Origin of the sequence: Allobosea sp. 2RAB26 (assembly GCF_052115465.1) — a bacterium.
Classification (GTDB): domain Bacteria; phylum Pseudomonadota; class Alphaproteobacteria; order Rhizobiales; family Beijerinckiaceae; genus Allobosea.
In genome coordinates this window covers 114,672-230,014 of the sequence record NZ_JBFRGS010000008.1, presented here as the reverse complement: position 1 = coordinate 230,014, position 115,343 = coordinate 114,672, and the positions used below count along the sequence as shown (strand labels likewise).

General features: G+C 64.5%; 96 protein-coding genes, 2 tRNA genes and 1 pseudogene (1 of these 99 only partly in view). 60 read left to right on the top strand and 39 right to left on the bottom strand.

Annotated features, from left to right (window positions below):
• The 7 genes from AB4118_RS17850 to AB4118_RS17820 all read left to right on the top strand — a co-directional run.
• A protein-coding gene (locus AB4118_RS17850; protein ID WP_441490992.1) for a LytTR family transcriptional regulator DNA-binding domain-containing protein crosses the window boundary here: on the top strand, positions 1-348 show its 3' end. 633 nt of this gene lie to the left of the window's left edge; the window shows 348 of its 981 coding nt (coding positions 634-981); the start codon falls outside the window, past its left edge; it ends in the stop codon at positions 346-348.
• Positions 349-521: 173 nt separating this feature from the next.
• On the top strand, positions 522-1,733 hold the full coding sequence (gene ampH, locus AB4118_RS17845) for a D-alanyl-D-alanine-carboxypeptidase/endopeptidase AmpH (protein ID WP_441490991.1): 1,212 nt from the start codon (positions 522-524) through the stop codon (positions 1,731-1,733).
• Between the two features lie 20 nt (positions 1,734-1,753).
• The gene (locus AB4118_RS17840) at positions 1,754-8,383 is read left to right on the top strand and encodes an autotransporter domain-containing protein (protein WP_441490990.1); all 6,630 of its coding nucleotides are present in this window, start codon (positions 1,754-1,756) and stop codon (positions 8,381-8,383) included.
• 249 nt (positions 8,384-8,632) lie between these two features.
• Positions 8,633-11,920: an adenylate/guanylate cyclase domain-containing protein gene (locus tag AB4118_RS17835; RefSeq protein ID WP_441490989.1), complete on the top strand. Its 3,288-nt coding sequence runs from the start codon at positions 8,633-8,635 to the stop codon at positions 11,918-11,920.
• An 18-nt stretch (positions 11,921-11,938) separates the two neighbouring features.
• Complete coding sequence (locus AB4118_RS17830; RefSeq protein ID WP_441490988.1) at positions 11,939-12,619, top strand: peroxiredoxin-like family protein; 681 nt, start codon at positions 11,939-11,941, stop codon at positions 12,617-12,619.
• Between the two features lie 33 nt (positions 12,620-12,652).
• Positions 12,653-13,462, top strand: a complete 810-nt coding sequence (locus tag AB4118_RS17825; protein ID WP_441490987.1) for a class I SAM-dependent methyltransferase — start codon at positions 12,653-12,655, stop codon at positions 13,460-13,462.
• 344 nt (positions 13,463-13,806) lie between these two features.
• Positions 13,807-14,007, top strand: coding sequence for a hypothetical protein (locus AB4118_RS17820; protein ID WP_441490986.1), 201 nt, complete (start codon positions 13,807-13,809; stop codon positions 14,005-14,007).
• Between the two features lie 132 nt (positions 14,008-14,139).
• Here AB4118_RS17820 and AB4118_RS17815 read toward each other — a convergent pair whose 3' ends face one another.
• The 5 genes from AB4118_RS17815 to AB4118_RS17795 form a co-directional block, all read right to left on the bottom strand.
• Positions 14,140-14,463: a hypothetical protein gene (locus AB4118_RS17815; RefSeq protein ID WP_441490985.1), complete on the bottom strand. Its 324-nt coding sequence runs from the start codon at positions 14,461-14,463 to the stop codon at positions 14,140-14,142.
• A gap of 260 nt (positions 14,464-14,723) precedes the next feature.
• Positions 14,724-16,406: an aspartate-alanine antiporter gene (gene aspT, locus AB4118_RS17810; RefSeq protein ID WP_441490984.1), complete on the bottom strand. Its 1,683-nt coding sequence runs from the start codon at positions 16,404-16,406 to the stop codon at positions 14,724-14,726.
• Between the two features lie 119 nt (positions 16,407-16,525).
• Positions 16,526-18,145 carry an aspartate 4-decarboxylase gene (aspD, locus tag AB4118_RS17805; RefSeq protein WP_441490983.1) on the bottom strand — a complete coding sequence of 540 codons (1,620 nt, stop codon included), beginning with the start codon at positions 18,143-18,145 and terminating at the stop codon, positions 16,526-16,528.
• Between the two features lie 52 nt (positions 18,146-18,197).
• The gene (gene aspT / locus AB4118_RS17800; protein ID WP_441490982.1) at positions 18,198-19,889 is read right to left on the bottom strand and encodes an aspartate-alanine antiporter; all 1,692 of its coding nucleotides are present in this window, start codon (positions 19,887-19,889) and stop codon (positions 18,198-18,200) included.
• Positions 19,890-19,944: 55 nt separating this feature from the next.
• A complete protein-coding gene (locus AB4118_RS17795) occupies positions 19,945-22,707 on the bottom strand; it encodes a decarboxylase (RefSeq protein ID WP_441490981.1) in 2,763 nt (920 codons plus the stop codon).
• Positions 22,708-23,030: 323 nt separating this feature from the next.
• Between AB4118_RS17795 and AB4118_RS17790 the strand changes: the two genes are divergently transcribed.
• The 5 genes from AB4118_RS17790 to AB4118_RS17770 all read left to right on the top strand — a co-directional run bounded on the left by AB4118_RS17790 (position 23,031) and on the right by AB4118_RS17770 (position 29,473).
• Entirely contained in the window at positions 23,031-23,309 is a 279-nt protein-coding gene (locus AB4118_RS17790) for a hypothetical protein (protein WP_441490980.1), read from the top strand.
• Between the two features lie 111 nt (positions 23,310-23,420).
• The gene (locus AB4118_RS17785; RefSeq protein WP_441490979.1) at positions 23,421-25,196 is read left to right on the top strand and encodes a DUF3300 domain-containing protein; all 1,776 of its coding nucleotides are present in this window, start codon (positions 23,421-23,423) and stop codon (positions 25,194-25,196) included.
• Entirely contained in the window at positions 25,193-26,122 is a 930-nt protein-coding gene (locus tag AB4118_RS17780) for a DUF2950 domain-containing protein (RefSeq protein ID WP_441490978.1), read from the top strand. The genes AB4118_RS17785 and AB4118_RS17780 overlap by 4 nt, the downstream gene beginning before the upstream one ends.
• A 30-nt stretch (positions 26,123-26,152) precedes the next feature.
• Positions 26,153-27,727, top strand: a complete 1,575-nt coding sequence (locus AB4118_RS17775; protein WP_441490977.1) for a CYTH and CHAD domain-containing protein — start codon at positions 26,153-26,155, stop codon at positions 27,725-27,727.
• Positions 27,728-27,778: 51 nt separating this feature from the next.
• Positions 27,779-29,473, top strand: coding sequence for a SulP family inorganic anion transporter (locus AB4118_RS17770; RefSeq protein ID WP_441490976.1), 1,695 nt, complete (start codon positions 27,779-27,781; stop codon positions 29,471-29,473).
• A gap of 97 nt (positions 29,474-29,570) precedes the next feature.
• On the opposite strand, the gene AB4118_RS17765 is transcribed toward AB4118_RS17770, so the two are convergent.
• The 6 genes from AB4118_RS17765 to AB4118_RS17740 form a co-directional block, all read right to left on the bottom strand.
• Positions 29,571-30,251: a hypothetical protein gene (locus AB4118_RS17765; protein WP_441490975.1), complete on the bottom strand. Its 681-nt coding sequence runs from the start codon at positions 30,249-30,251 to the stop codon at positions 29,571-29,573.
• A 163-nt stretch (positions 30,252-30,414) separates the two neighbouring features.
• Positions 30,415-31,026, bottom strand: a complete 612-nt coding sequence (locus AB4118_RS17760) for a response regulator transcription factor (RefSeq protein ID WP_441490974.1) — start codon at positions 31,024-31,026, stop codon at positions 30,415-30,417.
• Positions 31,027-31,035: 9 nt separating this feature from the next.
• Positions 31,036-32,094, bottom strand: coding sequence for a sensor histidine kinase (locus AB4118_RS17755; protein WP_441490973.1), 1,059 nt, complete (start codon positions 32,092-32,094; stop codon positions 31,036-31,038).
• Positions 32,095-32,129: 35 nt separating this feature from the next.
• The gene (ppk2, locus tag AB4118_RS17750) at positions 32,130-32,921 is read right to left on the bottom strand and encodes a polyphosphate kinase 2 (protein ID WP_441490972.1); all 792 of its coding nucleotides are present in this window, start codon (positions 32,919-32,921) and stop codon (positions 32,130-32,132) included.
• A 16-nt stretch (positions 32,922-32,937) separates the two neighbouring features.
• Entirely contained in the window at positions 32,938-33,429 is a 492-nt protein-coding gene (locus AB4118_RS17745; RefSeq protein WP_441490971.1) for a hypothetical protein, read from the bottom strand.
• A gap of 41 nt (positions 33,430-33,470) precedes the next feature.
• Entirely contained in the window at positions 33,471-33,707 is a 237-nt protein-coding gene (locus AB4118_RS17740) for a hypothetical protein (RefSeq protein ID WP_441490970.1), read from the bottom strand.
• A gap of 354 nt (positions 33,708-34,061) precedes the next feature.
• On the opposite strand from AB4118_RS17740, the gene AB4118_RS17735 reads away from it, so the two are divergent.
• The 10 genes from AB4118_RS17735 to AB4118_RS17690 all read left to right on the top strand — a co-directional run bounded on the left by AB4118_RS17735 (position 34,062) and on the right by AB4118_RS17690 (position 45,368).
• Complete coding sequence (locus tag AB4118_RS17735) at positions 34,062-34,643, top strand: hypothetical protein (RefSeq protein WP_441490969.1); 582 nt, start codon at positions 34,062-34,064, stop codon at positions 34,641-34,643.
• A 73-nt stretch (positions 34,644-34,716) separates the two neighbouring features.
• The gene (locus AB4118_RS17730; RefSeq protein WP_441490968.1) at positions 34,717-35,181 is read left to right on the top strand and encodes a hypothetical protein; all 465 of its coding nucleotides are present in this window, start codon (positions 34,717-34,719) and stop codon (positions 35,179-35,181) included.
• Positions 35,174-36,406 (top strand): HlyD family secretion protein, encoded by a 1,233-nt coding sequence (locus AB4118_RS17725; RefSeq protein ID WP_441490967.1) that lies wholly within the window; start codon positions 35,174-35,176, stop codon positions 36,404-36,406. The genes AB4118_RS17730 and AB4118_RS17725 overlap by 8 nt, the downstream gene beginning before the upstream one ends.
• A gap of 286 nt (positions 36,407-36,692) precedes the next feature.
• On the top strand, positions 36,693-38,396 hold the full coding sequence (locus AB4118_RS17720; RefSeq protein WP_441490966.1) for an adenylate cyclase: 1,704 nt from the start codon (positions 36,693-36,695) through the stop codon (positions 38,394-38,396).
• 300 nt (positions 38,397-38,696) lie between these two features.
• A complete protein-coding gene (locus tag AB4118_RS17715; RefSeq protein ID WP_441490965.1) occupies positions 38,697-38,954 on the top strand; it encodes a hypothetical protein in 258 nt (85 codons plus the stop codon).
• Positions 38,955-39,527: 573 nt separating this feature from the next.
• Positions 39,528-42,161, top strand: a complete 2,634-nt coding sequence (locus tag AB4118_RS17710; RefSeq protein WP_441490964.1) for an autotransporter outer membrane beta-barrel domain-containing protein — start codon at positions 39,528-39,530, stop codon at positions 42,159-42,161.
• A 371-nt stretch (positions 42,162-42,532) separates the two neighbouring features.
• Entirely contained in the window at positions 42,533-42,901 is a 369-nt protein-coding gene (locus AB4118_RS17705) for a SpoIIAA family protein (protein ID WP_441490963.1), read from the top strand.
• Positions 42,902-43,354: 453 nt separating this feature from the next.
• Entirely contained in the window at positions 43,355-43,618 is a 264-nt protein-coding gene (locus AB4118_RS17700; protein WP_441490962.1) for a hypothetical protein, read from the top strand.
• 300 nt (positions 43,619-43,918) lie between these two features.
• Positions 43,919-44,881 (top strand): hypothetical protein, encoded by a 963-nt coding sequence (locus tag AB4118_RS17695; protein WP_441490961.1) that lies wholly within the window; start codon positions 43,919-43,921, stop codon positions 44,879-44,881.
• On the top strand, positions 44,817-45,368 hold the full coding sequence (locus tag AB4118_RS17690) for a S41 family peptidase (protein ID WP_441490960.1): 552 nt from the start codon (positions 44,817-44,819) through the stop codon (positions 45,366-45,368). Before AB4118_RS17695 ends, AB4118_RS17690 begins: the two co-directional genes overlap by 65 nt.
• 107 nt (positions 45,369-45,475) lie before the next feature.
• On the opposite strand, the gene AB4118_RS17685 is transcribed toward AB4118_RS17690, so the two are convergent.
• From AB4118_RS17685 to AB4118_RS17670, 4 genes are all read right to left on the bottom strand, one after another.
• Positions 45,476-46,675: a M14 family metallopeptidase gene (locus tag AB4118_RS17685; protein WP_441490959.1), complete on the bottom strand. Its 1,200-nt coding sequence runs from the start codon at positions 46,673-46,675 to the stop codon at positions 45,476-45,478.
• Between the two features lie 509 nt (positions 46,676-47,184).
• On the bottom strand, positions 47,185-47,829 hold the full coding sequence (locus tag AB4118_RS17680) for a hypothetical protein (RefSeq protein ID WP_441490958.1): 645 nt from the start codon (positions 47,827-47,829) through the stop codon (positions 47,185-47,187).
• A gap of 204 nt (positions 47,830-48,033) precedes the next feature.
• Entirely contained in the window at positions 48,034-48,273 is a 240-nt protein-coding gene (locus AB4118_RS17675; RefSeq protein ID WP_441490957.1) for a hypothetical protein, read from the bottom strand.
• Between the two features lie 115 nt (positions 48,274-48,388).
• On the bottom strand, positions 48,389-48,640 hold the full coding sequence (locus tag AB4118_RS17670) for a hypothetical protein (RefSeq protein WP_069881075.1): 252 nt from the start codon (positions 48,638-48,640) through the stop codon (positions 48,389-48,391).
• Between the two features lie 254 nt (positions 48,641-48,894).
• Between AB4118_RS17670 and AB4118_RS17665 the strand changes: the two genes are divergently transcribed.
• Entirely contained in the window at positions 48,895-49,242 is a 348-nt protein-coding gene (locus AB4118_RS17665) for a hypothetical protein (protein ID WP_441490956.1), read from the top strand.
• 856 nt (positions 49,243-50,098) lie between these two features.
• Here AB4118_RS17665 and AB4118_RS17660 read toward each other — a convergent pair.
• A complete protein-coding gene (locus tag AB4118_RS17660) occupies positions 50,099-50,323 on the bottom strand; it encodes a hypothetical protein (RefSeq protein ID WP_441490955.1) in 225 nt (74 codons plus the stop codon).
• 172 nt (positions 50,324-50,495) lie between these two features.
• Here AB4118_RS17660 and AB4118_RS17655 point away from each other — a divergent pair, with 172 nt between their 5' ends.
• From AB4118_RS17655 to AB4118_RS17625, 7 genes are all read left to right on the top strand, one after another.
• Entirely contained in the window at positions 50,496-51,254 is a 759-nt protein-coding gene (locus tag AB4118_RS17655) for an SDR family oxidoreductase (RefSeq protein WP_441490954.1), read from the top strand.
• Between the two features lie 179 nt (positions 51,255-51,433).
• Positions 51,434-51,622, top strand: coding sequence for a hypothetical protein (locus tag AB4118_RS17650; RefSeq protein ID WP_141740231.1), 189 nt, complete (start codon positions 51,434-51,436; stop codon positions 51,620-51,622).
• A 305-nt stretch (positions 51,623-51,927) separates the two neighbouring features.
• A complete protein-coding gene (locus tag AB4118_RS17645; RefSeq protein ID WP_441490953.1) occupies positions 51,928-52,098 on the top strand; it encodes a hypothetical protein in 171 nt (56 codons plus the stop codon).
• Between the two features lie 320 nt (positions 52,099-52,418).
• Positions 52,419-53,939, top strand: a complete 1,521-nt coding sequence (locus tag AB4118_RS17640; RefSeq protein ID WP_441490952.1) for an MBOAT family O-acyltransferase — start codon at positions 52,419-52,421, stop codon at positions 53,937-53,939.
• A gap of 26 nt (positions 53,940-53,965) precedes the next feature.
• Positions 53,966-54,217 (top strand): acyl carrier protein, encoded by a 252-nt coding sequence (locus AB4118_RS17635; protein WP_441490951.1) that lies wholly within the window; start codon positions 53,966-53,968, stop codon positions 54,215-54,217.
• A complete protein-coding gene (locus AB4118_RS17630) occupies positions 54,214-55,992 on the top strand; it encodes a fatty acyl-AMP ligase (protein WP_441490950.1) in 1,779 nt (592 codons plus the stop codon). The genes AB4118_RS17635 and AB4118_RS17630 overlap by 4 nt, the downstream gene beginning before the upstream one ends.
• Positions 55,979-57,070: a hypothetical protein gene (locus tag AB4118_RS17625; protein WP_441490949.1), complete on the top strand. Its 1,092-nt coding sequence runs from the start codon at positions 55,979-55,981 to the stop codon at positions 57,068-57,070. Before AB4118_RS17630 ends, AB4118_RS17625 begins: the two co-directional genes overlap by 14 nt.
• Positions 57,071-57,293: 223 nt before the next feature.
• Here the strand turns inward: AB4118_RS17625 and AB4118_RS17620 are convergent.
• Positions 57,294-57,371 (bottom strand) — tRNA-Pro (locus tag AB4118_RS17620).
• Between the two features lie 338 nt (positions 57,372-57,709).
• Between AB4118_RS17620 and AB4118_RS17615 the strand changes: the two genes are divergently transcribed.
• A complete protein-coding gene (locus AB4118_RS17615; protein ID WP_441490948.1) occupies positions 57,710-58,525 on the top strand; it encodes a class I SAM-dependent methyltransferase in 816 nt (271 codons plus the stop codon).
• A 97-nt stretch (positions 58,526-58,622) separates the two neighbouring features.
• Here AB4118_RS17615 and AB4118_RS17610 read toward each other — a convergent pair whose 3' ends face one another.
• Together AB4118_RS17610 and AB4118_RS17605 are read right to left on the bottom strand one after the other, a co-directional pair.
• Entirely contained in the window at positions 58,623-59,888 is a 1,266-nt protein-coding gene (locus tag AB4118_RS17610) for an O-antigen ligase family protein (RefSeq protein ID WP_441490947.1), read from the bottom strand.
• Complete coding sequence (locus tag AB4118_RS17605; RefSeq protein WP_441490946.1) at positions 59,885-61,432, bottom strand: undecaprenyl-phosphate glucose phosphotransferase; 1,548 nt, start codon at positions 61,430-61,432, stop codon at positions 59,885-59,887. Before AB4118_RS17605 ends, AB4118_RS17610 begins: the two co-directional genes overlap by 4 nt.
• 530 nt (positions 61,433-61,962) lie before the next feature.
• Here AB4118_RS17605 and AB4118_RS17600 point away from each other — a divergent pair.
• Both AB4118_RS17600 and mdtI read left to right on the top strand, forming a co-directional pair.
• Positions 61,963-62,319, top strand: coding sequence for a DMT family transporter (locus AB4118_RS17600; RefSeq protein WP_069881065.1), 357 nt, complete (start codon positions 61,963-61,965; stop codon positions 62,317-62,319).
• Between the two features lie 2 nt (positions 62,320-62,321).
• Positions 62,322-62,654 (top strand): multidrug/spermidine efflux SMR transporter subunit MdtI, encoded by a 333-nt coding sequence (gene mdtI / locus AB4118_RS17595; RefSeq protein WP_441491072.1) that lies wholly within the window; start codon positions 62,322-62,324, stop codon positions 62,652-62,654.
• Positions 62,655-62,772: 118 nt separating this feature from the next.
• Here the strand turns inward: mdtI and AB4118_RS17590 are convergent, their stop codons facing one another.
• Together AB4118_RS17590 and AB4118_RS17585 are read right to left on the bottom strand one after the other, a co-directional pair.
• Positions 62,773-63,942: a glycosyltransferase family 4 protein gene (locus AB4118_RS17590; RefSeq protein WP_441490945.1), complete on the bottom strand. Its 1,170-nt coding sequence runs from the start codon at positions 63,940-63,942 to the stop codon at positions 62,773-62,775.
• 20 nt (positions 63,943-63,962) lie between these two features.
• Positions 63,963-64,523, bottom strand: a complete 561-nt coding sequence (locus tag AB4118_RS17585; protein WP_441490944.1) for a polysaccharide biosynthesis/export family protein — start codon at positions 64,521-64,523, stop codon at positions 63,963-63,965.
• A 194-nt stretch (positions 64,524-64,717) separates the two neighbouring features.
• On the opposite strand from AB4118_RS17585, the gene AB4118_RS17580 reads away from it, so the two are divergent.
• Positions 64,718-66,892 (top strand): GumC family protein, encoded by a 2,175-nt coding sequence (locus tag AB4118_RS17580; RefSeq protein WP_441490943.1) that lies wholly within the window; start codon positions 64,718-64,720, stop codon positions 66,890-66,892.
• A gap of 112 nt (positions 66,893-67,004) precedes the next feature.
• Here the strand turns inward: AB4118_RS17580 and AB4118_RS17575 are convergent, their stop codons facing one another.
• Positions 67,005-68,282, bottom strand: coding sequence for a GNAT family N-acetyltransferase (locus tag AB4118_RS17575; protein WP_441490942.1), 1,278 nt, complete (start codon positions 68,280-68,282; stop codon positions 67,005-67,007).
• Positions 68,283-68,388: 106 nt separating this feature from the next.
• Between AB4118_RS17575 and AB4118_RS17570 the strand changes: the two genes are divergently transcribed.
• The gene (locus AB4118_RS17570; protein WP_441490941.1) at positions 68,389-69,441 is read left to right on the top strand and encodes a polysaccharide deacetylase family protein; all 1,053 of its coding nucleotides are present in this window, start codon (positions 68,389-68,391) and stop codon (positions 69,439-69,441) included.
• 92 nt (positions 69,442-69,533) lie between these two features.
• Here the strand turns inward: AB4118_RS17570 and AB4118_RS17565 are convergent, their stop codons facing one another.
• Positions 69,534-69,746: a DUF2842 domain-containing protein gene (locus AB4118_RS17565; RefSeq protein WP_069881058.1), complete on the bottom strand. Its 213-nt coding sequence runs from the start codon at positions 69,744-69,746 to the stop codon at positions 69,534-69,536.
• A 124-nt stretch (positions 69,747-69,870) separates the two neighbouring features.
• On the opposite strand from AB4118_RS17565, the gene AB4118_RS17560 reads away from it, so the two are divergent.
• Positions 69,871-70,950, top strand: coding sequence for a COX15/CtaA family protein (locus AB4118_RS17560; protein WP_441490940.1), 1,080 nt, complete (start codon positions 69,871-69,873; stop codon positions 70,948-70,950).
• A 132-nt stretch (positions 70,951-71,082) separates the two neighbouring features.
• On the opposite strand, the gene AB4118_RS17555 is transcribed toward AB4118_RS17560, so the two are convergent.
• The 3 genes from AB4118_RS17555 to AB4118_RS17545 form a co-directional block, all read right to left on the bottom strand.
• Entirely contained in the window at positions 71,083-72,360 is a 1,278-nt protein-coding gene (locus tag AB4118_RS17555) for an O-acetylhomoserine aminocarboxypropyltransferase (RefSeq protein ID WP_441490939.1), read from the bottom strand.
• 67 nt (positions 72,361-72,427) lie between these two features.
• Positions 72,428-73,657, bottom strand: coding sequence for an FAD-dependent oxidoreductase (locus AB4118_RS17550; protein ID WP_441490938.1), 1,230 nt, complete (start codon positions 73,655-73,657; stop codon positions 72,428-72,430).
• Positions 73,658-73,682: 25 nt separating this feature from the next.
• Positions 73,683-74,213, bottom strand: coding sequence for a CoA-binding protein (locus AB4118_RS17545; RefSeq protein ID WP_441490937.1), 531 nt, complete (start codon positions 74,211-74,213; stop codon positions 73,683-73,685).
• 149 nt (positions 74,214-74,362) lie between these two features.
• Here AB4118_RS17545 and AB4118_RS17540 point away from each other — a divergent pair, with 149 nt between their 5' ends.
• Positions 74,363-74,794, top strand: a complete 432-nt coding sequence (locus tag AB4118_RS17540) for a hypothetical protein (protein ID WP_441490936.1) — start codon at positions 74,363-74,365, stop codon at positions 74,792-74,794.
• Positions 74,795-74,897: 103 nt separating this feature from the next.
• Here the strand turns inward: AB4118_RS17540 and AB4118_RS17535 are convergent, their stop codons facing one another.
• Positions 74,898-75,713 carry an enoyl-CoA hydratase gene (locus tag AB4118_RS17535; RefSeq protein ID WP_441490935.1) on the bottom strand — a complete coding sequence of 272 codons (816 nt, stop codon included), beginning with the start codon at positions 75,711-75,713 and terminating at the stop codon, positions 74,898-74,900.
• A gap of 103 nt (positions 75,714-75,816) precedes the next feature.
• Between AB4118_RS17535 and AB4118_RS17530 the strand changes: the two genes are divergently transcribed.
• The 7 genes from AB4118_RS17530 (at position 75,817) to argC (ending at position 80,969) form a co-directional block, all read left to right on the top strand.
• On the top strand, positions 75,817-76,233 hold the full coding sequence (locus AB4118_RS17530; protein ID WP_441490934.1) for a PaaI family thioesterase: 417 nt from the start codon (positions 75,817-75,819) through the stop codon (positions 76,231-76,233).
• Between the two features lie 284 nt (positions 76,234-76,517).
• A complete protein-coding gene (gene rplM / locus AB4118_RS17525; RefSeq protein ID WP_113516586.1) occupies positions 76,518-76,979 on the top strand; it encodes a 50S ribosomal protein L13 in 462 nt (153 codons plus the stop codon).
• Positions 76,980-76,981: 2 nt separating this feature from the next.
• The gene (gene rpsI, locus AB4118_RS17520; RefSeq protein WP_043232079.1) at positions 76,982-77,461 is read left to right on the top strand and encodes a 30S ribosomal protein S9; all 480 of its coding nucleotides are present in this window, start codon (positions 76,982-76,984) and stop codon (positions 77,459-77,461) included.
• A gap of 96 nt (positions 77,462-77,557) precedes the next feature.
• Positions 77,558-78,316, top strand: a complete 759-nt coding sequence (locus AB4118_RS17515; protein ID WP_441490933.1) for an SDR family oxidoreductase — start codon at positions 77,558-77,560, stop codon at positions 78,314-78,316.
• 71 nt (positions 78,317-78,387) lie between these two features.
• Positions 78,388-78,708 carry a hypothetical protein gene (locus AB4118_RS17510; protein ID WP_441490932.1) on the top strand — a complete coding sequence of 107 codons (321 nt, stop codon included), beginning with the start codon at positions 78,388-78,390 and terminating at the stop codon, positions 78,706-78,708.
• A 21-nt stretch (positions 78,709-78,729) separates the two neighbouring features.
• Complete coding sequence (speB, locus tag AB4118_RS17505; protein ID WP_441490931.1) at positions 78,730-79,689, top strand: agmatinase; 960 nt, start codon at positions 78,730-78,732, stop codon at positions 79,687-79,689.
• 347 nt (positions 79,690-80,036) lie between these two features.
• Positions 80,037-80,969 (top strand): N-acetyl-gamma-glutamyl-phosphate reductase, encoded by a 933-nt coding sequence (argC, locus tag AB4118_RS17500; protein WP_441490930.1) that lies wholly within the window; start codon positions 80,037-80,039, stop codon positions 80,967-80,969.
• A gap of 372 nt (positions 80,970-81,341) precedes the next feature.
• On the opposite strand, the gene AB4118_RS17495 is transcribed toward argC, so the two are convergent.
• Positions 81,342-82,190, bottom strand: coding sequence for a fumarylacetoacetate hydrolase family protein (locus AB4118_RS17495; protein ID WP_441490929.1), 849 nt, complete (start codon positions 82,188-82,190; stop codon positions 81,342-81,344).
• Positions 82,191-82,621: 431 nt separating this feature from the next.
• Between AB4118_RS17495 and AB4118_RS17490 the strand changes: the two genes are divergently transcribed.
• Entirely contained in the window at positions 82,622-83,983 is a 1,362-nt protein-coding gene (locus AB4118_RS17490) for an OmpP1/FadL family transporter (RefSeq protein WP_441490928.1), read from the top strand.
• Between the two features lie 81 nt (positions 83,984-84,064).
• On the opposite strand, the gene phaC is transcribed toward AB4118_RS17490, so the two are convergent.
• A complete protein-coding gene (gene phaC / locus AB4118_RS17485; RefSeq protein WP_441490927.1) occupies positions 84,065-85,888 on the bottom strand; it encodes a class I poly(R)-hydroxyalkanoic acid synthase in 1,824 nt (607 codons plus the stop codon).
• A 116-nt stretch (positions 85,889-86,004) separates the two neighbouring features.
• Here phaC and AB4118_RS17480 point away from each other — a divergent pair, with 116 nt between their 5' ends.
• The 6 genes and pseudogenes from AB4118_RS17480 (at position 86,005) to glpX (ending at position 92,038) form a co-directional block, all read left to right on the top strand.
• Positions 86,005-86,355 carry a hypothetical protein gene (locus AB4118_RS17480; RefSeq protein ID WP_441490926.1) on the top strand — a complete coding sequence of 117 codons (351 nt, stop codon included), beginning with the start codon at positions 86,005-86,007 and terminating at the stop codon, positions 86,353-86,355.
• A 198-nt stretch (positions 86,356-86,553) separates the two neighbouring features.
• A pseudogene (gene blaOXA / locus AB4118_RS17475) lies at positions 86,554-87,385 on the top strand (class D beta-lactamase).
• A 187-nt stretch (positions 87,386-87,572) separates the two neighbouring features.
• A complete protein-coding gene (locus AB4118_RS17470) occupies positions 87,573-88,793 on the top strand; it encodes an LL-diaminopimelate aminotransferase (protein ID WP_441490925.1) in 1,221 nt (406 codons plus the stop codon).
• A 77-nt stretch (positions 88,794-88,870) separates the two neighbouring features.
• Positions 88,871-89,302, top strand: a complete 432-nt coding sequence (locus AB4118_RS17465; protein ID WP_441490924.1) for a hypothetical protein — start codon at positions 88,871-88,873, stop codon at positions 89,300-89,302.
• A gap of 330 nt (positions 89,303-89,632) precedes the next feature.
• Positions 89,633-90,979 (top strand): homoserine dehydrogenase, encoded by a 1,347-nt coding sequence (locus AB4118_RS17460; protein WP_441490923.1) that lies wholly within the window; start codon positions 89,633-89,635, stop codon positions 90,977-90,979.
• Positions 90,980-91,042: 63 nt separating this feature from the next.
• The gene (gene glpX, locus AB4118_RS17455) at positions 91,043-92,038 is read left to right on the top strand and encodes a class II fructose-bisphosphatase (protein WP_069881040.1); all 996 of its coding nucleotides are present in this window, start codon (positions 91,043-91,045) and stop codon (positions 92,036-92,038) included.
• 228 nt (positions 92,039-92,266) lie between these two features.
• On the opposite strand, the gene AB4118_RS17450 is transcribed toward glpX, so the two are convergent.
• Positions 92,267-93,160, bottom strand: coding sequence for a LysR family transcriptional regulator (locus AB4118_RS17450; RefSeq protein WP_441490922.1), 894 nt, complete (start codon positions 93,158-93,160; stop codon positions 92,267-92,269).
• Between the two features lie 120 nt (positions 93,161-93,280).
• On the opposite strand from AB4118_RS17450, the gene ilvD reads away from it, so the two are divergent.
• Entirely contained in the window at positions 93,281-94,954 is a 1,674-nt protein-coding gene (gene ilvD / locus AB4118_RS17445; protein ID WP_441490921.1) for a dihydroxy-acid dehydratase, read from the top strand.
• A gap of 176 nt (positions 94,955-95,130) precedes the next feature.
• A complete protein-coding gene (locus AB4118_RS17440) occupies positions 95,131-95,685 on the top strand; it encodes a hypothetical protein (protein ID WP_441490920.1) in 555 nt (184 codons plus the stop codon).
• A 268-nt stretch (positions 95,686-95,953) separates the two neighbouring features.
• On the opposite strand, the gene AB4118_RS17435 is transcribed toward AB4118_RS17440, so the two are convergent.
• The 3 genes from AB4118_RS17435 to AB4118_RS17425 form a co-directional block, all read right to left on the bottom strand.
• Positions 95,954-97,606 carry a bifunctional aspartate transaminase/aspartate 4-decarboxylase gene (locus tag AB4118_RS17435; RefSeq protein WP_441490919.1) on the bottom strand — a complete coding sequence of 551 codons (1,653 nt, stop codon included), beginning with the start codon at positions 97,604-97,606 and terminating at the stop codon, positions 95,954-95,956.
• A gap of 18 nt (positions 97,607-97,624) precedes the next feature.
• The gene (gene aspT, locus AB4118_RS17430; RefSeq protein WP_441490918.1) at positions 97,625-99,310 is read right to left on the bottom strand and encodes an aspartate-alanine antiporter; all 1,686 of its coding nucleotides are present in this window, start codon (positions 99,308-99,310) and stop codon (positions 97,625-97,627) included.
• 225 nt (positions 99,311-99,535) lie between these two features.
• A complete protein-coding gene (locus AB4118_RS17425; protein ID WP_441490917.1) occupies positions 99,536-101,191 on the bottom strand; it encodes an FAD-binding dehydrogenase in 1,656 nt (551 codons plus the stop codon).
• Positions 101,192-101,307: 116 nt separating this feature from the next.
• On the opposite strand from AB4118_RS17425, the gene recJ reads away from it, so the two are divergent.
• Complete coding sequence (recJ, locus tag AB4118_RS17420; protein WP_441490916.1) at positions 101,308-103,110, top strand: single-stranded-DNA-specific exonuclease RecJ; 1,803 nt, start codon at positions 101,308-101,310, stop codon at positions 103,108-103,110.
• Between the two features lie 131 nt (positions 103,111-103,241).
• A tRNA-Glu gene (locus AB4118_RS17415) sits at positions 103,242-103,316 on the top strand.
• 311 nt (positions 103,317-103,627) lie between these two features.
• On the opposite strand, the gene AB4118_RS17410 is transcribed toward AB4118_RS17415, so the two are convergent.
• The 5 genes from AB4118_RS17410 to AB4118_RS17390 form a co-directional block, all read right to left on the bottom strand.
• On the bottom strand, positions 103,628-104,302 hold the full coding sequence (locus AB4118_RS17410; protein WP_441490915.1) for an RraA family protein: 675 nt from the start codon (positions 104,300-104,302) through the stop codon (positions 103,628-103,630).
• Positions 104,303-104,510: 208 nt separating this feature from the next.
• Positions 104,511-106,025 (bottom strand): tripartite tricarboxylate transporter permease, encoded by a 1,515-nt coding sequence (locus AB4118_RS17405; protein WP_441490914.1) that lies wholly within the window; start codon positions 106,023-106,025, stop codon positions 104,511-104,513.
• Positions 106,026-106,028: 3 nt separating this feature from the next.
• Entirely contained in the window at positions 106,029-106,484 is a 456-nt protein-coding gene (locus tag AB4118_RS17400) for a tripartite tricarboxylate transporter TctB family protein (RefSeq protein ID WP_441490913.1), read from the bottom strand.
• A gap of 349 nt (positions 106,485-106,833) precedes the next feature.
• A complete protein-coding gene (locus AB4118_RS17395; RefSeq protein WP_441490912.1) occupies positions 106,834-107,802 on the bottom strand; it encodes a Bug family tripartite tricarboxylate transporter substrate binding protein in 969 nt (322 codons plus the stop codon).
• Positions 107,803-107,851: 49 nt separating this feature from the next.
• Positions 107,852-108,856 (bottom strand): hydroxyacid dehydrogenase, encoded by a 1,005-nt coding sequence (locus AB4118_RS17390; RefSeq protein WP_441490911.1) that lies wholly within the window; start codon positions 108,854-108,856, stop codon positions 107,852-107,854.
• A gap of 127 nt (positions 108,857-108,983) precedes the next feature.
• Between AB4118_RS17390 and AB4118_RS17385 the strand changes: the two genes are divergently transcribed.
• The 5 genes from AB4118_RS17385 to AB4118_RS17365 all read left to right on the top strand — a co-directional run bounded on the left by AB4118_RS17385 (position 108,984) and on the right by AB4118_RS17365 (position 113,868).
• Positions 108,984-109,883, top strand: coding sequence for a LysR family transcriptional regulator (locus tag AB4118_RS17385; RefSeq protein ID WP_441490910.1), 900 nt, complete (start codon positions 108,984-108,986; stop codon positions 109,881-109,883).
• Positions 109,884-110,496: 613 nt separating this feature from the next.
• Positions 110,497-111,666, top strand: coding sequence for a DUF937 domain-containing protein (locus tag AB4118_RS17380; protein WP_441490909.1), 1,170 nt, complete (start codon positions 110,497-110,499; stop codon positions 111,664-111,666).
• A 55-nt stretch (positions 111,667-111,721) separates the two neighbouring features.
• Positions 111,722-112,219: a hypothetical protein gene (locus tag AB4118_RS17375; protein WP_441490908.1), complete on the top strand. Its 498-nt coding sequence runs from the start codon at positions 111,722-111,724 to the stop codon at positions 112,217-112,219.
• 211 nt (positions 112,220-112,430) lie between these two features.
• Positions 112,431-112,931 carry a hypothetical protein gene (locus AB4118_RS17370; RefSeq protein WP_441490907.1) on the top strand — a complete coding sequence of 167 codons (501 nt, stop codon included), beginning with the start codon at positions 112,431-112,433 and terminating at the stop codon, positions 112,929-112,931.
• Positions 112,932-113,403: 472 nt separating this feature from the next.
• Positions 113,404-113,868, top strand: a complete 465-nt coding sequence (locus tag AB4118_RS17365) for a L,D-transpeptidase (protein WP_441491071.1) — start codon at positions 113,404-113,406, stop codon at positions 113,866-113,868.
• An 83-nt stretch (positions 113,869-113,951) separates the two neighbouring features.
• On the opposite strand, the gene AB4118_RS17360 is transcribed toward AB4118_RS17365, so the two are convergent.
• Positions 113,952-114,662, bottom strand: a complete 711-nt coding sequence (locus tag AB4118_RS17360) for a hypothetical protein (protein WP_441490906.1) — start codon at positions 114,660-114,662, stop codon at positions 113,952-113,954.
• Between the last annotated feature and the right edge of the window lie 681 nt (positions 114,663-115,343).

The following is a 115,343-nucleotide window of genomic DNA, read 5'->3' as shown; positions in this document are numbered from 1 at the left end:
CCGGCGAGGGCGTTCGCACCGTTGATCCATCTGCGCCGGCAGGGGCAGATCATCGGCGTGGAGCCGCATGCCATTCTCGGCGTCCGCTCGGCGCGCGACTATGCGAAGGTCTGGCTGAAGGACGGCTCGACGGTCCTCGACCTGCGCCCGCTTGCGCTCTGGACCGGGCTGCTGCCTTCGGCCTCCTTCCTGCGCGTCCACCGCACCGCGATCGTCAACCTGCAGCATGTCAGCGGGCTCGACCGACGCGACGGGAATGCCTGGAAGATTGCGCTCGGCCAGCTCGCGGACACCTGGCCCGTGTCGCGCCCCTACCGGCAGGAATTGCGGCAGCGACTCGGGATTTAAGCGCCGGCCGCTTCACGTAACGTAACCTCCTGCCGGTTTACCGATTTCTCACGATGAAACCGATCGGCAAGGGCATTCATCGAACCGGCATGTCGGTTGGTCGAATTGGGCTTGCCTCCCGCCCGGCACGCCAACCCGATAGGCGAACCGATCAACCGATTCACGCTTTGCCCATGCCGCTCCACCGCACCGTCACCGCTCCCACCTCCAGACGCATCCCGGGACGTAAGGCGGCAAGGTTCGCCGTCATCTCCCTGGTGGCCGTCGTGCTCTCCGCAGGCTGGCAGCGCCAGGCCGCTGCCGAAGATCTGGCCCTGAAGGATGCGGCATCGATGGCCGGCGTCGCGATGTTCCTGAACGCGCGCGCTCCGGGGCTGATCCTCGCCGTCGTCAGGGGCGAGGACAGCGTCATCGCGGGCTATGGCGAAACGGCGCCAGGCAGCGGCAAGGAGCCCGACGGCCGATCGATCGTCCGCGTCGGTTCGGTTTCAAAGGTCTTCGCGGCCGATGTGCTTGCCGCGATGGCTACAACCGGGCAGCTCGCCCTCGACGCTCCGCTCAGCCGCTATGCCCCGCCCGGCAAGACTCCGCTGGATTACGCCGACCGGCCGATCACGTTGCTCGACCTCGCGACGCATTCGGCCGGACTGCCGCGCGAAATGGCCGATCCAGCGACGCCGGCGGAAGAGAAGAACCCGTTCTCGACCTTTAAGGCATCCTATTACTGGGACTGGATCTCGGGTCATCGCCCGGCCTACCGCCCCGGCACCACCGCGATGTACTCAAATTTCGGCTTCGGCCTGCTGGGCGACGCGCTCGGCAGGGCCGGTGGCAAGCCCTTTGCCGAACTGGTGCGCGAGCGCATTACCGCGCCGCTCGCCATGGCGGACACGGGCCTGCGTCTCTCGGAGGTTCAGACGCCCCGGCTGATGACCGGGCTCGATTCGTTCGGCAAACCCGATCCGAACTGGGAGGCGAGCGAGGTGATGCAGGCCAGTGCCGGCATCTACACCACCGCCGACGATATGGTAAAATGGATGCGCTGGCATCTGGCCGATGACGCGGCCGGGCGCCCGGCGCGGACACTCGCGCATGCTCTCTGGCGGCCCCATGACGGGCTTGCGCGCCTCGTCGGCGTCGAAGCCGCGGATTCCGACGGGATGGGGCTGGGCTGGATCGTCAGCCCGGCGCGCGAACGCGTGCCGCTGCTGCTCGGCAAGAGCGGCGGCATTGGTGGCTTCATGAGCTATGTCGTGCTCTCGCCCAACCGCAAGCTCGGCATCTTCGTCGTCGCCAGCCGCGTCGACTTCGCCATGTTCGGAGGGATACGGCAGGCGGTCCGGGATCTCGCTGCCGAACTCGTGCCCGCGGCGGAAGGGCGCTGAGCGTTGCGGACGGCAGGGGCATGACGGCGGCGCGGCCGAGCCTGGCCTTTGAAATCAGCCGGCGTCCTGACCCGACGCCGGTTGCAAGCCTATTCGGATATCACGGCGCGGCATTGTCGCAGAAGCGGGCTGCGCTGCGCTCGTCCACGGCCATCGCCGGGGTTTTGGCCGGGAGCGTCATGCTCGGCGCCATCCTGATCGGCGCATCTCCGGCCGCAGCCCAGTCGCTGGGCGGCGGCGGCGCGGGCGGCCGCCATGGCGTCAGCAAGCCTGTCGCTGGCGGAGCGGGCGCCGGCTCGGGATTGTTCGCGGGCGGGGGAGGCGGCGGCGGCGGCGGCCGGCACGGCGACAAGCGCAGCGGTACTGCCAACGGCGGCCTGGGCGGAGCCGGGGGTAGCGGCGCGCATGCCAAGGGCGGCGGCGATGGCGGCGGTGCCGGTGCCATCGGCTTCGACGGCAGGAGTGGTCCCGGCCCGCTACCGGGCGGCCAAGCGATCACGGGCGGTGCCGGTGGGGCAGGCGCGGTTGGCGGAGACGGCAGCGACGGCCAGCCCTTCGGTGGCATCTGGGGGCATGACAGCGGCAGTGGCGGCGGCGGTGGCGGCGGTGGTACCGGCGCGATCCTGAGTGATCCGAGCGCGAGTTTCGTCACCGCGCCGATTCTCGGTGGCAGCGGTGGCGCGGGCGCGAGAGGCGGCAAGGCCGGCACCGGTGCCGTCGGCCTGGTTGGACCGATCCCAGGGGCAGGCTATGGCGGTGCGGGCGGCGGTGGCGGCGGTGGCGGCGGCGGCGGGGTCGGGCTGGTGCTGCTGCAGTCCGGAGAAGTCCTCGTCAGGTCGGTGATTTCGGGCGGCAATGGCGGCGCAGGCGGTGCCGGCGGTACGGGCGGGGACGGCGCCGGAGGTGTGCTCGGCCAGAACTGCCCTCCGGGCCTGCCCTGTTTCCTCTGGGGAGACGATGGCGGGGACGGGTATTATGGCGGCAGCGGCGGCAATGGCGGCGATGGCGCAGCCGGGCTCTATGCCTCCGGCTCCGGCCCGATCATCGTCCAGAACCAGTCGGTCATTCGCGGCGGTGACGGCGGTGCCGGGGGCATCGGCGGAACGGGGGGCGGGGGCAAGAACGGCGGCGACGGAGGCCATGGCGGCAGCGCCGGCAATGGCGGTGACGGTCTCGTCCTCGCCGCCGGCGGCAGCCTCGAGGTTCAGGCCGGAGGACTCGTTGCCGGCGGCAAGGGCGGCGCTGGAGGGGCGGCCGGCGCGGCAGGATATGGGTCGTACAATATCGATCCCGGCCATGATGGCACTGCGGGCCGGAACGGGCGCGGCGGGCGTGCTGTGTCGGGCGGCGGCGGCGTTCGGATCGTCACGGCGGGGCAGATCGAAGGCGGGCTCAATCCCGACGGGTCGCGTGCCGATGCCATCAATCTGAGCGGCGGCGGCAATACGCTGGAATTGCAGGCGGGCTATCGCATCCTCGGCACTGTCGCCCTGACCCGCGACGACAGCAATCCAAACACGCTCGTCCTCGGAGGCTGGCAGAATGCCAGTTTCGACTTCAGCGCATTGGGCAATGCCAGCCAGGCCTTCGGCACCTTTGCGAAGGACGGCCCGGGCACCTGGACCGTGACGGGCGCGGCGAGCTTCAGCACGATCAGCGTCAGGAATGGCGAGCTCGTCCTGTCCGGTGCGGCGGAATTCTCCAGCACGACGGCGGTCATCGCGCCTGATGCGGGCTCCCATGCTGCCGTCACGATCTCCGGCTCCGCGGCCAAATGGAACAATGCGGTCCCCATGGTCGTGGGCGACAGGGGGGATGCGTCGCTGACCATCACGAATGGCGGTACCCTGACCAGCCTGTTCACGCTCTTCCAGCCCCAGCTCGGGATCGCCACGATCATCGGCAAGGAGGCCGGCTCTCGCGGCACGGTCCTCATTTCCGGGCCAGGGTCGCACTGGAGCAATTATTCGGCGCTGTACCTCGGGATCGACGGCTCAGGTCATATGACGATCGCCAATGGCGGGAGCCTCGACAGCTATGGCGAGACGATCATCGGCGGCAAGCCCGGCGCGCCCGGCTCCGATGCCGTCGTCACGGGTGCAGGCGCGCGCTGGACCGTGCATCGCGGCCCCGGCTACCTCGAGCGCGCCGAACTTGGCGTCGGCAGCACGAGTTCGCTGCTCATCTCCGATGGTGGTCGGGTCCAGAGCGACACGGTGGCGGTCGCCGGCAGCCTCGTCGTCACAGGTGCCGGTTCCGGGCTGACCACGGTCAATTCGGATGCCCTCTATCATGGCGTCGAGGCCTTCACCCTGTCGGGGCTCGGCGGCGCAGCCGCAACCGCAACCGCGACGGTCTCGGATGGTGGGCTGATCGATACCGGCAAATATGTCATCGCCTTGAAGGATTACGGCCCCAGCTCCTTGAACATCGGTGCTGGTGCCGGGGCTCCGGCAGCCGCTCCCGGATTCCTGAAGACCGGTGGCGTGCGAATCTCGACAGCCGGTGCGCTCGTCTTCAACCACACGGCGTCGGATTATCGCTTCGATGCGGCGCTCTCCAGCGCCAGCGCGGGCGCGGGGACGATCCGGCTGCTCTCGGGCACGACGATCCTGACGGGCGACAGTTCGGGTTTCTCGGGCGCTGTGACGGTGGCGAGCAGCACGCTCAGGATGGCGGGCTCGGCGCGTCTCGGCGGCGCCATCGCGATCAATGCTGGCGGCCGCGTCGAAGGCGAGGGCAGCCTGGGTGCGATCACGATGGGCAATGGCGGCACCCTGGCGCCCTCCGGCCCGACCTCGCTGACCGTCAACGGCAACCTCACGGCGAATGCAGGCGGCACCATCAGGCCATCGGATGCCGCCCCGCTCATCGTCAACGGCACGCTGACACTCAACGCCGGCAGCAACTACGATTACCAACTGCGCAGCGCCGACGCCCCCGCGATCGACTCCGCCCCGACACAGGTCAATGGAAACCTCGCCCTCAATGGCGGGATACTGAACATCAGCGCCGGTTCGCAGCCCATGATCGGCTTCCATCGTGTCTTCACCTATACCGGTGCCCTCTCCGGCGGCGGCCTCGGCATCGGGAGCACGCCGGCGACCAGCCCGTTCGCCTATGACTACAGAATCGACATCTCGCAGGCGGGCAAGGTCGACCTGCTCGTCCAGCAGAACGGCCTCAACATCCTGCAACTCTGGGGCACGACATCGGCGGGCGGCGCATCCGGCACCTGGAATGCCGGAAGCCAGAACTGGTTCGACTATGCCGGCGCCACTCCGACGCAATGGGGCAGCGGCTACGGTGTCTTCCGCGGTCCGGGCGGCACCGTTACCGTTGACGGCCAGCAGAACCTCGTCGGGCTGCAATTCGCGGGCGGCAGCTACACGCTGGTCGACGGGGCCGGAGGCAGCCTGAACCTGCGCGGCTACAATAACGGCAGCTTCGTCATCACGACGCCGGAGATCCGCGTCCTCGACGGCGAGACCGCAACGGTCGCCCTGACGATTACTGGCTCTGACGGTCTCGCCAAGACCGGCGACGGCACGCTGATCCTGTCTGGAGCCAATACCTATACCGGCCGCACGGAGATCGGGGGCGGCACGCTTCAGATCGCCGATGACGGCAATCTTGGCGGTGCGGGCGGCCTCACCTTCGACAATGGCGCGCTCCATACGACCGCGAGTTTCACCTCCGGCCGCAGCATCACCCTGCGCGACACCGGCGCCATCGACACCGATACTGGCACGACGCTGCAGCTCACCGGGGCGCTCACTGGCGCGGGCGGGTTGATCAAATGGGGCGCCGGTACGCTCGCGCTTTCAGGCAGCAACAGCTGGTCCGGCGGCACGCTCATCACGGCCGGAACGCTGATCGCAGAGAGCGCCGGAGCCCTGCCAGGGATGACCGGCTACGTCCTGACCGGCGGCAGGCTCGATCTCAACAGCTATCCTCTGGCGATGAGCCAACTCGCCGGCACAGGCGGCGAGATTGCGCTCGGCGCGGCTACGCTGACCGTTGACCAGGCCGAGGACAGTGCCTTCGCCGGCAGCATCACCGGCGCCGGACGGGTCGAGAAGGCGGGCTCCGGCACACTCTTCCTAACCGGGACGAGCAGCTATTCCGGGGGCACGGCGATCCGCGGCGGCACCTTGGCCATCATCGCCGACGCCAATCTCGGCAATGCATCCTCCAGCCTTGCATTGAGCGGGGGAGGCCGGCTGGCGACGCTCGCCGACATCACCAGCAGCCGCGCGATCTCGCTCACCGGCTCGGGCACGATCGAGACCATGGCAGGCACGACCTTGGCCCTCGGTGGGGCAGTCAGCGGCACTGGCAGCCTGGTGAAGGACGGCTGGGGCACACTCGCCCTGACAGGAAGCGCCAGCCATGGCGGCGGCACGACGATTGCGGCCGGCATGCTGCAGATCGGCAATGACGGGACCTCCGGCGAACTCGCCGGCGATGTCGTCAACAACGCCCTTCTGAGCTTCAACCGCACGAACGACTACGTCTTCGCCGGCGCCATCTCGGGCAGCGGCAGCGTCGTCCAGTCCGGCAGCGGCACGACGATCCTGACCGGCAATAACAGCTATTCCGGCGGCACGGTGATCAGGGCTGGCGTGCTCGAGGTCGCGTCCGACGGCAATCTCGGCGCCCGGGGCACGGCGATCAGCTTCTTCGGCGGCGCGCTGCGCTTCGGCACCGCGTTCGACACCAGCCGCACCGTGCTGCTGCTGGGCAACGGCACCGTCGATACCAATGGCCGCGACGCGACGCTGACGGGTGGGGTCTATGGCTTTGGCGATCTGATCAAGACCGGGGCGGGAACGCTGACGCTGACCGGCACCAACTTCTATCGCCGCACCGTCGTCGCGGCGGGCAGGCTCGTCGGCGACGCAGCCTCGATCTCCGGCGACATCGCCAATAACGGCACGGTCGTGTTCGATCAACGCAGCGACGCCAGCATCGCGAGCGTGTTCTCCGGGACGGGACGGTTCGACAAGACCGGCCGCGGCGGGCTCGAACTGCGCGGCGACAGCGCGGGCTATTCCGGCACGACCACGGTGTCGGCGGGCATGCTCGTCGTCAATGGTTCCCTTGGCGGCGAGATCGACGTGCTGGCCGGCGCCAGACTTCAGGGCAGCGGTTCCGTCGGCGCAACGACGATCCGCTCCGGCGCGACGATCGCGCCCGGCAACTCGATCGGCACCCTGACGGTTACCGGCGATATCGCGTTCGAGCGGGGCGCGATCTACGAGGTCGAGGTCGATGCCAGCGGCATGTCGAGCGACCTGATCCGTGCCGGTGGTGCGGCAAGGCTCGGCGGCGGCTCGGTGGTGCATCTCGGTGAGGACGGCAATTATCGAGCGAACCAGCGTTATACGATCCTGACCGCGGATCGGGGCGTGCAGGGCCGCTTCGACGACGTCAGCTCGCGCTATCTCTTCCTCGATCCGACACTGGGCTATGACGCGACCAGCATCACCTTGACCTTGCTGCGCAACGACCTGCCTTTCTCCGCCCTCGCACAGACCCGCAACCAGACCCAGACGAGCCTCGGCCTGGAAAGCCTGGACGAGGCCAATCCTCTCTGGCAGCGCTTCACGCAGCTGCGCGACGAGGATGAGGGACGGCGCGCATTCGACAGCCTGTCCGGCGAGATTCACGCCTCGGCCAAGACCGTGCTGATCGAAGGCAGCCAGATGGTGCGCAGTGCGGTTTCCGACCGGATCCGCGCGGCCTTCGACGGAATCGGTGCGCCGCATATCGCGACGCTGGCCTATGCTTCGGGCAAAGGGACGATCTCGACGGCCCCGGCGGAAAGCCTGGCGCTATGGGCGCGCGGCTTCGGCTCCTGGGGGCAGACACAAGGGGACGGCAATGCCGCCTCGCTCACGCGCTCGACCAACGGCCTCGTCGCCGGCCTCGACCTCGCTGCCACGGCGGATAGTCGGGCCGGCATCATGGCGGGATATTCGCGCTCGCATTTCGAGGTGGCGCGCCGCAGGTCGCAGGGCGACGCGGACAACTACACGATCGGCCTCTATGGCGGGGCCCGCTTCGATCGTCTCCGCCTGACCGGCGCGGCGAACTTTGCCTGGCACGATCTCTCGATGCGGCGCTCGGTCTCCTTCCCGGGAGGCGGCGAGCAGCTTCTGTCGGGCTATGGAGCCCACTCCCTGCAGGCCTTTGGCGAGATCGCCTATCGTCTCGACTTCGGGCCCGGCGTGTTCGAGCCCTTCGCCAATCTTGCCTATGTCAGCCTTCGCAGCGATGGCTTTCGTGAAACGGGCGGCATCGCAGCTCTGTCCGCGGGCCCGCAGACCACCGCCGTGACCTTCGCAACGCTCGGCCTGCGCGCGCAGACCAGCGTCGAACTCGGCGGCAGCGCGGTGCAGCTCAACGGCACGCTCGGCTGGCGCCATGCTGGCGGCGACCTGACGCCACTCTCGCTCCAGGCCTTCGCCAGCGGCGCCCCGTTCTCGATCGCGGGCGTTCCGATCGCCCGCGATGCGCTGGTGGTCGGCGCGGGCATCGGCATGAAGCTCACGCCGGCGGCCGAGCTCAGCATCGCCTATGATGGCCAGTTCGCGCGGGGCGTCACCGACCATAGCTTCAACGCCAGGCTTGGAATGAGGTTCTGAGGGCAGGGACGACCGCGCACGCAGGAACGTTCTCGGCCCGACGACAAATCGCTCATGGCGCAGGACGCGCCCACGCGATCGGCTCCCGCCGAGAGCCCGACCGGCCAACTCGCCTCGTAGGAACGGCCGCCCGATTCCGTTATCGCGCCGTCGCTTGCAGCCTGGCCGTTATGGGTTCAACCTCATGAAGGCCGTGCGGCAAGGCGTGAGGCGAGAGCAGGCTTTTACGGCCCCGCGAGGTCTTGGTCGATGGACTGCTCGGGCTGCGGTTTCCAGATCGAAAGCGGCTTTACCTTCTGCCCGAAATGCGGCGTGCGCCAGCCCGTGCCGTGTTCGAGTTGCAGCTTTCTTTGCGCGCCGGATTTCGCCTTTTGCCCGCAATGCGGCGCCCGAACCACCGCGAGGGCCACTCCTCAGACCGCGTCGAGAGCAATCGCTGCGCTGGATTCCCAGATGCCAGCACCGCTTCCCGACGTTGAAAGGGACCATACAACAGCGCCGCCGGTCTCCGATGCGGATCGCAGGACGGTGACGGTCCTGTTCGCCGACCTCAGCGGCTTCACCGCGCTCAGCGAGCGGCTCGACCCCGAGGTCGTCCAGACCTTGCAGACCGCGTTGTTCACGGAACTGACGGCGGCCGTGCAGAGCTTCGGTGGCTTCGTCGACAAGTTCATCGGCGATGCGCTGCTCGCACTGTTCGGCGCACCGGTCGCGCATGAGGATGATCCCGAACGCGCGCTCCGCGCTGCGCTCGACATGATCGCCCGCACGGCGCGGCTCGGCGAAAGCTCCGCCGCCGGAAGTGCTGAAATGGTGCTCCATATCGGCATAAACACCGGGCCGGTCGTTGCTGGAGGTCTCGGCGTCGGCACTGCGAAGTCCTATTCGGTGACCGGCGATACGGTGAACACGGCGCAGAGGCTGCAATCGCTGGCTGCCCCAGGCGAGGTGCTGGTGGGTCCGCTGACCTACCGGCTGACCCGGCATGCCTTCTCCTATGCCTCGCTCGGTGATGTCGCCCTTCGCGGCAAGTCCGGCAGCGTGCTGGTGCACCGGCTGGGCGGACCGCTCGCATCACCCCGTGCAGCGCGTGGGCTCGATGCACTCGGCCTCAGCGCACCGCTAATCGGCCGCGATGCGGAGCTCCAGCGCATGCTGGCGAGTCTCGACCAGGCCTGTGCTGGCCAGGCGCAGCTTTTGCGCCTTGTCGGTGAGGCCGGCATCGGGAAATCTCGACTGGTGAACGAGTTCGTCGGCCGCCTCGGCTGCGAGGAGCGCTTTCGCGACGTTGCCGTACGGCAGGCCGCCTGCTCGCCGCTTGGCGAACAGTCCTTTGGCGCCATCGGCGCGGTCGTGCGCAGCGCTGCCGGGGTGATGCAGAACGATGCTCCCGACGAGATGCGCCTGAAGCTCGGAGCCTTGCTGGCCAACCTTGGAATGGCGGGTGAAGAGGCGGAGCGATTGATGCCGCTGCTCTACCATGTGCTCGGCCTGGGCGACCCCAAGGCAAGTTTGCAGCATGTCGAGCCCGAGCAATTGCGGCGGCAGATCCTCTATGCGGTCTGCACGATCATCGAGCGTCGTCTGGCGCTATCGCCGTTGCTGATCGTCGTCGAAGATCTGCACTGGGCTGACACGGTATCGCTGGAAGCGCTGCGTTTCGTGATGGACAGGCTGGACCGATCGCGGCTGATGCTGGTGGTCACTCATCGCCCCACGCAGCAAAACGACCCGCTGGACTCAAGCCGCTTCAGCCATACCGCGCTCAGGCTGACGCAGCTCGGAGACAGCGACGGACGCCGCCTGCTCGCGGCCCTGTTCGGCGAGGGCTGGCTGAGCTCCATCGGGGCGCTGCCTGAAAGGATCCTCGAGCGCGCCGGCGGCAACCCCTTGTTCCTCGAGGAGATCGTGCGCAGCCTGATCGAGCTCGACGTGCTGAAGCGCGACGGCCAGCACTGGCAGATCGTGGCTGGGGAAGCGGCAGTCAGCATCCCGGACACGATCCAGGCGATGTTGCTCGCCCGCTTCGACCGGCTGCCGCAGGAGGCGCGGCGTCTCGCGCAGGAAGCCGCGGTCATTGGCCCTCGCTTCGATGCGACGCTGCTTGCAGCGGTGACCGCCGACCCCGCCAGGCTCGAAGCCGGGCTCGAACTGCTTGGCGACGCGGAAATCATCCAGAAGGCCGGGACAGGCGCGATCTCGTCGCAGTGCTACAGCTTCACGCAGACATTGCTGCACGATGTGATCTACCAGAATCTGCTGCTGCTACGACGGACCGAACTGCACGGGCAGATCGCCACCGCCTTTGAAGGCCTGTGCGGCGAAAGTCCCGAAAGGCTCGAGGATCTGACCGTGCTCGGTCATCATTTCGGGCTGAGCGCAGAGCGGGAAAAGGGCGCGCAATACCTGCGCGAGGCCGGTGATCGCGCCCGCATGATCTATGCCAATGATGACGCCCTTCGCTTCTACGAGCAGGCGCTCGCGGCGCTGGCGACGGCCGAACCGACAGGGGTCAGGCTGCAGCTCGGCGAGCGGATTGCCGATCTCTGTGGCCCGACCGGCCGCCGTGCACTGGCGCATGAGCATTATGGGATGGTGCTGCGGGTCTATCGCGAGAACGGCGACCGCGTCGCCTCGGCCCGGGTTCTTCGCAAGATCGGCCGCCTGCTTTGGGATGTCGGCAAGCGCGACAAGGCCGAAGCCTGCTACGCCGAGGCCGCGACACTTCTCGACGGAGCTGACGCGCCGATCGAGCAGGCGCATCTCTGGCAGGAGCGCGGCCGCCTGGCGTTCCGGACCGGCGATCACGCGCGTGCAGCAGAATGGGCCGACGCTGCGCTCGCATGCGCGTGCACGCTGACCCCGGACGAGGCCTCCGGGATCGGGCGCGAGGCAGCGCTCGTGACTGCGGAAGCGCTCAACACCAAGGGCGTCGCGCTGGCCCGGCTCGGGCGGAACCGCGAAGCTGTGCGCGAGGTGGAGCGAAGCATAGAGGTGGCTGAAGCTGCCGACCTGCCTGGCGCCGCCTGCCGCGGCTACACCAATCTTAGCGTGCTCTATACAACGATCAATCCCGTGCAGGCGATGGAGGTGTGTCGGCGCGGCCTCGAGATATCGCGGCGTATCGGCGATCTGGGTTTCCAGGCACGCCTCCTCACCAATCTGGCGGTCGCCTGCTGCACATTCACGGACCGCTGCCCGACAGAGGGCGTTCCGGCGGCGGAGAAGGCGGTGGAGATCGACCGTGCGCTCGACCAGCGCGAGCACCTGCCTGTGCCCCTGATCGTGCTCGGGCAGATTCACCAATGCCAGGGGCAACCAGACATCGCGGCCAGCTTCTACAACGAAGCGCTCGACGTTGCCCGCGAAACGGGCGAGCCGCAGCTGCTCTTTCCATGTTATGATGGTCTCGCAACACTCAATCTCGACCGTGACGATCTGGCGGAAGCCGACCGTTACTTTTCGCTGGCGCAAGATGTCTGCGCCCGGCACGGGCTCGACCCGGAAGCGCTCGTGGTGCTGCCTTTCCTCGATTGACCGCGGAGGAGGTTGGATATGCTCGCGCAGGCCGACATGGTTCCTCTTCAACCCGGCGACAGGGCACCGAACGTCGTGCTCGACGCCATCACCCGCGAGGGAAAGATCGCGATCGACGACTTTCGCGGTCAAAAGCCGGTGCTGGTCGGCCTGTACCGCGGCTTGCACTGTGCCTTCTGCCGGCGCCATATCGCCGCCCAGGCGCAGCTCGATCCGGCGCTCCGTGCTGCGGGCGTCGAGAGCCTGACCGTGGTCAACACGCCGATTGAACGCGCGCGGCTCTATTTCCGTTATCATCCGATGCCCAATCTTCTCGCCGCCTCCGACCCCAAACGAACCTCCCACCAGGCATTTGGCCTGCCAAATCTCGAATTCACGGAGAACGAGACGGCGTGGCCGCACAAGGTCTCGGTGGCCGCCGTGCTGGGTATGCGGGTCGAGATTCCCGGCGAGACGCCAGGACCGCTCGACCCGCTGGCGGGGTCGCAATTCCTCGACAACAAGGACGGTTACGAACTGACCGAGGCCGACCTGGAGATGAAGGCGACAGGCCTTGGCCAGCTTGTCGGCCAGTTCCTGCTCGACCGGCAAGGCATCGTGCGCTGGTGCTTCACCGAAGTTCCGGAAGGGGGGCGTTACATGTTCGGGGCGCCGAACCCCCAGGAGCTCATGTCGGCCGTTTCCCAGGTTGCGCAGTAGGGAGGTTCTTCAGCGAGCAAGGAGAGCCCCACCATGCCGTCCAGCTTCACCGTCCGCAGCGCCAGCGGTTATGAGCAGCTCATGGGCCGCTGGAGCCGTCAGCTTGCCGGCCCGTTCATTGATTTCGCCGGTATCGCCCATGGCGAGCGCGTCATCGACGTCGGCTGCGGCACAGGCAGCCTGACCTTCGCGCTGCCCCAGGCAGCGGAAATCGCCGAGGTCGCAGCGATCGACTTTTCACCGATCTTCGTCGCGGAGGCCCGGCGCCGGAACAGTGATCCGCGGATCACGATCAAGGAGGGCGATGCCTGCGCCATCCCTTTCCCCGACGACGAATTCGACCGGGCCCTGTCGCTGCTCGTCCTGCACTTCGTGCCGGCAGCCGACAAGGCGGTTGCCGAAATGCGTCGCGTCGTGCGGCCGGGCGGCGTTGTCGCAGCCGCCGTTTGGGATCATCTCGGCGGGATGTCCGGGATGCGCATGATGTTGGACACCCTCGCTGCGCAGGACGAGCAGGCGCGAAGCCTGCGCGCTCATTACTGCTTCCAGCCCATGATGAGGCCCGACGAAATGCGGCAGACCTTCACGGCGCAGGGCCTCGAGAGCGTCGAACAGACCTCGCTTCTGATCAGGATGGATTACGCGAATTTCGCTGACTACTGGGACCCGTTCGCCGCCGGGGAGGGGCCGCTCGGCAAATATGTAGCGGGGCTCGATCCGGCATCCCGGGCAAAGGCCGGTGAAGCCGTCAGGGCCGCCTATGAGGCCGGCCAACCTGATGGTCCGCGCTCATTTGCGGCGGTCGCCTGGGCCTGCCGGGGGGTGGTTCCCGGCGGTGGATAAGGACCACCGGCATAGGCCTCGATCAGCTGCTAGCTTGGCCGCCGCAACACCGCCCGAGGCCAGAAAGCCCTGGGATGGCGCACGCCAGACCTGGCTGATTTGCCCGGCTGTAGCAGCTGACTGAAGGGTAGTCCGGGCGCATGCCGGTTTCGCAAGTGGCTCGGAAATGTTCAGGCAGCCCGATGCCGCTGAATACTGCTTCCAGAATGAATTTTGCGGGCAGGATCTTCTAGAATTTGCTTGCACCGCGAGCGGGCACCCCCGACAAATGAGGATGAGAGTCCTCTCGTTCGCCACCGTTCAGCGACTTGCTCCTGAAACGGGCTTTGGGAAAGGGGATCAAGATGTTGGACCGCTTCGTTGAGTCCGTTCTGAACGTCGCCGCCGTCGTCGCCGGGTGGTTTGTGCCTCCGGGCGCACACAAGTTCGGACTGATCCAGATGGGCGTTTCACTCCTGCTGGTCACCGCCCTGATTGCGCTTGTCGCGTTCTGGCGGCACGCACGAAGTCGGCGGCGACACGCGCGCGACGATGCACAAGGCTGACCGGCTCGAGCCTAGCGCGTGGCTCCCATGACCAAGGCTCCGAGCTTATGAGATCGGAGCCTCGACCATTCCGGAGAGCCGCCTGCCGGCCCTCCGCCTATTCAGCGGGAAGATTATCCCGCGGGAGCGAGCCTACCAGCGCTCATAATGGTGCCGGCGGTAGCCATGTGCAGGCGCCCAGGGCGGCGGACCACCATGGCGACGGCCATAACCATAGCCGTAGCCGTGACTATAGCCATCGCGGCGGCCGTAATATCGCTGCCGATCCATGTTGCCCTGGATGATCATCAAGCGTTCCCGCTTCGCCTCGGTCATGGCGAACGCCAACGGTTGCTTGTCAAGCTGCTGCGCAATCGAGGGCGCAATCGCTTCGCTGGCGTGAGCTGCGGGCGCGAGGCCGGCCATGGTTGCGGCCGCGCCCAAGACGATAGTGGCTGTGATCAAGAACCGACGCATCGGGGTTCTCCTTCTTTCCTCCCGGCGATTAAAGCCTTCCGAGAGGGAACGCAGGATGAACGGAATTGTTCGGCTCTGTTCAGGAAGCGCCCATCAGACGAAGCTCCTTGTGAGATAAGGAGAGCGCCATCTCTGCTGCGATCAACCCGCGCACTGCCACGGTTCTTTCCTCGAATACCCGAAAGCACGCGCGACCTGAGCTTTCGCCAGGGGGCTGGATGTCCACAGCGTGGAAACGGACCCGCAACAGATCGGCTGCCCTAACGCGACATGATTCCGATCAGGATCGGCCCCCAGGCCGTGAGCAGGATATTGCCGATGGCATAGGGCACTGTGTAACCCAGCGCCGGAATGCTGCTCTGGGCCTCGTCCTGGATGGCCCTGAGCGCCGCCGTGATGGTGCCGGCCCCGGCGCAGGCGCCGAGCACGATGAGCGGGTCCATCTTAAGGACGTAACGCCCGAACAGAATGCCGATGGTATGCGGCAGCAGCGCGGAGACGAGGCCGACCAGGATCAGGCTGACGCCGGTCGCCTTCAGGCCCGAGACGAAACTTGGGCCGGCGCCGAGCCCGACGATGCCGATGAACATGCAGAGCCCGACCGTATCGAAGATCCAGATCGCCGGCTCGGGAATGCGGCCGTAGAAGGGGTACACGGAGCGCAGCCAGCCGAAGACGAGCCCCATGAAGAGCGCACCGCCGCTGGCGGTCAGTGTCAGTGGCACACCCCAGACGACCAGTGTCAGCAGACCGAACAAGCCGCCCAGGAAGATCCCGAAGCCGACGAAGACCATGTCGGTTGCCGAGGTGCGGCGGTCGGGATAGCCGAGCTCGGTCGCGGCCCGCTCGACTTCCGGCAGCGGCCCGACCAGCGACATGACGTCGCCACGATTGACGCGTGTCGTCGGCTCGATCGGCATCTCAATGCCCGAGCGTGTCAGCTTGGATAGGAAGACCCCCCGCGCGAACTCCGCTTCGACCAGTTCCGCCAACGATTTCTCGTCGATGCTGCGGGCTGTCACGATGACGTTGAGCGCTTCGAGCGGAATGTCGAGCAGCTCGGGGTCGCTCACCTCGGGGCCGATCAGGTCGCCGCGGGCGGCGTGAACCTCATGTCGTGCCATGATGGCAATGATGTCGCCGGCCTGGATCCTGCGATCCGAAGCGTGGCCGAACAGCACGACACCGCTGCGAACGCGCAGGATGAAGGCACGGGTCTCCTTGATGAGCGCTTCGATCTCGGTGATCGTCTTGTTGGTCAGAACCGGGTTTTCGACGCGATAGGCGCGAACGTCGAACAAGCGGGCAGCGGAGGTGACGCCCTCCACATCGCTGCCCGGACCGGCCTTATCCGCGCGCTGTGCCGCGATCTCGCGAAGGTTGATACCCATGAGCTTGGGCCCGACCTTGGGCAGGAACCAGACCAGCGCCGCCGTCCCGACCAGGTAGGTGACGGCGTAGGCGACGGGGATATTGTTGATGAGCGCGGTCCGCTCCGCCTGCGGAAGATTCAGCCGCTGGATCGCTTCGCCCGCCGTTCCGATGACGGTCGACTCGGAGAACGCCCCGGCAAGAAGCCCGGCCGCCGTGCCCATGTCGAAGTTCAGCAATCTCGCGAAGCCGAGCGCCACGAGCAGGCATGTGACGCACAGAACGACCGTCAGTGCCATTTGTGGAAGCGCGTCGCGCTTCAGGGCGCGAAAGAATTGCGGGCCGACCTTGTAACCGGTCGTGAAGAGGAAGAGGTCGAAGAAGACCGTCTTCACGGCCGGGGGCACCTTGACGTCGAGTTGGCCGACCAGGACGCCCGCCAACAGGCAGCCGACGACGACGCCGAGGCTGAAGCCTCCGATCTTCGCCTTGCCGATCAGGAAGCCGAGAGCGATCGTCAGGAAGATGGCGAGCTCGGGATTGTTGCGCAGGGCTTCGACGACGTAGTTCATGCTTTGCCTCGCAGCATTGAACTCGGACATGCGATCAAGTCGTGACTGATCGAATGTCCGATGGTTGCCGAACGCAGGAAATCACCTGCCCACACCTTCACTCCTGCCGCTCTCGCGCGTCAGGGCTTTTTGGCGAGAGCGAGATTGTAGGCATCGAAGGCCTGGCGGTAGCCACGCGCCACCGCGCGGGTAGCGCGGCCGATCTGGCTGTAGACCTCGTCGTCGAGATTGGCGAAGGAGACGCGCACCGACCAATCGGGGGCGTGGAAGCCGCCGCCGTTCAAGAGCACGATGCCGTGGTCCTCGGCGAGGCGGAAGACGATGTCGAGCGGGTGGACGTGCTCCTTCATGTAGCTCACCACCTCGGGGCCGACATATTTGTTCGCCCAGAACTCGAAATCGATCAGGCCGTAATAGCGATCATGCAGGGGGTTGTCGGGCACATCGATGCCCAATCCTTCGATCATCCGGTCAACGCGGGACTTCACGATATCCATGCAGGTCTTTTGATAGAGCTTGGCCTCGTCCATCATCTCGGACAGCGAGAACATGGTCATCATCACCTGCTGCGGCAGCGACAGGCCGGCCGTGTGATTCAGGGCGATGTCGCGGCTGTCGGCGACGATGCGGTCGATCAGTCTCAGTTCGCGCGGCTTGAGCGTGATCGGGCCATAGCGGGTATCGAGCACCGTCAGGATCTTCTCCGGATGGTTCGCGATCGCCTTGTCCAGGATATTGTCGCGGTGAATGGCGATGACGCCGAGCCGCCAGCCGGTGCACCCGAAATATTTCGAGTAGGAGTAGACCCCGATTGTATTCTGCGGGAGCGCGCCGAGCAGGCCACGGAAACCCTTGACGAAGGTGCCGTAGACGTCGTCGGTGAGGATGATCAGGTCGGGACGCTTGGTCTGGACCAGTTTCACGATCTTGGCGATCGTCTCCTCGCTCAGGGCAACGGCATAGGGATTGCCCGGATTGACGACGAAGAAGGCCTTGACCTTGGGGTCTTCAAGCTTCTTGAGTTCCTCGTCGGTGAACTGCCAGCGGTTTTCCTGAGGCGCGGCCACCGAAACGATGTTGAGGCCGTAATCCTCGAGATGCGGCATTTCGAGATAGGGCGTGAAGATCGGGGTCGCCAGGGCAATCGTGTCGCCCGGGTTCAGGAGCCGGTTGGCCTTCAGCGACTTGAAGATGTAGCACATCGCTGCCGTTCCGCCCTCGACGGCATAGAGGTCGAACTGGCCGGATGGGTGCGGCTCCCCGCACATCGCCCACATCAGGTATTCATGCACGATGCGCTCATTGTGCACGAGCATGCGGTCAGGCACCGGATAATTGTCGCCGATGATCGAGTCGACGAGCTCGTGCACGAAGGCGTCTGGTTTGAAGCTGAACTTATTGATGGCAAAGGCGACCATCTCTCGGAGGAAGGTGGCGCCGGGCGAGTCCTTGTGATCGGCGAGCCAGTCCTCCAGCCGCTCGGCAATACCCTCGGCCTTGGGCATGCCGCCAATGCCGGCGGCCTTGTGCATCACGCGCCTGCTTTCCGTGATCGCAAACTGCCCGAGCAGGAAGAAGCCCTCGCGCGGCGTCATCGCGACCCAGTTCGGATTGCCGCGGCCGGCGTTCAGAAGGGCGATCGAGGAGGTCTGCGCGGTCTGTTTAGCGAGACGGATCAGTTCGTCCTTGATCTCGAAGGGGCTGAGGGTTGCGAAACTGCGTAACTTCACCAGGTCCATGGTATTTCCCCATGTTCTTCATGTGCAACGAATGCGTCAGTACGTGTCGCCGTTAGGTCAGCAGCATGATGATCACCATGCCCCAGATCGTCAGAAGGGTGTTTCCCACCGCATAGGTCACGGTGTAGCCCAGAGCCGGAACCTGGCTTCCTGCGGTCTCGCAGATCATGCCGAGCGCTGCCGTAGTGGTGCGGGCGCCGGCACAGGCCCCGAGCAGAATGGCCGGATCGAACCGGAATATGTATTTGCCGGCGAACATCGCCAGGATGAGCGGGATCGCGGTGGCCAATGCACCCCAGAGGAAGAGGCCAAGGCCTTGCGTCTGCAGCCCCTTGACGAAGCCGGGGCCGGCGGAAATTCCGACGCACGCGATGAAGATGTTCAGGCCGACCGAGTTCATGAACCAGACGGTGGAACTTGGGATGCGGCCGAAGAGCGGGCGCACGGAGCGGAGCCAGCCGAAGACCAGGCCGGAAATCAGCGCGCCGCCGGCTGTCGAGAGGGTCAGCGGGACACCGCCGACCTTGAACACGAGAGCGCCGACCAGGGCGCCAAGCGTGATGGCAGCACCGATGAAGGCGACATCGGCGACGTCGCTGGCACGATCGGGATGGCCGATGACCTTGCCAACGGCGGCAATGTCCTGGGTCCGGCCGACGATCGTCAGGATGTCGCCACGCTGGATCACGGTGTTGGCGAGGATCGGGATACTGGTAGCGGTCGCGCCCCGCACGATCTTCCGGAGGAAGACGCCGCGCGCCTGCGGCATATGCGAAATCTCCGCGAGCGTCTTGCCGTCGACATCCTTGCTGGTGACGTAGACGTCGACACCCTCGGCCTTGACGTCGAGGAGCTCGGCATCTTCGACCTCTTCGGCGGCCTGGCCGATCAGGTTGACGAGAACCTCCCGCGGGCCGGCAATGGCGACGATGTCGCCCTCCTGCAGAATGGTATCGGTGGTCGCGTCCTCGATGATGCCATTGCGGCGGATGCGTTCGACGAAGACCCGCGCATCGGGAACCAGCGCCTCGGCATCGACTGCGCGCATGCCGACAACCCTGGCGCCGCTTCGCACCTTGAAGGCGCGCAGCTCGAAGCGCCGCCAGACAGAACCCGGGCCGCCAAGCTCCTTGTCGCCGCCGAGCCGCGCCTCATAGTCCTTGCAGGCCTGGACGAGGTCGATGCCGAGAAGCTTGGGTCCAAGCTGGGCGAGGACGACGGCCGATCCGACTGTGCCGAAGATATAGGTCACCGCATAGGCGACGGGCATCGCGTCGAGGAATTCCTTGGTCTGTTCCGGCGAGAGACCGAGGCGATTGATCGCATCGGTCGCCAGGCCCATCGAGGCCGAAATCGTCTGCGAGCCGGCATAGAGGCCCGCCGCATAGCCCGGATGGTAGCCGGCGATCTTTGCGATGATGACCGGTATCGCGAGGCAGAACACGGTGACGACGACCGCAAAGATCGCCTGGGGCGCGCCGTCCTTAGCGATGCCTCGCACGAATTGCGGGCCAACGCCGTAGCCGACGGCGAACAGGAACATCAGGAAGAACGTCGATTTGACGTTCGGGGAGATCGTGATCCCGAGCTGGCCGATGAGGACGGCCGCGATCAGCGTGGAGGTGACCGCCCCGAGGCTGAAACCCTTATAGGCGAAGCCGCCGACATAGTATCCGATCGCCAGGGACAGAAAGAGCGCGATCTCCGGATAGCTGCGAAGCGTACTGGCGAACCATTCGAACATGCCGATCTCCCTATTTGGCGGCCCAGAACTGCCGCGCTTTCGCTGGCGAGGGCGCCTAGGCAGCCCGCGGTTTCTTGCGGGCTGTTTCGTGATTGGCGCTCTTCTTCCCGGCGAGCACGTCCGTTCTGAGCAGTTTCAGGCCCTTGGCCTTCTCGTAGCCATGGATCTCCTTCACATCGAGCTTGCGCATGAAGGTGATCGTTTCGTGCGTGATGACCTGGCCGGGCACCATGATCGGGAAGCCGGGCGGGTAGGGGATCACGAAATTGGCCGAGACCATGTCCGGCCCGTCCTTGAGGCGCCGGTCGCATTCGGGGCTGTCGATCGGCACATACTCGCACTGCTTCTCGGAATAGGCGGCGAAGAATGCGGTGCGGATGTCCCCTTCCGGGGTCTTGTCGCCTGCGTCCTGCCGGAACGTTTCGTGGAAATGGCTGAAATTCGGCAGATCGGGCACGTCCTTCATCAGCGCCTTGACCCGCGCTGCGAAGGCCGTCTGCTCCGCCTCGCCACCGTGCTTGAGCCTTGTATCGATGCTCCTGCAGATCTTCAGGAGCACGCTGATCAGAAGCGCGACATCGCTGCGCGTGTTGTTGATGTTCGATTGCAGCAGCACCGAGTTTCGCGAGGTCTTGTTGAGCTGGATGTTGTATTCGGAGGCAAGCAGGCCCTTGAAGCTGGTGCCGTCGAAGCCGGCCGTGCCGCAGACCAGGGTCATGCGGGTGGGGTCGAGGCAGAACTCATCCTCGCGCATGCTGCGCAATTGATCATCCCAGCGCGTTCCCGGAGCCAGGAAGTCGACGAAGCCGCTGGAGCGGTACTCCTTGGGCACCATCCCATCGGCACCGACGATGCTGAAATACTTGGAGATCAGCGGATGCGAGTTGATCTCGCGGCGAATGTCGAGAGCGATCTCGATGGCGTTCATGACGAGGCCGTAGCCTTCGAGCTCCATCTGGCGGCGGGCGACATCGAGGCTTGCGATCAGCTGCTGGTTCGGGCTGGTCGAGGCATGGGTGAAGATCGCCTCGTGGAACTGGGCCTCGATCGTGTGGAAATCGACATCCTTCACCAGCACCATGGAGCCCTGGCGGATGGCCGACATCGACTTGTGGGTCGAGTTGGTCTGATAGACCCTCAGGCGAATGGCGCGCGGATCGGGAATGAGGCGCGTCTGCAGCAGCTTGTCGGCTGAGGGCGCATTGCCGAGTTCGGCGCGCTGTTTCTCGAACTGTTCGATTGCGGCGGGCGTCTGCGCCCAGGCTTCGATGTCGCTGGCTGCGCCCATGCCGGTCCGAGGCCGGAGGAAGGGCGACCAGCGCGCGAAGCCGAACCAGGCTTCATCCCAGAGGAAGATCAGGTCGGGCTTGATCGCCAGGCATTCCTCCATGACGCGCCGTGTGTTGTAGATGTGGCCGTCGAAGGTGCAGTTGGTGAGATCGAGCATCTTCACCCGGTCGAGCCGACCTTCGGACTTCAGGTCGAGCAGCGCCTTCTTGATGGTGCGCAGCGGGACCGCGCCATACATCGAGAATTCCGCCATCGGGAACGCTTCGACATAGAAGGGCTGCGCTCCGCTCAGCACCAGCCCGTAATGATGTGACTTGTGGCAGTTGCGGTCGAGGATGACGATATCGCCCGGAGCGACCAGCGCCTGCAGAACCATCTTGTTCGAGGTGCTGGTGCCGTTGGTGACGAAGAACACGTGCTCGGCGCCGAAGGCCCTCGCAGCCATGTCCTGTGCCCGTTTGATGTTGCCCGTGGGCTCCAGCAGGCTGTCGAGCCCGCCCGTCGTCGCGCTGCTCTCCGCCAGGAAGAGGTTGATGCCGTAGAACTGCCCCATGTCGCGGATCCAGGGCGAGCGGAAAACAGATTTGCCACGCGCGATCGGCAGGGCGTGGAAGGTGGCGATCGGTCTTTGCGCATAGCGCTTGAGATTGTCGAAGAAGGGTGTCTCGAAGCGCGCCTGGATACCCTCCAGCAGTGAGAGATGGAGTTCGAGCGGCTCCTCGATCTGGTACATGACCCGCCGGATCATGGCTGCGCGGGGATCGCCGGCGAGCTTTTCCACCCGGCGATCCGACAGAAGGTAGATGTCGAGTTCCGGCCGGATCGCCTTCAACCCCGCAGCCAGGCGCAGCGACAGGTCGGCCTCGTCCGCCTCCTGCAGCAAGGGTTGCTGGGTGGCGAGCACATTTCTCAGCACCGATGCGTCATGGCGAGAGCGCAGCGCGAAGCCCTCATAGATCGCGACCGCTGCAATGTCGGGGTTCATCACCGCGGCGCAGACAGCGTCCTCGAGACTTCCGACCAGCACGGATTCATAGATGAAGGCATCTTCCTGCCGTCGCAGCCTGCGGAACTCGCCGGCAATATGCGGCCACCGGGCGGGCGGCGCGGGCGATACGATCAGCAGCTCGAAATAGGGCCGATGCGTCTGGGTTTCGCCAAGTGCCGGCGGCAGCAGATCCGCGGGTTCGGGGAGGGAGAGATCGGCCGCCTGCCGTTCGCCTGCGTCATGCTTGTAGTTGCCTGTGATGATGTCGACCGAGATGCGCTTCGCCAGAGCGAGAAATCCGGCCTTGTCCTCATTCCTGAGGCGTTCGCGCAGCGCCGCGATCAGCTCCGTGCCGGGAAAGGCATGGAACTCCTCGAGCACGCCGAGGTCATCGAGTGCCTGCTCGACGGCGCCCCTCTTTGCGTCTCCATTAGCCCAGGATCTTGCGAGAGAATGAAGGTCCCGCCACCGATCATGGCGTCCGGACGGCGCGGAGAAGAAATGGTCGATCGACCGCGCATCTTTGGCAGCGCTGGACATTCCGAATCCTTCCCTGGTTGAACGAGGTCGAGGTTCAGATCGCTTTCGGTACGTTCCGCTCGACCGCCTGCGGGCAGCATGGCCACGCCCGCGCAAACTGCCGCTGAAAAATCCTGCGCTGAGAACAGCACATCGAGGGACGTCGGCGTATTGTCCTTAGGGACAGGTTCTTATCGGCAGGAATTCGCTAGAATTCACCGGGCAGGTCGGAGCGCATTGCGATGTCCTGCGTGGGTATAGGCTGTGGCCTCAAGTCGATAGGCAGATACGGTTTGCGTGGCAGCTTACCCGGATCGGTGCGCGAATTGATCGTGGAGGCTTTGATGATGAGCAGGCTGATCACCCTCGCAGCGTCTGTCGTAATGGCCGCCGCAGTTCTTGTCACACCTGGCGTAATGGCTACCGCGCAGACTGTCGGAACACCGAATTCATGCAACAAGATCAATGGCTGCCAATGGGATTTCATCTACGAAAACCAGATGATGATGCAGAGCGGCCTCATGACGAAAGCCATGGAGGAGGCCCGCGCAAACAAGGAGGCGTTCGAGAGGCTGCGAGAGTGGGAGCGCACCCATGGCGCCGCACCGGGCAATCCGCGCTAGCGACGGTTCGAATTGGGCATCCGGGGCCGTGCTGATACCGGCCGCGCCCCTACGGCAGAATGCCCTTGGGTGGTGCGAGCGCTCCGAGGGAGCGGATATCGGGAGAGCGCGATGATTCTCCGTTTCGTGCTGGCGGGCATGTTGGCCCTGGGCACCCCCCTTCAATCCCTCGCGCAAGCGCAGGCGCAGGCGCCCGCTCCTTCGACAGGTGCAGCGGTGACGCCCGCGGCCCTGCCGGTCGACCAGACCCTGCTCGCGACAGCGCAGCTCGACGCGCTGCTAGCCCCGATAGCGCTCTATCCGGACACCCTGCTGGCTCAGGTGCTGATGGCCTCGACCTATCCGCTCGAAGTCGTTCAGGCCGAGCGCTGGGCTGCCGAGAACAAGAAGCTCAAGGGAGACGCACTCAAGGCGGCCGCGGAGAAACAGGCCTGGGACGATAGCATCAAGGCATTGGTCGCCACGCCGTCGGTGCTCCAGATGATGAGCAAGAACCTGGAATGGACGCAGAAACTCGGCGATGCCGTTCTCGCTCAGGAAACCGACGTCATGGACGCTGTCCAGCGGATGAGGTCGCGGGCCTACGAGAACAAGAAGCTCACCTCGGGCACGCAGCAGACGGTGACGGTGCAGCAGGAGGGCGCAAGGCAGACCATCGCCATCGCGCCAGCCACATCCGACACCATCTATGTGCCCTATTATGATCCTGGCGTCGTCTACGGCGCGTGGCCCTATCCCGAGAGCACGCCCTATTACTTTCCAGCCCCGGGCTACATCGCGACCGGAGTCATTGCGACCGGGCTCGCTTTCGGTACCGCCTACGCGCTCGGCCGCTGGGCGACCGGCGGCTATTGGGGCGGCAACATCAATTGGAACAACAACAACATCAATATCAACCGCGATCGCGTGACGCACTGGCAGCACAATCCGCAGCATCGCCAAGGGGTCAGATACGGCAATTCGCAGGTTCAGCAGCGGTTTGCGAACACCTCGCGCCCGGGCAGCGACGGACGCATGGACTTTCGCGGGCGGGACGGAAATCAGGCCCGCCCGGACCGGCCCGATCGCCCCAACACCGGAGCTGGCAACCGGCCGGATCGCGGGCAGGGGGCCAATCGGCCTGACCGCCCCAATACCGGCAATCGCCCCAATGCCGGCGCCGGTGCTGCGCGTCCCGATCGCGGGGCAGGGAACCGTCCTGCCAACGCCGACCGCGCGCGCCAGAACCGGCCGAATGCGCAAAGGCCGGCGCAGCGGCCGGCGCAGGCTAATCGTCCCGGCGGCGGCAACGTCAATCGGGCGGGTGGGCCGCGCCGCGACAATGCCTTCGGCAACATGCAGCCCGGCAGGGCAGCCAATCTGCAATCCCAGCGCGGACAGGCGAGCTTCGCTCATGCCGGAGCGCGGATGGGTGGCGGCGGATTTGGCGGTGGTCCCAGAGCGGGGGGCGGCGGGTTTGGCGGCGGCGGGGCACGCATGGGCGGCGGCGGTGGCGCGCGCATGGGTGGCGGCGGTGGGCGTGGAGGCGGCGGTCGCGGGGGCGGCGGTGGGCGGCGTTCCGACGTCGCGCTCAAGGATCATATCGTCGAGCTCGGCCGGCTTCGGAATGGCATCGGCTTCTACCGGTTTGCCTATCGGGGCAGCGACAGGCGCTATGTCGGCGTGATGGCGCAGGAGGTCCAGGAGGTCGCGCCCGACGCCGTGACACGGGGCGCCGATGGTTTCCTGCGTGTCTATTACGAGCGCATCGGGGTGCGGTTCCAGACCTACGATCAATGGCTGGCATCCGGCTCGCACGTACCGACCGGAACCATCCGCCATGAATGTGCGGCGACGGCACTATGCCGTGCCACTGTCCCGGAGATGTCGGGAGGTATGCTGCCATGATGCACCTCAACCGGATCCGTCGGCGATGGCTGAGCCTCGCAATCGCGGCTGCCACCTTGGCCGGGATCTCCGCAGCCAGCGGGCAAGAGCGCTTCAAGACGCCCGAGGCGGCCGCCGCAGCCCTTGTGGAAGCCGCCCGCACCAGCGAGACCGGCCCGATGCTCGGCGTTCTCGGGCTCAAGGGGCGCGACATCGTCTTTTCCGGCGACGAGGTCGCCGACGCAGCGGACAGGGAGCGCTTTCTCTCGGCCTATCAGGCCAAGCACCAGGTCGAGGTCGACGGCGACAAGGCGACATTGCTCGTCGGTCAGAATGACTTTCCGTTCCCGATCCCGATCCTGCGCAAGGACGGTGAGTGGCGGTTCGACACTGAGGCCGGGCGCAAGGAAATCCTGTTCAGGCGCCTCGGGCGCAATGAGCTCGATGCGATCCAGGTCAGCCTGGCCTATGTCGACGCCCAGAACGACTATGCGAGCAAGGACAGAACCGGCGCCGGGCCAGGCTCCTATGCCCAGCGGGTCGCGAGCCGCCCGGGGAAGCGCGACGGCTTGTTCTGGGCGACCGGGGCAGGAGAAGAGGCCAGTCCGCTTGGCGCTCTCGCCGCGCAGGCCGAGCGCGAAGGCTACAAGGGCGGGCAGGGCAAGACGCCCTATCACGGCTACTACTACAAGATCCTCAAGCGCCAGGGGGCCGCGGCGCCAGGCGGAAGCCTAGACTATGTCGTCGGCGGCAAGATGATCGGCGGCTTCGCCCTGCTCGCCTATCCCGCCGAATACGGCACCTCCGGCGTCATGAGCTTCATCGTGAACCACGAGGGTACGGTGTATCAGAAGGATCTGGGACCCAAGACCAGCCGGATCGCGACGCGGATGCGCTCATACGATCCCGACAAGACCTGGGAGAAGGTTTCGGTGCCGCAGAGTTGATGGCAGTCCACCTGGCGGACACGACCGGGAATGGCTTTGGGGCCGATGATGCCGGACAATCGCGAGGTCGAGCTGAAACTCATTCCCATGAGTGGGGACCTCGAGCACTATGCCCGGGCGGCCAAGGCGTTGGGGACAAGCGGGAAGGGCAGGACACGGCGCCTGCACTCCGTCTACTTCGATACCCCGAAGCTCAAGCTGCGGCGCAAGGGCTATTCGCTTCGCATCCGGCATGACGGCCGGAAGAACATCCAGACGGTCAAGTCGAGTGGCGCCGGAGCGATCATGCGCGGCGAGTGGGAGTGCGCCGTCGCGACCGATGCACCGTCGAAGGATACGCTCGCAGGGACGCCTCTGTGCGATGTGCTGGGCGACCGCGACCTGAGCAACTTGCGAGCGGTTTTCAGCACGCAGGTCAGGCGCAGGACCTTCGTCATCATGCGCCTCGATGCGACGGTGGAACTGGCGCTCGACATCGGAGAGATCCAGGGCGATGGCCGGTCGCTGCCGATCTGCGAGGCCGAGCTCGAACTCGCAAGCGGCACGCCGACTGCGCTCCTGAGCTGTGCCCGTGATCTGGCATCGATCGTGCCCTCGCTGCCGGTATTGTCGTCCAAGGGCGAGCGCGGCTTCCGGCTGAGCGCGGGTTCCCCGCAGAGCGCCGTCAGCGAACTGTCCTTCGATGTCACGCCGGGCATGAGCACGGAACAGGCCATCCAGAGCACGTTCTCCACTTGCTTCACCGGACTCTTCGATAACTTTGCCCTGCTCGCGGCGGGCAGCGGCGGCGAGGCGCTGCATCAGGCACGGGTCTGCATTCGCCGGATACGGGCGCTCGCCTCATTGTTCGAGCCGGCCCAGCAATGGCGAGGTGACAATGACCTTTCGCCACGGCTTCGCTGGCTGACCCAGTTTCTTGGTGCATCCCGCGAGGTCGATGTCCTCTGCGAGACCGTCCTGGCAGCGCTCGGCGCCAGCTATGGCAGCGCCCCGGGCGTTGCAGATCTGAGAGCGGTCTTTGAAACCCGGGGCGCGCACGCTCGTGAAACGGCGATCGCCTATCTGAAGTCGCCGGCTGCCCTGGAGCTCAGCCTCGACCTGCTCGGCGCGCTGGCACGAACCTCGCCGACGCCGGAACAGGCCGAGCTGCTCCAGATGCCGATCGGGCGCTATCTGAGACGCGAACTTCGGCCGCGGCTGAAGTCGTTCCTCAAGCGCTGCTGGCACATCGAACGGCTCGGTCCACCCGAACAGCATGAGGCTCGGGTTCGCGCCAAGAAGCTCCGCTACATGATCGACCCCTTCGGCGCGCTTCTGCCCCAGCGAAGCTTCTCCGGCCTCATCGAGCCTCTCCAGACAATTCAGCGCGTCCTTGGCGACCTCAATGACCGCAGGACCGGTGAGGCCTTGCTCATGAGCAATGTCGAGGAGGTGCTGGGCGGGGACAGCGGCGGCGGCCGCATTCTCTTCGCCGCCGGCCTTGCAACTGCGCTCTGCCGCGCGTCCGACACCAAGGACGTGACGGATAGCGCGGCGGCTGCCCGCTCCAGGCTGGAACGCGCCGATCTCGATTTCGACGAGGGGAAAGATCCCGATCCGGCATAGCCCGCTCCTCCGAGCCGCCGGGCTCGCCGGACAAGGCGCAAGGAAGCAATGATGTTCGGTCGCCTTCCAATCCTGAGCGGCTTCTCCGGCTTCTCCCCCGATTGGCTGCGCTTTGACGTGACCGCAGGCCTGGCGGTGGCAGCGGTCGCGATCCCGAGCGCCATTGCCTATCCCGCGATCGCAGGGCTGCCCGTCGAGGTGGGGATCTATGCGAGCATCCTGCCGCTCGTCGGCTATGCGCTCTTCGGGCCCTCCCACAAGCTCATGCTTGGCCCCGATGCGGCGACGATGACGGTTCTTGCCGCAGTCATGGCCGCGATGCCTGCCGGCTCTCCCGAGGAGCGGGTCGCCACTGCTGCGGCGCTTGCATTGGCTGTCGGCATCCTCAGCCTTCTTGCCAGCACGGTCGGCCTCGGCGCCATCGCGGCCTTCCTGTCCCGGCCGATCCTGATCGGATTCATCAGCGGCATCTCGATATCGATCATGGTGGGCCAGATCGGTCGGCTGACCGGCGTGAAGATCGACGCCGACGGCTTGCTGGCCCCAGTCCTGGAACTGTTGCGAAGATCGGATCTGATCCATTGGCCATCGGTGACGCTGGGAGCGGCGATGCTGGCGCTTCTGCTGATCCTGCCACGCCTGCGCTTTCCGATCCCGGGGCCTCTCGTCGTCGTCGTCGTTGCAGCCATCGCCTCCCATCTGTTCAATTTCGAGGCGATGGGTATCAAGGTCGTCGGCAGCCTGCCAAACACACTCCCGGCCTTGTCGTTTCCCACCGGGGCTGCCTTGCCGCGGCGCGAACTCGTGCTCGGCGCCGGGGCCGTCTGGCTCGTCAGCGTCAGCGCCGGGCTCGTCAGTGCGCGCAGCTTCGGGGTGCGCGGCAATTTTCCGATCGATGCCAACCGCGAGCTCGTCGGCATCGGCGCGGCCAATATCGCATCGGGATTGTTCAGCGGCTTTCCGGTCACCATCTCGGATTCGCGTACGGCGATAAACCTGGCTGCCGGAGCACGATCGCAACTGGCCGGGCTGGTTGCGGCCGGCGCGCTGACGGCGCTGCTGCTCTACCTCAATCAGGCGCTGCGCGTGCTGCCGGTGCCGGCGCTGGGCGCCATTCTGGTCGCAGCGGCGTTGAATCTCATCGACATTTCCGGCTTGAGGGAAACCTGGCGCATCAGCCGGGTCGAGTTCGTCTTTGCGCTGATCAGCATGTGGGGAGCGATCAGCCTGGGGGTGTTGAGCGGCGTGGTGATCGCCATTGCCGGGACCCTGCTTCATCTGCTGCTCAAGGATATGCGACCGCGCGATGCCTTGCTCGGGCGCGCTGCCGGCAGGCCGGGCTTCTACAAACTTCATCGGGTACAGGAGGCGCGGCCCGTTCCAGGGCTGGTGATCTACCTGGTTCAGGGCAACGTGCTGTTCTTCAATGCCGAATACGTCAAAGCCCGGATCGAGGGTATCGTCGATGCGGCACCGCCGGGGACGCGCTGGCTCGTGATCGACGCCAGCGCGATCGCCCAGATCGATTCAACTGCTGCGGTCATGCTCGGTGAGCTGCAGGGGTGGCTTGCAGAGCGCGGCGTGACGCTGGCCGTCGCGGAGCTGCACCGGGATCCGATGGACATCCTCAGGCGATCGGGTTTTCTCGATGCGATTGGGCCAGGGTTGATTTTCGACGAGCTTCAGGATGCCGTCGGCGCCTTTGAAGCCGAGCGCCGCGTCATTCCAGCAGGCGAGGGCATCTAGGGCATCGGCCCGAAAAGTGGATTCCGATTTTTGGGAAAGCCGATGCAAACACAAAGGGTTAGATCATCAGACCGGATACGGTTTCCGGTTCGATGATCTAACCGGCCGCCCGCGAGCGGGCCTCCCGAATGAGGATGTCGACGCTGACGATGAAGACCCAGACCGGGAAGATGATCACGGTCCAATCTAGGAATTGGCTGCCGATCAGGATGATGGCGGCGGCGATATACCCTGTGATCGCCGTTGCGCGTGCGGCAATTCCGGTGCGCAGGACGATCGTCGAGGCCGTCATCAAGAAGACGCCCGCCATTTTCAATGCGTAGATGCTGGTCAGGTGATAGGCGAGCGACCGCGCCAGCATGAAGGTCATCGACCCCGGCAGGTCCCTGGGAACCGCGGAATAGGCGATGAGGATCGCCCCGACCGACGAAGCGGAAACGAAGAGAAGGCCGATGAACAGGAGGCCGCTTCCGAGAAAGACAGTTGCAAACAGCTTGTCTTCGGCCGCTCCCATCCGGTCGCGGAGGACACCGACGAACCACAGGAACGCGATGCCCGCAAACGGGATCAGGTTGAGCGCGAGCGACACTTTCCAGGATTGCGGACCCAGCCAGTCGCCAGGGTCTCGCGGGTCCAGCCGCACGGTGTCGAGGATCAGAAAAAGCGAGGTCAGCAGCAGCACCGAAAACAGGATCCCGGCGGCGGCGGCAGCCCTCGGGGTCTTCAGGCCCTTTGCCGGATGCGGGTTGTAGCCACTCGCTAGGGGGTCGGTTGTCATCGTGGTCCAACCCTTCTTTCAAAACGGCTCCAGAACGCTGACGAATCTCCGGGAAACACGCCGTTTTGTCAGGCGCCAGGTTCCCATTGGTTTGTTGCGGTGGCAATCGAACTGCACGGACACGATACAAGGCTGACTCTGCCCGACTGATCGCAAGTCATTGCTACGAGATAAGGCCCAGTTGCTCCGCGGAGAGGACAAGCTCGGCTATCGAGCGTGCGGCCATCTTTTCCATCACATTGTGCCGGTGAGCCTTGACGGTGCGAATGGTGGTTCCGAGTTCGTAAGCGATCTGCTTGTTCATCCGGCCTCTCGCCACAAGAGCGAAGACCTCGCGCTCCCGCGGGGTGAGGCTGCCGAGCCGAAGGGCTCGCAAGACGGCGCCATTGTCATCGTGCCTGGTGCGACGACACCGGGCCAGCGCCCGGTCTATCGCATCGAACAGCACGTCCTTGGTGACTGGCTTTGTCAGGAAATCCTCTGCGCCCGCCTTGATCGTGCGGACACTGGTTGGAATGTCGCCGTGACCGGTCAGGAAGATCACCGGCAATCGCGATCCGGCCGCATTCAGGCGGAGCTGAAGGTCGGGCCCGCTTACGCCGGGTATATCGACGTCGAGCAGGATGCAGCCGTCCGTTCCTTCGTCGGGAAGCTGGTCCAGGAGCTCGGCTCCGGTCCCGTATGATTTCGCCTGGAAGCCTGAGGCTTCGAGCAAACGAACCATTGCGGTTCTGAAGGACGTGTCATCATCGACGAGGTAGATATTGGCTGGCATGGAGGCCCTTCATGTCTTCATGGCGGGGAGATGGATATGGAAGGCGACCCCGCCATCATCGCGGTTGGCCACCCAGATCCGCCCGCGATGCGCGAGAATGATCTTCCTGCTGATCGCCAGTCCGAGGCCCATGCCATCGGCCTTCGTGGTGTAATACTCATCGAAGAGCTTCCCCAATGCATGGGGCGGGACCGACGGTCCGTCGTTGATGATGGATAGTTCGACGATGTTTCGTCCACGGGCCACGCTCCTTGCGACGATTTCCCGTCGAGAGCCGCCACTGCCGATGATGGCATCGAGTGCGTTGATGGTGATGTTGAGGATCACCTGCTGAATCTGGATGGCATCGGCAGGGATCTCCGGAAGTCTCTCGTCCAGCTCTGCTTTCAGGACGATATCGTTGGCGGCTGCACGGCTGGAAACGAGCCGGAACGTATCGCGGACACAGCGGTTCAGATCGATCGTCCGGGTGGGCGACCGTGTCGGTCGGATCATGTTCCGCACGCGGTCGATGATCTCGACCGCGCGCATCTCGTCCCGCTTGATATCCGCGACGATGTCCTGAAGGTCCGCGATGCTGGGGGCTGCGTTCCTGAGGATGATCTCGGCCGCTTCGGTATTGATGAGGATTGCGCTGAGCGGTTGCTTGAGTTCATGCGCGATGAACGCAGACATTTCTCCGAGCGAAATCCGCCGCTCGACCGTCATGGCTTCGGACAGGAACTGACTTGCCTCCCGCTCTGCAGCAGCGCGTCGCTGGCGTTCGAAGAGCAGCAGGACGATCAGGACTGCCTGCAGGAACAGCGCGATCGAGAACCCTGCGATCGGCCAGCCATATTGCTCCCAGGCCGTGGGCTGACGCGCGACCATGTCCGAGTAGCGGAGCGCCTGCGAGACCTCGCCGGGTCCGGAGCCGAGGACGAGATTGAGGAGGAGGCCGGAAATCACGGCCAGGACGAAGACCCCGCACAGGATCAGGTATCGGTGCCGGACAGCACGCAGCGTCACCGTGGCGGCCTGCGCCCCCGCGGGAAGTCGAACGCCCAGTGCCGCCTCGGAGCGCTGCAATGTAGCCTCCCTGTCGCTGCCTCACCCGTTGCGTTTCAGCAGGTTTCCGCGACCCAGTGCCTCGCGAAACTCGTTTCCTGGTGGTCGTCCAGTTTCTGGCGCTTCGGCAGCTTGATCTTCTCGCGCGGCGGCGCCTCGTAGGGGATCGAGGACAGGATATGAGAGATGATGTTCAGCCGGGCGCGGCGCTTGTCGTCGGAATGGACGGCAAACCAGGGCGCCCAGCTCGTATCACTTGCCCGGAACATGTCGTCGCGGGCACGGGAATAGTCATTCCAGCGGCCATAGGATTTCAGATCCATAGGCGACAGCTTCCAGATCTTGCGCGGGTCGGTGATGCGCTCCTCGATCCGGCGCGTCTGCTCCTTCGGGCTGACCTCAAGCCAGTATTTCAGCAGGATGATGCCGGATTCGACGATGACTTTCTCGACGCTCGGGACTGCGAACAGGAAGGCCTGGGCCTGTTCCTCCGTACAGAACCCCATCACCCGTTCGACGCCGGCGCGGTTGTACCAGCTGCGATCGAAGATCACGACTTCGCCGGCGGCCGGCAGATGGGGCAGATAGCGCTGGACGTACATCTGCGAGCGTTCGCGATCGGTCGGCGGAGGAAGCGCGATGACGCGGAAGACCCGCGGGCTCACCCGCTCGGTGATCGCCCTGATGACACCGCCCTTACCGGCGCCGTCACGGCCCTCGAAGATAATGCAGATCTTGGCGCCGGTATGCTTGGCCCATTCCTGGAGCTTGACCAGTTCGCCATGAAATTCCTTCAACTGGCGCTCGTAAGGCTCTCGCTTCATGGCCTTGCTGACAGGAGCATCCATGATCACGCCCTCCCGGTTAGGACCAGGCCAGGAAGAAGGCGACATCGCCGGGCAGCCCACCCGGCCAGTCGATGATCATCGCGCGCAGCCGATAATTCGCGGGCTTCAGATGCTCCTTCCAGAATTCATAGGCCTGGCGCGGCCGTCCGGTGAGCGTCGTCGGCCAGTCCGCCTCTGAATTGTTGAGCGCACGGCCTTTGTCGTTGCACAGCGCGCTCGGGAACCGCATCACCATGACCTCGCGCTCGCCACGCTCGGCAGCCGCGCGCGTCTTCACTGCGAGGTTGTGCTTGATCCGGGCAATCAGCTCGGCATTGACCTCGACCTCTTCCGCAAGCGTCTTGATCAGCTTCTGGCGTGCCTCCTCGGCCTTATCCATGGCACCCAGCATCTTGGATGCCTTCGCCATCTCGATGTCCGCCATGTAGACTTTCAGGTCGTCGGCCGACATGAAACTCTCGTCGGCGAGAATGTCGGCTTTCGCGCCGTGCGCCGCGGTCTGGGGCATTGCCGTTTCCTCTCCAGTCGAAATCGCGATTGCCTGCTTGGTCAGACGCCGTCCGGACGACCGAGGGTTTCCTTGAGCTCGGCTTCGAGGCTCTCGATGAGCTGTTGGTACTCGATGCAGCGGGCCTTGCGGATGGGCAGCAGCGAACTCTCCCACTCCGCAAGCGCGCGCTCGGCTTCGGCCAGGTCTGCGCAGAGCGCACGGAAACTCTCGCTTCGAAGTGCTCTTTCCTTGATCGACCTTCCATGGGCCGGAAGATGCCGAATGGCAGCCAACACGCCCTGATCCATCGCAACGGTACTCCGCCGACGAGCGCTACGTTGCGACCACTATGGAGAAAGATCGCGTCCGCGGGAGTAACTAACGGGAGGCTACGCTCGCCAGGCGACCGCAAACGACGCGTGCGGCCAGTCGAACCCGATCGACAGGGGCGGGACCTGTGGCGGATTGCGCGGCGCCTGGGCCGGCGGGCAGCATCATGCGGGCGTAACCTCCCGTTAGTTACTCCCGCTCCCCTGGGCCGTCGCCTATCCTTGCCCCTTCACCGAAGTCCCGCTCCCAGCCGCAACCGCGCGGGCGAATGAAGCAGGATGCCGTATTCGGCGGAAGCGGGCGAACCCGGAGGCCACGCCATGACGACATTGAAGAACTGGTCGCTTGCCTTTGCCCTGCTTGCCGGCGTGGCGTCCTGGTCCGGCAGCCAGCCGGCCAGAGCGCAGACGGTCATCGTCGCAGGCGTCGGCCCGGCGGCCATCGACGAACTCAATGTCAAGGTTGCGGCAGTCGACCGGCCCAATCGCACGATGATCGTGCAGCAGCGAAGCCACCGTTGGCTCGTCGAGGTGCCGGAGATCTTCGGTGATCTCTCCAAGGTCAAGGTCGGAGATAATCTCGAGATCAGGCGGATCGACGGGGCGATCGCGGCCGTCACCAGGGGCAAGAAGGGCCTCAAGCCCGGCGTCCGGTACTCCGAGGGCAAGTCGGATGCGGTTTTCCAGAACCTCCCCTCACGATTTGTGACCCGTACTGCGACTGTGACGGCGAAGTTCAACGGCTTCGACGCTGCCAAGAAGGTTGTCACGATCGACGGTCCGGATGGTCGGCGTTCCCTGCCGGTTGCAGACCCCGTCCTTGCCACCGATCTCCAGAAGCTGAAGCGCGGCGACATGATCGAGCTCGTCTTTACCGAGGCGTTCCAGGTGACGCTGAAGTGAGCCGGCGCGGGCTGGCGTTCCGCGCCTGACACGGATACCGTTGCGATAGCGTTCAGGGTCGGATGGGGAAGCCATGGCGTCGCCGAATATTCATCCTGCTGCCCCGGACCATTTGCCGCCCTTCATCACGGCTCCGGGAGAGACCGACTATCTCATGGTCGCGATGGCGGTGCTGCTCCTCGTCGCGATCCTGACGGTTGGCATCATCTTCTTTCGGCTGCACACATTGCCGGAGCGGATGGCGCACAAGTCGCAGAAGCTCCAGTTCGAGATTGTCGCGGTCCTCGGGCTTCTGGCGCTGTTCACCCATATCCACCTGTTCTGGGTGGCAGGGCTCCTGCTGGCGCTGATCGACTTGCCCGATTTCTCCGGCCTCTTCGGTCGCATGGCTCACGCTCTCGAGCGAATTGCGGGTTCGACGCCCCGCCGAGGCGGGGGAGCAACAACCGAGCCACCAGACCCGTCCGATTCCCAGGAGATGCCTACAGATCAAGGGGCGGAGCAGCATGGGCGCAAGAAGGAGCCGACCCATGCTTGAGCTCATGTTCTGCTCGCTTCTGACGATCCTGCCGGACTACCTCTTTCGCCGCTACGGTCAAGGCCGTCGGATCGGCAAGGAGATCACGCTCTATTCGGTCTGGTTCGAGCTGCGCTGGGGCATCACGGCCTGCGCGATGCTGACCATCGGGTTGATCACGGTGATCTTCTACAATCACCCCTCGACTACGAACGCGACCCTGTTCTTCAGGGCGGTGCCGATCGTGCCCGAGATCAATGGGCGGGTCGCCGAGGTTTTCGTCGGACTCAGCGGCAGGATCGAAAAAGGCGCGCCGATCTTCAGACTGGATAGCAGCCGGCAGGAAGCGGCGGCCGAAACCGCCCGCCGCAAGATTATCGAGGCCGACGCTGCGCTCGCTGTCGCCCGGTCCGAGCTCGCCTCGAACGAATCCAAGATCCAGGAGGCGAGGAGTGACCTCCAGCAGGCGCAGGACGAATTGCGGACCAAACAGGAATTGATGCGACGGAACGCGGATGTCGTCGCACAGCGCGAGATCGAGCGGCTGCAAGTCCTCGTCGCCGGGAAGGAAGCCGCTGTGAACTCGGCGACCGCGGCGCGAGACACGGCGCAAACACGGATCTCGACGCTGCTGCCGGCGGAGAGGGAAAGTGCTCAGGCGGCGCTGGCCCAAGCCCAGGTCGATCTCGAAAAGACCGTGATCAGAGCCGGAGTGTCCGGGCGTGTCGAACAATTTGCGCTTCGTGTCGGGGACATCGTCAACCCGCTTCTGCGCCCGGGCGGCGTATTGATCCCTGAGGAAGCCGGACGTTCCTCGTTGCAGGCGGGCTTCTCCCAGATCGAAGCGCAGGTCATGAAGGTCGGCATGGTGGCCGAAGCCACCTGCATCTCGAAGCCCTGGGTCGTCATTCCGATGGTGGTGACCGGGGTGCAGGACTTCATCGCAGCCGGGCAGTTTCGCGGCGGCGAGCAGTTGATCGATGTTCAGCAGATCGCCCGGCCCGGCACGATCCTGACATTTCTCGAGCCGCTCTATCCCGATGGGCTCGACGGCGTGACGCCAGGCAGCAGCTGCATCGCCAACGCCTATTCCAGCAATCACGATCGCATCGAGTCCAAAGAAACTGGATCCGTCAAAAAGGTCCTCCTTCATGCGGTCGATGCGGTCGCGCTTGTTCATGCCATGCTGCTGAGGATCCAGGCGCTGGTCCTGCCCATTCAAACACTGGTCTTCACCGGACACTGATCCGGCAGCTCACCCACCGATCGATCGTCGTCCCTCGCGCCCGCAATGCGCAGAGATCGCGGCAATTGGCTCTCGCAGGGCATAGCGGCCGCACGAGATCCCCATAAAAACGGTGGCCGAAACCGTCGGGCAGGCGTAAGCTCCCGCCGCGACTTCTTAAATTTGTTACGGATTTCGGACCTGTACGTGGAGATATTGGTCGGGGGAGGCCAAGTCCATGCAGCGGAGAAATTCTGGCAGGGCCTTTCTGAGCTCTGATGGGAGCGGCCCATCATCTAGAGATATTATGGAACAACTTGAACTGATCCTGGCAAGTCCGGAGTTCAAGGTATCCGACCGGATCAGACGGTTTCTAAGCTATGTTACCAGTGAGACCCTTGCGGGCCGTGCCGAGCGTATCAAGGCCTATTCGATAGCGACCCAAGTTCTGGGCCGCGATTCACATTTCGATATTCAGAATGATCCCGTCGTCCGCATTGAAGCCGGGCGTCTCAGACGCGCGATGGAGCGCTATTATCTTGTCGCTGGGCAGGCAGATCGCGTGCTCATCGAAATTCCGAAGGGCGGCTACGTTCCGCATTTCTCATGGCGGTCGCTCGATCCATCGGTCGAGCACGGGCAGAGGGCGCAGCCCGCGGCTATAGCCGTCTCGGCCAGGACGAAGCCGCGGGCACCCTGGGTCTGGGCGCTGATCGGCGCCATGGCGCTGGTCGTCGTCGGCGTCGGGATGGGGCAGGTCTGGCGCAGCGATCGGGCGGACGGCCCGGTCCGGCCAGCCCTCGTCGTGGCGCCCTTCGCCAATCTCTCTCCCGGCTCCGAGGCCGGGCTGCTCGCTGCGGGCATCACCGAAGAGGTGCTCGTCCAGCTGGCGAGGTTCAAGGAATTGTCGGTCTATGTGCGGGAGTCGCCGGGCAAGCCGACGTCCGTGCTCCCCGCGCCGGAGGCCGGAGGCAGGCCGGGCAGGGAGTTCGTCCTGGAAGGGAGCATACGCACCTCTGAGGGAAAGCTCCGGGTCTCCAGCCGCCTGCTCGATGGCGCCACGGCGGCGATCCTCTGGTCGCGGGCGTATGATGCGGATTTGCGCGTCAGCGACGTCCTGGGCGTCCAATCCGATATCGCCGCCAAGGTCGCCACGGCCGTCGCACAACCCTATGGCATCGTGTTCGATACCTCGCAGGTGAAGGCGGAGGACGGCAGGCCTGAGAGCTTCGATGCCTATCAGTGCATGCTCCGGTTCTACCGGTACAGGCAAAGCCTGGGTCAGGACGAGCACATCGCGACGCGGCAATGCCTGGAACAGACGACTATACGTTACCCCAGCTATTCGACGGGCTGGGCCATGCTGTCCTATCTCTATCTCGATGAGGACCGCTTCCGGCTGAACCGTCGGCCAGGACCCCCGGATGCGATCTCCAGAGCCCGCAACGCGGCCCTGCGTGCGGTCGAGCTCGATCCAGAGAATGTGCGGGCTCAACAGGCTCTGATGACGATGCTGTTCTTCAACCAGGAGCCGGCCGAGGCACTGCGGATCGGGGAGCGGGCGCTGGCTCTCAACCCGAACGACATGGAACTGCTCGGGGAATATGGCAGCCGCCTTGCGCAGGCAGGTCAGTGGAAGCGCGGCTTTGATCTGCTCGATGAAGCGGTTGCAAGAAATCCGGTCCGATCGAGCTACTATGTTGGGATGCAGGCGCTCGCTGCCTATATGCTGAATGACGACCAGATGGCGCTCTCACTGATCCGGCGGGCGGACCTCGCCAGCTTCTCGCTCTATCATTTCGTGGCCGCACTCATCTATGCGCGCGCCGGTCTTGACGCAGAGGCAGCCGCGAGCCGGTCGCAGTTTCTCAAGCTGCGCCCCGACTTCTTCGCCAATCTCGGTGCGGAGCTCGCCAAGCGCAATTTCAACGAAAAGGATCGCGCCGCCCTGATCGAAGGCGCCCGGCTCGCCGGTTTTCCGCTCCGGCAGCGTCTTACCCATGCGAATTAGGCCGTCGCGGCGAGCTATCCGACTGGAGCCCCGTCGGCGCAGCGCTCTGGGCATTGCGGGGCGGAGACGAGTAGCTGAAGACGATGGCGCTCCGCAAAATCCTGATCGAAAAGAAAGACAGCAGGGAAAGCTGGGATAATGTTCTTCCGATCGAGGGCTCTTGATCAGTAAGCTGCGAGAATTCGCCGCAGATGGTGAAATCGAACATAGGTATATACTGCACTCAGGGCGACGAATAGATACGGCTCGCGCGGCAGCCTGCAAGGTTCAATGCGCGGACCGAGCGTGGAGGCTTTGACGATGAGCAAGCTGATCAACCGCGCAGTCTTGGTGGCAGGGACAGTCGTACTGGCCGCCTGGGTTCCTCTGCCCAGTCAGGGTTCGTGCAACAGCCCCAAGGGCTGCACGATGGATGCCATCTATGAAAGCTACGACATGATGCAAAGCGGCCAAATGCAGAGGGCAATGGACGAGGGACAGGCAAATATCGCGGCGTTTCATGCGTTGAAGGAGTGGGAACTCAGGCAAAGCGAAGCGCCCGTCCACCACCACTCGTGATGACCGCTCGTATTCGCCATGGGATGACCCGTTCTCGCGCTGGTTTGCCAGCCACTTAACGCCTCACCGGGACCATTGTCATAGCGATCCTGGATCTATGGCCCGGAGGCGGCGGCCTTCGACATGAGCTGGAAGCCGGTGGATTTCGAAGAGGTCAAGCCGTGGCTTGCGGTGTCTGGATCTGCGCCTTGGCGAAACAGGATGAAATCAAACTCCTGCGGCAGCGCGAAGCGCTCGCCGCAGGGCAGGTGGGTTCCGTCGGATTGGCTGTGAACAGCCAGTCACAATCGTTATCGATCCGTTAATTCCAGGTTGGTTGCACGGCAACGTGCGTGCTAGTCCGAAAAGAAAAATGCTGTCTTTTGGGGGCTTTCTGTGGCGGTTCCATGTAATTATCAGGTGCTATCGGCGCCTGTGATCTCGTTTTCGCCTGTATTACCTTGCGGCCTGAAGGCGATATCGAGGGGTCTGCGCTCAACTACGTCTGTCGCGAGTTTGCTGTCCGCCTGTATTATTGCAGGCGTCATGGTTCCCCCGGCATCGGCCGCAGACATAACGATTGGCCCGGGCCTCTTGCCGGTATCGAGTGATGCCGATGTCGGTCCGTCTGGCGATGGGGTCATCTTCAACGGCGGCACGCTCCGGTTCGATACGAGCTTCAACCTCTCGACGGGGCGGGCGCTAAGCCTTGATGCCGCTGGCGGCACCATTGACACCAACGGCTTCGACACGACGTTCGCCCGCGACATCGCGGGGGCCGGCGGCCTGAACAAGACCGGCGCCGGCACCCTCACCTTGAGCGGCATGAACACCTATACGGGCGCGACGAGTGTTGCGGCTGGCGGCACCCTTGCGCTGACAGGTCAGGGCCGCATCAACCAGTCGAGCGGCATCACCGTCGATGGTGTTTTTGACGTGAGCGGGGCAGCCTCTGCGCAGGTCAAGGCCTTGAACGGCAGCGGCGAGGTCCGGCTCGGACCCGCGAGCCTTATGGTCAACAATGCCAGCGGCATCTTTTCCGGCGCCATCCGCGGCACCGGCGGAATCTCGATCAATGGCGGCACCCAGATGCTGACCGGCGCGAGTGATTTCTCCGGGGGCGCCGGGATCGCGAGTGGCGCCACCCTGCAGATCGGCAATAACGGCAATACGGGGTCGATCACCAGCGACGTGACGAACTATGGCAGCTTGATCTTCAAACGATCCGATGATGTGACCTATGCCGGGAGCATCTCGGGCCCGGGGACGTTCTCGCATCTTGGATTGAGCAAGCTCACGCTGACCGCGACGAACAGCACCCGAGGCAACGTCTTCATCGGAGCTGGCAGCACGTTGCAGCTGGGCAATGGCGGAACGACCGGCTGGATCGGCGGCACCGGCAACTTTGTCGGCTCGATCAGCAATGCGGGTGCATTGATCGTCAACCGATCGAACACCGTTTCGTATCGCGGCGTCATCTCCGGAAGCGGCACGCTCACGCAGATGGGCAGCGGCACGCTGACCCTGGCCGGCACCAACACCTATACGGGCGCGACACTCGTGACCGGCGGCACGCTCGTCGTGAATGGTTCGATCGCATCCTCGTCGAGCGTGACCGTCTCGCCTGGCGCTACGCTGAGTGGCTCCGGCCAGATTCCCGCGATGATCGTCAATGGCACGCTCGCTCCCGGCAACTCGCCCGGCACGCTTACCGTCAACGGCAGCCTGACGCTGGCCGCCGGATCGAGCTATCTCGCCGAGGTACAGGGTGCGGTCTCGGATCGCGTCAACGTCACGGGCGCTGCAGCACTCGCCGGTACGCTCAGGATCGTGCCGCTTGGCGGCGCGTACACATTCTCCAGCCCCTACACGTTGCTCTCGGCCGCGGGCGGGCTCGGAGGAAGCCGCTTCGGCACCGAGGCAACATCCGGCACGTTCGGCGACGGCGTCACCACGGCCATCTCCTACACCAGCAACGACGTCCTCCTGACATTGACGCCAAAACCGCTGGTGCCGATCGTCACGCCGCCGGCAGCTCCCCCGGGAGGCCTGTCGCCGCGCATGTTTGGCGCCAGGATGTTCAGCGGCTTCTCGATTGCCAGTGCGATCGATCGGGCCGTCGCTGCCGGTGCCGATCCATCCCCGCTGTTCGCGATCTACAACCTGCCGGCAGCCGAGATACCCGCTGCCGTGAACCAGCTTTCCGGCGAAGCCCATACGTCGGTGCCGGCCATGGCCAATGCCGCCGCGGACCAGTTCCTCCACGCCATGCTGAACCCGGCGAGCGCCGGGCGAAGCGGGGCAGGCCATGGCGCCGCGACGTTCTCGGCGCTGGGCGGCAAGGGAAGCGACGAACCGGCTCGGCCGGCCTTCCTCGACGCCCCCGCATACTCGGTCTGGGGGGCGGTGCTCGGCTCCGTAGGGCGCAATGACGGAGGAGCCCGGGACGGTTCGGCCAAGCGTAATGTCGACGACGTGCATCTCGCCGTCGGTGCCGACCTTCGCGTTGGCCCTGGCAGTACCGTCGGCTTCGCCGTGGCCGGCGGCAGCGCCCGCGCATCGCTCTCGGGCGGGCTCGGAAAGGCTGATGCAGACATTTTCCAGGCCGGCATCTACGGCATGACCAAGCTCGGACCGGTCAACCTGGCTGCTGCCCTGGCCTATGCGCGCCTGGAGAACGATGTGAACCGGGCCGTGCCGGCTCTCGGTGCTTCCAGCCTTTCATCGTCCTATGGCAGCAACGCCTGGAGCGGGCGCCTGCAGGCCAGCGCCGCTCTGTTTGAGTGGTCCGGCGTCACGCTTTCACCCGTGGCAGCATTGCAGGCCATCCAGGTCCGCAGCCCGGCCGTGACCGAGGCGAGCTGGAATGGCGCCAGTGCCGCCGCGTTGAGCCTGGCTCGGCGGAGCGACGTCACCAGCCGAAGCGAGCTCGGAATGCAGCTTGATCTCGGCGGGGCTGTGAACGGCCTCCCGGTTGCCGGTTATCTCCGGGCTGGCTGGGCGCATTACTATCAGCGCGAAGCCGGATTGAGCGCCACGATCAGCGGTCTCGCGGGTTCAGGGTTTGCGATCGATGGCGCGCGCGCTCCCCGCAACAGTGCGCTCCTGGCGGCCGGGCTCGATCTGAAGATCACGCCAGCCGTAACCCTGGGCGCTCGCTTCGATGGTGAACTCGCAGCAAGTGCAAATCGCCTCGGCGGACAGGCGCTGGTCAAGGTGAGCTTCTAGGCTGCCGATCGGACCCGGTCGATAGAGACCGCCTTGCGCGCCGCCTGATCTGCGGTCGACGTCGAGACGGAATTCGGCGGCGCGGAAGAGGCCGCTCGCGTTGGTCGCGGCCGGCCCAAGGGGAGGCCTGGTCTCAGGATCAACGCAAGAGCCATTGGCGTTGGGCCTGTCCGCGTTGCCGTGATCCGGCGCAGCGGAAGCTCATGGAACCATCGGAGGGATTCAGCGATTATCTGAGCCAGACCCGCAAGGGGGCCGCTTACCTCATGCGAACCGCATGCGCTCCATGACATGTGCTCACAGGCTCCTGGCGGAGGAAGACGCCAAGGGTTTGCGAGGGACCGCCTCGAACGCCAGATCGGGAGGGAACGATGATCCAGTTCGAATTGCTGCGCGACCAGGCTGTCCTTGTACTCTCGCCGGACGGGCCGATTGAACAGGCCGATTTTGAGCGGATCGCCCGGGAGGTCGATCCGTTCATCGCATCCCATGGCAGGCTCGCCGGGGTGATGATCCGCGCAAAGGCCTTTCCGGGCTGGGACAGCTTCGGCGCGCTCGTGTCCCATCTCCGCTTCGTCAGGGATCACCACCGCAAGATCGATCGCATCGCGGCGGTGACCGATAGCGAGTTGCTGAAGATCATGCCGCATATCGCCAAGCACTTCGTTGCAGCGGAGGTTCGGCAATTTCCCTTCGATGAAAGGGCGCAAGCCCTGGCGTGGCTGGAAGCCGCGCGCTGATTGCGACGGTCCGACGTAATGGACGGAGCAGGGCCGGTCCGTTGAGGGAGGACAATCAGCAGCCCAGGGCTGCGCCACGGCAGGCGGCTGCAACATCACATGTGCGATGCAGGCCGCAGACGGATATCCTCTTCGAGCGAAAGCCGGCACTGCGGCTCAGCGGGCTCACCTTGCGGGGGGGACGCCCGAAAAACGCCTTACGATGCGTCCCCGGAGGGGCTATAACGATGCACCGGATATCTCGGGTATTCGCTGCCGATATACTTGAGGTTCCTGAGCCCTTGTATTCCCTCGTCTGGAACCGACCAAGCATACGTCGCCTGACGAGGCCACGGAGATCATGATGGTCATGCGCGCTGTCGGCGCTCGACCGGACAGAGGCGCGTCGATCAAGGCAATCCAGGCGGCTTTGGCCGCCGCACGGGGATCATCTGCCACCAGTGGAGCATGCCGATGTGGATTCTGATGTATGTCTTCTCCTACTCGGTCAACCCTGCCGCGACAAACGACAGGGCGGAATGGAGGCTGCGCCCGAGCGTGGTGTTCCAGGAATTCTCGACGGAAGAGCGATGCCTGTCCGCAAAATCGAAGCTCGACGACAGTTTAAGGGAGGCTGGAGACAAGATTAGAAGCGGTTTGGAGGATTTGAAGAGCATCGGGAAGGCCAGCCCGGGACAGATCATCATTGCCTATCATGTGGAGTGCCTTCCGAAATGATTTCAGATCCGATGCCGTGACTCGATTTTTAGGCCCCGCTTGATCCAGCGAGTTCGGCCCGTATGGACTTCGTATCGGTCCGCACTTGGAGACATCGGCCGGGTCTTGCGGGAGCTCTCCCGCCATGGCCGGCGCACCTGAGCGGACCGGTGATGAAGCCACGGATTCGCGTCGTTATTGCAACACGCGCCAGCCGCGTTTCGCATCCGGCTACAACCTTTGCGTTCAAGCTGGCGGAGCGGACCGAGGCCATGCCATAGCCACGTGATCGACAGGGTGCTTTTGGGATTGGCCAGGTCAATGCGACGAGACGGTGATGCCCCCAAGCGGTCGTTGCGGCGGCGCTGGATCAAGGTCTCCCTCATCGCAATAGCGGCATTGCTTGTTCTCGTCTTGCTGCCGCTCGGCCTCATTCTTTATCCGACGCTCAAGCCGTATCCCAAGACGGATTTTCAAGCCGCCGCTTCCCAGGCCGAAAGGAATCGCCAGGATCTGGCGCATCTGCGGCGTTTGCCCGAGGTTGAGCGGAGCTTCACCAGCGAAACCCGCGCGGCGTATGGGCGAGCTCTCGATGCGATCGAGCAGCGGGCAGGTGAGCTCGACAGGGCGGGCATGGCGATGGCGACGGCGAAGGCCGTGGCCCTAGCCGATAACGGCCATACCAACATCATCGGGATGGCAGGGGATCATGGCTTCAACGCTGCGCCCATTCGCCTGGGATGGTTTTCTGACGGATTGTTCGTGATCGCGGCCGCCGACAACCTGCGTCATCTTCTCGGAGGGCAGATCCTCGGCACAAACGAGCGCCCGACCAAAGCGCTGGTGGAGGCGCTGCGCCCTTATGTCGGCGGCCCCGCCAATCTGTCGAAGGAGTTCGTGCCGAATTTCCTGATCTCGCCTGAACTGCTCCATGCCGCCGGACTCGCCGACACGGCAAGCAGCAGCACGTTCGACATCCGGGCCGCAGATGGGAGTATGAGGCGGGCAAAGCTTGCTGCGCTGCCTGCCAGCCAGGCGCCGTTGAGTGGCAATTTTTGGCCGAAGCGCCATCTCAGCCCCGTTGCGCCAGTCGCTGGGGCGGCCGAATGGCGGCACGTCCTCGACGGCGTTGCTCTGCCGCTCTATCTCTCGCGCCCTGGAGGAGAACTATTGGCATATTTATCCGGCGCAGGACCTGCTCTATGTCCAGATCAACCGGATGAGCGACAAGGGACCGGTCTCGGCATCCCGGTATCTATCGGACATGCTCGACGATGCCGCTAAGAAATCAATTCGAAACGCCGTCGTCGACCTGCGCTTCAATCGCGGCGGCGATTATGTCCTGACCGCGGATTTCTCGCGCCGTTTGCCTGAACTTCTGCCGCCGGGTGGCAGGCTCTTCATTCTGACCAGCGCAAACACCTTCTCCGCGGCGATCAGCACCGCGGCACGGCTGAAATATTTCGCCGGCTCCCGCGCGCTCCTGATCGGAGAGGCGATGGGCGATCGGTCCCAGTTCTGGGGTGAGGGCGGAACCACCCTGTTGCCGAACACGAAACTGACGCTGCGCTATACGACGGCCTATCACGATTGGGAGAACGGCTGCAGCCTTTCGCAGATCATGACGTGCTTCCTGCTGAACTATGCCTATGCCGTGCCTGCAGGATCGCTCCAGCCGACGCTGACGGTTGCACCGACCTTCGCAGACTATGCCGCCGGCAAGGATCCCGTGATGTCGGAGGTCATGCGGCTGATCGCTACCGGCAAATAGGCGCGAGCGGCTCGGGCGCGATGGCGAGCCGGCCTGGGCGCCTCCGCTCCAGGGCTGCCGGCGTCAAGCCATTCGGCCCGGAGCGATATCAGCGGGGCCGCTGGCGCCTACTCGGAATAGTCGACCGGGGCTTCGGCGGGCGCAGCGTTGTAGAAGATGAACACGAGTGGTGTACCGGGTTCGGCCGTGGCGTCCGTGCGCCGGCCACAGACCTCGCCCGCCACATCGCAGGTATATTCCGCGACCACTTCGCCGAATGCATTGCGCTGGATGGCGACCTTCTGCCCAATCTTGACCTGGTCCTTCAGCTTGACCAGGAGCTCGACGAAGCCGCCATGGGTTGAAAGAATGGTGTGCCCGCTATTGGCGAGGAACACGCCTGAATCGCGGCCGGTGCGCCCGATCGGACCGGCAATGATGCCGTGATGCTTCAGCACATTCATCGTGCCCTCTGCGAAGAGCGGGATCAGGCCGTGGTCCAGAATGCGCGCAGCCCCGATCTCGGGCGTGAAGGCTGGGATGCCTGCGTCGATCAGGGCGTTCGCCAGCAGTGTGGGATAGGCGCGATTGTCGAATATCTGGTCGATCGGATAGAGCTCGGCCATGGCCCTGACCTCGGGCAGGTCCATTCGGGCGAGATGGAACCCCGTGAGATCCATCCCGGTGGTCCCCGTGTGGAAGTCGATCGCAAAATCGGCATTCGGCCTGAACAGCCTGTTGAACAGCAAGCCGGCATGCCGGCTGGGCGCGCTGGCACCGTTTTCATTTCCGGGCCATTCGCGATTGATGTCGATGAGATCTATGCCCCGTCCGGAATTGGGCCAGCGGCGCGCCATGCCCTCCAGCGCCGGACGCGACACATCGAGAATCGCCATGACGCTGCCCGACATCGTGGCCGGATCGAGCTGGGCCATGACCGACTGGATCATGTGCATCGGGCTGATCTCGTCGCCGTGCACACCGCTGATGAGCGCGATGCGCTTGCCTGGCTTCGCTCCCTTGGCGACGATCACGGACACGTACCAGTGCTGCCCCGTCGGCATCTGCACGCCCTGGAAATAGAAAAGGTGCCTGCCGGGCGCGAGGTCCTCGAGGTCGAGTGCGCTGATCACTCTTTTCCCGCCGATCACGTCTCCGGTGAAGACCGTCCCGCGCGACGCGGCCTGGGCCGAGCGGGCCGCCGGCGCCGAAGCGGCCTGAGCTCGTGCGGGGCCGGCATGGGCCGCAAGGGCAGCCGACGCGCCGACCGAGGCAATGGTTGCCCTCATGAAGTCACGGCGATCGAGGCTGTCTGTTTCGTCTGACATGGCGATCGGTCCTTATGTCGTACGCGATGGGGACGGTCTGCTCCCGGCCCGGCGCCGACGCAAGATCCGGGCGAGACGCCGCCGCTCTTGCGGGGCTGGTATTCTGTCGCTCTCTGCATGCGGTCGACAGGAGGGCGAGCACGATGCCGGGCAAGGCGGTCATGCCGCAAGCAGGGCTCTCCCAGCAATCGGAACCAATCGCCGCACGTGCCGTTGGTCTTCCAGCCCTGGCGATGGCTGGAAGCAGTTGGACCGTCCTTGCGGTCGCCAGCACCGGCCATCGCTGGCAACGATCCAACTCCGCTTCGGCGTGTGCCCTCAGGGGTGTCGCTCGAACCCGAGAGGAATGCGCAAATGGCAGGTTCAGGCGATCCCTGCAGATCGGCTGAGCTAACGGACCTGGTGGGATGCATCACCGCGCTGGAAGCGACCGTGATCGTGGCCCTGGGGGCAAATCGCGCTTGCGGGGGCCGACACGGCCGAGGAGGCGAATGCCACGCTCGCCGAGCTCAGGACGGACGCATTGCGATCAGGTGAGGGAGGCTCTGCGAGCGGCAGCGGAAGCGGACGGAAAACTCTCCGGCATCCCTGATCAGGCCTTCACAAAAGAGCTCGCCCGGATATTCGGCGCAATTCGCTTCGCCGGGCTGCGCTCCAGTAGTCCGGGCGATCTCGACCTTTTCGCCGGTTATCGCCGCTCGCGTCGACGCAGAGCAGTCGATCGAGATTGACCCGACGGTTGCCGGCCTGACAGGCCCCTGACCGACGGTTTGTGATAGGTCAATGCCTCCTCGCTCGACTGCCGTGATGGTGTCGGTTGCGGGAGAAGGGTAATGAATGGTTCTTCGCGCGAAGTCTTGCGGTTCGGTGGGGCGGCTTTGGCGCTTGCAAACGCCGTCATGCTGCTTCTCAGCTTCATCGATGCGGTGAACGATGAAGAGGCGATCGAAGCCGCTCGGTCCACTGCCACTCTGCCGACGCTTCTTCTGATCCTCGGCTCCATAGCTGTGGCAATCAGCTTTGCGGGAGAACGCTAGAAGCCCGTCGCTTCGAAAGGGCTGGAGAATTTTCTCATTTTGGGCGATGATGCGGCGGAACTTGGGCAGTGCTGCCGCAGTTGAAGCTGAGCAAACCTCGGAGGCGACAATGGGCATTCTCGAGCTATCGATCGTACTGGCATGTGCCTCGGCCATCGGATTCTACATCGCTGATGGGGCGGCATGAGGTAGGACCTCTCCGCCTTGATCTGACGCAGGCGCGCACACTCCGCTCCCGATGCCCTTGCTCCCGCGATCTCACAGGGGTTCTCGGGAACGTCCTGGGATGCGCCTTGGCACCGGGCTGGCCCGGGAGAGCGCTCAGCTGTCCGGATTGGGAAAAGGGCCAGGCTCTCCCAGCTGGCCGTGGCCCGCCTCGTTGTCCTGCCCCGTCTGGAGCGAGACGTTCAAGGCAATCAGCAGCGAGACCCTCTCTGTGAGCTCATTGAGCGCGTCGACCATCTCATCGACGATTTCGGCGCTGTGATCGAGACCACATTGCTTGAGGAACACGACGGCTTTGCGCGCACGAAGGATCAGGTCGTCATAGACAGGTTGCATAACGATCACCGCCAGCTGCGGGAGCCGCTGAGCATGATGCAGCCTGAGCGTGCGCGGGTAGAGACTTACGGCCGGTGTCTTCCAAGCCCTAAGACCCTAGACCCCTTGGGATATATCATGCGGCCCTGATGCCTTCCTCGAACTCCTCGGGAATGGCGCCATGGCGGGCGAGAACCTCTATCGAGCTGAGTTCGCTGGTCTCGTCATCTGCCACGACATGGATGACGGCGACGCCTTCCGCCCGCCCCGCGAGCCGCTCCGCATCGCGCAGGGCATGGTGCTTGGTCTTGGCGGGCGTCTTGTTGCCCGGCACCAGCCGTTTCCGGCGGGTGACGAATTCCTGGATGATGAAGGTGTCGACATTCATGGCGTGAATCTCCGCGGTCTTCGATTGTTCTAGTTATGTTCTCGAGCGAGTGCGAGTCAAAATCTCGGCGGCCATGCGTGTCTGCGATACGCTCACCTGGCCGTGATCGATGGAGTCTCGGAGGGCGCCCCTGCGGCCTGCGGCTAGAGCGCGGCGAGCCCGTGCGTCGGCGAGGATGGAGTGTCCGGTGTCGGGCATTTTTGAACCGGCGCCAGGATCATGCGTTTAGCCTCGACCTCAACAGAGTGCTGATCATGATCCGTACGACTTTCCGTAGCCTGATTGCGCTGGCGCTGCTCTCGGGGGCGGCGTCCAGCCAGACTGCTCCGGCAGAAAATCCGTCCTCACCCGAGATCGTCGCCTGCAAGGCCACGGCGCTCCATACGATCTCGGCGCGGGAGCCAGAGATCAAGGACATCTATATCGACGAGGACGGGGCGACGATCGCCACCTCCGAAACCAAGGTGGGGGATACGCCGATCACACGCATCATCATGGGCGAAGCCTATTTGCGCACCGATCGCACGGACAAACCGCGGCGGTTCCTGTGCCTGATCGGGGAAAAGGGCAAGGTCCTGCTGACCTTCTTCACGCAGCGCTGACGACTTGGGGGCCGATCTTTCGAGGCCCCGCAGCGCAAGCATCTGGGCCATGGGGCCGGAGCCGGACACGCCGGGGACGACCGCTCATAGGCGCCGATTATGCCCGCTGCGCCGAATGGTGCAGCGGGCTCGTTCTGGTTCTGCGGCCGGAAAACGCGACGCGGCCATGGCGCAAGCGATGGGGGAAGGTCTCGAGGTGGATGAATACGCTCAGGCTGGGCGACGACGATCCGGCGGCAGCAGAACGTCACAGGGAAACGCTGTTCCGGACCCATCGCTTCACAAACCCCGGGAAGGTCCGCTCCGCGATCGCGCCGTCAGAACGTGCGTTCCTCCATCAGCTTCACTGAATCGGGAGCAGGCTTATAATGCCAAGTTGCTATGGAGGATGTTGTCGTGGGGGTAGACATCGTGCGGCTCGCCTGTTGTTCCATGCATCCAGCGAGCGGCAGTAAGACAAGAGCAGCCAGTGAAAGACGAAGTACATAGGTCATCACTACACCTCATCGTGAAAGGTGAGACGATATTGCCCCCTCAACCTCGGCAATAACCGCAATATACGACGCATTGTCGCAGCCAGAGATCACAGCGCAGTCGAGCGTCATCACGTCATCGCGACTGTCGCCGGGCGCTTATCTGATGGCAGAACGCCGTGGAAACGGAGCGCGCTCATCGCGCATCGGCCATTGGAACCAAATCGTTCGCGGCGCGTAGTTCAGGACGAGTTAGTGACCCCAAACTTGGCCCGGCTCTCCTAAAGGGGGCCGGGTTTTTGTTATCTGGATCGGAGCAGGCGAGGCATCGGCAGGCCTCGGCTCAGGGGCAAGCAGTCCAGGGGGCATCTGCGAGCCGCCGGTCAGGGGGCCAGGAGCGCGACCACAATCCAGGCCAATACTGCCAGGACGAGCCCTGCGATCAGAACCTTCAGGACCGGGCGGCCAAGGAAACCCTGCCGTGCTTCGACGGGCGTTTCCTGTGCGGGATGGGCGGCCGAGTGATCGTCGGCGCGCACAGGAGAGATCGGGTCGCCGCCCCGCGTCGCCGATTGCCGTTCGGCCCTGCGTTCAGTCTCCGTTTCCATGGCGTTTTCCTCCGCACGGTTTCAAGCTCGCGGCTATCCGCGAATGACGCAACAACGGTGCGGCCGGACGTCAGGTTCCGCCGCGCGGCTGATCCGGACCACAGGAAACGGGTGGCTGCACCCCGCGGCCAATCGCTAATTCGCCTTGACGACACCGACAGGGGAGCGAGCTGTGGAACTGGAAGACAAGGCGATCATCATCACGGGTGCGAGCAGCGGAATCGGCGCTGCGGCGGCTCTATTGTTCGCAGCCGAAGGAGCCAGGCTGGTTCTCGGAGCCCGCCGTGGTGCCGAGATGGAAACCTTGGCTGCGCAGATCCGGAAGAACCATGGCCGGGCCGTGTGTCTGGCCGGCGACGTCAGGGATGAGGACTATGCCAGCGCGCTCGTCGCCCTGGCCCTCAAGGAATTCGGTCACCTCGACGGCGCCTTCAACAATGCCGGCATCGTCGGCGACATGATGCCGGTCGCCGAGATGGGGATGGCCAACTGGAACGATGTCATCGCGGTCAATCTGACGAGCGCGTTCCTGGCAGCGAAAGCCCAGATCCCGGTCATGAAGGAGAGCGGGCAGGGCTCGATCGTCTTCACATCCTCCTTCGTCGGCTTCAGCAATGGCGGGCTGCCGGGAATGGCGGCCTATGCCGCGTCCAAGGCGGGCATGATCGGCCTGATGCAGTCGCTGGCCTCCGAGCATGCCGCGGACGGCATCCGCGTCAATGCGCTCCTGCCGGGCGGCACCATCACGCCAAGCGGTGGCGAGGGACAGCCGGCCGTCCTGGATTTCGTCGCCAACCTGCACCCGATGAAGCGCATGGCGAGTTCAGAGGAGATCGCGCAGGCGGCCCTGTTCCTGTTGTCCGACAGGTCCAGCTTCGTGACGGGAAGCCCGATGCTCGTGGATGGCGGCATTTCCGTGCGGCTGGCCTGATACCGGCGCTGAAGCGAGCCGCCAGATCAGGATTGGCGGGCGACGATCGGAAGTACCTTCGATCGAGCGCCTCGCCATATCCCGCGGGGACCGGGAGGAGCGACACGGTTTGGGAACGTATGCGTCTCGCTGGCGTTACCTCGTCGTCTATCGGCTTCATCAACGGCAGAGGCATGGCAATGCGAGAGCACACAACCCCGGCGGTCGAAAGTCTCCGGAAGGAGCAGAAGCAGCAGCGAAAGACCGAGCGTGAAAGCACGCCGGAACAGCAGCTCGACAAGGCGCTGAAGGATACGTTCCCCGCAAGCGACCCGGTCGCCGCGCAGAGCCCGGCCAAGCCTGGGGCGCCTGGGAAGAGGCGGCAGTAGGATGAACGTCACCGGCTGGCTCCGCCCACGCGGAACCAACTCCAAAGGTCGCGTGAGCGGACATGAAGGGCGCACGTCCTCTCTCGCGGCGAACATAATGTGCCGCGTTGGCAAGCCAACGCGCGGTGTCTCCGTCGAGCGCCGGAAGTGCACGGTCCGCGCTCGGCCGCGTAGCGTCGCCGACGCACTGTTCAGCGCCGCGGCCGCTTGCTCCGCAATCGAGGCCGCCTCCGCCGGCCGCTGAATCCGTTCATCACAAGCAAGATCATCGAAATCAGCATGGTCAATCGCAGGCCCGGCGCATCATGCTCCAGATCCTGCTTGCGATCGGCGGCGGCCGTGTGACCAAAGGTCGGATCAATCGCGGCGCACCCGAGGCGATTATGGGAGCTCTCTATGCCTCCGTCGGCTACCAGATCGGCCTGAATGGCCGCTCGCATGCCTATGACGGCAGGCTGGGGATCAAAATCTGGTAAAGCAACCTGTACCCTAAAGGCCCGCAGAGATTCACGCAGCCATCGACATCACTGGGTCGGGCTTCCGAGCTCCAGCCGGGCTTGATGCCCGTAGCGATTCTCAATCTCGATCAAGGCGAAGAGTGGCAAAGCTAGACCCTTTACTGAGGCTCCTGCGCAGTCGCGCAGATTGCCCAACGACCGACGGCGCCGTAGCGGCAGTATCGGTGACATATTTCACACATATGGCCGGCTAATGGGCCACAAGCTTCCGGTCCGTCTTGCGTGCGTCCGGACCGGCTGTATGCCTGTAGCCTCGCACGGCTCCAACGGCACGCCCGATGCTCTTCAATTCTACCGAGTTCATCTTCGTCTTTCTTCCGCTTGCGGTGCTTCTGCACTTCGCATTGGCGCGCGTGAGCGCCGCGGCCGCGATCATCGGCACGACGCTGTCGTCGCTCGTCTTCTATGCATGGTGGAACCCGCCTTATGTGCTCTTGCCCGTGGCGTCGATCGTCGCGAATTTCTGGTTCGCACGGCTGATCGCAGCCGCGAAGAAGCCGGCGGCGAAGCGACTCCTGGTCTTCGGAATCGTCAGCAACATCCTCGTGCTATGCTATTGGAAATACGCTGATTTCCTTCTCTCGATCGTTCATTCCTACAAAGCCGCGCCCCCCGTCGTTCCGCTCGCCTTGTCGTTCACGACATTCGTGCAGATCGCCTTTCTGGTCGACGTCTACCGCCGCAAAGTTCCGCTTCATTTCAGCCGCTACGCGTTCTTTGTCGCCTTCTTCCCGCATCTGATCGCGGGACCCATCGTGCGCTGGAACAGCTTCGGCCGGCAGCTCGGCGATGATGCGCGCTTCCGGTTGGATTGGTCGAACGTTGCCCTTGGGCTGACGATTTTCATCATCGGCCTCGCCAAGAAGGTGCTGATCGCCGATTCGCTTTCGCCGCATGTCGGCACGGTCTTCGACGCTGCGGCGAGGGGCGACCCGGTTACCGCCATCGCCGCATGGGGCGGTGCCCTGGCCTTCTCGGCCCAGATCTACTTCGACTTTTCCGGCTATTCCGAGATGGCGATCGGCCTCGGGCTGTTGTTCAATTTCCGGCTGCCCGTGAATTTTGCCGCACCATTGCGCGCAACCAGCATCCTGGACTTCTGGCGGCGGTGGCACATCACGCTGTCGCAGTGGCTGCGGGACTATGTCTACGGGCCGCTGACCTTCGGCCGGCCGATGGGGTGGTGGCGCGCCATCGCAGTGATGATCACGATGACCCTGGCCGGTCTCTGGCACGGAGCCGGGTGGACGTTCGTGGTATGGGGCGCCTATCACGGCTGCCTTCTCACCATCAACACGATCTGGCAGCGGATCGTGCCCGAGCGGGATGAGCCGACACAGGCGGGCCGGTTCGTCGGATGGGCGCTGACCTTCACGGCCTTCGTGGTGGGCTCTGTCCTGTTTCGCTCTGCGGATATCGAGACGTCGGGGCATCTCTTCGCCGCCATGGGAGGCATGGGTCAATCCCCGGTCGCGGAGGCGCTCACGCTGCAGCACGACTGGTGGGCGATACGCCAGGGCTGGATCTCGGAGGCCTTCATCCGCACCTGGCTCGGCAGCACCTGGTCGCTCACCGGGACTGCGCTGACTCTGCTGGCGCTGGCGATTGCCCTTCTCCTGCCGGACCCGATGGAGATCACCGGTTATCGCGAAGGCGATGCTCAGTCGAACTGGCGAAGACATGTCGGCGCGCTAGCCTGGCGCCCCTCGCTCATCGCCCTCGGCACGGCCTTCCTGCTCTTCGGCGAAGTGTTCTTCCGGCTCGGGCAGGTGAGCGAGTTCCTCTATTACCAATTCTGACGATCAGTCTGGGAGCGTGGCGTTTGATGGCAACTGACAAGGGCGAAGCAGAAATCACCGCGTGGTGCGTCGCGCATCTCGCCAAGGGGCTGCGACGCCCTGCGGAAAAGATCGATCCGCAGGCCAAGTTCACGCGCCTGGGCGTCGATTCCGCGATGGCGGTTTACCTGGTGGCCGAGCTCGAGGAATGGCTTGGGCGCGAACTCGCCCCTGAACTGGCCTTCGAATACCCCAGCATCGCAGCGCTTGCCCGTCACCTCGCGGGAGCGCAGGATTGAACCAGATTCTGACAATTCAGGAGAGCCCGGCGGCCCTCGAGGCCGGCTACAGCTCGATGGTCGAGCTGCTACGTGCGCGCGCTGCGGAGCAGCCGAACGAGCGCGCCTATGCCTTCCTGTCGGATCGCGGCGGCGAGGAGGCCTCGCTCACCTTCTCGGAGCTCGAGCGCCGCGCCCGTGCGCTTGCGGCGGAGCTGGTAGGGCGCGGTCTCTCCGGCGAGCGAGCGCTCCTGATGTTCCCGCCTGGGCTCGATTTCCTCGTCGCCTTCTTCGGCTGCCTGATTGCCGGCACGATCGCTGTACCGATGATGCCGCCACGGCGCCTGGGCGCGCGCAATTCGAGCGCCAGCATCGTCGCCGACTGCACGCCGCGTATCGCATTGACGAGTCCGGCACTGCAGGCGACTCGCGGCGACCTCTCGGAGCGTCTCCAGGCCCCCGCGCTCGATTTCATGGCCGTCGACGCCACGAAGGAGGCCCAGGCGCCGGCGGGAAGCATGTTCCCGGAGCCCGGCCTGCAGGACCTGGCTTTCCTGCAATATACCTCGGGCTCGACGTCGGATCCCAAGGGCGTGATGGTGAGCCATGGCAACCTTCTCGCCAATAGCGAGATGATCCGGCTCGTATACGGCAACACCCGCGCGACGACCTATGTGAGCTGGGTGCCGCTCTATCACGACATGGGGCTCATCCTGAACGTGCTGCAGACGCTCTATGTCGGCTCGCTTTGCGTACTCATGGCCCCCGTCAGCTTTATGCAGCGCCCCCTGAACTGGCTGCGCGCGATCAGCGACTACCGCGCCGAGTTCGCGACGGCGCCGAACTTTGCCTTCGATCTCTGCGTCGATCGCTTCCGCCCCGACCAGATGGCGGGAATCGATCTGTCCCACTGGAAAATTGCGCTCAACGGCGCCGAGCCGGTGCGCGCGGAAACGATGGAGCGCTTCACCAAGACCTTCGCGCCCTATGGCTTCGCGCCGGACGCATGTTCGCCGGCCTACGGGCTCGCGGAGGCGACGCTTCTCGCCTCCGGCGGCGGACGGGGGCGGGGGCTCGTAAAACGTCGGATAAGCCGGGAGGCGCTGCAACGCCTTCGCGCGGCCGCGCCGACGAGCGAAGACGACGCGCAGTTCGGCGCAGGCTGCGGCAAGGCCCTCGTCGGCGAAAGGCTCGCGATCGTCGATCCGGAGACATGCCGACGCCTTCAAACCGGTCATGCCGGCGAGATCTGGATTTCCGGTCCGAATGTCACCCAGGGCTATTGGCAAAACGCCAAGGCCACCGCCGCGACCTTCTGGCCGCGGATCGAAGGGGAAGCCGCGGAGCGCTGGCTTCGTACCGGCGATCTCGGGTTCCTCGATGACACCGGCGAGCTCTTCATCACCGGGCGCATCAAGGACGTGATCATCATTCGCGGCATCAACCATTATCCGCAGGACCTCGAGGACACCGTTCAGGCGAGCCACCCGGCCTTGCGGAGGCATGGCGGCGCCGCCTTCTCGATCCTGGACGAGGATGGCGAGGGCCGTCTTGTCGTGGTGCAGGAAATCGAGCGGACGCAGATGCGCCACGTCTCCATCGATGACATCGAGGACACGATCCGCGAGGCGATCGCCACCGAGCACGAGCTTGCCATCCACGATGTCGTACTGATCCGCCCCGGCAACCTGCCGAAGACGACGAGCGGCAAGATCCAGCGCGGCCTTGCCCGCAGCCTTTTCCTCGACGGACGCCTTGCCGAACTCCAGCCAGGTTTGCCCGATGCTCTGGCGTAAGAAGAAGCCGGTTTCCGCTGCGTCCGGGATGAACCCTCGGACCTATGCGCTGGCCCTTATCCTGGGCGCTGCGGCGCTCTTTGCCAGCGTGGTCGTCGCGAATGTCGTGATCGATCCGCAGGGCGTGTTCGGCACAAACGTCCTTCCGCGTACGCCCAACCTCAATTACCACTACCGTAATCTCGCGGCCTATGACGCTGCGCCGGACAGTTTCGAGGGCGTGCTGTTCGGCTCCTCTCGCGCCCAGGCCACTGCGCCAGCGGAGCTGTCCCGCCGCTTGGACGGGGTGAATTTCGCCAGTTTCTGGGCCACACGCGGCATGCTGCCGGACTTCCTGCCCGCGCTCGAATACGTCCTCGCCGACAAGGTGAAACGAGGGCAGCACTTGCGCACGGTGTTCCTGCTCCTCGATATCGATACCTTCGGAGATCCCCCGGCGACAAACCGCTACATCGAGACCTTGCTGCCTCAGGCCCTGAGCGGCGAAAGCGGCGTGTATTTCTGGTGGCGCAATCTGACGGCCATGCAGGTCCGGAGCTGGCAGCGTATCCTGCGCGAGGCCCGCGCCGCGATCGAGGAGAGGGATCGCAAGAGCCCTTCGGTCGTCGACAAGGTGAAACTGGCATTCGTCCGTTTGGCATCGTTGAGCAGCTTGGCCGGGCGTGGCTCGCAGGCCGGAAGCGACTACAACAGGCCGTTCGCGCAGCGCGCGTATTTCGCAGACCAGCTGCAGATCCTGCAGCGTATCGCCACGCTGTCTCGACAGAACGGCACCAGGCTCATTGTGGCCGTCAGCCCGCTCCACCGTGCCGTCGAGAGCCGCTATTTGCCGAAGGATCTCGCGCAAGCGCTTGATCAGGTTGCGCGTGTCACGCCGCTCTGGGACTTCACGGGCGCCGACTGGCTCTCGGACGATCCGAACTATTGGATGGGCGACCAGGCTCACTATTCCGCTGAGGTCGGCCGCATGATGCTGGCCCGCATTTTCGGCGAGCCGATGCCGCCCAACTGGGAACGATTCGGCCGGTTGAGGGGAGCGGAGGGCGCCGTCGCTTCAGAGGTCGATGCGCGGCGCTGAAGTGCGCCGCCGCTTGATTCTCTTCCCGCCGCGCTCGATCAATTTCCAGATCAGAACAGCATAGCGTCAGAGCTCGGCAGTTCCCTCGCGAGCCGCAACTGACGCTTGGCCCACGTGCTGGAAATGCCAGAATCGCGCTGGTATAGCCCGAATGTGCCCGAGCAGATACGGCGCCGCGGCATCTTAATGCCGTTCGCCAACTCAATGTTTCCATGAGGTTTTATGGTCGGAGCGAGAGGATTCGAACCTCCGACCCCTTGTCCCCCAGACAAGTGCGCTAACCGGGCTGCGCTACGCTCCGACAGGGCGGCTTATAGAGGGGTGGGCGCGCGGATGCAACGCGCTTCGGCATACTCTCCGCAGGGTTTTTCAGAAGCGCTGCATCGCCGCCATGCCGCGCTGCCATATCTCGCGCCAAGCCTTGGTTCGGGGCGCGAAGGGACCACGTCCACCTGCGCTTTCGGCGTGCACCGGGAACAAGCGCCAAGGGGCTCCATGGCAGGCGCCGGCTGGACGCATACGCTTGGGCGATAGCCTTCCGGCTTCGAAACCGTCGGCATTAACTGCATGTTAAGCAAAACATTGCGGAGAGAGCCGTTCGTCCACATCCTCCCTCCCGGATGATCGGTGGAGAGTGGCATGACCGCGACGATTGCGTTGGGTGCGGAGGGAACAGCCGCAAGGGCGAAACGGAATCAGGACCGCGCTCTCGAAACCTTCTTCGCCGAGCTGCAGCCCGATTGGCATTCGCGCTGGGCCTGGAAGAACTACGAGCGGACGATTCTCGCCCTGACCCGACAGTTCGGCTTGAGGCGGATCTGCGAGATCGGTGGTGGCCGCGACCCGCTGTTCTCTGCCGCCGAAGCCGCCAGCCATGGTCTGGACCTTGTCGTCAATGATATCGACGCGAGCGAGTTGGCCTTGTCGGCGCCCGGCCTGCGGACGGCGCGTTTCGACATTGCTGGCGATCTGTCCGAACCTGATGTCGAACGCGGCAGCTACGACCTGATGGTCTCGCGCATGGTCTTCGAGCATATCCGGGATGTCGAGCGGGCCTGGACGAACATCCATGCGCTGCTGGCGCCAGGCGGAATGGCGCTGGCCTTCTTCCCGACGCTCTGGGCGCCGGTCTTCGCGCTGAACCACATCCTGCCGGAGGCCGCCTCGCGCGCCATCTTGCACGCGCTGTTTCCGGCACGTCGGCAGGACGGCGGCGATCCCAAATTCCCGGCCTATTACGACTGGTGCCGCGGCAGCCGCGCGCAGCTGACGCCGATGCTCAACCGGGCCGGATTCCGCGATGTTCACGTCCAGCGCTTCTGGGGGCATGGCTATTTCGAGCGCTTGCCGGGGCTGCGGGAGATCGACCACGCCTTCAACCTGCTGGCTGCGAAAACTGGCTGGGACCTGGTGACGACCTACGACTACGTGCTGGTCCGCAAGGCGCCGGTCTAGGACACCGACCTGAAAAATGGATTGCGGTCTTGGGGAAGGCCGATGCGGACACAGAAGGGCAGGTCAGTGAACCGGAGACGATATCCAGTCCGATGACCTATGCCCGACCAGCGGGCAATCGTCCGCCCGGGATTTGACCGGCAGCGTCGCCCGGCTTGAGCGCTGCCAGGCCCCAGACCAGCCCGAGCAGCAGGTAGAAGTGCCGCCAGTGGTCCGTGTCGATCTGGACACCCTGCAGGATGGTGATGAACAGCACCGACCACAGCACGATCGCGTGGTTCTGCCAGGGCGAGCGGTTGAAGACGAGACGCCAGCCGACATAGCAGGTGGTGACCATCAAGCCGAGATAGGCGATGCCGCCGAGCCAGCCATAGGAGGCGAACGCATTGATGTAGACGTTGTGCGGATCTTCCGGGAAATGCCAACGGAAGCGCAACGGGCCAAGCCCGTTGGGCGCATCGAGGAGGAGCGGGAGCGAGCGCAGCTGGCTGCCGAATCGGCCGGTTACGCCCTGGTCGTAGCTCTGGTTGAGGCTGGCGCGAATCTCGAAGATGTCGCGGATGCTCTCGAACGAGAGCGCGATCAGCAATGCGACAAGGATGCCCCCAAGCGCAGTGAGGGTGAGCATCACGATCCGGGCGCGGCGCGCACCGTTGGGGGCAGTCAGGAACATCAGCCCGACCATCATCAGGGCCGAGCCGGCCAGATTGCCCCAGGCCCCGCGCGAGAAGGCCAGCAGCACGGCCATCAGCGGCACGCTCATCACCAGGAAGCCGCGTATCAGGCCCAGGCGCCCAATCAGGATATGCTGCAGCGCGTAGACGATAGGAACCACGAGGAAGGGCCCCAGCACGTTGGGATCCTTGAACGTGCCGGAGGCGCGGCCGGCATAGGAGAAGACGTCGGAAAGGCCGGCAATGTCGAAATAGCCGAGGATGCCGGCAAAGCTCGCGCACCAGGCGGCGAAGAGATAGCCCTTGCGCAGGGTTTCCAGCCGGCCGAGCGGGTCCTCCGCCATGATGGCTGCGAAGAAGATCGCGGTGATCATCAGGTAGACCGAGACGGCTGTGAAGCGCACGGAGGCCGGCTCGTCCATCCAGGGAATTAGCGAGAAGATGCCGCCGATATTGTAGAGCAGCAGCAGCACGACCATCGGCAGCAGCTTTTGCGAGAAGCGGATGCCTGTCAGCGCGAAGACGAACAGCGTGAGCAGGAAGAAGAATTCATAGGGTGACGGCTCGATCAGCGCGAAGCCGCTGGAGGCGGTCAGCAGCCAGAGCGTGCCTCGCTTGATCGAGGCCAAGGACACCCTCAGGCCGCCGCGGCCGCCTTCATGTCCGGCGCGGTCGGCGAGCGCGCTCAATAGGCGTTCTCGGACTTGGTCAGCAGCGAGATCGGCGTCTTGTACAGAATGTAGAGATCGAGCATCACGGACCAGTTTTCGATGTAGTACAGGTCGTGCTCGACGCGGCGCTGGATCTTGTCCTCGGTGTCGGTCTCCCCGCGCCAGCCATGGATCTGAGCCCAGCCGGTGATGCCCGGCTTGACCCTGTGGCGGGCGAAATAGCCGTCGACCACCTGCTCATAGGCGCGGTTGTCGGCCTTGCCGTGGACGACATGCGGGCGGGGTCCGACCAGCGAGAGATTGCCCTTGAACACCACGTTGAAGAGCTGCGGCAACTCGTCGATCGAAGTTTTGCGGATGAACCGGCCGACGCGGGTGACGCGCGGATCATCCTTGGTCACCAGCTTGCTGGCGGTAACATCCTGCATCTCGTGATAGAGCGAGCGGAACTTGAAGACTTCGATCTGTTCGTTGTTGAAGCCGTAGCGCTTCTGCCGGAACAGGACCGGCCCCTTCGAGTCGAGCTTCACCGCGATCGCCGTGATCAGCAGAACCGGCGAGAGGGCGATCAGGGCAAGGGTGCCGACGATCTTGTCGAACAGCCATTTCACCACGATGTCCCAGTCCGCGATCGGCCGGTCGAACACATCGAGCACCGGCACCGCGCCGATATAGGAATAGGAGCGCGGCCGCAGCCGCAGCTTCGACATATGGGCGGAGAGACGGATGTCGATCGGCAGAACCCAGAGCTTGCGCAGCATCTGCAGGATGCGTCCCTCCGCCGAGATCGGCAGGGTGAAGATCACCAGGTCGAGCTTGGTGCGGCGGGCGAACTCGACAAGGTCGTCGATCGTGCCGAGCTTTGGATAGCCGGCGACGAGATCGGGCGAGCGATCGTCGTTGCGATCGTCGAAGACGCCGCAAATCTGCAGTCCGGAGTCCTTTTCCGCTTCGAGCGCCTTGATCAACGCTTCGCCCGCAGCGCCGCCGCCGACGATAGCCGTGCGCCGCTCGAGCCGTCCCGTGCGTGTCAGCCGGCGCACGGCCATCGTCACGAGAAGGCGCTCGCCGAGCAGGGCTGCGAGACCGCCGCCATAGAAGCCAGCCAGCCAGACCCGGGAAAACTGGCTTCCGACCTTCATGAAGAAGAAGGCGGCGAGTGCTATCAGGAACAGCATGGTCCAGCCCGCGACGAGCCGGGCGGCCGTCGGGACGAAATGGCGCAAAGCTCCGATATGGTAGAGATGCAGCGCCTGGAAGGCGGCGAGCGCGCCGACGCTCACCAGGAGAACGGTGATCTGATAGAGAAGGGTGCTGCTGGTGGTGCCCGCGACATAGAACCAGTAGACCAGCCCTGCCACGCTGACGATGGCCAGAACGTCGAACAGGCGCACCAGGCCTTCGATCAGGACCGGGGAGAGTGTCGGTTTGACCGGCATCGCCGCGATGCGTTCGGCCAGGGGATGGAAAGCGCGGGTCGAACCCGTCTTGCTCCCGCCGGCTGGATCTGATGCTCCGGCCGCGTCGGCCTGGATCAGGTCACGCACATCGAAAGTGCCCATCACACGCTACCTCTACTCAGACCGGAGCAATACTCACCTCCCGGTCCCGGCTTGCGATTAGCTCAAAATGCTCTCGGAAGGCTTAATCCGATGCTTCGCTGTCTTGTGGCCAGCAAGGCGACTCTACGGCATTCCGGACCATCTCGAACGGTCCAGTTTATCCCCCTGCAAGCGGCGTCTCAAACCCGATGCAAAGAAAGTTGATTTTCTCTCGTCCGGCCAAGGAATTAGCTCACTCCCATTTTTTCCGATTTTGTATCGAAAAGCAGTCGTTTCTGGCTCATAAAGTTGATGTTGGTTGACAAAAAGCATTAAAACGGGCATATCCATTCGCGATGAGTGTCTGAGAAGCACATTTCTGAGCGATGCCCGCGGTTGCCAATTCAGGCAATTGGGCAAGTCGCTGTGCAACCCCAGAAGTTCAATCTTCCAGGGCTTCGTCTTCGAAACTCGTTCGTAAAAACTCTAACTTTGCTTAGCTGCCTAACGTCGCTTCCCGACGGTAAGCGCCGGCTTCGCCCGTGTGCATCATGTCTTTTCATTGGTTGGTTCTGCTCGCAGCGATTGCTGTCGAGATTGTCGCGACGGCCGCGTTGAAGTCGGTCGTCGCTGAGCCGTGGCTCATCACGGCTCTACCGCTCGTTCTGATCGGATTGTCCTTCGCGCTGCTCAGCGTGGCGCTGCGTGTCATCCCCATGGCGGTTGCCTATGCCGTCTGGGAGGGGCTCGGCATCGTCGGCATCGCCGCCGCGGGCCATCTTCTCTTCGGCGAGCATCTGACGCCTGAGCGCCTGCTGGCGCTTGCGGCCATCATCGCCGGTATCGTGCTGCTCGAGCGCGGCGTCGGGCACGGTGTCGAGGAGGGTAAGCAGGGGAGGCTGGCGTGACCATGCTTCTTCAGCCACAGTCGCTTGCCTTTGCCTGGCTTGGGCTTGCGGTCGTACTCGAAGTCCTCGGTACCTATCTGCTCAAGCTCTCCGACGGCATGAGGCGGCGATTGCTCGGTGCCGTCGGGATGGTCCTCGTCGTCGGCGCCTTCGCGGCCCTGGCACAGGCCATACGCGGCATGGACCTTTCGGTCGCCTACGCGGTCTGGGGCGGAGCGGGGCTGGTGATCACGGCCATCGTTGGAGCCCTTGCCTTCGGGCAGCGGATCTATCTGTCCGGCTGGGTCGGCATCGCGCTGGTCATCGCAGGCGTCGTCGGCCTGAAGTTCCTCTAAAACATCGCCCCGAAAAGTGGAATGCGGTTTTCGGGACAAAGCCGGTGCAAACACAAAGGGTTAGGTCACCGGACTGGATACGATTTCCTGTCCGGCGATCTAACGCGACAGTGTTTCATCACGCGTCGATACCGCGTCGCACCAGCGCGACGCGGTATGCTGCCAGTACGCCGTCGATCATCGCGTTGAGGCAGAAGTTCTGGCGGACATGTTGTGCCAGATCGGTCGCCTGTGCGCGTCGTTCGGGTTCGGGCATGGCCAGGATCGAACGAATGCTCCCGGCCAGGATTGCCGGGTCATCGGCCGGTATCAGGCGATGCGCGTGATCCGGGCCATAGATTTCCTTGATGCCGCCGACATTCGTCGAAATCAGCGGCTGGGCTGCTGCCGCCGCTTCAAGGATGACATAGGGCAGCGATTCCGCCCGCGACGGGATCACCATGACATGGGCCTGTGCCAGCGCGGCGCGAATCGGGCCGGGCGGCTCGAACACGCATTGACTGCCGATGCCGCGGTCGAACGTCATCTGCCGCAGCACGGCCTCGTCGGGGCCCGACCCCACGATCAGGATGCGCGGCTCGAGGCTGTCGCGGCGCTTCAACAAGGCGAGCGCATCGATCAGCGTATCGACCCCCTTCGCGGAGCGCAGCTCCCCGAGATAGACGAGGTCGAACCTTGCCTTGGCATGGTCGATCGGCTCGAACTCGGCTTCCGAAATGCCATTCAGGACAATCCGGTAATCGCTGCGCGGCTTGTGACCGATATAGGCTTCGAACCGCCCTGCGATGAAGGCGCTCTCGAAGCAGAACATGTCCGTCGCACGCTCCAGCAGCCGTTCGACCGACATATAGATGCGATGCTCGGCGCCGCCGGGCTTGTAGTTGAAGCTGCCGCCATGCGGCGTATAGGCCGTGATGTAGCGCCGCTGCGGTGAAACCAGCGCAGGCAGGCGCGCATAGACGCCGCCCTTCGAGCCATGAGCGTGCACGACGTCAGGGGAAAGGCGCGCCCGCGTCGCGTTGGCCGCCAGTTGCGCCTTGGCGTCCATGAGGCTCGGGTAGCGCGACATCGGCACGCGCGTGACGCCAAGCGCGAGATCCGGGCCAAACTCGGCGAAAACCTGGTCGGCACGCCCGCCGCCAGTATTCGAATCACAGAAGATGCCGACCTGATGCCCGCGCTCCACTTGCCCGCGAGCCAGATCGAGGACGTGGCGAAACAATCCGCCGAGCGGCGCCCGAAAGACGTGCAGGATGCGCAGCGGCTTCATGCCGGGGGCGTCCGCCATGGCCGTCACCTCGTTTGCGCTCAGAACCAGCGTTCCTTGATGACGATCGTGTCGCCCGGCTGCACCTGGTAGGTGATCGGCACCGTCCCGGTGACGAGTTGGCCGTCGATCTGGCGCGTGACCTCGGCATAGTTGCGCTGGCCGCGCGGGGTGAAGCCGCCTGCAATGGCGACCGCGGTCTGCACCGTCATGCCGTTCACGAAGGGGAACTGGCCGGAATTGGTGACTTCGCCCAGGACGAAGAACGGGCGGTAGGTATCCACCTCGACCGAAACCTTGGGTTCGCGCAAGAAACCGACGCGTAGCTTGCCTTCGATCGCCTGCTCGAGTTGCCTGGTCGTGCGGCCCTGGGCCTCGACGGGGCCGATCAGCGGCATCGAGATGCGCCCGGAACCGTCGACGGCGTAGATGTTCGACAGATTGTCCTGACCGAAGACGATGACCCGCAGCCGGTCGCCGCTGGCGAGCCGATAGGGCACATTGACGTCGACGACCGCGAGTTCCTGCGCTGCATAGCGCGGCGCGCAGGCGCTCGTCGCTAGTGCGACCGCCAGGGCCAGTGGGGCGAGTGATCGACTCATCGCATATTCAGTCCATCCAAATTCTGCCGTCACGTTAGGGTGGCTATGGTTAACAAAAGTTGAGCACGACCTCCCTCGCTGCCCCCCGCTCGCTGGAGACGCCGCCACCTCTTAACTCGCCAATAACCTTAATCAGCTTTGATTGACCCTGCGTCCTGCGCTGGGCGCGCGAGTTTTGCGTGAATGGGTGAGTCATGACCTCTCGATCCGATGACGGAATGCGGGATGCCGGCGAGAGCCGCGGCGACATGCTCGATCTTTCCGCGCTCTGGGCCGCCATCAAGCGGCGCAAGCTCTGGGTGCTCGGCCCCACAGTGCTGGCGCTCGGCCTCTCCTTCGTCGCCGTCAATCTGGTCACGCCGCGCTACACGGGCGAGGCGCGGCTCCTGCTCGAGAATCGGGACAGCTTCTATACCCGTCCGGGGCAGGGCGGGGCTGAAGCCACAAGCCAGCAATTCGACAGCGAGGGCGTGCAGAGCCAGGTCCAGGTCATCATGTCGCGTGATCTCGCCCGCGAGGCGATCAAGCGCATCGGACTCGTCGGCAATCCCGAATTCGATTCCGGCGCCGGCGCGCTGAGTGCACTGAAGCGGCTCGGCGTGCTGGTCGGGCTGGGAGCGCATCCGGCCGATCGCTCGCCCGAAGAACGCGTGCTCGATCAATTCTACGACCGCCTGCTGGTCTTCCCGGTCGGCCGGTCCCGCATCGTCGCGATCGAGTTCACGTCGCGCGATCCGGCGCTGGCGGCGCGCGGAGCCAACGAGATCGCCAACATCTATCTCGAGATGCTGGAGGCCGCGAAGCAGGACACCGCGCGCAGCGCTTCGTCCTGGCTCTCGACCACGATCGAGCCGCTGCGCAAGCGCGTTGCCGAGGCGGAGGGCAAGGTCGAGGACTTCCGCTCGCGCAACGGACTGCTCGTCGGAACGAACAACACCACCATCACCGCACAGCAATTGGCGGACCTCTCGACCCAGCTTTCCAATGCCCGCAGTCAACAGGCCGAGGCCCAGGCCAAGGCCAGCGTCATTCGCGATGCGATGAAGAGCGGGCGGACCTTCGAGATTCCGGACGTTGCCAATAACGAACTGGTCCGCCGCCTGATCGAGCAGCGCGTCAATCTGCGTGCCCAGATCGCGCTGGAATCGCGCTCGCTTCTGCCAGGGCATCCGCGCATCAAGGAGCTCAGTGCCCAGCTCGCCGATCTGGAGGGTCAGATCCGCGCGGCCGCCGAGCGCACGGTTCGCACCCTGGAGAACGAGGCACGCATCTCCGGCCAGCGCGTCGACAGTTTCACGGCCGCCCTTGAGGGGCAGAAGAAGAATGTCTCGAGCGCCAACGACAAGGAAGTGCAGCTGCGCGCGCTGGAGCGCGAGGCACGCACCCTGCGCGATCAGCTCGAGCAATATATGCAGCGCTATCGCGAGGCTGTAGCGCGCGACACCCAGAACGCCAGCCCGGCCGATGCACGCATCATTTCGCGCGCCGTCGAACCCACCGAGCCGTCCTTCCCGAAGAAGATCCCGATCATCCTCGTTGCGACGCTCGCGACCTTCCTCGTCGCGCTCGCCATGGTGGTCTCGCGTGAGCTCCTCAACGGCACTGCGGGGTCATCGCCCGGCTCCAATGGCCCGCGGCGTGCGCCGGGCTGGGTCGGCGGCGGCGGGGCTGGGGCCGCGCAATATCCGTCCGACGGAGACGAGCGCCGCGAGCGCGTTGCGGGGCTGCTGACCCATACCGGCCGGGTGGGCCGGGTTCCCCTGGCCGCGGCCGATCCCGAAGGGGCTCTTACGGCGCTTTCCGAGCGGATTGCGGCGCCTCCCGCCGAGATGGCGCCGCTGGCCGTGCTGCTCGACGGGGCCGGTCCCGAGGCGATGTCGGCACGCGATCTCGCGGAACTGCTGTCCCGCCACTCCCGTTGCGTGCTGGTCGACCTTGCAAGCGACGATGACGAACTGGATGAGCTGGGGTTCTCCGAGCTTCTTGCCGGCGAGGCCCAGTTCTCCGAGATCATCATGCGCGAACCGGGCTCGCGGCTGCATCGCATCAGCGCTGGACGCGCAGGGCGAAGGGCGGTTCTGGCCGCGCCTGATATCGTCGAGGTGGCGCTCGATGCGCTCTGCGAGACCTATGACTGGGTCCTGGTCTCGGCGACTTCGGGCGATGAGAGCGCCGTGCTCGCACCGCTGGTCGGACGTGCGCAAGGTGTCTTCGTCATGGCGGGCAGCATCGGCAACGGGCACGCCATGGAGGCCGCCTATCGGCTTGCCGATTTGACGACGGCGCCGGTTTCTCTCGTCGTCGACAAGCTCGAGGAGACGGCCGGCGTGCCGTTTTCCGTCCGCGAGCATGATGCGGCGATGGCCTGAGCCGAAGCGTATCCCGGGCGGGGGCGGCCGGGATCGTCAGGGCCCCGTGGCCCTGCACGCCCTGCGAGATGCGCAGATCCTGCGCATCTGATTTTGCGAGAGGCGTTTCCGCTCAGTCGTCGTCAGTGGCGAGTGTCCGCTTCCGGTTCAGCCAGCCCGAGGCGCGTTGCGCCAGCTTCAGTGCCACCGGAGAGCTCTTGATCCTGCGCTTCGCGGCACGTTTGGCCCGGCTGAACAGGACAAAGGCATGCCCCTTCGGCGTCAGCGGCAGGAACGTGTCGACGAGTTCGTCCCGGTCGTCGCATACCGTCGTCTTGTAGCGGGCTTCGCCGACGCCGAGGTCGAAGACCTCGATTCCGGCACGACATTTCAGCTTGATCAAGTCGACCAGCAGGATCTCGCCAGGGCTCGACTTGGCGAGGTCGCCGTCCATGTCGAAGGATGTGGCCATGCCTGAGAAACGCTGGCCTTGCACGGCGCCGACATAGGTTGCGACACAGCGGCCGTCGAGATCGAGCGAGTAGAGCTCGAGAACGGGCGTGTCAGTGCGGTCAGGGCTTGCTCCCTGGCGCAGGAAGTCACCCAGGGCGGGCTCCGCGAAGGGGTTTGGAACGCCCATGCTGGCAAACCGCGCCGCCTTCTGGCTCAGGAAAGCGGAAACGACCCGCTCGATATCCTCCTGGGTTTCGGCCTTGAGCAGGACTGAGCTGCCGAAGCTGGCGAAGCGGTTGCGCTTGTTCTTCAGCTTCTTGCGGGCATGCGAGCTCATCGAGCGCCGCAGCGAGCCTTCGCAGTCTCGTCCCTCCAGCGCGAGCTTGTAGGCTCCGCTCGGACTCGGCCCTGCCGCAAGCTGCGCGAGCGGGTTGGGAACGCCTTGCCAGTCCTTCGGCTGGTTGACGAAGATGAAGGCGTCGAGATCTCCAATGGCCGTGCCGATCTCGACAAGCAGGGCACGCGCCGCGGCCGTATCGAGGGCGACAGCGAAGGCCGGGGCATAGAGCCCCATGTGATAATTGGCGTGATTGCCGCCGATGAATTCGCCGTAGCGAACGCCGTTGCGCCGTGTCAGCGCCAGCGGCAGGATGGCCTGGGCGCGCCCGGCCGCGTCGCGCAGCGCGGCATATCGGAACTCCGTGCCGTGAGCTGCTCCGACCGTCTCGACGAAGGGTTTGATCCAGCCATAGGCCTGGTAGGGGGTTACCAGGGCCGCCGCTTCCAGGCTGCGCCACTCGGCTTCCAGGGCGGCAGGGCCGCTGCTGATCGTGATGCTGTGCCAGGGGCGCGCGCGCTCCCCCCTGCTCCTGACCGCTGTCAGGTTCAGGGCCGAGGCCGGAGTTCCGGCGCGTTCGGCAAGTGCAGACATCGTCTCTGGACCCTCGGATGGCGGCATTCCTCGCTGTCCTTAACCCGCTATTGTGAACGAACCTGCCAGGTTGGCTTCGACCAGCCGAAGCATCGGCGAACAATATTAGCGAGCGGTTGCTGCCCGGAGCCGGATGAGCCTGCGACACCAAGCCTTTTCCGCCGCATTCAAGGCGATTGCACTGACCGGCGCCGACCGATGGGCGAAGGACCTCGCTCAGGGCGCGGGCATGATTTTGACCCTGCATCATGTCCGGCCCTGGCGCGAGCGGGGCTTCGCCCCCAATCGTCTGCTGGAGATCACGCCTGAATTCCTCGACCTGACGCTGACACTGATAAAGGCTCAGGGCTATGACATCGTCTCGCTCGATGAAGCGGTGGCGCGGCTGCAGAGCCCGCTCTCCCAGCGATTCTTCGTGGCGCTGACCTTCGACGACGGCTATCGCGACAATCTCGATCATGCCTGGCCGGTCCTGGCCAAGCATGGCGTGCCCTGGACATTGTTCGTGACGACGGGCTTCGCCGAGCGCACCGCGCGGCTCTGGTGGCTGGAAATGGAGGAGGCGATCCGGGCGCTGCCGCGCTTCACCCTGGACTTGCCGGATGGCGGGTTCTCGGCCCGCACCGAATCTGATCGCGAGAAGCAGCGGACCTTCGAGACGCTCTACTGGCGTCTGCGCAAAGGGCCGGAAGCGATTCTGCTGTCAACGATTTCCGATCTTGCACGTCAGGCCGGCATCGATAGCGCAGCCCTGGTCGAGCGCGAATGCCTGCCCTGGGAGACACTGCGCTCGCTCGCCGGCGCGCCCGGCGTGACCATTGGCGCGCATACGCTGAGCCACCCCATGCTTGCCAAGCATCCCGAGGATTTTGCCCGGGTCGAGATCGTCGAGAGCAAGGCACGGCTCGAGCAGGAGCTCGGCCTGCCCATGCGCCATTTCGCCTATCCCGTTGGTGACCCGGGCTCCGCCGGCAAACGTGAATTCGCCCTTGCCAGGGCGGCTGGCTTCACCAGCGCGGTCACCACGCGGCCGGGCCATCTCTTCGATCGGCATGAGCAGCATCTGCATGCGCTGCCGCGTGTCTCGCTGAACGGCTATCACCAGAGCGAGGCAGCGCTGCGGGCGCTGCTGTCGGGACTGCCGTTCCTGCTCTGGAACAAGGGGCGGCGGCTGAATGTCGCCTAGATCCCATCGGACCGGATATCCGGTCCGATGATCCAGGCTTCCATGTTTGCAACGGCTTTTCCGAAGACCGTAATCCGATTTTCAGACGGATGTCAGCGTGGCCCGTCCTTCCGCTCCATCCACTTGATGAGCGGCAGCAGGGGCAGCACCCAGGCGAGGCCGAGCGCGATATAGGCGATGGTCTGCACCAGCTTGGGCGCGTCCGTGATCCGCCCCTGCGCCAGTGCCATGGCGACCAGCGCATAGACGCAGACGAAGATCAGGATCACCACGGTGCCGATCAGCTTGCGGTGGCTCTGGGTCATCTCTCGTCTCCATGCCGGCGCGGCTGCGGCATTGCGGGCGTTGTTCGCGTCTTCGCGCGGGTCTATCTGTCACCCCCAACGACGCTTGTGAAGCGCGACATTTGCGACCCGAGGTCCCCATCCCGTGACGATTGCTCTCGATCAGCCGCGTGGCGGCGCTGTCAGCTCCGCCAACCACGCAGGCATCCGCCGCTGGCTCTGGATCGTCGCGGCACTCGTCTTCGCGATGGTCGTGGTCGGCGGCGCGACCCGCCTGACCGGCTCAGGCCTCTCGATCACCGAATGGCGACCGGTCACCGGCGCGATCCCGCCGCTCTCCGACGCCGCCTGGGCGCTTGAATTCGAGAAGTATCGCGCCAGCCCGCAATACCAGCTGCTCAATGCCGGCATGGCGCTGTCGGAATTCAAGTTCATCTTCTGGTGGGAGTGGGGGCACCGTCAGCTCGGCCGCTTCATCGGCCTGGTCTATCTCCTCGGCTTCCTTGTCGTCGCCCTCCGCCGGCTCCTGCCCTGGCGCCAGAGCGCCGTGCTGTTCGGCATGGGGCTGCTGCTTGGCCTGCAGGGCACGATCGGCTGGATCATGGTCGCGTCGGGGCTCCAGCCAGGCATGATCGCGGTCGCCCCCGTCAAGCTGACGCTTCATCTCACCTTCGCCGGCCTGTTCTTCGCCGCCGTTGTCGCGTTCGCCACCTGGCTGACGCCGCTGCGGCGGGTCGAACAGGCGAGGGGCCGCCTGGCCGCCTGGGTGTTGCTGGTGCTCACCTTCGCCCAGATCGCGCTTGGCGGCCTCGTCGCCGGCTCCCGTGCGGGCTTCACCTTCAACACCTGGCCACTGATGGATGGGGGGCTGGCTCCGGCTTCGTCGACGCTGTTTGCGCAGACGCCGCTCTGGGAGAACTTTGTCGATAACGTCGCGTTGGTGCAGTTCAACCACCGCATCGGCGCCTATCTGCTGCTGGCGGCCGCGCTCTGGCATGCCGTTGCGATGCGCCGCGCGGCGCCTGGGTCGGGCAGCGCCAAGCGCGCAACGGCGATTGCGGGCCTCACCCTGGCACAGGCCGCGCTCGGCGTCGTTACGCTGCTGCTGGTGGTCCCGCTCTGGGCGGGGCTCGCCCATCAGGCGCTCGCCTTCATGGTGCTGGCGATGACAGTCGTACATGTCACGCGGAGCGGGGCCGGCACCGCGCATCCTGTCCGGGCCTGACGCCGCCTGAACGCTGTCCCCCGGACGGCAAAAGAAAGAGACCCGGGATCCCGGCCGGAATGGTTCAGGCAGGGATCCCGGGTCTGCGTTTCTCTTGCCGGGTGGACGCCCCCGTCGGAGCGCTGCCGGATGCTAGATCAGCGCCTGGTCGAGATCGCCGATCAGGTCCGCCACGTCCTCGAGCCCGATCGAGAGGCGCACGACCTCCGGTCCGGCGCCCGACGCGGTCTTCTGTGCGTCCGAGAGCTGGCGATGCGTCGTCGAGGCGGGGTGGATCACCAGCGAGCGCGTATCGCCGATATTGGCGAGATGCGAGAACAGCTGCAGGTTCGAGACCAGCTTGACACCCGCATCGTAGCCGCCCTTCAGGCCGATGGTGAAGACCGCGCCCGCTCCCTTCGGCGAGTAGCGCTTTGCGAGGTCGTGATACTTATCGCCGTCCAGGCCGGGATAGCTGACCCATTCCACCGCCGGATGCGTCGAGAGGTGCTTTGCGACGGCGAGCGCGCTCTCGCAGTGGCGCTGCATGCGCAGCGGCAGGGTCTCGATGCCCGTCAGGATCATGAAGGCATTGAAGGGCGAGAGCGCCGGGCCCATGTCGCGCAGGCCGAGCACGCGGGTCGCGATGGCGAAGGCGAAATTGCCGAAGGTCTCGCCAAGCACCATGCCATTATATTCCGGCCGCGGCTTGGACAGCATCGGGTAGCGCTCGTCGCCCACCCAGTTGAACGAGCCGCCATCGACGATCACGCCGCCGATCGAGTTGCCGTGCCCGCCCAGGAACTTGGTGGCGGAATGCACGATGATGTCGGCGCCGTGCTCGAACGGGCGGATCAGGTAGGGGCTCGCCATCGTGTTGTCGACGATGAGCGGAATGTTGTGCTTCTTGGCGATGGCCGCGACGCCGGCAATGTCGACGATCACCCCGCCCGGATTGGCGATCGACTCGATGAAGATCGCCTTGGTGCGCGGGGTCACCGCGGCGGCGAAGCTCTCAAGATCGTCGGAATCGGCCCAGATCACGTTCCAGCCGAAATTCTTGTAGGAATGGTTGAACTGGTTGATCGAACCGCCATAGAGCTTGCGCGCGGCGACGAACTCGTCGCCCGGCTGCAGCAGGGCGTGGAAGCAGAGGAACTCGGCGGCGTGGCCGGATGCGACGGCGAGCGCCGCGGTGCCGCCCTCGAGCGCGGCGACGCGCTCCTCGAGCACTGCGTTGGTCGGGTTGCCGATCCGCGTATAGATGTTGCCGAAAGCCTGCAGGCCGAACAGCGATGCGGCGTGGTCGACATCGTCGAAGACGAAGGATGTCGTCTGGTAGATCGGCGTGGCGCGCGCGCCGGTGGCTGCATCAGGTGCTGCACCGGCATGAATGGCGAGCGTATGGAAACCCGGTGAGCGGTCTGACATGGCGTGCTCCCTGCAAATTCTGATCGTGAAACGGTCTCGTTCGATTTAACGAACGCTCTGTGCGGCGTCAATTCGGCCGGACGGGCCTGAGAGCGGGGCCGATATGCTCCGGCCTGATCCCCAGGCCGATCAGCCGTGCCGGCAGGCGGCGCAGCAGCGGGAAGCGCTGCAGGAGGCGCAGCGGCAGCGGCGGCGCCACCGGTCCGCGGCTGGCGAGCAGCGGCGTGATCACCCGGTTCTGGATGGCGATCTGCATGGATTGGGTGAGTTTTGCCGGGAATTCACGGCGATGCTGCACGGCTGCGAGCGCGGTATCCGTCAGCCGCCTCTCGCGGAGCGGCGCTGCCAGCAGGTTGGTCGTTGCGACGGCATCCTGCACCGCCAGATTGATCCCAACACCGCCGATCGGGGACATCGCATGCGCAGCGTCGCCGATGCAGAGCAGGCCGGGCTTCCACCAGCGCGTCAGGCGATCGACCGCGACCGAGAGCAGCTTGATGTCGTCCCAGCTGCGCAGCTCCGCTATCCGGTCCTTGAGAAAGGGCGAGAGCGCGACGACACCGTCCCGGAAGGCCCGCATGCCCCGGACCTGCAAGGATTCCAGCGAACCCTTGGGGATGATGAAGGCGCATTGCCAGTAGTCGCCGCGATTGAGCATGATGAAGAACCGGCCGCCCGCGACCTGGCCGAAGGTCTGGTTGCGATCACTCTTGCTGCGCGACAGCCGGAACCAGAGCACGTCCATCGGCGCGCCGAGCACTTTCACCGGGAGGCCAGACGCCGCGCGCAGATCGGAGCTGCGCCCGTCGGCCGCAACCACGAGATCGGCCCTGATCGAGAGCGGGCCGTCGGGCGCCATGGCCGTGACACCCGCCACGCGCCCGTTCTGTTTGATCAGTCCCTCGGCCTTCGTCTGCATCCGCAGATGGAAGGAGGGCTGCTCGCGGCCCCGTTCCGCCAGGAAGTCGAGAAAATCCCATTGCGGCATGAAGGCGACATAGGGAGCCTTGACCGGCAAATGGCAGAAATCGGCGAGCGTGATCTCTTCGTCTCCGAAGCGGGCGACGATATGGTCTTCCTTGCTGTGCGGCAGCTTCAGGAAGGCCTCGAGCAATCCGAGTTCATGCATCAGCTCGAGCGTCGAAGGGTGGATCGTGTCGCCGCGGAAATCCCGCAGGAAATCGGCGTGCTTTTCCAGCACGGTGACCTCGATGCCGGCTCGCGCGAGCAGGAAACCGAGCATCATCCCGGCGGGGCCGCCCCCGGCGATGCAGCAAGTAGTCGTTTCCTCGCGCATCGCCGTTCTCCTGGGGATGGCCCGGTCAGGTCCCGGGCCGGTCGATCGACAATTTCTGGAAGCCCTTGCCGGCCAGTTGCGGCCTCTTGTTCGAGATGATGCGCGAGTTGATGCCCTGCCAGCCGATCTCGCCGGAGAGCCGGCCATACTCGATCTTCGGGCAGCGGTTCATGATCACGGTGAGGCCCTTGGCCTCGGCGCGGGCGGCGGCCGCGTCATTGCGGACGGACAACTGCATCCAGATCACTTTCGGCAGGGGGGAGAGCGCCAAAGCCTCGTCCGCGATCGGCCCGGCGGCTTCCGAATTGCGGAAGATCTCGACCATGTCGACGGGAACCGGAATCTCCTTCAACGAGCCGTAGACCGTCTTGCCGAGCAGCGTCTGACCGGCAAGGCCGGGATTGACGGGGATAACGTCATAGCCGCGATCAAGCAGATACTTGGTGACGATCCAGCTCGGCCGCGCCTCGTTGGCCGAGGCACCGACCAGGGCGACGGTTTTCACCTCGCGCAGGATGCGGCGGATTAGCGCATCTTCATAGGCCTCATGATTCAAGGTGCTGAATCCTCACGAGAAATACGCGGCGATCATGCCCCAGCATTTTGGCGCCGAGGGGCTGAACCACAGCTTTGCCACTCTTATCTGATTCAATGGAACACAGGGCGAACAACCCCGGTTGTTCCGTCATGAAAGGAGGGTCTACCATGTGCGACTATAGCCTGCACAATGTGATGTCCACTCCCGCCAAAGTGGGCGACGAACTGACGACCACCAGCTTCCCGAATTCGAGCACGCGCGGGTTCTGCACCTCGGCACAGCCGGAGGTTGCGGTCTGCGTGCTGCCCGGCACGGAGCTGGCGTTCGCGAGCGAGATCGAGTGCGATAGGGTGGTCGGCTTCCTGCCGCATCGCAAGATGGCAGCGACGATGGCCCGCTTCCGTCAGATCGATCTCGACAAGCCCTATGCGCATCACGATGCGCTCGAGCTGCCCGACGGGCAGGTCATTCTGCTGACGAACCTGTCTACGGGACAAAAGGCGACCGTTTTGCAGTTGCCAGCCGTGCCGCAGCCGGAAGAAGAGGCCAAGGAGCACCTGCAAACCGAGATGCCGGAGCACTTCCCCGCGATCCTGTGAACAGGCGCCTGATGGATAGCTGCACGCGGCGTGTCACGGTTGTCGCCGCGTGCGGCGCTGATTCCGGATCGATGGAGAGGGCCCGGCCGAGGCTCGCGAGCCGCTAGTTGCCGCTCCAGACCGGCTGGCGTTTCCCCATGAAGGCGCCGATCCCTTCCTCGGCGTCGCGGGCGAGCATGTTTTCGACCATGACCGCCGATGCGCGATCATAGGCTGCGGCGAGGCCCATCTCGCGCTGCTGGTAGAAGGCGCGCTTGCCGACCTTCACCGTGGCAGTCGATTTCGATGCGATCACGCCCGCCAGTCGCAAGGCCTCCGCAAGCGCTGCGCCTGCCGGAACGACCCGGTTGACCAGCCCCATCCGGGCGGCCTCCTCGGCCGGGACCATCTCGCCCAGCAGCAGCATCTCCAGCGCATGCTTCGCCGCGAGGTTGCGCGAGAGCGCCACCATCGGCGTCGAGCAGAACAGCCCGATATGGACCCCGGGCGTGCAGAACCGCGCCTGCGCGCCGGCGACGGCGAGATCGCAGGTCGCGACGAGCTGGCAGCCCGCAGCGGTCGCCGTGCCTTCCACCGCTGCAATGACGGGCTGGGGCAGGGCGGTGATTTGCTGCATCATGGCCGAGCAGCGGCCAAGGATATCGGTGAAATAGGCGCGGCCACGGTCTGGATCGGCGCGATGCGCGCTCATCTCCTTGAGGTCGTGACCGGCCGAGAAGACCGGGCCGGCTGCCGTCAGCACGACGGCGCGCACCGTATCGTCTGCCGCAATGGCCAGGAAAGCCTCGCTCAACGCGTCCAGCATCGCTTCGCCAAGCGGATTGCGCGCCTGCGGACGGTTCAGCGTCAGTGTCGCGATGCCGTCCTGGTCTGCGCGCAGCAGGACCGGGGCGGTGTCGGGCTCGATATGGGCATTCATGGCATGGCCTTTCGCATCCGCGGCTATTGTCGGAGCCCAACCGTCATGCTGCAAGGGGAGGAGTTTCCCGCTGGCATCCGGTTTCCCGCACATGACACCCCGCATGACGATCTCAGAGGTGGAGACCTATCTCGATCAGGTCTTCCCGCAACTCCATCATGGCGGGCGCACTTATTTCATCGAAGATGTCGGCCCGCTGACGGCGCGCATGCGCTGCGACTATCACGAGCGGCATTTGCGCCCGGGGGGCACGATTTCCGGTCCGACCATGATGGCGCTGGCTGATCTCGCCCTCTATGTCGCGATCCTCGGCCAGATCGGCCCGGTCGGCCTCGCTGTGACGACGAGCCTCAACTACAATTTCCTGCGCAAGCCGGGGCCGGTGGCGCTGATCGCGGAGGCCAGGCTGCTCAAGCTCGGCAAGCGGCTCGCCGTAGGAGAGGTCGCGCTGTTCTCGCAGGGCGACAGCGAGATGGTCTGCCATGCGACCGGCACCTACTCGATTCCGTCGGAGCGCTAGGATTCGAGCGCTGGTCCTGGCCGCAGAACCGTCTCCATGGGGGAATCGGAGGGCCGGGAGAAGCGCAGGGAAAGGGATAACCCTGCCGGACCTCGCGGGATCGCTGGAACGGAATGCGGTATCTAAATACCGTTTTTGCCATTGCACTGAAAACAATGCGATTTTTCGCCTTGGACCGTGATCGTGGTGCTTGACAGTACGGCAGCTTGCCCCTATCCACCGCCCCACACCGCCGCCGGCCTTCCGGCGGCTTGTCCTTTTTCAAGCAACCGAAGGGTGCCGCGATGAAGACCGTCTCGCTCAAGCCCGCCGACGTCGAGAAGAAGTGGGTTGTGATCGATGCCTCCGGGCTGGTCGTTGGTCGTCTCGCCTCCGTTGTGGCGATGCGTCTGCGCGGCAAGCACAAGGCCGCCTACACCCCGCATGTCGACTGTGGCGACAACATCATCGTCATCAACGCCGAGAAGGTGGTCCTGACGGGTCGCAAGCGCGACCAGAAGGTCTACTACCACCACACCGGCTTTCCGGGTGGTATCAAGGAGCGTTCCGCCAAGTTCCTGCTCGAAGGCCGCTTCCCTGAGCGCGTCGTCGAGAAGGCTGTCGAGCGCATGCTCCCGCGCGGCCCGCTGTTCCGCCAGATCCTGGGCAACCTGCGCGTCTACAAGGGCGCTGAGCACCCCCACGCCGCCCAGTCGCCGGAGGCGCTCGACGTCGCCGCGCTCAACAGCAAGAATGCGAGGCTCTGATCATGGCTGAGGTTCTTCAGTCTCTCGAGCAGCTCGGCCAGGTCGCCAAGACGGCTCAGCCCGACGCTCCCGTTCACGTCAAGAAGGTCGATGCGCAGGGCCGCGCCTATGCCACCGGCAAGCGCAAGAACGCCATCGCCCGCGTCTGGATCAAGCCGGGCTCCGGCAAGATCACGGTCAACACCCGCGACCAGGAAGTCTACTTCGCTCGTCCGGTGCTGCGCCTGATCCTGCAGCAGCCGCTGATGATCGTCGACCGCATGACCCAGTACGACGTCGTCGTCACGGTCAAGGGCGGCGGTCTCTCCGGCCAGGCCGGCGCTGTGCGCCACGGCATCTCCAAGGCCCTGACCTTCTACGAGCCGGAACTGCGCGGTCCGCTCAAGAAGGAAGGCTTCCTGACCCGCGACTCGCGCGTCGTCGAGCGTAAGAAGTTCGGTAAGGCCAAGGCCCGCCGCAGCTTCCAGTTCTCGAAGCGCTGATCCGGCTCACGCAGTCTGGCTATGCTTTCAGGGCGGCTCGCAAGAGCCGCCCTTTTCGTATTGGCTGCAGCTCCGTTCCTGCTGGAGTCGCCGCCGATGAGCGCTATCCGTCCCGTTCTTCTCGTCACCGGAGGCAGCCGCGGCATCGGCGCCGCCATCTCAGTCATGGCTGCCGGTCGTGGCTATGATGTCGCCGTCAATTACCAGCGCGACGCGGCCGCGGCAGCATCGGTCGTCGCGGCCTGCAAGGCCGCGGGCGCAAGCGCCGTTGCACTCCAGGGCGACATGTCCGGTGAGGCGGATATCCTGCGCGTCTTCGCCGAGGCGAAGGGGAAGCTCGGGCCCATCGCCCAGGTCGTCAACAATGCAGGCATCACCGGCAAGTCGGGCCCGCTAGCCGAGGCGGACGCAGAGGTCATTCGCAACTGCATCGACGTGAACGTCACCGGCGCGTTGCTGGTCGCGCGTGAAGCGGCACGGGCGCTGCTCGCTCAACCGGAGCGGAAGGGCAGGGCGATCGTCAACATCTCCTCGGCTGCGGCAACGCTTGGCTCGCCCGGCGAATATGTCTGGTACGCCGCCTCCAAGGGAGCGATCGATACGTTGACGGTTGGTCTGGCGAAGGAGCTTGCTCCAGCCGGCATCCGCGTCAATGCGGTTGCGCCCGGCATTACCGAGACCGAGATCCATGCCCTGTCGACGGGCGAAGCGGGCAGGGTCGAGCGCATCGCGCCGCTCGTTCCCCTGCAGCGGGCGGCGTCTCCGGACGAGATCGCCGAGGCCGTGCTGTTCCTGCTGTCCGAGGCTTCCGCCTATACGACAGGCGTGGTTCTGCGCGTGGCGGGCGGCCGCTGATAGCGCGGGCGCCCTGAACGACAGATTCGGCTGCGCCTGCCGCGCGGCGCGGCTGGATCAGGGCCGCGGCCATGCTAAACCGCAGGCTCACGTCTCCGGTTCCAGCCTTCGCCATGCGCATCCTGCTCGTTCTCATTGCTTTCGGAATGATAGCGGTTCCCGCGCTGCTCGCGCTTGCGCGGACGGGGGAGCCGACCGGGCGTCGGGTCGGGCGGGCGTTGATCATCTTCCTGACGCCGGCCTTCGCGCTCGGCCTGATCCATGGCGTGCCTGAACTCGATGGCCGCGCCCTGCAGAACCCCATCGCCTGGACCACGTTTCGGCTGGTCCTGACCGGCCTCGCCCTGATCCTGCCCTGGTGCCTCTATGTCTGGCTCACGGGCAGGCGCTGACTTCATTCACGGATTGCTGCCATGACCGAACCCGTCGACACCCCCTCCATCGACCACGCCTTCACCGGCGATCGGCGCGGCCCGGCGCAGGACCCGACCTATGCCGGCGCGCTCTCCTTCATGCGCCGCCGCTACAGCAAGGATGTCGCCGGCTGCGATCTGGTGATCTGGGGCGTGCCCTTCGATCTCGCGGTCTCCAACCGGCCGGGCACGCGCTTTGGACCGCAATCACTGCGCCGCGTCAGCGCGATCTTCGACGGCGATGCCCAGTATCCGTCCCGCATCGACCCGTTCGAGCATCTCTCGGCCGTGGATTACGGCGACTGCTCGCTGCCGCGCAGCGACCTGCTGGGCTGCGCCAAGGCGATCGAGCGCGAATCCGCCGCGATCATCGCCACCGGCGCCCATCTGGTGACGCTCGGCGGCGACCATTTCATCACCCTGCCGCTGCTGCGCGCCCATGTCGCCCGCCATGGCAAGCTGGCGATCGTCCAGTTCGATGCGCATCAGGACACCTGGGACGATGGCGTTGGTGCGGTGTCGCATGGCACGTTCATGCTGGAGGCGGTGCGCGAGGGGCTGATCGATGTCGATCGCTCGATCCAGGTCGGCATCCGCACAGTTGCGCCCCGGGATTGCGGCATCCAGGTGCTTGGCGCCTATGAAGCCCATGAGCTCGGCGTCGATGGCGTCGTCGAGCGCATCAAGCAGCGCGTCGGGCAGGGCCCCGCCTATCTCACCTTCGATATCGACGCGCTCGATCCGGCCTTCGCGCCGGGCACGGGCACGCCCGTTGCCGGCGGCTTTACGACGGCGCAGGCACTGCGCATGGTCTGGGCCATCCGCGATCTCGATTTCCGCGGCATGGACATCGTCGAGATCTCCCCGCCCTATGACCATGCCGACGCGACGGCGATCGCCGGTGCCGCCGTGGCCCAACACTACATCCAAGCGCTGGCGCTGAAGAAGAAGGCCGATTGAATCGCTGTGCGAGCGGGCTGAATCGACTTACGAGCCGCGCGCACCAAGCGATTCAATCCGTTGGCAAATCTGGCATGACGCAAGCCTCCGCCTCGTCGGGCGAGAGGCTTGCCGTGCCCCGCAGGGCAACGTCGCGTCACATGCCGATTGACAGGGGCGGCGCCCTCCCACATATCAGCGTCATGTTCATGTGCTCGATCCGACGTCGCACCAACCAGGCCGCCCCGGCGCGCCCGCGATGACGCTCGGCTGAACCCCGAATTGTCCGCGAACCGCGCCCGGAGCGCGGTTTTTTTATGCCTGATGCTGACCTATCAATGAGCGCGAGCGCGCTTTCGGAGGCCCTCATGAGCCAGAATCTGAAATCGATCTTCATCGACGGCGAAGCCGGCACCACCGGCCTTGGCATTCGCGACCGGCTGGCAGAGCTGCCGGAGGTCGTCGTGAAGAGCATCGATCCCGACAAGCGCAAGGATCCGGCCGCCCGCAAGGCGATGATGGCCGGGGTTGATCTCGTCGTGCTCTGCCTGCCTGACGAGGCAGCGAAGGAATCGGTGGCGCTCGCCGACGAACTCGGCGCGGACGCTCCCAAGATCGTCGATGCCGCGACTGCCCATCGCGTCGCGCCGGGCTGGGTCTACGGCTTTGCCGAACTCGCCCCCGGCCATGCCGCGGCAATCGCCAATGCCAACCGCGTCTCCAATCCCGGATGCTACCCCACCGGCGGCATCGCCCTGCTGCGGCCGCTGGTCGATGCGGGCCTGCTCGCGCAGGATCATCCGGTGACGGTCAATGCCGTCTCCGGCTATTCCGGCGGCGGCAAGAGCATGATCGAAGCCTATGAGGCGGGCGTCGCCCCGTCCTTCGAGCTCTACGGGATGGGGCTCAAGCACAAGCACCTGCCGGAGCTGCAGGAATACGCGCGCCTGACCCGGCGGCCGATCTTCGTGCCGTCCGTTGGCAATTTCCGCCAGGGCATGCTCGTCTCGGTACCGCTGCATCTCGACACGCTTCCGGGCAAGCCGAAGGTCGCCGACCTGCACGACGCGCTGGCGGCGCGCTATGCCGGCTCGACCTATGTGAAGGTGGTTCCGGCCGAGGCCGGCGGCAAGCTGGAAGCGGAGTCGCTCAACGACACCAACCAGCTCGAATTGCGGGTCTTCGGCAATGAGGAGCTGCGGCAGGCGGTGCTCGTCGCCAAGCTCGACAATCTCGGCAAGGGCGCCTCGGGCGCTGCGGTCCAGAATATCCGCCTGATGCTCGGGCTCGGCGAAGCTTAGATCATCGAGCCGGATATCGTCCGCAAAGGCGAAAGGCCCGGCCCCAAGCCGGGCCTTCTCCGTTGAGGCAAGGGGAGCAGCGCGGGCAATCCGCTGCGGTCATGACCTATGGTCAGCTGACGGGGTCGTGATGACCCTTTGCCTTGACGTCCCCCAAATGGGGGTAGCCGATATGGGGAGGGATGGCCTCTATCGGGGGATCGGTTGTGCGTAATGTCACGTCGCTGCGGCGACTGGTGGCTTTACGACACGAGACCCGAGACTAGTCCCCGCCGCTTTGGCTGCCTCCATGGCAGCTGTGAGCGACATTATTTGCGGTGTGGGCAACGCCGCCATGGTTGGGTCAAGCAGCCATGGCGGCGTCTTTTTATCTCAGCCCTTGTAGGGGACGAAGTTCTGCTTCTGCGTGCCGAGGCCGTCGATGCCGAGAGCCACGACCTCGCCGCCCTTCAGGAAGCGCGGCGGCTTGAAGCCGAGACCAACGCCGGGCGGAGTGCCGGTGGTGATGACATCACCCGGATCGAGCCGCATGAACTGGCTGATATAGTGCACGAGATAGGCGGCACCGAAGATCATCGTCTTGGTCGAGCCGTTCTGGACGCGCTCGCCATCGACCTCGAGCCACATGCCGAGATTCTGGATATCGGCGATCTCGTCGGGGGTCACCAGCCAGGGGCCGAGCGGGCCGAAGGTCGGGCAGCCCTTGCCCTTGGCCCATTGGCCGCCGCGCTCGGTCTGGAATTCGCGCTCCGAGACGTCGTTGCAGACGCAAAAGCCTGCGATCGCGGCCATGGCGTCCTTCTCGGCGATATAGGAGCCGCCATCGCCGATCACGATCGCAAGCTCGACTTCCCAGTCGGTCTTCTTCGAGTTCTTCGGGATGGTGACGTCGTCATAGGGGCCGACGATGCAGTTCGGCGCCTTGTTGAACAGGATCGGCTCGGCCGGGATCGGCGCGCCGGTCTCAGCTGCATGGTCGGCGAAGTTGAGGCCGACAGCGATGAAATTGCGCACATCGCCGACGCAGGCGCCAATGCGCGGCGTCCCCTGAACCTCGGGGAGCGTTTCGGCATCGAGCGCATTCAGTGCCGCAAGCGAGGCCGAGGTCAGCGCCTTGCCGGCGATGTCCGGAACCTTGCCTGACAGGTCGCGCAGCACGCCCTTGGAGTCCAGCAGCGCGGGCTTCTCTTGGCCGAAAGCGCCATAACGTACCAGTTTCACGTCGTTTCCCCCGTTTCAATCGATATGATCAAAGGTGCGCGATCCTGTGCGGACGGGGCGCCGGAGGCAAGCGGTTCCTGCGCATGACGCGACTGCACAGGGGGGCCCCGAAACTTGTTGCGGGAATGCAACGGCCGTCGCCAAAGCAAAGGCTTCTGCAACCATTAGACGTAGGCTCGTAGAACTGCCACCTTCGCAAAACTTGTGATAGTTCGCATATAAACGATCTTTTTCACGCGCCGACTTGATCGGCACTGCAGGAATCGGCGGATTTTTAGCCGATTCTGCCTGCTGCGGTGCAAGCACATGGAGAAGCATGGCGAAATTGTGCCGTTCAGGGCGGGATTGCGGCAGAAACGCGAGCGCGGCATGTTCGTCGGCGAAGCGGGTGATTTGCCCGAAAGAACGTCAATCCTAGGGATGGGTACTCGATGAAGAGCATGGTTCGCTACACCGCCGCTGCTACCGTTTCAGTCGCTGCTCTTCTGGTTTCCGGCGTCGCTTCGGCAAGTTCGTTTTCGCTGCGCAGTGGAACGAGTGCCGAGGGCCTCGGCATGGCATTTGCCGGCGCGGCCTCCGGCGGCATCGGCATGGGAGCAATGACCTTCAACCCGGCCACGATCACCATGTTTCCAGGCCGCAACAGCAATTGGAACTTCAGCTACATCGCCCCGAGCGCCAGCTACGATCCGACCTCGCCAACACGGGTGCGGCTGCCTAACGGCGCGATCGTCCCGATCGGCGCCGCTGGAGGAAGCAACCTCGGCACCGGCGAGATCGGCGGCGATGGCGGTTTCGTGCCGGCTTCGTATTCAGCCTGGCAGCTGACCGATCGCCTCTGGATCGGCATGCACACCGGCGTGCCCTTCGGATTGCGCTCGAAACCCGAAAACCAATTCAATGCGTCTCAGATCTACGGCCGCTCGGCGCGCGTCGCGACGATCAACGTTACGCCGACCGTCGGCTACCAAGTGAATGACTGGCTCGCCGTGGGCGCAGCGCTCCAGGTGCAGTATTTCAAGACCAATCTGAAGCAGGCAGCTGGCATCACGGCTACGGCGGCCAACACCATCCTCGAAGGCGACTCGATCGATTTCGGTTACAAGCTCGGCGTGACGCTGACCCCGTGGCAGGGAACCAATATCGGCCTGGCCTACCGCTCGATGATCCATCATTCGCTGGAGGGCACGTTCAAGACCCCGGCCGCGGTCCCGCCGATCCTCGCTGCGGGTTCGAACCCGATCAAGGCGAACCTGAATCTGCCCGATTCGGTCGTATTCGGCCTCTCCCAGGTCATCAACGACCAGTGGCAAGCTCACCTTGGTGTCGAATGGACGAACTGGAGCCGTTTCCGTCGCATTCCCGTGGTCGCCAGCAATTTTGGCGTTCCTTTCACCAGCCTGAACTTCCAGTATGACGACAGCTGGTACTTCGCGGCGGGTCTCGAATACAAATACAACCGCGATCTGACCCTTCGCGCGGGTGTCGGTTACGAGCTTTCGGCCGTGAACGACGAGAACCGCACGGTCTTCATCTCGGATAATGACCGCCTCTGGTTATCGACAGGCTTCAGCTATCAGGTCTCGGATAGGATCAAGTTCGACCTGGGCTATACCTACCTCCACGTCCAGAATGCGAGCGTGAACTATTCCGGAGCGCATCCGCAGCAGGGCGCGGTTCTCTACACGGCCGAGGCCAAGCCGCATGTTCATGTCGTTTCCGCCGGCATCACCTATCGTTGGGACAATCCGCAGGAGACGATCCCGATGCGCCCGGTGGTGCGGAAGAACTGATCGACGTACCCAATTCTGCGAAAAGCCGGCCCTTGGGCCGGCTTTTTTGTGATCCGGAAGGTCATCCGGCTCCGAAGGGGCTCAAACCCTGATCTTGACGTAGCTTCCAGGCGCGTCCTCGAGCGGCGCCAGTGCGCCGTCGCCCGGCTCGCGCGCCGGCAGTGTCTTCGGCGCCTGCGAAGTCAGCCAGCCGAGCCAATGCGGCCACCAGGAACCGGGGTGTTCGACGGCGCCCTTGGCCCAATCGGCGAACACGCCCTCGGGTTTGCCCCCGGTCCAGTACTGGTACTTCACCTTGCCAGGCGGGTTGATCACCCCCGCGATATGGCCGGAGCCCGCCATGACATAGTCGACCGGCCCGCCGAAACATTGCGAGCCGATGAAGACGGACTGGGCCGGAGCAATGTGGTCTTCCTTGGCGGCGAGGTTGTAGACGGGAATCTTCACCGCCTTCAGATCGAGCGTCTTCCCGCCGATCGTCATCTCACCCTTGGAGAGCCGGTTCTCCAGATAGCAGCCGCGCAGATAGAAGGAATGGTTGGCGGCCGGCATGCGCGTCGAATCGGAGTTCCAGTAGAGCAGGTCGAACGCGGTCGGGAGCTTGCCCTTCAGGTAGTTGTTGACGGCATAGGACCAGATCAGGTCGTTCGGCCGCAGCATGTTGAAGGCTCCGGCCATGCGCGCGCCGTCGAGATAGCCGCGCTGGGCCATCTGCTCCTCGACGGCGCGGATCTGATCCTCATCGACGAAGACCGAGAGTTCGCCGGCCTTCGAGAAATCGACCTGCGTCGTGAAGAAGGTCGCGCTCTCGATGCGTTTGTCCCTGGTCGCAGCCATATAGGCGAGGGTGACGCCAAGCAGCGTGCCGCCGACGCAATAGCCGATGGCGGTCACGCGCTTTTCGCCGGTCGCCTGCTCGACCGCGTCAAGGGCCTCGAAGATGCCCTCGCGCATATAGCTCTCGAAATCCTTGGCGGCGTGGCGCTCGTCGGGGTTGACCCAGGAGATGCAGAAGACCGTCAGTCCCTGCGCCACGCACCAGCGGATAAAGCTCTTCTCGGCATTGAGATCGAGAATGTAGAACTTGTTGATCCAGGGCGGCACGATCAGCAGAGGGCGCTTGAAGACCTGCTCGGTCGACGGTGCGTACTGGATCAGCTCCATGATCTCGTTGCGATAGATGACCTTGCCGGGCGTCGTGGCGATATTGACGCCGACCTCAAAGGCACGCCCGTCCGACTGGCGGATCTTGAGTTCGCCGCCTCCGGCTTCGACATCCTCGGCCAGCATCTTCATCCCGCGCACGAGATTCTCGCCGTTCTGCTTGAGCGTCTCGCGCAGGAGTTCGGGATTCGTTGCGACGAAATTCGAGGGCGAAAGCGCGCTGGCGATCTGCTTGACGTAGAAGCGCGCCTTCTCACGGGTATGCGGGTCAAGGTCCTCGGCGCGATCCACCATCGACTCGGCCCAGCGCGAGCCGATCAGATAGGCCTGCTTGACGAAATCGAACATCGGGTGGGCCGACCAGTCCGGATCGGCAAAGCGCGCATCGCGCTTGTCGGGCTCGGCGACCGGAGCTGCTTCCTCGCCGCTGGCCCGCTTCAGGGTCGAAGCCCACAAACTCATGAAGTCGCTGGTCAGCGAAGCTTGTGCCTCGATGATCTTGCGCGGGTCCGTGACCCAGCGTTCTGCGACGCGGCCAATAGTCTTGACCATTTCGCTGACCTCGTCGGCGGCGCCGGTCTTCGCCTCGCCGCGCTCGATCGGCTTCAGATAGGCAGCGGTCACCTTCCCGGCCTCTTCCATGAAGCGCCCCATGTTCTGGGCGAGCAGGTCGAAATCCGGCACAGGCGCTTCGTCCGAGCCAGCGGGACCCTTCGGCTTGTCGTCGGCTGGCGGGCACATGAATCGTCTCCCCTTGCCACGTCTTTTGCGGAAGCCCTTGCTTCCTATTTTGGTCCCATTAAGGACGTAAACGATATGGTGTAAAAAGATAATTCTGCAACGCGCCGGACCTGCTCATGTCACTCAACAATCCTACGACAAGGTTCCTGGCGCTGCTGCTGCTCTGCGCCCCATTTCTTGCCGGCTGTGCGGGGGATGGCGTGAAGGGTGTCGCCGAGGCTGCGGGACTAGCGACCACGCCGCAGGAATCGAAGCCCTTCGTCAAGGAGAGCCGCTCGACGGAGCGGGATTACATCTCGGTCGGCACGTCTGCGACGCGCGCTGCACCGCGCAAGCCCGTGGCGGATTTCAAGACGCTCGAAACCAACCTCGAAGCCAAGCGCCTCTCGAATGAGGCTGCCGGCGAACAAGCCAAGTCCCTCGGCGCGACCGCGCCGCCAGCGCCGGCCGTGGTTCCGACCAACTAATCGGCGATTCGATTAGCCGCCTATTCTATTGGGCGGAAGTCGACTCGGCTGGCTCGTCCCGTCTGGCTCCTGCAATCTGCCGGGCAGGGCAGCCTTCACCAATCGGTTAGGTTAATTCGAGTTAGTCGGAATCGCGCCATATCCCGGACGGGCCGGCTCGCTAGGGCAGGGGCGTTGCCGTTCCGGAGACCGTGCCCCATGGCGCAAGCGGACCATCGTTCATTCTCCTTCGCCGCAGCCATGCTGATCGCGGGCGCACTGCTGCCCAATTCTGCGCAGGCTCAGACTGTCCCCGTGAAGCCGTATCTCGATTGTACGCTCATTCTCGAGGCGGCATCGGGAAAGACGCTCCACCGCGAAGGAACCTGCGACGAGCGCTTCAGCCCCGCATCGACCTTCAAGGTGCCGCTTGCTGCGATCGGTTACGACGCGGGCATTCTCGAAGACCAGCACAAGCCCCTCTGGGACTATCAACCGCGATTCAACGCGGTGGCGCGGGATCGCAAGCCGGTCGACCCGACGATCTGGGAGGCGGATTCGGTCATCTGGTACTCGCGCGAAATGACCGCCCGGCTCGGGCCCAGGAGCTTCGCAGCCCATGTCGCGAAGCTCGGCTATGGCAACGGCGATGTCTCGGGTGATCGCGGGCAATGGCCTGACCCATTCCTGGATCTCGTCGTCGCTGACCATCTCGCCAGAGGAGCAGACGGGCTTCCTGAGGCGCCTCCTGTCCGGCTCGCTGCCGGTTTCCGGCAAGGCCCATGAGATGACCAGGGCGATCCTTCCCAGCTTCAGCGCCGGAGACTGGGCGGTGAAAGGCAAGACCGGCAGCATCTGGCTTCGGAACGCTGCAGGCGAAATCGATCGGAAGCGGCCTCTCGGCTGGTTCGTCGGCTGGGCCGACAACAAGGACAGGCGCGTCGTCTTCGCGCGCCTGCTGATCGGCGCGGAACGCACGGATGGCATACCCGGCCGGAAGCTCCGCGACGCCTTTCTGAAGGAACTGCCGGTTCTGATGAAGGCCAAATGAGCGGCACGAAGGCTGCGGCCGGAAGGGGCATGCCGCTAGGAAGGCCCGAGGCGCCCCTGCCACGCTGGCGTCTTTCGTCGAAAATTGCGCCTTACGGCCTGTCCTGACCGAAGATGCGATGCTAAGGGCAGTCAACGCACAATTGTGACGAGCCGGTTCTCGCGGCGCGTCCAGGGACATGTTCGAAATGACCGATTTTCATCGCATCAAACGCCTGCCGCCCTATGTTTTCGAACAGGTCAACAAGATCAAGGCGGCCGAACGAGCCAAGGGCGTCGATATCATCGACCTCGGCATGGGCAATCCCGATCTGCCGGCGCCGAAGCATGTCATCGAGAAGCTGGTCGAAACCGCCGGCAAGCCGCGCACGGACCGTTACTCCGCTTCCAAGGGCATTGCCGGCCTGCGCCGCGCCCAGGCGCATTATTACGCGCGCCGTTTTGGCGTGAAGCTGAACCCCGACACCCAGGTGGTCGCGACACTGGGCTCGAAGGAAGGCTTCGCCAATATGGCGCAGGCGATCACCGGCCCCGGCGACGTCGTGCTCGTGCCGAATCCGAGCTATCCGATTCATGCCTTCGGCTTCCTGATGGCAGGCGGTGTCATCCGCTCCGTTCCCGCAGAGCCGACTCCGGCCTTCTTCCCCGCCTTGGAGCGGGCGATGATCCACTCGGTGCCGAAGCCGATCGCACTCGTGACCTGCTATCCGGCGAACCCGACCGCCTATACCGCCTCGCTCGATTTCTACCGCGACCTCGTCGCCTTCGCGAAGAAGCACGAGCTGATTCTGCTGTCCGATCTCGCCTATGCCGAGGTCTATTTCGACGAGAACGACCCGCCGCCCTCGATGTTGCAGGTGCCGGGCGCCATGGACGTCACGGTCGAGTTCACGTCGATGTCGAAGACCTTCTCGATGGCCGGCTGGCGCATGGGCTTTGCCGTCGGCAACGAGCGCCTGCTCGCGGCGCTGGCGCGGGTCAAGTCCTATCTCGACTACGGCGCTTATACGCCGATCCAGGTTGCCGCAGCCGCCGCCCTAAATGGCCCGGACGATTGCATCCGCGAAATGCGCGAGATCTATCGCAAGCGGCGCGACGCGCTTGTCGAAAGCTTCGGCAAGGCCGGCTGGGACTTCCCCGCACCGCAGGCCTCGATGTTCGCCTGGGTGGCGATCCCGGAGAAGTTCCGCCATCTCGGATCGCTCGAGTTCTCGAAGCTGCTGATCGAGAAGGCGGAGGTCGCCGTCGCGCCCGGCATTGGCTTTGGCGAACATGGCGACGATTTCGTCCGCATCGCCATCGTCGAGAACGAGCAGCGCATCCGGCAGGCGGCCCGGAATATCGGCCGCTTCCTCAAGGGCGCGGATCAAACGCTTCACAACGTCATCCAGATATCCAAAGCTGGGTAAGCTGAGCTAAGACGAGTGCGCGATGGCCGGCGCAGACGCGCCGCCATCGGTCTTGCAGTTGAGGGCAGGGGCTCGGCATGTTCAGCAAAGGCCGTTTGATCGGCATCGGTTTTGGCCTGTTCGCGCTGGTCTGCCTCGTCGTCACCTATGATTACTCGCGCGGACGCAACACGCAGACGAACTCGCAGCTGGTGTCCGATATTCTCACCGCGACTCGCTCCAACGAATGCGGCCGGGACGCGACGGAGATTGCCGCGCGCTATTTCCCCCTGGGGCTGGAACAGGCCGAAGCCGAACAGCGCCTGGGCACGATCAGCATTGTGCCGCCTGCCGCCTGGTTCTGGCGCCCCGTAGTCGAGAACGCGACGACCTGGACCGGACCGACGCTGGAAGCGCTGCACACCATCAAGACCACGGCCTTCGGCAATCAGCTGCTGCGGCTGCATCTGACCTTTGCCGATGGCAAGCTGAAACGGCTCGCAGCCGAGGTCGTCTGCCGGTTCGACTGACCAGCGACCCAAGCCCGCACCAGCCTCCAGCCGTTTGATATCCGTTTCGCAGTCACGCGCTCCAGCGTACGGTTCTTCAGCCTGGATACGCGCTGAATGACCGGCTGCGGCTCGATCCAGCCCCAGATCGAACGTCCTGTCTTACAGGAGCGCGCCATGGCATCGACCGACAAGCTCGAAGGGCGAATCAGCGCACATGTTGTGTCCGCCGTGAGGCCTTGATCGCTTCCCGTTCCTGAGCTGAGAAACTGCGCGCGTCGCGCCAGGCTTCGTACCGAACCGCGCATCCGCTCCGTTGACTCGCCCGTTGTCGCGTGCGACCCCGACGACATGACGACGCTCGCTTCCTCACCCGGTCCTGCTCCCTTGCGCGTTGGTGTCGCCGGCCTTGGCACGGTCGGCGCTTCGGTGCTGCGCATCCTCAACCGCCAGGAAAACGCCATTGCGGCCCGCTGCGGCCGCGCCGTGCGTGTGACGGCCGTTTCGGCCCGCGACCGAACCCGTGATCGCGGCATCGATCTCACCGGCTACACCTGGTTCGACGATCCGGTCGAGCTGGCGCGCTCGTCGCAGATCGATTGCTTCGTCGAACTCGTCGGCGGTTCGGACGGCGTCGCCAAGGCTGCGGTCGAGGCCGCTCTGTCCTCCGGCAAATCGGTGGTGACGGCGAACAAGGCGCTGCTTGCGCATCACGGCGTCGCGCTTGCCGCGCTGGCTGAAGAGAAGGGCGTGGCGCTTGCGTTCGAAGCCTCCTCCGCCGGCGGTATTCCGGTGGTCAAGACGCTGCGCGAGGCGCTCTCCGGGAACAGTGTTTCGCGGCTCTATGGCATCCTCAACGGCACCTGCAATTACATCCTCTCGCGCATGGAGCTGGAGGGGCTGACCTTCGAGGCCTGCCTCAAGGATGCCCAGCGTCTCGGTTATGCCGAGGCCGACCCGACCTTCGATGTCGAGGGTTACGACACAGCCCATAAGCTCGCCATTCTGACCAGCCTCGCATTCGGGGTGAAGATCGACGCCGAAGCGATTCATGTCGAAGGCATTTCCTCGATCGCGCCGCTCGATCTGAAGATGGCCGACGAGCTCGGCTACCGCATCAAGCTGCTCGGTGTCGCCGAGCGCACTCGCACCGGAATCGAACAGCGCGTGCACCCGACGATGGTGCCGAAATCCTCCGCCATCGCGCAGGTCATGGGCGTTACCAATGCGGTGACGATCGATGCCGACGCGGTCCGTGAACTGACCCTGGTCGGTCCCGGTGCCGGTGGCGATCCCACGGCGTCTGCCGTCGTCGCCGATATCACCGATGTCGCGAGCGGCACCTCGGGCTTGCCCTTCGGCCTTCCGGTCTCGCGGCTCGAGCAGCCGGCGCGCACGCCGATGCAGCGTCATGAGGGCGGCTATTACATCCGCCTCGCGGTTGCGGATCGGCCGGGTGCCGCCGCGGCCATCGCCACCCGCATGGCGCAGGCCGATATCTCGCTCGAGAGCATCGTCCAGCATCGTTCGGAGGCCGCCGCCACCCGGGACCCGACGGGGCGTTCCGGAGCGCCGGTGCCGGTCGTACTCATCACCTACGCCACCAGCGAGTCGGCGATCCGCGACGCGCTCGAAAAGGTCACCGCCGACGGTCACATTGCTGAACCGCCGCAGGTGATAAGGATTGAACGGGAATAGGCCTTCGGCGCCTGCGTGTCCGACCTGCCGATTGCCGACTGCTGAATAGTTCGAGGGAGCCTCATGTCCGAACTCACCATCGCCTCATCCCATATCATCGAGCGCTATCTGTCGATGGAACTGGTCCGCGTCACCGAGCGTGCAGCGGTCTCCGCAGCGCGCCTGCGCGGCCATGGCAATGAGAAGGCAGCCGACCAGGCAGCGGTCGATGCCATGCGCCGCGAGCTCAACCGCCTGCCCATCGATGGCGAGATCGTCATCGGCGAGGGCGAGCGCGACGAAGCCCCGATGCTCTTCATCGGCGAGAAGGTCGGCAACCGGCACGGGCCCAAGGTCCACATCGCCGTCGATCCGCTCGAAGGCACGACGCTTTGCGCCAAGGACATGCCCGGCGCCATCGCCGTCATGGCCATGGCTGAAGCCGGCAAGCTGCTGTATGCGCCCGACGTCTACATGGACAAGATCGCGATCGGCCCCGGCTATGCGCAGGGCGTCATCGATCTCGACGCGTCGCCGACCGACAACATCCATGCGCTCGCCAAGGCCAAGGGCGTGAAGCCGCATGAGATCAGCGCACTGGTCATGGACCGTCCGCGCCATGCCAAGCTGATCGAGGAGATCCGCAAGACCGGTGCGTCTATCCGCCTGATCACCGATGGCGACGTCGCCGGCGTGATCTTCTGCACCGAGCCTGCCAAGACCGGCATCGACATCTATATGGGCATTGGCGGCGCGCCCGAGGGCGTGCTGGCGGCGGCTGCGCTGCGCTGCGTCGGCGGCCAGATGCAGGGCCGCCTGATCCTCGACACCGAGGAGAAGCGCAAGCGCGCCCATGGCATGGGCGTCCTCGATCCGAACAAGAAATATGACATGTCGGAAATGGCTTCGGGCGACGTCATCGTGTCTGCCACCGGCGTCACCGACGGCGGCATGCTGTCAGGCGTGAAGTTCGGCAAGGACGTGATCGAGACCGAGACCATCGTCTACCGCTCGATCACCGGCACCGTCCGCCGCATCTATGGCGAGCACCGCGAATTCGGCAAGTTCAAGCTCGATTGAGACGGCGAGGCCGAGCGCCCCGCCAGGACAGGATTTCGAACGACGGCCGGGCATGTCCCGGCCGTTGCTGTTCGGGGAGCAGCCTAGCCGCGCCCCGGGAGCAGGCTCATCCTTGCAGGAACGGCGGCTGGACCATCGGGCCAGATATCGTATCCGGCCCGATGATCCAGCATTCTGTGGCTGCATCGGCTTTCCCGAAAACCGCAATCCACTTTTCAGGCCAATGCCTTAGGACGCGATCTCGAGGAAGCGCTGCAGCGTCGGCGAGGTGTTGGCGGCGCGCCAGACCAGGCCGGTTTCGATCTCCGGAGCGGAATCCTGCAGAGGCAGGTAATGCGCCCCGCGCCGGCGCAGGTTGGTCATGGATTGCGGCACCAGCGCGATTCCCATGCCGGCGGCGACGAGCCCGATGATCGTCTGCATCTGGATCGCCTCCTGATGGACGGCAAGGGGCGCGCCATGCTCGGCGAAGTAGCCCGACACGATGTCGTGGAATGCAGGCGCGATATGGCGCGGAAACAGGATGAGCGGCGCGGCCATGATCGCCTCGACGCGCAAGGTCTCGGCCGTGAAACCCGGGCGGCGGGCCGCGATCCAGGCCTCGGGAACAGCGGCGACCAAGGGCTCGCGCAGGAGCGGGCGATAATTGAGCGTGGCCTGCAGGGCCTTGCGGTCGGGGGCGATGATCATGCCGACGTCGATCTCGTCGGTCAGCACCGCCTCGATCTGGATGTCGCTGGTTGCCTCGCGCAGCGAGACCGCGACATGAGGAAAACTCTGCCGGAACCGGCTGACCATCCCGGGAAGCACGCTGTAATCGGCCGTGCTGACGAAAGCGAGGCGCAGGCTGCCAAGTTCGCCGCGCGAGAGGCGGCGGGCCGTTTCCGGCAACCCCGCGGCCTTGTCGAGAACGGCACGTGCGTGAGCAAGCCATTCCTGGCCGACGGGCGTCAGGGCGACGCTGCGCTTCGTCCGCAAGAAGAGTTGCACGCCCAATTCACTCTCCAGGGCCTGGATCGACTGGCTCAGGGGCGGTTGCGTCATGCCCAGGCGCTCGGCAGCCCGGCCGAAATGCAGCTCTTCTGCGACGGAGAGGAAATGGCGGAGCTGACGGAGGTCCATGGGATCCTCTAATATGCCCTGCGACCTAATGGCGATAGAAAAGTATATTTCTCATTAGATTGGAGTGGCTCTAAAACTGCCTCGTCACCTCTGACTGCCGCCGACCGGGAGCACACGCCCATGCCCTTCAACGAACGTTCCAAGAATATCACCCAGGGCATCGCCCGCTCGCCGAACCGCGCGATGTATTACGCGCTGGGTTACGAGAAGGCCGATTTCGACAAGCCGATGATCGGCATCGCCAACGGGCATTCGACGATCACGCCGTGCAATGCCGGCCTGCAGCCGCTGGCGGACGCCGCGATCGCAGCGATCAAGGCAGCCGGCGGCAATCCGCAGGTCTTCGGCACGCCGACGATCTCGGACGGAATGTCGATGGGCACCGAGGGCATGAAATACTCCCTGGTCTCCCGCGAGGTCATTGCCGATTGCGTCGAAACCTCGGTGCAGGGCCAGTGGATGGACGGCGTGCTCGTCCTCGGCGGCTGCGACAAGAACATGCCGGGCGGCATGATCGGCATTCTGCGTGCCAATGCGCCGGCGATCTATGTCTATGGCGGCACCATCAAGCCGGGAAAATGGAAGGGTGAGGATCTGTCGATCGTCTCGGCCTTCGAGGCGGTCGGTGCCTTCATGGCCGGCAAGATGAGCCAGGAGGACTTTGACGGGATCGAGCGCAACGCCTGCCCGACGACCGGTTCCTGCGGCGGAATGTATACCGCAAACACGATGAGCTCTTCGTTCGAAGCGCTCGGCATGTCGCTGCTCTACTCCTCCAACATGGCCAATCCCGATCAGGAGAAGGTCGACAGCACCGCTGAATCGGCCCGCGTTCTGGTCGAGGCGGTGAAGAAGGGCATCAAGCCGCGCGATATCGTCACCCGCAAGTCGATCGAGAACGCGGTCGCGCTGATCATGGCGACCGGCGGTTCGACCAATGCCGTGCTGCATTATCTGGCGATCGCCCACGCCGCCGAGGTGGAGTGGACGCTGGACGATTTCGAGCGCGTTCGCCGCAAGGTTCCGGTGATCTGCGACCTCAAGCCCTCCGGCAAATACATGGCTGTCGATCTGCATCAGGCCGGCGGTGTCCCGCAGGTGCTGAAAGTCCTGCTCACCGCCGGGCTCCTGCATGGCGATTGCCTGACCATCACCGGGCGCACCATGGCGGAAGAGCTGGCCGATGTGCCGGATGTGCCGCGGGCCTCGCAGGAGGTGATCCGCCCGATCAGCGGGGCGCTCTACAAGGAAGGCCACCTCGCCATCCTCAGGGGCAATCTCGCGGAGGGCGGAGCGGTTGCCAAGATCTCGGGTCTGAAGAGCCCCGTCATCAGCGGTCCTGCTCGGGTGTTCGAGGACGAACAATCGGCGATGGAGGCGATCCTTTCCGACAAGATCCGCCCCGGCGACGTTGTGGTCCTGCGCTATCTCGGGCCGAAGGGCGGGCCGGGCATGCCTGAGATGCTGGCTCCGACCTCGGCGATCATCGGCCGTGGCCTCGGCGACAGCGTCGGCCTGATCACGGATGGCCGCTTCTCCGGCGGCACCTGGGGCATGGTCGTGGGCCACGTCACGCCCGAGGCGTTCGAGGGCGGCACGATCGCGCTCGTCCACGAAGGCGACCAGATCACGATCGACGCTCACAAGCTGCTCCTGCAGCTCGATGTCGACGCGGCCGAGATCGAACGCCGGCGGTCTGCCTGGACGCAGCCGGAGCCCCGCTACAAGCGCGGCGTGCTGGCAAAATATTCGGCGCTCGCACGCTCCGCCAGCGAGGGTGCGGTGACGGGATAATTCCGAAGGAGGTTCCGAAGGAACGCCTTTGATGATGGCCGGGCTCGTCCCGGCCATTCTTCATTCAGCCTGCTCGCCGCGTATTCGTGCAATCGCTGAAACGTGTGCCGTCCGAGGGATCCCCGGCCACCTCCTTCGCGCTATGATTGTGGTGTGTTCCGTCGCGGGAGCGTGCCATGCGCCACATCCTACTTCTTGCGGCTTCAGTCCTTCCCCTTGTCACTGTCGCTGTCGACGATGCATCCGCCCAGGGACGATACGGCGGAGGGGGCTTCCATGGCGGCGGCTGGCATGGTGGCATGCGCGCCGGCGGTTGGTACGGGCGGGGCGTCGGGTTCCGGCCTGGAGGGTACGGATATCGCGGCGTCGGCTGGAGAGGCGGCTGGAACCGACCCTATATGCGGGCAGGAAACTACTGGGGCTGGCGTCGCGGCTGGGGTTACTCCCGTTACGGCTATGGCTGGGGCGCGGCCGGTCTCGTTGCCGGCACGGCGATCGCGGCCTCGGCTGCCTACCCGTATTACGGATACGACTATTCGTATCCGTACGAGTCTCCTTATGCTTACTCCTATAGCTACCCTGCCTATTCCACACCCGTCTCGAGCGATGTCGGCGGCTATTGCGCGACGCCGGTCAGGACCTGCGCGCTGATCGACGCGGGATTGGTCGGCACGGGCTGCTCCTGCCGCGTCTCCGGTGGCCGGGCCCGGGGAACCGTGATCGGCCCTTGATCGCTGACTCGGCTGGCGCTGCGGTTCGCCGTGAGGCCCCGTCTCCGATCGGCGTTCCCGAACAGGAAAACATCACGGAATTTATCCGGACCCATCCGGCCGCATCATCCAAAACCGAACGTTGCGGTGAGAGATGATGCGGCCTATGGCCTAAAGCATCGGCCCGAAAAGTGGATTGCGGTTTTCGGGAAAGCCTATGCAAACGCAGAAGGTTAGATCATCGGACCGGATACGATATCCGGTCCGATGATTTAGCGTGCGATCGGGTTCAGGATTTCTTCTTCTTGCCTGGCTTCTTCGCGGCTGAATCCTTGGCCTTGGCTGGTTTCCCGCCGCCCTTCTTCTTGAACTCCGCATAGAATTCGTCGGCCATGCCAAGCAAGGCGTGGCCGATCCGGGCGTATTCGAACTCGTTCAGATTGGCGAGCGAGACGCGACCTGCCGGTTGCTGCGTGCCGAAACCGCGACCGGGCAGGAGCACGATGCCGGTCTCGTCGGCGATGCGGAAGAGAAGGTCGCCGGCGCTCGCGCGATCCTTCACCCAGGCCGCGAATTCGAGGCCGTGCAGCTTGCGCGCGATGTCTTCGAGATCGAGCAAGGTGTAGTAGTCGACGGCATTCGGCCCGGTTTCAGGCGGAAGCCCGAGCTCGCGGTAGAGCGCCGCTTCGCGCCGCCTGATCAGCGTCTTGAGTTCGGTCTTGTAGTTATCGCCCTCGTCCATCAGCGCGAAGAGCGAGAACAGCACCATCTGCACCTGCTGCGGCGTCGACAGGCCGGCCGTGTGGTTGAGTGCAACGGTGCGGCTGTCGGCGACGAGCCGATCGATGAACTTGAACGAACGCACATCGGGAAGCAGCGAGCCATAGCGCTTGTCGAGCGCGACCTTGGTGGACTCTGGCAAGGCTGCGAGCTGATCGTCGAAGATGTTCTGCTTGTGCGTCGCGATCACGCCGAGCCGCCAGCCGGTCGCACCGAAATATTTCGAGAACGAGTAGACCAGCATGGTGTTCTGCGGGCAGATCGCAAAGAGCGAGCGGAAATTATCGGCGAAGGTCCCATAGACATCGTCGGTGAGGATGGTGAGGTCGGGCCGGTGATCCCGAACGATGCGCGCGACCGTATCCAGGCTACGGTCGTCCATCTTGACGGAAGGCGGGTTGCTCGGGTTGACGCAGAAGAACACCTTGATCGCCGGGTCCTTGAGCTTCTCGAGCTCCTTGTCCGGGTATTGCCAGTCCTGCTTGGGGTCGGCGTTGATCGCGACTTCTTCCAGCCCGTATTCGTCGAGTTCCGGGATCTCGATATAGGGTGTGAACACGGGCAGGCCGATGGCGACCTTGTCGCCGCGCTTGAGCAGGCCGTTCTGCTTCAGCGTGTTGAAGATATAGGTCATCGCGGCGGTTCCGCCTTCGACGGCAAAGAGATCGATGCTCGCCGCCGGCAGGAAGCCGCCGATCATCTCCTTGACGATGTATTGCCGGACGATGTCCTCGCTGACCTTCAGCATCCGCGGCGGCACGGGGTAATTGCTGCCCAGGATGCCTTCGACCATCTCATGCAGGAAATCCGAGGCTGAAAGACCGAGCTGGTCGCGGACATAGCTCAGCGCGCGCCCGAGGAAGACGACGCCCTGCTGATCGCGATGCTCGGCCGTGAAGCGCTCGAAGCGGCCCTCGATGCCCGCGATCTTGGGCAACCCGCCGACGCCGTTCTGCATGTAGGAATAGCTGAGTTCCGCTTCTGCGACGGCGAACAGACCGAGGCGGAAGAAGGCCCGTCGCGGCAGCGTCGCCAGGAAGTTCGGATTGCCGCGCCCGGCATTCAGCATCAGCCGGTTTTCCCTGCTGGAGGCGAGCTTGATCAGCTCGTCCTTCAGCTCGAAGGGGCTCAGCTTGGCATATTGCGAATAGTCGATGGTCATGGGGCGTCTCCGGCTGGTTCAGGCAAAGGCGACGACGAGGGGACCTAGCAGGGTGAGGAACACGTTCGCCAGCGCGTAGGTGATGGCGAAGGGCGTGGTCGGTATGGAGTTGCCGGCCTTGTCGAGCACCTCGCCAAAGGCGGGATTGGCGCTGCGCGAGCCGGAAAGGGCACCGGCGAAAATGGCCGTGTTGTCGTAGCGAAGGATGTAGCGGCCAACCAGCATGGTGATGATCAGCGGCAGGATCGTCACGATGACCCCGGCGATGAAGATCGAGACGCCGCTTTGTAGGACCGTGCTGACCGCCTGCAGGCCCGATTGCAGCCCGACGACCGCGACGAACCCGGCGAGGCCGAGATCCCGCAGCAGGGTCGAGGCCGGCGTCGGCATGTTGCCGACCGTCAGGTTGCGACTGCGATACCAACCGAAGGCGAGGCCGGAGAGCAGGGCGCCGCCGCCGCTGCCGAGCGTCAGCGGGATCGAGCCGATGCGAACGACCAGAAGACCGATCAGCAGGCCGACGACGAGGCCGAAGCCGTGGAAGACGAAATCCGTCTTGTCGCTGGGCAGGATGATGCTGCCGACGATCCGTGCCATGCGCTGCACATCGTCCGACGTGCCATAGAGAGTGACGACGTCGCCAGGCTCGATCATCGTGTCGCCCTTCAGGACTATCGGCTTGCCGGCCCGCTTGACCTCGATGACATAGATGCCGTGGCGGAGCTGCCCCGCGGTGGCCGCATTGATTTCGGCGACTGTCTTGCGCACGAAATCGGGATTGGTGATCGCGACGTCGCGCGTGACGACGATGACATCCATGCCTTCCGAGGATTGCAGCTCGGGCCCCAGCTTGGGAGCCAGCCCGACGACGCCGACCCGTCGGCCGATGACGAGGACGATGTCGCCGGCCGTCAGCGGCAATGAAGGCTGCACCGCAATCAGGGCGCCGCCGCGCTTGACGCGTTCGATGCTGACGGGGGACGGGGCGCTCGCCTCCAGGTCTTCGACGGTCTTGCCGGCTCCGGCCTCGATGCGGAAGATCCGTCCGACGAGATCGGGAGCGGCGGCATGTTCGCCGGCTCCATAGATCTTGGCGCCGGCCAGAAGCTCGGTCTCGGCCTTGATCGCGTCGTCGCGGATGGTCCGTCCCATCAGCCAGGGCAGGACGTTGACGCAGACGATGATCGCGCCGAACGAGCCGAAGATATAGGTGACGGCGTAGCCGACCGCGACATTGCCTTGCAGGCGCTGCACCTCTTCCGCTGCGAGGCCGAGCTTTCCGATGGCGGCGCTCGCGGTGCCGATGATGGCCGACTGGGTCAGGCCACCGGCCGCAATGCCGGCTGCGAGGCCCTTATCCAGCCCCATCACCCGCGCCAGCACGACGACGGTCGCTAGGCCGCTGAGGGCGAGGACCGCCGCCATGACGATCTCGCGGATCGATTGGCGGCCGAGCGAGCGGAAGAATTGCGGCCCGCTTTCGAAACCGACCGCGTAGATGAACAGGGCGAAGAGGACCGATTTGATGCCGTTGTCGATGGAGACGCCGACCTGGCTGATCACGACCGCCACAAGCAGAGAGCCGGCGACACCGCCGAGCTGGAATTTCCCGAACTGGAACTTGCCGATCCAGTATCCGATCGCCAGCGACAAGAAGAGTGCGATCTCGGGGGATTGGTTCAGGACAGAGTGAACCCAGGACACGGAGCCTCCTTGGTATCGACAAAGTCTTCCGCCGAGGAACTTCGCAGCTTCGGCTACGGTTGCAAGCTAAAAGTGCCGGAACGGCATGAGGGCCCTGCATCTGCCCTATATTTGCGGAACGACATGTCTAAAAAGCGAGGAATGTCGCTGTTCTTCTCGCTTTTCTCTAAATTTGGCCGGGACGCTGCTGTCTCATGTCGCTCAGGGCGAGGTCGCCGGCGCTACTCAGCGAACCGCGCGCGCTGCTTCCTGTCCGGCAATCCTGCCCGAGAACAGGCAGCCGCCAAGGAAGGTTCCTTCGAGTGCACGATAGCCGTGTAGTCCGCCACCGCCGAACCCGGCCGCTTCGCCAGCCGCATAGAGGCCGGCTAGAGGCGATCCATCGTCTCCGAGCACGCGCGAAGACAGGTCGGTCAAAAGCCCGCCCAGCGATTTGCGCGTCAGGATGTTGAGGCGCACAGCAATCAACGGGCCGTGCCGTGGATCGAGGATCCGGTGCGGCCTTGCGGTTCGGATCAACCGGTCGCCGATATAGGCGCGTGCGCCGCGCAGAGCCGTCAGCTGCAGGTCCTTGCCGAAGGCGCTGTTGGCCTCGCGGTCGCGTGCTTCGATCTCGGCGCGAAGACGCGCCTCGTCGATCAGGTTGTCGCCCGTCAGGGCATTCATGCGCGCGACGAGGCGCGAAAACTCCGCCTCGACGATGAAATCCTCGCCCTTGTCCATGAACGCCTGAACCGGACCCGGAATGCCGGCAGTGGCGCGCTCGATCACCTTGCGCCAGCTCTTGCCGGTAAGGTCGGGATTCTGCTCCGAACCGGAAAGCGCGAATTCCTTGGCGATGATGCTCCGGTCGAGCACGAACCAGGAATAGTCGAAGCCGGTCTTCATGATGTGCTCGAGCGTTCCGAGCGTGTCGAAGCCGGGAAAGAGCGGCACAGGCAGTCGGTTGCCACGCGCGTCGAACCAGAACGGGGAGGGGCCGGGCAAGATGCGGATGCCGTGCTTCGGCCAGACCGGGCTCCAGTTCCGGATGCCCTCGACATAGTGCCACATCCGGTCGCCATTGATCAGGCGCGCGCCGGCCGCTTCGGTGACCCCGAGCATCTTGCCGTCGACATGCTCCGGTACGCCCGACAGCAGGCGCTTCGGCGGCGTACCCAGTCGCGCAGGCCAGTGTCGCCGCACGAGGTCATGATTGCCGCCGATGCCACCCGAACAGACGATCACGGCCTGGGCCTTCAGCGTGAACTGGCCCACCATGCCGCGGGAACTCGCCTCTCCGCGTCTGACCCCGCTCGTCTCCAGGATTTCGCCCTCGACGCCGTCGATCGCGCCTGCACTCTTCGTCAGCCCGGTGACGCGATGGCGGAAGCGCAGCGAAGCCAGCCCGCTTGCCGCAGCCTCGCGCACGCGTCGAAGGAAGGGTTCGAGCAGACCGGGGCCGGTGCCCCAGGTGACGTGGAAACGCGGCACCGAATTGCCATGCCCGGTTGCGAGATAGCCGCCGCGCTCGGCCCAGCCGACGATGGGAAACCAGCGGATGCCCTGGCGGTGCAGCCAGCTGCGCTTCTCGCCGGCTGCGAAATCGACATAGGCTTTTGCCCAGCGCCGCGGCCACTCGTCCTCGTCGCGATCGAAGCCGGCCGAGCCGAACCAATCCTGCAGTGCAAGCTCACGTGAGTCGTGGATCCGCAACCGGCGCTGCTCCGGCGAATCGACCAGGAAGAGCCCGCCAAAGGACCAGAAGGCCTGCCCGCCGAGCGACTGTTCCGGCTCCTGGTCGAGCAGGATGACCCTGCGCCCGGCATCGGCAAGCTCTGCCGTGGCGACGAGGCCGGCGAGGCCTGCCCCTATGACGATGACATCTGCATCGAGCGGCATGATCAGCCCCTTCGCCAGGCCATTTCCCCCGCAACCACTATGGCGACACCGTCTGCGGCGACAAGGCGGCCCGGCCCCGGTTGACGAATGGCCCGGGCTGCGCGAACCCCTTGGGTATGAATATGATTGCCCAGCGCCCTTTTCTCGGTGTCACCAGCTCGGCGCTCGGCCGCATCTGGCGTGATCGGCTCGATGCCGCAGGGCTCGGCCGTGCCGAGGCCCTCTCGCAGGTCGAAGGGCTCCCCGATATCGTGGCACGCGTGCTTGCCGGCCGCGGCGTCGAGGCTGCCGATGCCATGCGCTATCTCGAGCCGAAGCTGCGCGATCTCCTGCCCGACCCCTCGACCCTGGTCGGCATGGATGCGGCTGCCGCGCGCCTGGCAAACGCGGTTGCAACACGAGAGGCCGTCGCGATCTTCGGGGACTACGACGTCGACGGCGCCTGTTCCTCCGCCCTGCTGGCGGGTTTTCTGCGCGATGCCGGCGCCCGGCCGCGCATTCACATTCCGGACCGGCTGATCGAGGGGTACGGCCCCAACAGCGAAGCCATCCGCATGCTGGCCACCGAGGGGGCGACGCTGCTCGTCACGGTCGATTGCGGCACGACCAGCCATGAACCGCTGGCAGAAGCGCGCCGGCTCGGCCTGGATGTCGTCGTGCTCGACCATCACCAGGCGCCTGAACAGCTTCCGCAGGTCGAGGCGCTGGTGAATCCGAACCGGCAGGACGATCTCTCGGGGCTCGGCCATCTCTGCGCCGCCGGGGTCGTTTTCCTGACGCTGGTCGCGACCGCCCGAGAACTGCGTCGGCAGGGCTTCTGGGCGCAGCGTGGCGCCGAGCCGGATCTGCTCGCCTCGCTTGATGTCGTCGCACTTGCGACCGTTGCCGATGTCGTGCCGCTCAAGGGGTTGAACCGCGCCTTCGTCCGGCAGGGCATCGCGATGCTGCGCGGCCGCACGCGGGCGGGCCTCGCGTCCTTGCTCGACGTCGCCGGGCTCGATGGCCCTGTCCAGCCCTGGCATCTCGGGTTCCTGCTCGGGCCGCGCATTAATGCGGGTGGACGCATCGGCGATGCCGGCCTTGGCGCGCGGCTGCTGATGACTGCCGACGAGATCGAGGCGCGCAGCATCGCCGCCGAACTCAACCGCCTGAATCAGGAGCGGCAGGAGATCGAGAAGCTCGCCGTCGAGGAGGCGGTGGCGCAGGCCGACTACGCCTTGACGAAAGCTGAGGACCTGTCGGTCCTGCTGGCGCGTTCGGCCGACTGGCATCCCGGCATCGTCGGTCTCGTCGCGGCGCGCCTCAAGGAGCGTTTTCGCCGCCCAGCCTTTGCGCTGGCGCAGAACGGGGAGGGCGGCGCGACCGGCTCGGGCCGTTCGGTCGCCGGCGTCGATCTCGGCCGCGCCGTCAGGCAGGCGGTGGACGCGGGGCTTGCGGTGAAAGGCGGCGGCCACGCCATGGCGGCCGGCGTCACGCTGGCCCCGGGGCAGGATACGGCCTTCCATGCCTTTCTCGCCGAACGTCTCGCTCCGGAGGTCGCCCAGGCGCGCGAATCGGAATCGCTGCTCGTCGATGCGGCGATGAGCGCGGGCGGCGCCAATCCCCGCCTGCTGGCGGAAATCGAGAAGGCCGGCCCCTATGGCGCCGGCTGCCCCGAGCCCGTCTTCGTCTTTCCCTCGCATCGCCTGGTCGATGCCGTCGAGATCGGCAGCGGCGGCCATGTCAGGATCAAGCTCCGCAGCGGCGATGGCGCCACGATCGGCGGTATTGCCTTCCGCGTGGCCCAGGAACCGCTGGGCCGTGCGCTACTGGCCGCACGCGGCGAAAGCGTGCATCTGGCCGCAAGCCTCACCCTTAACCGCTGGGGCGGCAAGGAAACCGTGGAAGTGCGGGTGATCGATCTTGCCCGGGTGGTGTGAGCCCATCTGGCCTGTGCATGACTGCTATCTGGCGTCGAGAATTTGCCAAACTCAGGCTTGCCGATCCGGGAATGTCGCACTATAGCTCGCCCCGCTTCCGATGGGTTGCAACGAATTGCAACCGAAGCCTTGCGGCCTTCGTCTATCGGTTAGGACACCAGCCTTTCACGCTGGGGAGACGGGTTCGACTCCCGTAGGCCGCGCCACACTCCTTATGGGGTGTTAAATATCTGAAAAATCGGGATATTCGCTGAAGGGCGGCCGGGACGTGCCTACGATGCCCCCTTGCACCGTGCTGCAGAGGCATCGTGTCAGGTCGCCGACGCAGCGCGTGGGCAGCAGGAGAGGGCCGTGCCGTCGCTTCCCCTTCGTGAGACGATTCTATTGTTGATCTCAGATACGAGCCACTGAGCCCGTCCTCGTGACCATCGGCTCGTCGCCGGGAACGAACGGCGTCATCTCCCCAGGCGGACGAGCCGACCGCGGGGGATGACGACGCGGGTGCAGCTTGCCGCTGTCAGGCTTCGATGGCGCATCCCAGGCGGGCAAGAGTTGCATCGATCCAACTCCGATCGTCCTTGCCCTCTTTGATCGCCAGCATCTTCTTTTCTTCCGCCTCGTGCTTCTTGCGCGCGGCTTCATAGATCGCGTCGGCGTGGTCGAAGGGCACACAGAGAATGCCGTCGTCATCGCCAATGACGAGATCGCCGGGCTCGATCACCATGCCCTCGATCGAGATCGGAACGTTGATCTCGCCCGGCCCGTCCTTGTAGGGGCCGCGATGGCTGATGCCCGCTGCGAAGATCGGCAGGTCGTTCTCGCGGATCCAGGCGGCATCGCGCACTGCTCCGTGGAGCACGATGCCGGCGATGCCACGCGTCTGCGCATGCGAGATCATGAGTTCGCCGATCAGCGAGTTCGTGAGATCGCCACCCGCATCCACGACGATGACATCACCGGGGGCGGCGAGATCGAGCGCCTTGTGGATCATCAGGTTGTCGCCGGGGCGTGTCTTGACGGTGATGGCCGGCCCGGCCATGACGCCGCCGCGATGAAGCGGGCGAAGCGAAGCGCCGCCCGCCGTCATCCGCGACATCGAATCGCTGACATTGGCCACCGGCAACGCGCGGAAACGCGCGATGAGGCTGCTGTCGACCTGGCGGCGACGCTTGAGAATCCGAAATCCGAGCATGAGCTATCCTTTGCTGTCTGCGCCAGCCAGCCGGGGTCGAGATGCATCCGTGGTGGCGCCGAGGGATTGCCCCGTTTGGGGCAATGACGGGCGAGGCCGGCTCGATCACGCTGCGTTTGGACGAAATCGTCAAAACGCAGAAAACGTGATCGAATCTAATAGTTTAGAGCATGCTGCGAAAAGCCGTTGCCACTTTTCGCAGCATGCTCTATGTCGCGCCGGCCTCTTCGCGGTCGACGCGCTCCTTGCCCCGGCGGATCGCGGGCAGGACCATGCTGCCGAGAAGCAGCATCGTCACGATGAGGAAGCCGAGGCTGATCGGGCTGGTGAGGAAGACCGTGAAATCGCCTTGCGACAGGAGCAGAGCGCGACGGATGCTCTCTTCCATCAGGGGGCCGAGCACGAAGCCGAGCACCAGGGGCGCAGGCGGGCAGTCGAGCTTGGCCAGAACGTAGCCGAGCACGCCGATGCCGGCACAGAGATAGACGTCGATCGCGCTGCCGTTGATGCTGTAATTGCCGACCGCGCAGAACATGATGATCGACGGGAAGAGCCAGCGATAAGGCACGCTCAGCAGCCGCACCCAGATTCCAACCAGCGGCAGGTTGAGCGCCACCAGCATGACGTTTCCGATGAACATGCTGGCGATGACGCCCCAGAACAGCTCCGGGTTGCGGGTCATGACCGTCGGTCCCGGCTGGACGCCGTTCATCACGAGCGCGCCGAGGATCAGCGCCATCGTGGCGCTTCCGGGAATTCCCAGCGTGAGCGTCGGTATGAAGGCCGTCTGGGCGGCGGCATTGTTCGCAGCCTCGGGAGCCGCGACGCCCTCGATCGCACCCTGACCGAAGCGCGAGGGATCCCGTGCCAGCTTCTTCTCGAGCATATAGGCCGAGAAGGACGAGATTGAAGGACCGGTACCCGGCAGGATGCCGAAGAACGAACCGATCGCGGTTCCGCGCAGGGTCGGCAGGGTGATCGCCTTCAGATCGGACAGGCTTGGCATAAGTCCGGCGATATTCGCCTTGAAGATGCCGCGCTCTTCTTTTTGCTCCAGATTCATCACGACTTCCGACAAGGCGAATATGCCGACCGCCAGAACCGTGAAGCCGATGCCGCCGGCAAGTTCGGGCAGGCCGAACGTGTATCGTTCCATGCCCGAGTTCACGTCAGTGCCGATAAGGCCGAGGAGCAGGCCCACGACAACCATGGCAAGCGCCTTGAGCATGTCGCCATGCGACAGCACCGATGCCGAAACGAGCCCCATCACCATCAGCGAGAAATACTCAGGCGCGCCGAACTGCAGCGCCCATCCCGCGAGCGGCGTACCGAGCAGCACGATCAGCAGCGTGCCGATGCAGCCGGCAACGAAGGACGAAATCGCAGCCGTGGCGAGAGCTGCCCCGGCCCGGCCGTTCCGAGCCATCTGGTAGCCGTCGAGACATGTCACGGCCGACGACGTTTCGCCCGGCAGGTTGACGAGGATGGCGGTGGTGGAGCCGCCATACTGGGCGCCATAATAGATGCCCGACAGCATGATCAGCGCCGAGACCGGGGGGAGCCCGAAGGTTATCGGCAGCAGCATCGAGATCGTGACCAGCGGCCCGACCCCGGGCAGCACGCCGATCAGCGTTCCGAGCGCGACGCCCAGAAGGCAATAGGTCAGGTTCTGGACCGTCATGGCGACGCCGAACCCGAGCGCGAAATGTTCGAGCATCTCCATGGCTCAGAAATTCCAGGCGAAGAGCGGATAGGGCAGCTTCAGGCCCCAGATGAAGACGATCACGGCGAAAGAGCTCATCACGGCGGTCAGCACGAAGACTTCGCGCAGCCTGAACTCGTTGCCGGCATAGGCCGCGACCAGGAACATGAGCGCCAGCGCGGGCAGGAACCCAAGGCGCTCGATCGTGAAGCCGAACAGCACCATGGCCAGGGTCAGTAGGAAAAGCGGAGCCCAGGACCATGGACCGGCCAGGTTTCCGCCCTGCCTCAATCCCTTGATCAGGATGGCGACGCCGAACGCGATCAGCAGGCCGCTCAGGATTTTTGGGAAATAGCCCGGCCCCATCCGCACCGTGCTGCCGAAGCGGTAATCGAGCGAGATATGGAGCGCGATCGAACCCAGGCCCATGAATAGGAGCCCGGACAGGACATCCTTGTTTCTCATCACATCCGATTTCATCAGGATCTCCATGCTCCGGCATCGGGGTCGCAACGAGCGGGCTTTCGGGGCCACGCCTTGGCGCAAACCCGGCAGCCAAAGGCCTCATTCCCGGATGGTCCCGGCCCTATATTGCCGGGCGAGCCAATCCGAGGATCTTGGTCTGGCTGCAGAGTGTCACGGCAGTTCAGGCCCGACCTTCAGGACCTCGCAATGGCTGCTTCACCGCGCCGATTGCGACCTGCCAGCCCTGAACACCGGAACAGGCGCTGATCGATGCCGCAGTGAGCCGCCTTTCGGGCAGGCGCCCGAGAGTGCAGGCGGCGCCGGCAATCCCGAGCGCAAGGCAATGGCCGCCGCCAACCCGGCCCTAGTCGTCAGCCTTGACGTCGGCGGTTTTGATGACCGCGGTCCATTTCGGCACGTCCGATTTGATCAGGGCGGAGAACTCCTGTGCGGTGCCGCCGATCGCCTCGGCGCCAGCCGCCCTGAGCTTCTCCTTCGTGTCCGGCATCTGCAGGATCTTGTTGATCTCGGTGTTCAGGCGCGCGACGATCGCGTGAGGCGTGCCGGCGGGGGCGGCCACGCCCCACCATGTCACGGCCTCAGAATCCTTGACGCCAAGCTCCTCGAAGGTCGGAACCTCCGGCAGGTCGGAGCTGCGGGCCTTCGCGAAGATCGCGAGCGGGCGCATCGTGCCCTCCTTGATATGAGACATCGCCGAGGGCACCGAGGCGACATAGACGTCGACGCGCCCGCCGAGGAGATCGGGAACGGCCTGCCCTGTGCCCTTGTAGGGCACGTGCAGGAACTTCACCGCAGTCCGCTGCTGCAGCAACTCGCCGGCAAGATGCGAGCTGGTTCCGACGCCGGGCGTCGCGAACTTAATGGCGTTGGGCTTGTCCTTTGCTGTGTTCAGGAGATCCCTGACCGACTTGATCGGCGAATCCTTGGCGACGACCATCACCTGCGGCGCCGACGCGGTGAGCGCGATCGGGGTGAAATCCGCGATCGGGTCGTAGTTCGCCTTTCCGAGGATTGGGTTGATGACCATGTTGGCGTTCTGCGCCAGCACGATCGTATAGCCGTCGGGCTTGGCCTTGCCGGCTAGGCCTAGGCCGACGCTGCCGCCGCTGCCGGGCTTGTTCTCGGGCACCACCGTCCAGCCGGTCGTTTCGCTGAGCTTGGCCGCCACGACCCTGGCCACGACATCGGTCCCGCCGCCGGGAGGAAATGGCACGATCATCCGGATGGCCTTGTCCGGATATTGCTGCGCATGCGCCACCGACGTCAGCGCCGATAGCGCCAGTCCCGCGAGGGCTTTGTAGGCAATCCTCATGTTCGTCTCCTCCCGGTTGTTTCTGTTTGCCCGGCTTCGTGCGCTAGGTTCATTCCGCAGCGAGTTCCGCGAGCCTTGCCAAGCTGCGTGCATCGGCTGCGTTGCCGTCCAGCACCGAAATGACGTGCTGGGCCGCGATTTCTGCCATGGCCTTGGCCGAACCCTGTGTCACGCCGGCGATATGCGGGGTCACGATCAGGTTGGGCAAAGTCCAGAGCGGGTTGTCCTTGGCTGGCGGCTCGAGCGCGAAACTGTCGAGGCCGGCGCCGGCGATCCTGCCCTCGCGCAGCGCCTCAAAGAGAGCCGGCTCACTGATCAGGCCACCGCGCGCCGTGTTGACGACGAAGGATGTCGGCTTCATCAGGCCGAAGCGCTCCGCATTGAGGAGATTTCGCGTCGCGTTGGTCAGCGGGCAATGCAAGCTGACGATATCGGCTTCCGCGAGCAGGCTTTCCAGATCACGATTGCCCCCGTTTCCAAACTGCGCGATCTCGCGTTGGGCATGGGGGTCGTGCATGATCACGGGCATGCCAAGCCCGGTGGCGATCCGCGCGACCTCCTGGCCGATCGCGCCGAAGCCGACAAGGCCCATCACGGTGCTGGCGATGTCCCGCCCTAGGAAACTGGGCTTCGGCCACTCGCCACCCTTCACGGCCCGATCGAGGCGAGGAATGTCCTTCAACAACGCCAGCGACAGCGCGATCGTGTGTTCGGCAACGGCGCGCGAGTTCGAGCCCATGGCGCGAATGACAGGGATATTCCGCGATGCCGCCGCGTGAAGATCGATGTTGTCGACGCCGACACCGTGCTTCGCGATGACCCTGAGCCTGGGCGAGGCGGCGATGATCGTGTCATCGACGCGGCCCTGTCGGACGATCAGCGCATCGACCTGCAGCTCGGCAACCCGCTGGGCCACGAGATCCGGCGCGGCATAGGCGGGCGAGAAGAAGACATCGACGTCATGGGCGTTGAGAAGCTGGATGGCGCCTTCGGCCAACCGGTCATGCGTGACAAGCACGCGTCTGCCACGCGTGGCGACACGGGTATCGATCATCGGTGCGTTTCCTCGTGGCGCTTTCTGTCCCCGGGTGATGCCAGGTGCCGCGCCTTCCCCAACACTATTGACCGATGGGCAGCCACTCGTATGCTGAAATAATGACATATATCGATGATCTTTCCGCATGAAACATCCGATCGACGGGGTCGAGGCGTTCATCCAGATCGCCGAGCTCGGCAGCTTCAACAAGGCGGCCGAAAAGCTGCATGTCACCCAGACCGGGCTGACGCGCCGCATCCAAAGGCTCGAGAGTCATGTCGGCCTCAAGCTGCTGGACCGCACGACCCGCACGGTGGCGCTGACGAGCATCGGCCGGGAGTTCCTGCCGGAGGCCAAGCGCATGGTCGACGAGGTCGGCCGATCCTTCGACCGGCTGAAGACGATCTCGCGCTTTTCTACAGGCGACATCGCGATCGCCTCGGTACCGTCGCTGATGTATGGGCGCCTGCCGCGCATTCTGCGGACCTATGCCGTGCAGCATCCGCATAATCGCGTCGAGATCCTCGACCGGACCAGCATCCTGGTCATCGAAGCAGTGCGCCGACGCCAGGCGGAGTTTGGCCTGCATGTGCAGCCGCCGAACCAGCCGGACCTCCATAACGAGGTCCTGGTTCGCGATCCCTTCGTCGCCTATTGCCGCACCGACCACCCGCTCGCCGGAAAAGCGGCCATAGCCTGGGCAGAACTTGCGGATTTCGACCTGATCACGCTCGGCGGCAGCAGCGGCAACAGGCTGCTCATGGAAGCCCAGCTCGCCCGCTCAGGCATCGAGGTCAGGACCAAGTTCGTCGTCGAGTACTTCTCGAGCGCGATCGGGCTGGCGTCCGAAGGTCTGGGCGTGGCGATCCTGGTCGCCTCGATCGTCGAGAACCTGCGCCCGGACCTCGCCCAGATCCCGCTGGTGGACCCCGTCATCGACCGGCCAGTCTCCGTGATCCGGCGGCACGGGGAAACGCTGACCCCGGCGGCACAGGCGCTCTATAGCCTGATCGCGCGCGACCTGGGCCCTCTCGGCGGCGCGTGAGGGGAACGCCATTCGTGCGGCACTCATTCCGATCGGTCTCATCCGGGTGCCGAAGGGAGCCTCCGCTGCGAGGGGTCTAGCCCGTTGGACGTGGCCGCATCTCACAGTGACTGACTCAAGTGGAGGCGCATTCCGCGACGACTGGAGTGACACCCGAGGTTATGCGTTCATGAACGCTGGGGGAACTCGCCCCACTGCTGGCCGCTGGTCCGCTGCGAACCGATCAGCGAGCAGTCAGGTCTTCTTAATTGCGGCCAAGCCTGCAAGGGTGTAATCTCGCCGAGCGCTGATACTGCTGCGCAGTTGCCATTCCGCGTGCCTGTTGCCGATTGGAATGACGCTTGAGCGATACTTGTGCCGTAAGTTCTCATCAGAGAAAAGAGCACCCTCATTCTGTAATAACATCCCTGCCGAGCTGCTCGTCCGGGATCAGGCGCAGTGCCTTTTCTCGGTAGTGACGATCGTTTATCGGTCTCAATTCCGTATCCATACTTCGCTTGAGGCCAAATTTCCGACAGTAAATTGAAATAATTCAATCTTATACGACGATATAACCTGCAGAAATTTCTCGTATTGGCGTGTTCATGCGTCTACTTCAGCGGAGTAACCCGCCATGAGCATCAATCTCGTATCAATCATCATGCAGTTCCTGTCGCCTGATCTGATGTCCAAGCTGGCTGCATCATTGGGCGTGGACCAGTCTTCGGTTGGCAAGGCGACCAACGCCGCTGTCCCCGGCTTGCTGGCGACGCTTACGGGTGTCGCATCTACGCCGGAGGGATCACGCAAATTGTTCGACACGGTTTCGCAGCAGAATCCGGGAATGCTTGACAGTCTCGCCAGCATGATCGGCGGCTCTGACCAGAAGACAGTCGCCGACAGCGGTACGAATATGCTCTCCTCGCTCCTCGGAGGTTCGGCGATGTCCGGACTTGCTGGCGCGATCTCGAAATTCGCGGGCCTCGGCGGCGGGGCAAGCTCCTCGTTACTTGGCCTTTTGACGCCGGCCGTGATGGGAGCACTGGGGCAACAGAAGTCGGCGGCGGGATTGGATGCGTCAGGCCTCGCCCAGATGTTGACGTCACAGAAGGCGAACATCTCGGCTGCCTTGCCCGCGGGCTTTGCTGACATGCTTGGCAAAGCTGGCCTTCTCGGCGCTGTCGGCAGTGGCGCGAGCACTGTCGCGGACACTGCAAGGTCGACAGCGTCCACGACCGGCGCCATGGCCGATCGTGCGGCGGCACAGGCGAGAACCGGCGGAATGCCGGGGTGGCTGACATGGGCCTTGCCGATCCTTGCGGTGCTTGCGGTAGGCTGGTGGTTCTTCGGGCGTCATGCGCCCGTCGTCGTTGAACAGCCCAGGCCTGTGGCAACTCAGCCGGTGCTGCCGGCTCAAACCGCTATTGGACAGGCAGGCGCCGTGGCAACGCAAGCGCTGCAGTCCCTGCAGAACGTGACTGCCGGCGGCGTAAACGTCGGGACCGAGATTCAAACGGCGATTGATGGGCTCGCAAGCGCGCTCAAGGGCGTTACGGACGCGGCCTCAGCAAAGGCGGCGCTGCCACGGTTGCAGGGCGCGGCAGCCCAGTTCGACAAGGTCAACGGCGTGGCCAGTCAGCTGCCTGCCAGCAGCCGCTCCGCGCTGACGGCCTTGATCGGCGCCGTCAGGCCGTCGCTGGAGGACCTGTTCACCAAGGTGCTGGCGATCCCCGGCGTGGCCGAGATCGCCAAGCCGACGATCGATGGTGTGCGGGCGAATCTCGACGCGCTGGCGCGGGCCTAGCGCGAGGCAGGCCGTTCGTGATGTTTCGATAGCGCGCCGAGCGCAGGAGGCCGTGATGGCGATCAAGGCGAACTTTGGAGCAGATGAATGGAAATTGATCCTGGGCAGCCCGCTATTGGCCGGCATGGCGGTCACGCTTGCCGAGCCTAACGGGCTGTGGGGCGTGTTCAAGGAGAGCCTGGCCAGCGGGCGTGCGCTTCTGAGCGCCAGGAGCGACGCGGACGCGGGCGAGCTTGCGAAAGCCATTGTTGCCGACATGGAGAGCTCGGAAGGGCGCGGCGAGGCACGCGAGTCGCTTCGCGCCGAACTGGCAGGAAAGACCCCGGCAGATGCGAAGCAGAGCATTCTGGCAATGCTGACGCGCGTAGCGCAAATCGTCGACGCCAAGGCCCCGACCGAAGCTCCTGCATTCAAGACATGGCTCTCGCATGTGGCAGAGACGGTGGCGGAGGCCTCGAGCGAAGGCGGCTTCATCGGGTTTGGGGGAACCCAGGTCAGCGCGGCGGAGAAGGCCACCCTGACCGATGTGGCAAAGGCGCTGAGCGCCGCTTGAGTGAGACGCATCACACAAGCGCATGCGTGAATGAGATAGGAGATTGACTGAGTTGCCAGGGAGCGCTGCACGGCGGCGCAGCCCATGAGCCCTTTCGAAGGGCGGGAGAGTTGGCCTGGGTGCAATCCGGCCCGCGGCGCAATGAGTCGAAACCGTCGTCGCAGGCTTGGGGTGCACCGTGCCCAGGCGATCAGTTCGCGAGGATGGGCCTATGAAACTTGCGCGAAGCTGTAGGCTGCTCATCATTGGCATGACCAGCTTTCTTGTGGCCCAGCCCGCCCAATCCGCCGGTCTCCTGGATGACCTGGCGCGCGCACTGTTCGGGCAACCCCGGCCGCCCCCGCAAGTCTATTTCGTTCCACCCGCGCCGCTGAGCGTGACCGTCCACCCCAAGCGGCGGCAGCAGCCGCGCAAACTCGTGGCGTCCAAGCCGACCGCGCCGGTGGTCAAACTCGATCCGGCCGTTGATCCATACTGGTATCTGGATGACCCGACCTTGCGGCGCGGCGATATCGTCGTGACCCATGCGGACGTGCTGGTCTTCGAGGGCCGCGCCAGCCAGAGCCATCGCGCCAGCGATTTCACGGCCCTCAACCGATCCCGGCTCGTGTCGAAAGCGACGCAGCAGCGGGTTGGCGCGGCTACCGGCGCCCACACGTCCGTGCCGCCAGCGGGCGTTCAAACGATGGCGGCTCGCGACCCGGCAAACTGATCCGCAGTCACTCGTGGCGTTGTTCGCAGTCGGTCCCGGCGCGCTGAATATCCTACTGCGCAGTTCGTGCCCCGCGCAGACCACTGAGGCCCCGTATCCGAGCCGCCGCGTGCGGTGACTGGCTGGCGGGCAGTCACAAAGCTGCGACGGTGCGGAAGGCGTCGTCCTGGCTCCGCCGCCGGGGGCGCTGCCCTGGCATCGAAAACAATGTAGAATGCGACCGTGTCCACCCCGGCATGACACTCTTAACTGTCATCATGCCGCGCATGGGTGAGAGCCCATCACTCCGACCTCATTGGTTCCCGGGAGCGTGCGTAAAACTGCGCGTTACACTTCCTCTGGAGTAAACCCAAATCATGCACTAATAATCAACCAGACCTTGGTATGAACCGATCGTTGAAGTCGTCGCGACGCAGACGATCTGAGTGCAGGAAGCTTGGCAGTGCTCCGGACATGCATCGTACTCGCGGCCATGATGGTCGCAATCCCAGTCAGTGCTCGCGAAACCGTTACATATAAGGGAGATGGGACGCCAGGCGCCATCGTCATCAAGACAAAGGAACGGCGGCTTTACCTGGTGCAGGGAGACGGAACCGCCATTCGCTACAAGGTAGCGGTCGGGAAGTCATCCAAGCAATGGCTCGGAGCGGTCGAGGTCGAGGGTAAGCATGTTGCGCCTGCCTGGTCGCCTCCCGATGAGATCAAGCGGGACAACCCAAGTCTGCCGGACGTCATCCCGGGAGGCTCCCCACGAAATCCGATGGGAGCGCGCGCGCTCACATTGTCCGGCGGAGGTCAGTACGCGATTCACGGCACTAACAGGCCGGATTCCATAGGCACCTTCGCGTCCTATGGCTGCTTTCGCATGTTCAATGACGACATCGTCGATCTGTTCGACCGCGTCGCCGTCGGTACGCCGGTTATCGTCCTGCGCTGACAGGCACGCGCGCAGCGCTTTTCGGCGTTGCCACCCGCTGCTCGTCGCGCATATGCGAATGAACAGCGGGATGACCTCGCGGCTTACTGCTGAAGGGATGCCGGCATTGCGTCGTCTCTGGCGCGCCCGGCGTTGACCGCGCGCAGGCTGGCGATGTACTCAGCCGGGTAGAGCATTGTATTGTCAGGGGCCTTCAGGCCCATGTACTGCGCAACTTCGCCAACCCATCTGTTGCAGTTATAGAGCACGGCATGCCAAGCCGTCGGCTTCCGCTGCTTCTGCCTGATATAGGCCGCTACCCGTTGATACTGGGCTTCGGTCAACAGAACCCGGTACCGCGCCGAGATGTATTCATCCTCCAGGTCGCCGTCGCTGGGGCCTGTCTCCGCTGGAACGGGAAGGACGTGCCCGACAGACCAGAGCTGCGGGCCTTCGCCGGCCGGATGCAGGCCGGCAACCTGATCTGCCCGAACCTGGCCGACTTCGCCCCGCGCGTTCAGCCGGCCATAGACGAGAAACGTATGGCCGTAGCTCAGTGCATAGCGCGACCGAAACTCGACGAAGTACTGACCGCTTCGCTGGTCAGCCTGCCGTCGGGAGTGCCGGGATGCCGTCCTGCCGACCGAGCCGGTCGGCCGTGGGTCGGGCGCGATAGCCTCATCGCTGGCCTCGGGAGGAGGCAGGTAGCGATCCTCCTGGGCACTGGCAGGAGCCAGCCAGAGAGGCAAAGAAATGGCAGCAGCACAAGCAAAGAGAATGCTGGCGCGCGCCAGATTGTTTGATTTGTTCCGCATCGCAGAGCTCCGGTTTCCGGAAGAAGAACAGCCTCGGCGATAGGCACGACAACAGCAGTAGCCGTGTCATCAAACTCCCGGAAGAGTTTCTAATCAAATGAAGAAAACGGCCGGATTGTTCCGGCCGTTTTCAGAATATTGGGTGTCAGCCCTTCGTAACGATCGGAGAAGCAACTGGAGGGGGAGCCTTCCCCTTGCCCTTGCCAATACCATAAGTGGTGCAGCCACCAACGCCCACCAACGCAACGGATACAGCCAAGATCATAAGCTTTTTCATTGATTCGCCCTCGTTGAGAACATTGCAACTATGACTGAAACAAGTTCGGCTACTAGTGCGGATGCGCAACACCAAACCCACTTCCTTGCCCCGGATCGCGGCAGTGCGGCACAACGTCGAGTATTCCAAATATCCTCAGCACTTTCAATCGGCTAAGGCCGGGTTTTGCTGGAGCGAAGACGTTCGTGGTTTCCAGGGGCTGAACCTTCCGAAGGTGCTCTAGCGTCCTCGATGCTTCGCTCATTGTTCCCGAGCAACGCCCTTAACCGCGGGAGTTCATTCTTCGTCCAGGCGAAGTCGAGTTATGCAAGGTCGAAGCTAGAGAACTCTTAGCCCGCCGCCAGAATAGACATGGATCCTTCGCCGCACAGCGTACTGGTAGCGATAATATCGCCACCAACGCG

Excerpts from the sequence above, each read along its gene's own strand:
- AB4118_RS17535 (WP_441490935.1), bottom strand. The coding sequence starts at position 75,713 with ATGAATGCCCATATCGAGCCCGACACCGCCCCGGTCCTGCTGCGCGCA.
- AB4118_RS17735 (WP_441490969.1), top strand. The coding sequence starts at position 34,062 with ATGACGACATTGAAGAACTGGTCGCTTGCCTTTGCCCTGCTTGCCGGC.
- recJ (WP_441490916.1), top strand. The coding sequence starts at position 101,308 with ATGAATATGATTGCCCAGCGCCCTTTTCTCGGTGTCACCAGCTCGGCG.
- AB4118_RS17440 (WP_441490920.1), top strand. The coding sequence starts at position 95,131 with ATGCGCCACATCCTACTTCTTGCGGCTTCAGTCCTTCCCCTTGTCACT.
- AB4118_RS17660 (WP_441490955.1), bottom strand. The coding sequence starts at position 50,323 with ATGGAAACGGAGACTGAACGCAGGGCCGAACGGCAATCGGCGACGCGG.
- AB4118_RS17775 (WP_441490977.1), top strand. The coding sequence starts at position 26,153 with ATGGCTTTGGGGCCGATGATGCCGGACAATCGCGAGGTCGAGCTGAAA.
- AB4118_RS17815 (WP_441490985.1), bottom strand. The coding sequence starts at position 14,463 with ATGCGTCGGTTCTTGATCACAGCCACTATCGTCTTGGGCGCGGCCGCA.
- aspD (WP_441490983.1), bottom strand. The coding sequence starts at position 18,145 with ATGGACCTGGTGAAGTTACGCAGTTTCGCAACCCTCAGCCCCTTCGAG.
- AB4118_RS17695 (WP_441490961.1), top strand. The coding sequence starts at position 43,919 with ATGCGACGAGACGGTGATGCCCCCAAGCGGTCGTTGCGGCGGCGCTGG.
- AB4118_RS17830 (WP_441490988.1), top strand. The coding sequence starts at position 11,939 with ATGCTCGCGCAGGCCGACATGGTTCCTCTTCAACCCGGCGACAGGGCA.
- AB4118_RS17790 (WP_441490980.1), top strand. The coding sequence starts at position 23,031 with ATGATGAGCAGGCTGATCACCCTCGCAGCGTCTGTCGTAATGGCCGCC.
- AB4118_RS17770 (WP_441490976.1), top strand. The coding sequence starts at position 27,779 with ATGTTCGGTCGCCTTCCAATCCTGAGCGGCTTCTCCGGCTTCTCCCCC.
- AB4118_RS17480 (WP_441490926.1), top strand. The coding sequence starts at position 86,005 with ATGTCACTCAACAATCCTACGACAAGGTTCCTGGCGCTGCTGCTGCTC.
- AB4118_RS17425 (WP_441490917.1), bottom strand. The coding sequence starts at position 101,191 with ATGCCGCTCGATGCAGATGTCATCGTCATAGGGGCAGGCCTCGCCGGC.
- AB4118_RS17605 (WP_441490946.1), bottom strand. The coding sequence starts at position 61,432 with ATGGGCACTTTCGATGTGCGTGACCTGATCCAGGCCGACGCGGCCGGA.
- AB4118_RS17465 (WP_441490924.1), top strand. The coding sequence starts at position 88,871 with ATGTTCAGCAAAGGCCGTTTGATCGGCATCGGTTTTGGCCTGTTCGCG.
- AB4118_RS17690 (WP_441490960.1), top strand. The coding sequence starts at position 44,817 with ATGAGCGACAAGGGACCGGTCTCGGCATCCCGGTATCTATCGGACATG.
- AB4118_RS17680 (WP_441490958.1), bottom strand. The coding sequence starts at position 47,829 with ATGCCCATTGTCGCCTCCGAGGTTTGCTCAGCTTCAACTGCGGCAGCA.
- AB4118_RS17460 (WP_441490923.1), top strand. The coding sequence starts at position 89,633 with ATGACGACGCTCGCTTCCTCACCCGGTCCTGCTCCCTTGCGCGTTGGT.
- argC (WP_441490930.1), top strand. The coding sequence starts at position 80,037 with ATGAGCCAGAATCTGAAATCGATCTTCATCGACGGCGAAGCCGGCACC.
- aspT (WP_441490984.1), bottom strand. The coding sequence starts at position 16,406 with ATGAACTACGTCGTCGAAGCCCTGCGCAACAATCCCGAGCTCGCCATC.
- phaC (WP_441490927.1), bottom strand. The coding sequence starts at position 85,888 with ATGTGCCCGCCAGCCGACGACAAGCCGAAGGGTCCCGCTGGCTCGGAC.
- ilvD (WP_441490921.1), top strand. The coding sequence starts at position 93,281 with ATGCCCTTCAACGAACGTTCCAAGAATATCACCCAGGGCATCGCCCGC.
- AB4118_RS17590 (WP_441490945.1), bottom strand. The coding sequence starts at position 63,942 with ATGGCGGACGCCCCCGGCATGAAGCCGCTGCGCATCCTGCACGTCTTT.
- AB4118_RS17725 (WP_441490967.1), top strand. The coding sequence starts at position 35,174 with ATGCTTGAGCTCATGTTCTGCTCGCTTCTGACGATCCTGCCGGACTAC.
- AB4118_RS17375 (WP_441490908.1), top strand. The coding sequence starts at position 111,722 with ATGGCGATCAAGGCGAACTTTGGAGCAGATGAATGGAAATTGATCCTG.
- AB4118_RS17745 (WP_441490971.1), bottom strand. The coding sequence starts at position 33,429 with ATGCCCCAGACCGCGGCGCACGGCGCGAAAGCCGACATTCTCGCCGAC.
- AB4118_RS17385 (WP_441490910.1), top strand. The coding sequence starts at position 108,984 with ATGAAACATCCGATCGACGGGGTCGAGGCGTTCATCCAGATCGCCGAG.
- AB4118_RS17435 (WP_441490919.1), bottom strand. The coding sequence starts at position 97,606 with ATGACCATCGACTATTCGCAATATGCCAAGCTGAGCCCCTTCGAGCTG.
- aspT (WP_441490982.1), bottom strand. The coding sequence starts at position 19,889 with ATGTTCGAATGGTTCGCCAGTACGCTTCGCAGCTATCCGGAGATCGCG.
- AB4118_RS17370 (WP_441490907.1), top strand. The coding sequence starts at position 112,431 with ATGAAACTTGCGCGAAGCTGTAGGCTGCTCATCATTGGCATGACCAGC.
- AB4118_RS17395 (WP_441490912.1), bottom strand. The coding sequence starts at position 107,802 with ATGAGGATTGCCTACAAAGCCCTCGCGGGACTGGCGCTATCGGCGCTG.
- AB4118_RS17550 (WP_441490938.1), bottom strand. The coding sequence starts at position 73,657 with ATGCGCGAGGAAACGACTACTTGCTGCATCGCCGGGGGCGGCCCCGCC.
- AB4118_RS17700 (WP_441490962.1), top strand. The coding sequence starts at position 43,355 with ATGTGGATTCTGATGTATGTCTTCTCCTACTCGGTCAACCCTGCCGCG.
- AB4118_RS17510 (WP_441490932.1), top strand. The coding sequence starts at position 78,388 with ATGCTAAACCGCAGGCTCACGTCTCCGGTTCCAGCCTTCGCCATGCGC.
- AB4118_RS17470 (WP_441490925.1), top strand. The coding sequence starts at position 87,573 with ATGACCGATTTTCATCGCATCAAACGCCTGCCGCCCTATGTTTTCGAA.
- AB4118_RS17380 (WP_441490909.1), top strand. The coding sequence starts at position 110,497 with ATGAGCATCAATCTCGTATCAATCATCATGCAGTTCCTGTCGCCTGAT.
- AB4118_RS17625 (WP_441490949.1), top strand. The coding sequence starts at position 55,979 with ATGCTCTGGCGTAAGAAGAAGCCGGTTTCCGCTGCGTCCGGGATGAAC.
- AB4118_RS17635 (WP_441490951.1), top strand. The coding sequence starts at position 53,966 with ATGGCAACTGACAAGGGCGAAGCAGAAATCACCGCGTGGTGCGTCGCG.
- mdtI (WP_441491072.1), top strand. The coding sequence starts at position 62,322 with ATGCTTCTTCAGCCACAGTCGCTTGCCTTTGCCTGGCTTGGGCTTGCG.
- AB4118_RS17360 (WP_441490906.1), bottom strand. The coding sequence starts at position 114,662 with ATGCGGAACAAATCAAACAATCTGGCGCGCGCCAGCATTCTCTTTGCT.
- AB4118_RS17640 (WP_441490952.1), top strand. The coding sequence starts at position 52,419 with ATGCTCTTCAATTCTACCGAGTTCATCTTCGTCTTTCTTCCGCTTGCG.
- AB4118_RS17650 (WP_141740231.1), top strand. The coding sequence starts at position 51,434 with ATGCGAGAGCACACAACCCCGGCGGTCGAAAGTCTCCGGAAGGAGCAG.
- AB4118_RS17825 (WP_441490987.1), top strand. The coding sequence starts at position 12,653 with ATGCCGTCCAGCTTCACCGTCCGCAGCGCCAGCGGTTATGAGCAGCTC.
- ampH (WP_441490991.1), top strand. The coding sequence starts at position 522 with ATGCCGCTCCACCGCACCGTCACCGCTCCCACCTCCAGACGCATCCCG.
- AB4118_RS17840 (WP_441490990.1), top strand. The coding sequence starts at position 1,754 with ATGACGGCGGCGCGGCCGAGCCTGGCCTTTGAAATCAGCCGGCGTCCT.
- glpX (WP_069881040.1), top strand. The coding sequence starts at position 91,043 with ATGTCCGAACTCACCATCGCCTCATCCCATATCATCGAGCGCTATCTG.
- AB4118_RS17570 (WP_441490941.1), top strand. The coding sequence starts at position 68,389 with ATGAGCCTGCGACACCAAGCCTTTTCCGCCGCATTCAAGGCGATTGCA.
- AB4118_RS17530 (WP_441490934.1), top strand. The coding sequence starts at position 75,817 with ATGACGATCTCAGAGGTGGAGACCTATCTCGATCAGGTCTTCCCGCAA.
- AB4118_RS17615 (WP_441490948.1), top strand. The coding sequence starts at position 57,710 with ATGACCGCGACGATTGCGTTGGGTGCGGAGGGAACAGCCGCAAGGGCG.
- rplM (WP_113516586.1), top strand. The coding sequence starts at position 76,518 with ATGAAGACCGTCTCGCTCAAGCCCGCCGACGTCGAGAAGAAGTGGGTT.
- AB4118_RS17670 (WP_069881075.1), bottom strand. The coding sequence starts at position 48,640 with ATGAATGTCGACACCTTCATCATCCAGGAATTCGTCACCCGCCGGAAA.
- AB4118_RS17685 (WP_441490959.1), bottom strand. The coding sequence starts at position 46,675 with ATGTCAGACGAAACAGACAGCCTCGATCGCCGTGACTTCATGAGGGCA.
- AB4118_RS17555 (WP_441490939.1), bottom strand. The coding sequence starts at position 72,360 with ATGTCAGACCGCTCACCGGGTTTCCATACGCTCGCCATTCATGCCGGT.
- AB4118_RS17365 (WP_441491071.1), top strand. The coding sequence starts at position 113,404 with ATGATGGTCGCAATCCCAGTCAGTGCTCGCGAAACCGTTACATATAAG.
- AB4118_RS17765 (WP_441490975.1), bottom strand. The coding sequence starts at position 30,251 with ATGACAACCGACCCCCTAGCGAGTGGCTACAACCCGCATCCGGCAAAG.
- AB4118_RS17705 (WP_441490963.1), top strand. The coding sequence starts at position 42,533 with ATGATCCAGTTCGAATTGCTGCGCGACCAGGCTGTCCTTGTACTCTCG.
- AB4118_RS17675 (WP_441490957.1), bottom strand. The coding sequence starts at position 48,273 with ATGCAACCTGTCTATGACGACCTGATCCTTCGTGCGCGCAAAGCCGTC.
- AB4118_RS17585 (WP_441490944.1), bottom strand. The coding sequence starts at position 64,523 with ATGAGTCGATCACTCGCCCCACTGGCCCTGGCGGTCGCACTAGCGACG.
- speB (WP_441490931.1), top strand. The coding sequence starts at position 78,730 with ATGACCGAACCCGTCGACACCCCCTCCATCGACCACGCCTTCACCGGC.
- AB4118_RS17410 (WP_441490915.1), bottom strand. The coding sequence starts at position 104,302 with ATGCTCGGATTTCGGATTCTCAAGCGTCGCCGCCAGGTCGACAGCAGC.
- AB4118_RS17490 (WP_441490928.1), top strand. The coding sequence starts at position 82,622 with ATGAAGAGCATGGTTCGCTACACCGCCGCTGCTACCGTTTCAGTCGCT.
- AB4118_RS17400 (WP_441490913.1), bottom strand. The coding sequence starts at position 106,484 with ATGAAATCGGATGTGATGAGAAACAAGGATGTCCTGTCCGGGCTCCTA.
- AB4118_RS17785 (WP_441490979.1), top strand. The coding sequence starts at position 23,421 with ATGATTCTCCGTTTCGTGCTGGCGGGCATGTTGGCCCTGGGCACCCCC.
- AB4118_RS17515 (WP_441490933.1), top strand. The coding sequence starts at position 77,558 with ATGAGCGCTATCCGTCCCGTTCTTCTCGTCACCGGAGGCAGCCGCGGC.
- AB4118_RS17835 (WP_441490989.1), top strand. The coding sequence starts at position 8,633 with ATGGACTGCTCGGGCTGCGGTTTCCAGATCGAAAGCGGCTTTACCTTC.
- AB4118_RS17450 (WP_441490922.1), bottom strand. The coding sequence starts at position 93,160 with ATGGACCTCCGTCAGCTCCGCCATTTCCTCTCCGTCGCAGAAGAGCTG.
- AB4118_RS17575 (WP_441490942.1), bottom strand. The coding sequence starts at position 68,282 with ATGCCGCCATCCGAGGGTCCAGAGACGATGTCTGCACTTGCCGAACGC.
- rpsI (WP_043232079.1), top strand. The coding sequence starts at position 76,982 with ATGGCTGAGGTTCTTCAGTCTCTCGAGCAGCTCGGCCAGGTCGCCAAG.
- AB4118_RS17600 (WP_069881065.1), top strand. The coding sequence starts at position 61,963 with ATGTCTTTTCATTGGTTGGTTCTGCTCGCAGCGATTGCTGTCGAGATT.
- ppk2 (WP_441490972.1), bottom strand. The coding sequence starts at position 32,921 with ATGGATGCTCCTGTCAGCAAGGCCATGAAGCGAGAGCCTTACGAGCGC.
- AB4118_RS17820 (WP_441490986.1), top strand. The coding sequence starts at position 13,807 with ATGTTGGACCGCTTCGTTGAGTCCGTTCTGAACGTCGCCGCCGTCGTC.
- AB4118_RS17715 (WP_441490965.1), top strand. The coding sequence starts at position 38,697 with ATGAGCAAGCTGATCAACCGCGCAGTCTTGGTGGCAGGGACAGTCGTA.
- AB4118_RS17390 (WP_441490911.1), bottom strand. The coding sequence starts at position 108,856 with ATGATCGATACCCGTGTCGCCACGCGTGGCAGACGCGTGCTTGTCACG.
- AB4118_RS17405 (WP_441490914.1), bottom strand. The coding sequence starts at position 106,025 with ATGGAGATGCTCGAACATTTCGCGCTCGGGTTCGGCGTCGCCATGACG.
- AB4118_RS17665 (WP_441490956.1), top strand. The coding sequence starts at position 48,895 with ATGATCCGTACGACTTTCCGTAGCCTGATTGCGCTGGCGCTGCTCTCG.
- AB4118_RS17580 (WP_441490943.1), top strand. The coding sequence starts at position 64,718 with ATGACCTCTCGATCCGATGACGGAATGCGGGATGCCGGCGAGAGCCGC.
- AB4118_RS17795 (WP_441490981.1), bottom strand. The coding sequence starts at position 22,707 with ATGTCCAGCGCTGCCAAAGATGCGCGGTCGATCGACCATTTCTTCTCC.
- AB4118_RS17730 (WP_441490968.1), top strand. The coding sequence starts at position 34,717 with ATGGCGTCGCCGAATATTCATCCTGCTGCCCCGGACCATTTGCCGCCC.
- AB4118_RS17780 (WP_441490978.1), top strand. The coding sequence starts at position 25,193 with ATGATGCACCTCAACCGGATCCGTCGGCGATGGCTGAGCCTCGCAATC.
- AB4118_RS17760 (WP_441490974.1), bottom strand. The coding sequence starts at position 31,026 with ATGCCAGCCAATATCTACCTCGTCGATGATGACACGTCCTTCAGAACC.
- AB4118_RS17645 (WP_441490953.1), top strand. The coding sequence starts at position 51,928 with ATGCTCCAGATCCTGCTTGCGATCGGCGGCGGCCGTGTGACCAAAGGT.
- AB4118_RS17720 (WP_441490966.1), top strand. The coding sequence starts at position 36,693 with ATGGAACAACTTGAACTGATCCTGGCAAGTCCGGAGTTCAAGGTATCC.
- AB4118_RS17565 (WP_069881058.1), bottom strand. The coding sequence starts at position 69,746 with ATGACCCAGAGCCACCGCAAGCTGATCGGCACCGTGGTGATCCTGATC.
- AB4118_RS17540 (WP_441490936.1), top strand. The coding sequence starts at position 74,363 with ATGTGCGACTATAGCCTGCACAATGTGATGTCCACTCCCGCCAAAGTG.